The following is a 109,961-nucleotide window of genomic DNA, read 5'->3' on the forward strand; positions in this document are numbered from 1 at the left end:
CAACCCCCGTCGCTACCTGGCCTCGGGGTGCGGTCTTGGTTTACACCCCCCGGGGGGGGCGGGGGGGGGGGGGGGCGGCCGGCCCCGGCCCCGGCGGGGCCGGGCCCTCGTGTCAGTGGGGTCGTACCGCGTGGGTCGTACCCGGTGGGCCGGGCGGTGCGGGACCCCTCTGTCCCGCACCGCCCGTTTCTCCCTCGGCGATGGTCTGGGGCCGGGGCGCCGGGGGCGCCTGTCGGCCGGTCAGCTCACGTGCGCGGTGGCCGGTCGGGCCGGCTCGGCCGCGGCGCGTGGGCCGCTCGCCACGGGGGTTGGATCAGACGCGCTGCCACAGCGCCGGAGCGCTCACCGGGTCCCAGCCGGGCTGGGCCTGGTGCGGCTGGAGGCAGCGGTAGGTGGAGCCGTTGTAGGTGACCTGGTCACCGGCGTTGTAGGTGGTGCCGGCCGCCCAGGTACCCTCGCCCGGGCCCGGGCCGGGGCCACCGCCGTCGTCGGTCTTCAGGGTCAGCCCGTAGCCCTGGATCAGCGGGTTGATGGGCTGGTGGAAGGTGGTGCCACCGGTGCGGCAGTCGCCGGAGCCACCGGAGGTGACGCCCTGCGCCTGGCTGCCGGAGATGTAGGAGCCGCCGGAGTCACCGGGCTCGGCGCAGACCGTCGTCTCGGTCACGCCGCTGATCGTGCCCTCGGGGTAGGTGACGCTGGTGTTGTGCCGGGTGATGGTGCCGCAGTGCCAACCGGTGGTGGAACCGGAACGGCAGATCGAGGCGCCGACGGCCGACTGGGTCGAGCCCGCGACCTTGACGTTCTGGCCCTGGCCCGCCACGTACGGCGTGGCCTTCCAGTTGCTGTTGGCCGCCACCCAGGCCGTGTCCCGGCCGGGGAAGGTGGACGCCTGGAAGGAGCCCTGGCTGACCTGGTTGAAGCCGCTGGTGGTGGTGCCGGCGCGACCACAGTGACCCGCGGTCGCGAAGCCCTCCGTGGTGCCACGGGTGACCGCGAAGCCCACCGAGCAGCGACCGCCGCTGCCCATGTAGTACGCGTCGCCGCCCCGGATGTCGTACAGCGGGCGCGGGCTCTCGGCGATGGACGCGACGCGCACCAGGCCGCGGTCCACACCACTGGCGGAGATCAGCTTGTTCGCGGCGGCCGGCTTGACCGCGTGCACGACGACGGCGTTGGTCCGCACGTCCACCGACCAGTACGGGGCGTCCACCGAGCTGTTCTTGACCGCGGCACGGTCAAGCTTGGCCTTGGCGGCGTCCAGCTCGGCGAGCGTGTGCGAGACCAGGCGGGCCTTGGCGCCCTTGGCGGTGATGTCGGCCAGTTCCGCGCGGTCGGTGGTGGCGACGGTCAGCGTGCCGGACTCGGCGCCGCTGACCCAGGCGCCGGCGAAGTCGCCGCCCAGGGACTGCTGGAGGCGACCGGCCAGCGCGCCGGCGTCGGCCTCGTTGGCCAGCCGCTCCTTGGCCTGCGCCGGGCTGCTCAGGCCCAGGTCGCGCTGCATGGCAGCGAGGACGGCGGGCGAGGTGTCGGCGACGCGCAGGGTCTCCGCCGCCGTCGGGGCGGGCGCGGAGTCGGCCGACCGGGCGGACGCGGTGCCAGGCAGCAGGCTGAGGGCGAGGGCGCCGACCGCCGCTGCCGCGGCACACGCGATGGAGGCGTGTCTGTGGGGCATGGGGTGTCTCCTCGGTTTCGGTGGGGGTTGGCGAAACCGTAGGTGGCGCGTTCTGCCCCGCAGAAGATTCCAGATTTCCCCCTGCATCGCGGTATGGACCTGTGGCGGTACGGAGATCGTCGCAGGCCACGACGGATCACCCGGACGCCGGGGGTGACCGCTCTCGCCCCCACTCCCGTCCCGCCGCGCCATGCCGCCCCACCGGCCCGTCATGCCAGCGACCTGTCGCCGGGCAGGGACCCGGCGGGCTCCACGTCCGACGCCGGACCCCACAGGCTGGCCCCGCGCGTGGCGAGCCAGGCGGCGTAACTCTCGCTGCGCGCGGCGGCCTCGGTGTGGGCCGTGTGCGCGTGCGCCACCACTTCGGAGGCCACGCCGACCCCCGGGCCATAGGGGTCCCAGCCAATCAGGTGGCGCCACATCAGCGGCGTACCGGCCAGGGGGCGGGTCACCATCCCGGGCGGGGTGGGCAGGGTGGCGCGGCACAGCCCGACGGCGCGGCCGACCTGGGCGAGGTAGACGCACGAGGCGATGTCCGTCTCATACAGGGGCCCGGGGCGAAAGCCCGCGCGGGCGCACGCGGCGGTGAAGCACTCGCCGAAACAGCCGTCGCCGGGCACCACGGCCCACGCCTCCTCGGCGAGTTCGGCCAGGTCCACCTCGGGGCGGGCCGCTAACGGGTGGTGGTCGCTGAGCATGACGAAGATCGGATCGACCGCGAACTGTCGCCAGACCAGCCGGTCCGGCTCGGGCGGGGTGCTCTCGCCGCAGGTACCGATGAGGGCGAAGTTCAGGCGCCCGTCGGCGACCGAGGCCGCGATCTCCCGGTCCGACCAGGCGATACGCGTGGTCACCTGTACCCCCGGGTGGGCGTCGGCCAGCCGGTCCACGACGGCGCCCAGCAGCGGGCCGTGGGTGCCGCCGAGCCGGAAGTCGGGCGCCCGCTCGCCGTCCTGGGTCAGGCGCACGGCCTCGCGCTGGAGCTGGCCGACGGCGGGCAGCAGGATGCGGGCACGGTCCAGGACGAAGTCGCCCAGCGCGGTGGTCCGCACCCCGTACCGACCCCGCTCGAACAGCCGCCCGCCCAGGGCGCTCTCGATCCGTTTCAACTGCGCGCTCAGCGCGGGTTGGGCGAGCCCGAGCGTGGCGGCCGCCCGGGTGAGGCTGCCCGCTTCGGCTATCGTCCGGATCGCCCTCAGATGCCGCATCTCCAGGTCCATGGTGCGAGCTTGACCCCGTGGTACGCCCGGGACAATACCCAGGTCCAGACCAGTACGGCCGAACGCGTGGCCCGCCCGGGGCCTACCCGCAGCCCGCCCGGGGCCATGGTCGACGCCGGCCAGCGCCGACGGGCGAGGTGAAGCCGTCGGGCGAGGTGGGGCCCTGGGCGAGGCGTATTCCCCGGGTGGCCCGCAGGCGTCGGGGGCGCCGTCGAGAGCTGGGGAGCGCCCGCCGGGGCGGGCCCCGGGTGAGCGGCTGGTGGAAGTGGTGGGTGTCGGCGAGTCCGGGGGTGACCGGGCGGCCCGTGCCGTCCACGCGGCGGGCGACGTCCGACAGGTCGGCGGGGCGGGCCCCGCGCCCACCGCCGCGACGCGGTCGCCGGCGGCGACCACGTGGCCCGACGCGTACGCGGGGTCCCGGGCGTCCACGGTCGCGACGGCTCAGTTCCCGCTCACGCTGCGGGCCGGGCCGCCCGCCGGGCCCGCCACGAACCGTGGGTCGCGGGCACGGGCGGCCGGACCTGGTGGGGGTGGTGACGCTGTCGTGGGGGGCTCTCCGTGTCGTCGGGACGGAGCGAGCGGTACGGGCCGACACCGCCGGGGCGGGGGGCGAGGTGCCCGACGCCCGGGAGGGCAGGTGCCGGGGAGCGGCCACGGGGGCGAGGAGTCGGGGTGGTGGGGCGACGGTGCGCATCACCCCTGTCGCTCCCCCGCGCCTACCGGAGCTCGGTGTTGAGGTATGTCGCCGGTCAGGGGTGGGTGAGGTCCGGCGGGATCGACTGGGTGGCCCCCTCGCGCAGCACGGTCGCCTCGATCAGGCCGTACGGGCGGTCGGTGGCGTGGTAGACGGCGCCGTCCGGGCCGGCGTTGGTGAGGCCGAACGGTTCGAGGTCCACCAGGAAGTGGTGCTTGTTGGGCAGCGAGAGGCGGATCTCGTCCACCTCGGGTCCGCTGTCGATCACCCGGGATCCCATGTGGTAGAGGGTCTGTTGCAGGGAGAGGCTGTAGGTCTCGGCGAACGCCTGGAGCAGGTGCGTACGGGCCCCCGCGTAGGCGTGCTCCCACCGTGGCATCCGGTCCACGTCGCGGTGCCAGGCGTAGCGCCACAGCGCGTGGACGTCGGTGGCCAGGATGCGGTCGTACGTCTCGCGCAGGGTCGTGTACCGGTCCCTGACGTAGCCCCGGAACTCGGAGTTGGTGGAGTTGAGGACGGTGAGGCCGGCGAGCCCGGAGATCATCTCCCAGTTCTGGCCGTCGTAGCTGACCTGCGCGGTGCGCACCTCCTGCCCCGAGCGGACGAAGGAGTGCCTGACCTGGTCGCCGCCGACGAAGCGGGTGCCGCGCTCGGAAGTCTCGATGCGCTCCCAGGCGTACTCCTCGATCCGGACGCGCGCCGAGGTGATCGCCCGTTGGTTGGTGACGAAGTGGCGGGCGAGGTGGATGCCGAACTGCTCGGGGGAGGTGATGCCGTGTTCCCTGGCGAAGGCGAACACGGTGTTCTTGACGGTGTCGGTGGGCAGCACGTTGGCGTTGTCGCCCGACAGGTGGGCCTCCGTCAGGTCGCCCCGCAGGGCGACCGAGACGCTCAGGTCCCTGATGTGGTGGGTGGCGCCCTCCCGGGTGATCCTCACGACCCGGCTCTCGGCCTTGCCGTACTGGTTCTGGCCCAGGACCGCGGCCCCGGGGCGGCCGGGGGCGGTGCGGCGGTGCGCGGGTGAGGCGGACACGGCGGTCAGCTCCCTCGGTACACGGAGTAGCCGAACGGGTTGAGCAGCAGGGGTACGTGGTAGTGCTCGCCGGGCACGACGGCGAAGGCGACGGCCACCTCCGGGAAGAACGCCCCGCCGGTGGCGGGAGTCGCGGCCAGGTGGGGCCCCACGTCGAAGCGCAGCCGGGCCTGCGCGGTGCCCACGGGCAGCGCCGGCAGGCCCGTACAGCGGCCGTCGGCGTCCGTGAGCGCCCTGGCGTGCGCGGTCCAGGCCGCGTCGGGTGAGGATCGGGTGGACAGTTCGACGCCGACCGAGGTGGCCGGTCGGCCGAGGCTGGTGTCCAGGACGTGGGTGGTGACCGATGTGTCGGCAGGCCGTGCCGGGTGGCGTTCGCCCATGCGCTGACTCCTCGTTCCCGTGGGGGCCCGGCCCCGCTCGCACGACGCGGCGGGCCCGGCGGCGCGCCCCGTGGTGGTGGCGGCCGGGTCGGCCAGCAGGGGGCCGGCCGTACGCGGTTGATCTTGCCCGGATCGGCGCGGCCGGGGGCGCGCTCCCGGCGCGGCGTGTTGCCGATCCGCTCCCGGATGGCCGTCAGGAGCTGACCGGCCGGCGCCCGGGGGGCCGTACGCGGCGGGGGGGGCGCGCGTGCCGCGTCGGGTCCGGCGGTCGGCGAGCCGTCGGCGGGTGGCCGGGGCGCGCGTGGGTCGTGGGAGCGCGGCCGGCGCGGGGGGCGTGCGCGCGCACGGTCGCATGGTGCTCGCGGGCAGCCAGGACCCACACCACCCGCCGTCAACAGTATGTTGAAAGTCCCGCTGACGCCCTCTCACCAAGCGTGCCGCCGACCCGGGTTCGGACCGGCGGCCAGGACCTGCGGGCGAGCGGGGCACTACCCGCCGGCCCGGTTGGCGTTCTCCCTGTTCAGGTAGTTGTAGACGGTGAAGCGGCTGACGCCGAGCGCGGTGGCGACCGTCTCCACGCCATGGCGTACGGAGAAGGCGCCGCGCGCCTCCAGGGCGCGCACCACCGACTGTTTGGTCTTGCGGTCCAGGTCCGCGAGCGGCATGCCGTGCCGCCGCTCCAGGTCGGCCAGGATGTGGTCGAGCGAGTCGGACAGGTGGGGCAGCCGCACCGCGAGCACCTCCCGCCCCTCCCAGGAGAGCACGACGTCGTCGCCGTGGGCCCGTTCGGGCGGCATCATCTCGCCACCCATCGCGTCGATGAGCGGCTTGACCGCCGCGACGAACGGGTGGTCCCCGACCTCGGTCACGCCTCCCCCTCCCCCACCACGTCGGCCCGCACCGACACCCGGGTCGCGCCGGCCTTGAGGGACCCGCGCACCAGCGTGTCCACGGTCGCCAGGACGGCCTCGGGCCGCCCCTCGACGGTGTCGCCGAACGGGCCGACGTCAACCCTGCCCCGATCGGCCTCCCGTACGACCTCCTGGGCCACCAGCGCGTGCGCGGGCCGCTGGTCCAGGTCGAAGGGCTCGGTGGTGAATTCAACCCTGAGTCTCACCCGGCCCAACCTACTGCGCGGCGCCACCACCCGACGCCGCGCGCCCACCGGCGGTGGCTCAACTCCTACCGGCGGAAGCGTCCGTTCGCCCCCGGGGCCCGGGCGCCGGGCCGTCGGCCGCGCGGGCGATCGCGGCCGAAACCCGCTCGCCGTCTCCCCAACACCCCCCGCATCGTGGACGATAGGACCGTACCTATCCCCCCGTTCCACCCGTCCTGCTGGAGCCGACGATGGCCAAGAGCGTGCCGGTGCGGTGCCCGGCGTGCAGCCGTGAGCACTCGTTCACGCCGCCCACCTTTCCCTGCGCATGCGGTGCGCCGCTGACCGTGCCGATCCTGGCCGGCCCGGTGGCCCGACTGCGCCACCGCACCTGGGAGGACTCCTGGGTCGCCGTGCGCTGCCACTCCTGCGGGCGCAGAGACCACTGGCCACAGCCCGAACTGGGCTGCCCGTGCGGCACCGTCGTCCAGCTTCCGGTGGCCGAGGCGCCGGAGGAGAGCGGCAGCCGCCTCGCGCCCACCGGTGGCGCCGGCGCCTCGGGAGCCGCCGTCGCCCACCCCGCGCCCAGCTCGGCCGTGCTGCGCCCGGCCTTCCAGCCGGTGACCATCCGTACCGGCCGCGACGTGGTGACGGCCGCCGCGCAGTATTTGAAGTGGCTCGGCTTCACCAGCCTGCGCCGGGTGGAGGACCGCGCCCCCTCCGGGGTCGACCTGCGCGGCCCGGGCCTGGTCGCCCAGGTCGACCCCACGACCCGACCCACCGGGGTGCGGGACGTGGAGTGCCTGTGGCTGCACGGCCTGAGCGAGGCCGCCGTCAGTGTCTTCTTCTCGCTGGCGGGATACGCGCGCATCGCGCGAACCCGCGCCGACGAGCTCTATCTGCCGCTGTTCGTCATGGACCTCACCGGCACTCCGCAGCCGGTCAACGACCCGGCCGACGACCTGATCCGGATGGGCCCGCCGGAGGTGTGATCCACCGCGCCGCCGACGCGCTCAACCACCCTGACGTCGCAGGGTGTTGACGGTCTCCGTACGCAGGTCCGCCTTGCGCACCTTGCCACTGGCCGTGAGCGGGAAGGCGTCGACGACCCGTACCAGGCGCGGGGTCTTGTACCGCGCGAGGCGGCCGTCGCAGTACGCGGCGACCTCGGCCACGGTCAGTTCCGTGGCGCCCGGCGCCAGGATGACGCAGGCGGCGATCTCCTCGCCGTACTTCTCGTCCGGCACGCCCACCACCTGCACGTCGGCGACCTTGGGATGCGTGTGCAGGAACTCCTCGATCTCGCGGGGGTACACGTTCTCCCCACCCCGGATGATCATGTCCTTGATCCGGCCCACGATCCGCACGTACCCGTCCTCGCGCATCACCGCCAGGTCCCCGGTGTGCATCCAGCGCGCCGCGTCGATCGCCTCCGCCGTGCGCTCGGGATCCGCCCAGTAGCCGAGCATCACCGAGTAGCCGCGTACGCACAGCTCGCCGCGCTCGCCCCGGGGCACGGTCAGCCCGGTGCCGGGATCGACGACCTTCAGCTCCAGGTGCGGATGCGCGACGCCGACGGTGCGCGTGCGACGCTCCAGCAGCGACCGCGCGTCCTCGCCCGGCTCGGGCAGCGGGGTCTGGGTGGCGATCGGCGAGGTTTCGGTCATCCCGTAGGCGACGCTGATCTCGGACAGGTGCATCTCGCCGATGACCCGCCGCACCACCTCGGCCGGGCAGGGCGAGCCGCCCACGATGCCGGTGCGTAGCGTCGACAGGTCGTAGCGGGCGAAGTCGGGGTGGTGGAGCTCGGCGATGAACATCGTCGGCACCCCGTACAGCGCGGTGCACCGCTCCCGTTCGACGGCGCGCAGCGTGGCGGCCGGGTCGAAGGACGGGGCGGGGAGGACGACGCAGGCACCGTGGCTGACGGCGGCCAGCACGCCGACGACCATGCCGAAGGTGTGGTAGAGCGGCACCGGCAGGCAGACGCGGTCGCGCTCGGTGTAGCGCAGCGACGCGGCGGTGACGCGGGCGTTGTTGAGGATGCTGTGGTGGGAGAGGGTCGCGCCCTTGGGGCGACCGGTGGTGCCCGAGGTGTACTGGATGTTGATCGGGTCGTCGCAGCTCAACGCGGCTTCCCGGGCGGCCAGTTCGTCCGCCGCGGCGTCGGCCACGCGCGCCGTGCCACCGCCCCCGGCGCCGCCGTCCACACCGCCGTCCGCGTCGGTTCCCCCCGCGCCCGACGGCCGGCCCGCCGCGAGTAACGCCGCCCAGGACGCCCGGCCCAGGTGCACCACCTCGCGCAGCCGGGGGCACTGGGCCCGCGCCGCGCGCACCACGGCCTCCCGGTCGGCGCCCCGGTGCTCGCCCGTGGCGGCGACCAGCACGCTCGTGCCCGACTGCCGCAACGCGTACGCCAACTCCTCGCTGCCGTAAGCCGGGTTGAGGCTGACCAGGATGGCCCCCACGCGGGCGGCGGCGAGCTGGACCAGCACCCACTCGGCGCCGCTCGGCGCCCAGATGCCGACCCGCTCGCCCGCCGCCACGCCGTACGCGAGCAGCCCCCGCGCCACCTCGGCCACCGACCGGTCCAGTGCGGCATAGCTCCAGCGGCGGTCGGTCGCCACGTCCACCAGCGCCTCGCTCGCGCCGTGTCGCGCGACCGTGGCGGCCAGCGCGGCACCGATGGTCTGTCCGGTCAGCGCCAGCGCGCCGCCGGTGCCGCTCGCGTACGAGAGGGTCATGACCGGCGGGCCCCCTCGGCGACCGAGCGGCGCGGGGCGGGCGCGGCGGGTTCGGCGGGTGGGGCCGGGGGCCGCTCGGGGGTCAGCGAGCGGGCGACCTCGTCGCGCAGTTCCATCTTGCGGACCTTGCCGCTGACGGTCATCGGGAAGGCGTCGACCACCCGCAGGTAGCGGGGCACCTTGTAGTGCGCGAGGCGGCCCCGGCAGAAGCGGGCCAACTCGTCGCGGGTGAGCGGGTTGGCCGGGTCGCGCAGGATGACGCAGGCGGCGATCTCCTCGCCGTACTTCTCGTCCGGCACGCCCACCACCTGCACGTCGGCGATCTTCGGGTGCGAGTAGAGGAACTCCTCGATCTCGCGGGGGTACACGTTCTCCCCGCCCCGGATGATCATGTCCTTGATCCGGCCCACGATCTGGACGTACCCGTCCTCGCGCATCACCGCCAGGTCCCCGGTGTGCATCCAGCGCGCCGCGTCGATCGCCTCGGCGGTGCGCTCGGGCTGGTCCCAGTAGCCGAGCATCACCGAGTAGCCACGGGTGCACAGTTCACCGGCCTCGCCCCGGGGCACGGTCACCCCGGTGGCCGGGTCGATGATCTTGACCTCGATGTGCGGCATCACCCGGCCCACGGTCGCGGTGCGCCGCTCTAGGTCGTCCTCGACGCGGGTCTGCGTGGACACCGGGGACGTCTCGGTCATGCCGTACGCGATGGCGACCTCGTCCATGTGCATCTCGGCGACCACCCGGCGCATCACCTCCACCGGGCACGGCGAGCCGGCCATGATGCCGGTACGCAGCGAGGACAGGTCGTAGGTGGCGAAGTCGGGCAGGTTGAGCTCGGCGATGAACATCGTCGGCACCCCGTACAGCGAGGTGCACCGCTCCCGTTCGACCGCGTGCAGGGTGGCCACCGCGTCGAAGGTGGGCGCCGGGATGACCACACAGGCACCGTGGCTGGTGGCCGCGAGATTACCCATGACCATGCCGAAGGTGTGGTAGTAGGGCACCGGCACGCACACCCGGTCCGCCTCGGTGTAGCGGATCAGGTCGCCCACGAAGAAGCCGTTGTTGAGGATGTTGTGGTGCGAGAGGGTGGCGCCCTTGGGGAAGCCCGTGGTGCCCGAGGTGTACTGGATGTTGATGGGGTCGTCGCAGCTCAGCTTGGCCTGTCGCGCGGCGAGCCGCTCGACCGGGACCCCGGTCCCGGCTCGTACCAGGCCGTCCCAGGTCGAATCACCGATGTAGACCACGTCGCGCAGCGCCTTGCAGTCGGCGCGCACCTGCTCGACCATGCGCCGGTAGTCGCTGCTCTTGTGCTCGGTGGAGGCGATCAGGACCTGGATGCCGGCCTGGTCCAGGACGTAGCGCAGCTCGTGCACGCGGTAGGCCGGGTTGATGTTGACCATGATCGCGCCGATCCTGGCCGTCGCGTACTGCGTCAGCACCCACTCCGGGCAGTTGATCGCCCAGATGCCGACCCGGTCGCCCTTGCCGACGCCCTTGGCGAGCAGGCCGAGCGCGACCTCGTCCACCGCCCGCCCGAGCTCGGTGTACGTCCAACGCCGCCCGCTGGCCATGTCCACCAGCGCCTCGCGGTCGCCGAAGCGGGCGATGGTGGCGTCCAGGTTGGCGCCGATGGTCTCGCCGATCAGCGGCGTCTCGGCGGGGCCGCTGGCGTAGGAGAGCTCGGGCGGCGACTGGCCCGACTCCACGCGGCCCGGTGTCGGGCTCTGGCCGGCGGCGGGCGCGGGGCGCCCCGCGCCCGACCGGGCGGTGGCCCCCTTGGTCGCGGGCGCGGGCGCACTGTTGGCGGGGCTGGCGGGATCGGTGCTCCGACGGGTCCTGGCGGGGCCGGTCATGAGGACTCCTCACGGTATTCGGCGGCGCCGCCCCCCTGGGCGGTGCGCTCGCGCAGCTCGATGCGGCGGATCTTGCCGGAAACGGTCTTGGGCAGGTCGGCGAACTCGATGCGGCGGACCCGCTTGTAGGGCGCGAGCACCGCGCGCGAGTGCGCGAACAGGGCCTTGGCGGTGTCGGGCCCGGGCTCCCAGCCCTCGGCCAGCACCACGTACGCCTTGGGCACGGCCAGCCGGACCGGGTCCGGCGCGGGCACCACGGCCGCCTCGGCGACCGCCTCGTGTTCGAGCAGCGCGCTCTCCAGCTCGAACGGCGAGATCTTGTAGTCGGACGCCTTGAACACGTCGTCGGCCCGACCCACGTAGGTGATGTAGCCGTCCGCGTCGCGCGCGCCGATGTCACCGGTGCGGTAGTAGCCGCCGGCCATGGCCTCGGCGGTGCGCTCCGGGTCGCCGGCGTACCCGGTCATCAGCCCCACCGGGTGGGCGGACAGGTCGAGACTGATCTCGCCCTCGTCGGCCGGGGCGCCGGTGACCGGGTCGAGCAGGGCCACGGCGAAGCCGGGCGTGGGCCGGCCCATGGAACCGGTCTTGAGGGGCTGACCGGGCGTGTTGGCGACCTGCACGGCCGTCTCGGTCTGCCCGAATCCGTCCCGGATGGTCACCCCCCAGTCCCGCCGCACCTGCTCGATGACCTCGGGGTTCAGCGGCTCGCCCGCCGCCACGGCCTCGCGCGGAGCGGAGCGCAGGGCGCCCAGGTCGGCCTGGATGAGCATGCGCCACACGGTGGGCGGGGCACAGAAGGTGGTGACGCCGCAGCGGTCCATCTCGGCCATCAGCCGGCCCGCGTCGAAGCGGGTGTAGTTGAAGACGAAGACGGTCGCCTCGGCGTTCCACGGGGCGAAGAGGTTGGACCACGCGTGCTTGGCCCAGCCCGGCGAGGAGATGTTCAGGTGGACGTCGCCCGGCCGCAGACCGATCCAGTACATGGTGGCCAGGTGGCCGACGGGATACGAGATGTGCGTGTGCTCGACGAGCTTGGGCTTGGCCGTGGTGCCGGAGGTGAAGTACAGCATCAGGGAGTCGCTGGAGCGGGTCGGCCCGTCCGGGGTGAAGTCGGTCGGGGCCTCGTGGGTGTCCGCGTAGTCGAGCCACCCCGGCGCCTCGCCCGTGGCGCCCACCACGATCCGCGTGTAGTCGCCGGGCACGTCGGCGAACTTGCCGGCGTCCAGCGCGCGGGCGATGACGTGCCGGGCCCCGCCCCGCTCGATCCGGTCGGCGAGGTCGGCCGGGCCCAGCAGCGGCGTGGCGGGAATGACCACGGCGCGCAGCTTCATGGCGGCCAGCGCCGTCTCCCACAGCTCGGCCTGGTTCCCGAGCATCACCACCACGCGGTCGCCGGCCCGCACGCCCTGCGCCCGCAGCCAGTTGGCCACCTGGTCGGAGCGGGTGCGCAGCTCGGCGAAGGAGAGCCGGACCTGCGTGCCGTCCTCCTCGACGATGTGCAGGGCCGTGCGGTCCACCCGCTCGGCCAGCGGGTCGAACCAGTCCAGCGCCCAGTTGAAGGTGTCAGGACGCGGCCACTGGAACCCGGCGTAGGCAGCCGCGTAGTCCTCCCGGTGGTGGAGCAGGAAGTCCCGCGCCGCTCGGAACTCTTCGGTCGGACTGATTGCCGCCACATGTCCTCCTCATTGCCAAAGCGCTCGCTAGCATCGTGCGACGAGTGATCTGAGTCTCACTACCCCCGGACGGGGGTGACGGTATTGAGGGGGAGGTGTCGGTGGTGGATGCATACGGCGCCGTGGACATGCGGTCCGCGCTCGGGCGGATGCGACGGGGTGGCGGGCTGCCGGTCGCGTTCGGCGGACTGTTCGAGGGGACCCGCCAGTTCCGCATCGCCGAGCTGGCGGGCACGGCGACCCCGGTGCTGCTCGGCCTCACCATCACGACCGGCAACGGGTTGGGAGGCAAGGCCATGGCCCTGTCCCGCCCCGTGTACGTATCGGACTACCCCGCCTCGCGCGTCATCAGCCACGAGTACGACGCGGCGGTCGCCGAGGAGGGGCTGCGCTGCGTGCTCGCGGTGCCCGTGGTGGTGCGACGCCGGGTGCGGGGGGTGCTGTACGGGGCGCTGCGACAGCCGATGGCCCTGGGAGACCGGCCCATGTCGGTGGCGGTCGAGGCGGCCCGCGAACTGGAACAGGCACTGGCCGTACGGGACGCGGCGCAGGACGAGGCCCAGCGGGTGCTGTCCGCCCTGCGCCGCCCGCAGGAGGCCGACCCGGCGGCGTGGGAGGAGGTCCGGGCGGCCCACGGGGAGTTGCGGGCACTGGCCCAGCGCGTGCACGACCCCGCACTCCGCCGCGACCTGCTCACCGTGCTCGGCCGGCTGGCCAGCGCCCCACCCGGCGCCGCCCCACCGCCCACCGGCCCGCCCGCCCCGCTCCCGGTCGCCCTGTCCCCGCGCGAGGTGGACGTACTGGCGTGCGTGGCCTCGGGCGCCACCAACTCCACGGCCGCCGACCGGCTCGGGCTCCGCCCCGAGACGGTCAAGAGCTACCTGCGCTCGTCCATGCGCAAGCTGGGTGCCCACACCCGCCTCCAGGCGGTCGTCTCCGCCCGCCGCGCGGGTCTCCTGCCCTGACCCCTGGCCCGGCCGTGGCCTGCGGGGCGCGGCGCGGCCCTGGGGTGAGGCAGGGCGGGGGGCGTGGTCCTGGCGTGCGGTGAAGCGGGGCGGGGGCATGGGCGAAGTGGCGGGGGGCCGTGGGCCGGTGAGGGGAGCTGCCGTGGGACACGTACGCGCGGAGGCCTGCGGGCACGCGGTGCCGGCACCGGCACCGGCACCGAGCGAAGGTCCGACGCGGCGCGCCTCACCCTCCCGGCGCCCCGCCCAGCCGCAAGGGAGGGGCCGCGCTCCGACGGCGGGGGCGTAGGGAAGCACACCGGCGCGCGCGGTCCCGCTCGGAGCGCCGGTGCGGAGCGCCCGCACGGGGCGCCTTCGCTCACACGCTCCACCAGCCCGTACGCTCCGCCGGCCTGCCCACGAGGGCGTCGCGCGGAGAGCTTCTCCTGGGCGGCGAGGTGCACCGCGCGACCCACGCCCCGCGCGAGGTGCCGGGCGCACCGCCGGTCGGGGCCCCTCGGGCGCGGCGCTGAACCCGGGGCCCGGCGCCCACGACGAACGACACGACACGCTGGTGAGGGCCGTCGCCAACGGAACGCGCTCGGACGGCTGACCGCGGCGCGGCCCGTGATCACCTCCCCACGGCGCGGCAGCGGCGCACGTCGGCCGGGACCGGACGGGCCCGCCCGCTCCCGTATGGGGGTGTATATCCTGTTCGACGGTTCCGTCATGTGTGCGAGGAGGAGGTGAGGGCCGCCGTGAGTGGTGAACCCCCCAGTCGTACGCCGCGCGGCGCCGCCGCCCGCCGCCCTCGGTCCCGAACGTGACCTCGGGCCGGGCCCCGGGCGGTGCTCGCGCGTGCGCCCCGAGTCCCCCGAGCCCGCGACCGTAAGGACCGACCATGGCCGAGCGCCGTCACCGTACGCCCCTGACCGGACGAAACGCCCGCCGCGCCGCACACGGCGACACCCCGCGAACCGCCACGCCCGCCGATGGAGCCGAGCCGCCGGCCCCGGGGCGCCGCCACTCCTGGCTGCGCCCGACCGCCCGCCCGGCGACCGCCGCGCCCGGGGCCCAGGACCCGGCGGAGGCCGTGCCGGAGGACGCCGCGCCCGTCGAAACCCACAGCCTCATCGACGCCGCCCTCTACCGCGACGGCCTGCGCGTCGGCTCGCCCGACAGCCTCGCCGACACCTTCCGCGAGCTACGCGAAGCGCGGGACGGCATGGCGTGGATCGGCCTCTGCCGGCCGAGCGAGGCCGAACTGGTCTCCCTGGCCGCCGAGTTCGACCTGCACAAGCTGGCGATCGAGGACGCCCTGGAGGCCCACCAGCGCCCCAAGCTGGAGCGGTACGGCGAGACCCTGTTCGTCGTCCTGCGCGCGGCCCGCTACCTGGACGCCCCGGAGGAGGTCGAGTTCGGCGAGCTGCACCTGTTCGTCGGCCCGGACTTCGTCATCACCGTCCGCCACGGCGCCGCCCCCGACCTGTCCGCCGTCCGTACCCGGATGGAGTCCACCCCGGAACTGCTGGCCCTGGGCCCCGAGGCCGTCCTGTACGCGATCCTGGACGCCGTGGTCGACGGCTACGCCCCGGTCGTGGAGGGCGTACAGATCGACCTGGACGAGATCGAGACCGAGGTCTTCCGTGGCGACCCCGAGGTCTCCCGCCGCATCTACGAACTCTCCCGCGAGATGGTGGAGTTCCAGCGCGCCGCCAGCCCCCTGGTCGGCATGCTCCAGGCCCTGATGGCCGGCTTCGACAAGTACCGCACGGACGAGGAACTCCAGCGCTACCTGCGCGACGTCGCCGACCACGTCACCCACACCAGCGAGCGCGTGGACGGCTTCCGCTCCGCCCTCACCGACATCCTGGCCGTCAACGCCACCCTCGTCACCCAACAACAGAACGCCGAGATGCGCGCGCTGGCCGAAGCCGGCTTCGAACAGAACGAGGAGATCAAGAAGATCTCCTCGTGGGCGGCGATCCTGTTCGCCCCCACCCTCGTCGGCACGATCTACGGCATGAACTTCGACGAGATGCCGGAACTCCACTGGGGGCTCGGCTACCCGTTCGCCATCGTGCTGATGGCCGTGGTCTGCGTCAGCCTGTACTTCATCTTCAAACGGCGCGACTGGCTGTAGCGGGGAGTCGCGACACGTGACCGTTTTCGCCAACGCGAAGGACTCGGAGAGCTCTGCCGAACCCCTGGGGAGAATCTGGGGAGAATGAGCGGCGCTGGAGAGCGGGACGCCGTCCGCATCCCTGCCATTCCGCGAGCCGCGGCCAGCTTCCACCCGGCCGCTGCGACGGCCCGGCGGCGGTCGCACCGTCAGGCGACGCACACGTTCAGGCTGACGACCGGGGTCCAGTCGGCGGTCGCGTCCTGGTAGGGCGCGCGAGGGGTGGTGTACGGGCTGCCGGTGGTGTTCATCCGTACCCGGGTCCTGGAGCCGGTCAGGTTGTTGTACCACCAGCCGCTGCCGTTCCAGTTCGACGGCAACGGCGTGAAACCACACTCCCAGGCCAGTCCGTGTCCGGCCTGATCGCTGTACCCGCAGAACTGACCGCGAGGGCAGGACGGGGCTAACTCTTCCGGCGAGTCCACATCCAGCAGCAGGGTCACCCCGTTGCCGAGCGCGACGTGTGTCACTTCGTTGGCGGCCCCGGAGGGACGCTCGGCCGCCGAGGCCATCACGGTGGACGACAGCACCAGAGCGGCCACCGTGCCCGTAGTGGCGAGAAGTGTCCGTAACGTACGCATATCCACGGCTCCCTGGTGAGGAAGAAACCGCGCACCGGCAAGCCTGTCCGGACTCCTGCGGTTCGGCAGCGCGGCAAGGCCGCCTCAGCCTCCGCCTGCGGATCCCGGACAACAAGCCGCCTTATCGGACAGCGCGCGGTGCCGCGCGCCCGGTGAACGCCACCCCGGTCACCGTCCCCTCCCAGGTACCCGGCGAGGACGGGGCGGGCCCGTCCACGTTCGGCGAGAAGCTGCGGCCCAAGCTCTCCGGGTGGGCCCAGAAGGTCATCTACGACCGGCGTCGTTGGCGCTTGGCGATGGCCAACCCCACGGGGAGACACGGTGGGGTCCTCGCCGCCGCCATGACCTTCGAACACAACGAGGAGAAGATCACCTTCGGCCATCCCCTCGACTCCCTGGGCCGCACCCCGGCCCAGCCACGCGCCGGGTGAGCGGGCGGCTTCGCCAGCGTGGGCCCACAGCGGGGGCGCCCCAGCACGTCGCTCAGTCGCCGTCAGGTGCGTGTGTGGGTGCCGACCTCGTCGGTGAGCTTGTGGCGGATCTCAGGCGCCGGCGGGGCCGGCCATAGGCACAGGAGGTGCTGTTCCGGTACCGGGTCTCCCTCCTCGGCCCACACATCCCCTCTCTGCGCCGCGGCGTCACGGCCACGCGCATGCACGCGTGCCCGCCACCAGAGGGACTGGTGGTCGGCCGGCAGGGGCAGTTCCTCGACGGAGTCGGCGGTGACGTCGCCGAGGCTGAGCTCCCCGTCGGGTACGTGCAGGCTGACCTCGACGATCTCGTCCCAGCCTGCTCCTCGTAGCGGGGGTTCCTCGCGTGCGATGTGGATGGTGAGGTCCACGTTGCCCCAGGATGTGCCGGTCATGACGCTGGCGTAGGTGCTGGCATCGTTGAGCGCGACCAGTCCGTTACCGCTGGTGAGCATTTCCTCCGTCAGTTCAAGAGGCTCGGAGTCCGGTGTGAACAGCACGTACTGGGAGTGCGAGACGCTGACTCGCAGGTCCCTCTGGTCGGACATCGGTCTCCCTACAAAGATGTGGCGCCGCGGCCCCCGCCCCGTGTGGAGCGGAGACCGCGGCGCGGTGGAAGTGGTGTTCAGATCAAACGGAGACCCAGAAGGCGTCGCGCTCCAGCACGCGCTGCTTGAGGTTGAAAGAGGTCAGCATGCCGCCCTGCTGCCGCTGCTCGCCCGCGGGCACCGCTGCGATCCCGCGGCTCGCCTTCGGGAGCTTGGTGCCGCCCTCATGAGAGCGAGCGAACGGGTACTCGTCGGACTGCTTGCCCTTGCCCGGCTTCATCTTGCCGCACACCGCGCGCCGGTTGGCCTCCGCCTTCTTCTTGTCGGTCAGCCGGTGCAGCGGGCGCCCCGCCCCGTACCGCCCGTAGTGCCCTCCCCTGCCCCGTACGGCTCGATGCGTACCGTACGGAACGGCCGTGCTGACGGTCGGCAACGCCAGCCCGGAAACCGCTCTCGAGGAGCCGGCGGCGGCACCAGCTCCTGCTCGACGCCGACGGCACCGAGCCGATGGGATTCAGTCGCAGGCCTGTTGCGTAGCGGAAACCGGTGCCATGTCGCCACCAGCGGTGATCCGCGTTTCCGAGGTCGCCGCTCGGGCTCGCCCAGGTCGTCCGGGCGTTGGCCGTGCCGTCCTTTTCGGCCTTCCCACGGGAGGGCCGACGCCTGTCCGCGCCGGGGAGAGCTGAGCAATGCGCATACCGGCGACCGGGACGGCTGGCGGCGTCGCCCCCGACGGCGGCGGCTAGGTCTTTCGCATTCCGTCTCGACTCTGCATGCCGCCCATGAGGCTGAACGACTGACGGTAAATCACCAGCTCCTACGCCCGCAGGGCCCTCTTCCGCTGCGAGCGCGAGGGCTGTTGTGCTGGCGAAGGGGCTGGCTTTGGGCGATACCCGGCAGATCCAGGCGGCCGTTCTGGCGCATCCCGAGTCCGATGATCCGGTGCTCCGCCCCACGGACGCCGATGAGCTCGATGAGTTCCGCGCGGAGTACTGTGGGATGTCGTTTTGGTGCGGAGTTCCGCTGGGCGGCTGCGGCGGGCGGCTTCTGACCAGGCGAAGCAATGTCCGCGTCAGCCATTTCGCTCACTTCCCCGACCCCGACGGGCTGCTGCCCGGGTGCGGTCGCCGTTTCCGAGGCGTCGCGAGCGCGGACCACCTGTACGTGCGAGCGGCCACCCAGGCGTGGCTGCGCGGTCAGGGCCACACGCCGCACTACCGCTACGTCGACCACGACAAGACGCCGCTCGGGTCCCTGGTGAAGATCGAAGTGGGCGGGCGCACACTGCTCGTGCCCATGGACCGCGCCATGCCCCCGGACGGGGACGCCGAGGAGGCCGGCGACATCATCCTGGGCCCGGCGTTCCCATCGACCGCCACACCCTGGCGCGTCGGGGCTACGTCAACCGTGTTCGGTTCGTCAGCGAGGGCGACAGGCGGGTCATGATGCTCGGCACGAGCTCCCGCACGTGGGCACCGACTGGGACTTCGGTCTGACGGACTGCACCGTGGATAAGCACGGACGGCTCAGCACCCCCGTCGTCACCCGAGACAGGGCCGCGCGACGACCGCACGGGTTCGCGCGGCACCAGGGCGCTGGGCGCGATCACGGGCACGCCCCGGTCGGCCAGCCACCGCGTGACCTCCAGCTCGTCCCGCTGGCGGCGCCCGAGGGCGGCCAGATCGTCCGGGCGGGGCAGGACGGTGGGAATCCGGGCCACGACCGGCGCGGGCGCCAGGTGGACGACGACGGAGAAGACGTCGTGGAGCACCGTGGGCTCGGTGACGGTCAGGCCGAGTTCACGCCCGGCCGCGACGGCCGCCCCCGTGGCGGCGGCGGTGCGGTCGGCGCGCTGACGGGGGGGGCAGGCAGGTGGTCATGACTCCCTTGTCCTGGTGGAGGGGTGGTGACCCGGTGGTTCAGGGGTGTGGGCCGAGGCCGGGGCGGGGTCAGCACCGGCGGCCGGCGCGCAGCTCCAGGCGCTCGGCCGCGAAGCGCGCGCGGAAGTCGCGATCGTGCGAGACCGCCACCACCGCCCCGGGGTACGCGGCGAGCGCGGCCTGAAGGTCCTCGACCAGGTCGAGTGCGATGTGGTTGGTCGGCTCGTCGAGTACGAGGAGGTCCGCGGGCCGGGTCACCAGGGTCGCGATCCGCAGTCGCCGCCGCTGACCCACGGACAGTGCGGCGACCGGGACGCGCAGGTCCTGCTCCCGGAACAGGCCCAGGGACAGAAGCTGTTCGGCGTACTCCTCCGGCGGTCCGGGCCGTCCGGCGGCGAAGGCGGCCAGCAGCGGCAACCGCGTGGCACGGGCGGGCAGTTCCTGGGCGAGGTAGCCGATCCGGGCGGGGCGGCGCACCGTGCCCGCGTCCGGCTCCAGGTCGCCCGCCAGGACGCGCAACAGCGTCGTCTTGCCCGCGCCGTTCTCCCCCGTGACCAGCAGGCGCTGTCCGGACTCGATCGTGAGGAGCCCGTCCAGTCGCAGCCGCTCCCCCACCCGTACGTCGTCGAGTTCGGCCAGGGTGCCCTCCGTCGGGCCGCCGCCCGCCGACGGCAGCGCGGTGGTGAAGCGCAGCGGTACCGGCGGCTGTGTCACCGGGTGGCGCCGCAGCCAGTCCAGCCGCTCGCGCGCCGAGCGCACCTGTCCGCCGAGCTTGGCGGCGCTGGAGCGGCGGTGCTTGCCGAAGCCCTGCTTCGGGTCGCGGCCGGTGGTGGCCAGCCTCCGGCCCGCGGCCTCCAGCAGTTCCTCCGTACGGGCCACCTCCTCGACCCAGTCCGCGTACCGCTGCTCCGCCCCGCGCCGGGCGGCGGCCCGCGCGGCGCGGTAGCCGGCCCAGCCGTCGCCGTACCGGCGCACGGTGCGCTCGTCCCGGTCGACCTCGAGGATCGTGGTGGCGACGCGCTCCAGGAAGCCACGGTCGTGGGTGACCGCGACGACGGTGCCCCGGTGCGCGCGCAGGTGTCCGTCCAGCCAGCGCACGGCCGTCGCGTCGAGGTGGTTGGTCGGTTCGTCCAACAGCAGCAGCTCGGGGGCGGCGGCCAGGACGCAGGCGAGCGCGAGACGCGCCCGCTCGCCGCCGGACAGTGAGCCGAGCGGGCGCTCGCGGGTGATCCGGCCCAACCCGAGTCCGTGCAGGGCGGCGTCCACGCGGGCGTCCGCCGCGTATCCACCGCGCTCCTCGTACGCGATCAACAGCGCGCCGTACGCGCAGAGTTCCTCGCCCGACGCGTCGGCGAGGGACTCCTCTGCCGCGCGGAGCCTTCGCTCCATGTCGCGCAGTTCGCTCAGCGCGAGGTCGACGGCGTCCCGCACGGTGCGGTCCGCGTCGAGGTCGAGGGTCTGGGCGAGGTGGCCGGTCCCGCCGGGAAAGCGGACGGTGACCTCGCCGGTGTCCGGCGTCTCGGCCGCGGCGAGCAGCCGCAGCACGGTGGACTTGCCGGAACCGTTCTCGCCGATGACGGCGACCTTCTCACCCGGCCGGACGGTGAAGGAGACCTGGTCGAGAACGGTCCGGGTGCCGTACGACTTGGTGACGGACCTGACGGACAGCTGCGCCACGGCAGAGGCGGTGGGCAGGGAGACAGGGGCGCGCTCGCGCATAGGACTTTCCCTGGGCATACGAAGGGTCTACGGGCAGCAGAAACGGCGACAGGGGCCGTGCCCGGACTCAGACGAAGAAAAGGAAAGCCATGGCCTCACCATAACCAGAGGTCGCCGCGCGCCTCAATCCACTTCGCGCCGCGAGACGCGCGTCCCACGCCCCCGCCATGCCGCCACCCCGCTGGCCAGCGGGGTGTGGTGGGGCTTTCGGTGGGGGCGGGCGTGTTCCGGGGGGCTCAGGTTCGGGGTGGGGCGGTGGGGGGAGGGGTGGTGCCCCAGTCGAGGCGGAGGACGGCCACGTCGTCGGAGTGGCGGCCGGCGTTCAGGTCGTGGGTCTGCTTGATGAGGAGGTCGACGTGGACGGCGGGGGGCGCGGGGGGCAGGTTCTCGATGAGGGCCAGCAGTCCTTCGACGCCGAGGCGCTCGCGGCCCGGACCGTTGTGGCCTTCGGTGAGGCCGTCGGTGTACAGGGTGAGGGCGCCGGCGGGCGGGAGGGGGACGGTCGTGGCGGGCCAGCCGTCGAGTTCGGGGACGATGCCCAGGGCGACGCCGTGTGCGGCGGCCAGTTCCCAGGTTCCCTCGGCCGTGGCCAGCAGGGGTTGGTGGTGGCCGGCGAGGTGGAGGGTGGCGGTGGCCGCCCGCTGGTCCAGGGTGAGCAGGGTGCACGTGGCGAACAGGTGGTGACTGCCGCGTTCGGCGATCAGGATGCGCTGCATGAGGCGCAACAGGTCGTCACCCCGGTGGCCGCCCAGCACCAGGGAGCGCCAGGCGATGCGCAGGCACACCCCGAGCGCGGCGGCGTCGGGGCCGTGCCCGCTCACGTCGCCGACGACCGCGTGCAGCAGGCCGTCGTCCCCCTCCACCACGTCGAGGAAGTCGCCGCCCAGCAGGGTCATCTCGGCGCCGGGCAGGTAGCGCGAGGTGACGTGGACCGTGGAGGTGCCCAGCAGCGGCTGGGGCAGCAGACCGCGTTCCAGGCGGGCGTTCTCCTCCGCCCGCAGCCGCGCCGCCTGCGCCTCGGCGCTCGCGCGTTCGGTCTGGCTCCGGTAGACGGCGTACCGCACCGTCCGGTGCAGCAGGTCCGCCTCGACCTTGCCCTTGACGAGGTAGTCCTGAGCGCCGGCGGCCATGGCCTCGGTGCCCGCCTGGGCCTCGGACAGCCCGGTCAGGACGATGACGGCGGTGTGCGGGGCCAGGGCGCGTATCGCGGTGACCGCGTCGGTGCCCGAGGCGTCGGGCAGGTGCAGGTCGAGGAGGATGCAGTCGATCCGGCTGTCGGCCAGTTCGGTGCGGGCCGCGGCCAGCGTGGTCCGTGTGGTCAGCTCGAACCTCAGCCCCGTGTCGGCGAGGAGTTCCTCCACCAGCAGGGCGTCGCCTTCGTCGTCCTCGATCAGCAGGACGCGGTAGAGCGGCTGGTCGGCGGGCGTCCCGTGGACGGCGGTCACCGTCGTGGTCATCGTGTGCGCTCCTCGTCGGAGCGGAGGGTGTCCGTGGTGAGCGGCGCGTCGGCGGCCGGCGGCGGCTCGGGGGCCAGGGTGAAGGTGATCCGCGCGCCGTCGTCGTACGCGGGGTCCACGGCGATGGTGCCACCGTGGAACTCGACGATCTTCTTGCACATGGCGAGGCCGATGCCGCTTCCCGAGTAGGCGTCCTTGGTGTGCAACCGCTGGAAGATCACGAAGACCTTCTCGGCGTACTCGGGCTCGATGCCGATGCCGTTGTCGCTGACGGTGAACCGCCACAGTCCGTCTTCCCGCTCCGCGGTGACGTGGACGCGCGACGCCTGGCCGGGGCGGCGGAACTTGACGGCGTTGCCGATCAGGTTCTGCCAGAGCATGCCCATCTGGGTGGGGTCGGCGACCAGGGTGGGCAACGGCTCGTGGGTGATGGTGGCTTCGGCTTCCTCGATGCCGACACTCAGCGTCGACAGGGTGCGCTCCAGCACCTGTTCCAGGTCGACGCCCTGGTGGGTGTTGTGCAGCCGCCCGACCCGGGAGAAGTCGAGCAGGTCGTTGATGAGGACCTGCATGCGGTTGGCCCCGTCGACCGCGAAGTCGATGTACTGGTCGGCCCGGGAGTCGAGTTGCCCCCCGTAGCGCCGCTGGAGGAGCTGGGTGAAGCTGGAGACCTTGCGCAGCGGTTCCTGGAGGTCGTGGGAGGCCACGTACGCGAACTGCTCCAGTTCGGCGTTGGAGCGCTGGAGGTCCGCGGCCTGGGTGTCCAGGCGTGCGCGCGCCTCCTCGCTGAAGGCCAGCTCCCGCACCAGCCGCTGCCGCATGGAGTCGATCTCCGCGCTGAGACGTCGCAGGTCGGCGGGGCCGGAGGGGTCGATGGGGTGGTCGAAGTCGCCGCCGGCGACCGTACGGGCGTCCGCGCCGAGGCGGTCCAGCGGCCTGGTGATGCCGCGCCGCAGCCCCTCGAAGACGAGGACGGCGAGGGTGAGAATAACCACGCCGATCGCACCGAAGATCCAGTTCCGGACGGCCATCGTGGTCATCAGGTCGTCCCTGGCCTGGGCCTGGTCCGCGCGCAGCCGCCGCTGCTGCTCGCCCAGCGCGGCACGGACCTCGTCGAAGGTGGCCTTGCCGGCAGCCGACCGCTCGGCCGCCAGCCTCGGGGCCGCGCTCGGCGGCGCGTCGGCGACCGGCCGGGCGAACTGCTCCTGCCAGCGGGTCACGGCGTCCCGCACGGTGTCCAGGCCGGCCAGTCCGTCGGGATCGTCCGCCAGGAGCCGCGCCAGCCGGTCCAGGCCCGTCCGCTGGTCGGCGAGGCCCTGCCGGTAGGGCGCGGTGAACTCCGGCGAGCCGGTGATCCCGTAGCCACGGACTCCGGTCTCCTGGTTGAGCACGGCCGACTCCAGGCGGATCGCGGTGGTCAGCGCGGGCGAGCGGACGTCCACGAGGTCCTCGCTGATGGTCGCCGTCCGCGTCAGGACCCACGCGCCCGTCACGCCGAGCACCGCCAGGACGGCCAGGGAGGCGGACACCCCCACGCGAAGCCACCGGCGGGTCGTCCACGTGGACAGCCCGCGTGGGCGCGGCGGTCTCTCCTCGCCGGTCATCTCGTGCGCTCCTCGTCTCGCTGGTCAGCCGCCCCGTGTGTCGGTGAGTGCGGCCAGCACACTGTAGGGGGCGACAACCGTTGTTGTCGCGGGCCTCCTCGGGGGCCTAGGGTGCCAGGCATGCCAGGCAAGAACTTCGACCTGCGGACCTCTTCGCACGAGACAGCCGCCATCGCGGACACGGCGGTGGACGACCTTGCACGGTGCCTGACCCAGCGGCTACTGGAGAGATCCTCGCCACGCTGGACGTCAGGCGGGCTACCGGAGGCCCTGGCCCTGCTCCACGTCCTCGACCACCTCCAGCAGGCGACCGAACGGCTCCAGCGCGAGGCGGCCACGGCCGCGGCCCGCGCCGGAGCCGGCTACCCGCAGCTCGGCTCCGCCTGCGGGATGACCCGCCAAGGCGCTCGGCGCCGCTGGCCGGGTCTTTTCCACCACTCAGACGAGAAACCCACGGAGCACCCGATGATGGCCACCCCCGCCCGTCCCCTCGATGTCCTGCTCGTCGAGGACGACGTCGCCGACGCCATGCTCATCGAGGAGGCTCTCTCCGGGCGCGGAGCCCGCAACCTGGTGCGGGTCACCGACGGGGTCGCCGCGCTGGAGCACCTGCGTGCCCCGGACACCGCGCGGCCCGACCTGATCGTCCTCGACCTGAACATGCCCCGGATGAACGGTCGGGAGCTGTTGCGCATCCTCAAGTCCGACGAGGACCTGCAGACCATCCCCGTGGTGGTGCTCACCACCTCCACCGCCCCGGACGACGTGACCAGCGCGTACAGCAGCCACGCCAACGCCTATGTGACCAAGCCCGTCAACCTTGAGGAGTTCGAGCGGGCCGTCCAGAGCATCGACGCCTTCTACCTGGACACCGCCGCCCGTCCCCGGCCCTGACCGGCGGGGTGCGGGCCCGTTCGCGGGGCCCGCACCGTCGCGGTGCGCCTCACCGGGTGGCGGTGCGCCTCACCGGGTGGTGGTGTGGGTCACGCGCAGCGGCCCGTGGGGCGGGTGCGCGTGACGATGCCGCTGATACCCGTCGTCGCGTCCTGCCAGACGACCTGGCTGCCGGTCAGGGCCACGGCGGGGGCCTGTTCGCCCCGGTTGCAGGAGACCCGGCCCCGGTAGGTCCTCGGGTCGTCGGGGGCGCCGGCGGCGGCGAACTGGTGGAGCTTGGGGACGGTGTCGTTGCGGATCTCGGCGTCGGGGACGTAGCTGCCCACCGTCACGCTGTCCGCGGAGACGGTCAGGGCGTAGGCGTTCAGGGCGTGGGGCCCGGTCTGTGGGCTGAGGTCGACGATGTCGGAGCCGTCGAGCCGGGCGCGGCGCAGGGCTGTCGCGCCGGTGAGCCGGTCGTCGTCCAGGAGCCAGAAGACGTGGGTGCCGTTGATGTCGGTGGGGCCCAGGCGGGTGCCGGGCGCGGCGCGTTGGATGATCGTGTCCTCGCCGGTGGCGACGTCGCGCAGGTGGGTGGTCCACTCGTACTCGGCGGCGCGTACCCGTCGCTTGTCCTGGTAGGCGATCTTTCCGTGGCTCAGCGACGGGGTGTACGCCTGGTGGGAGGTGCCGCCGCCGACGGTCACCTTGGCCAGCGGGTCGCGCAGGCTCAGATAGGCCACTCCCTGGCGTCCGCCGTGGTTGGAGTAGCCGAAGGTGACGGTGTCGCCGTCGACGTCCATGGCCGAGCTCGCGCCCCGGCCGCGCCACAGCTTCTTCACCGGTCCGCCGGCGATCGGCCTGGCCAGCACCTCGGCGCCGCCGCCGGTGCCGTACGCCTGCCAGACCACGGTGGTGCCGTCGGTGACCGGGTTGACGTGGTAGCGGCCGTCGTTGGGGCTCAGTGGCTTCGGTGACCCCGTGCCGTCGCCGCGCCCGGCCCAGACCGAGTAGGGCTCCGAGCCGTCCTCGTTGGACCTGGACGCCACCCACCAGCCGCCGCCCCCGCCCAGGTTCGTGTCGTAGGTGTTGACGCGGTCCAGGAGGACGTCGGAGTCGATGCCCAGGGCCGACTCCCAGCCGGGGACGATGCCGTGGGCGGTGAAGGCCCGCTGGAGCGCCCGCTGGTCGGCGGCCGGGACGCCCAGGTCCACGGCCGCGGCCAGGATCGCGGTCCGGCCCTCGGTGAAGCCGTCCAGCGGTGTCAGGTACTGGGTCAGCGCCCGGTAGACGATCCGGTCGGTGAGGGCGGCGCCGAGTTCCTCGCGGACGTCCCACAGGGCGCCGCCGAAGATGGTCGAGTTCAGGTGGACGCCGCCGTTGTCGGTGCCGAAGCCGACGCCGAGGTAGGAGCCGGTCGTGGTGCGCCCGTCGTTGAGGTCGCGCAGGGCGCACTCGCGTGGCCCCTTGGTCCGGCACAGCCGCTCGCCCAGCAGGCCCGAGTCGGGGTCCGAGACCGGGATGTCGTACGCGTCGGCCTCGACGGCGTTGCCGAAGTAGTCGGCGATCGCCTCGTTCAGGGCCCCGGACTGGCCGGCGTAGACGAGGTTGGCGGTGTGCTGGATCACGCCGTGCGTCATCTCGTGGCCGACGACGTCCAGAGCGGCGGACAGCGGCCGGAACTCCTGGTCACCGATGCCGTACACCATCTTGTCGCCGTCCCAGAAGGCGTTGACGTAGCCGCCGCTGTAGTCGGCGACACCCACCAGGGAGTCGATGGTCATGCCGTGGCCGTCGAGGCTGTTCCGGCCGTGCTTGTCGTGGAAGTAGTCGTAGACCCTGGCGGCGGCCCAGTGCGCGTCCACGGCGCCCGCGTTGGTGGCCTCGAAGGGGAAGGCCGGGGTCGGCGCGCCGTAGACGGCCAGCTCCGGGGGCCACTGGCCGGACACCTCGGTGGGGGTCTTGCCGCGCGCGTCCCAGGTGGCCAGGGAGCCGTAGTTCTCGGGGATGCGGGTGCGGTCGCGCAGCGCGTACACCTCGCGGTAGGCCTCGTACTCCACTTCCAGCGCGACGCCCTGCCCGTCCAGCTTGACGCCGAAGCCGCGTTCGGTGGCGCGGGCGCGTCGGGGCGCGGGCTGGGGCGCCGGCCGGCCGGTGGCGCGGGGCGCGTCGAACGTCCTGATACCGCTGTACTGGAGGACGGGGTAGCCGGCTCGCGCGTCGACGTAGACCTCGCGCAGGACCGGCCCGCCGTTCGCCGGGTCGGTGCCGCGCACGGTGACCTGCCGGGTCAGGACGCCCGCGCCGTTGGGCAGGACGACCAGGCCGCGCACGGTGCCGGTCAGCGGGGGCGGGTCGGCCTCGTCGGCCACGGGTGCGCGGCTGGCGAAGCGCCGCTCGGCCAGGTCGGCGGCGACGGCGTCCACCGCACGCTCGACGGCGAGTTCCTCGCTGACCTGGGGCGTGGTGTCGGCGCGCACCTCGGTGAAGTACCGGCCCGAGGTGCCGGTGACGACGCGCTCGCCGGCGCGCTGGGCCATGCGGACGAGGTACTGCCCGCCCAGCACGGGGACGCCCCGGTGGCGCTGCTGGAACCGGACGACCTCCTGGTCGCCCGTCGTGCTGGTGTCCAGTGGCACCAGGTCGCGGCGCGGGTGGGCGATGCGGTACCGGTCGCGTGCGCCGTCCAGGTGGGCGCGGGCCGCCTCGGCTGGAGTGGAGGCGGCCGGGGCCGCCTCCCGGATGCCCCGCACCAGGGCCGGGGTGCGGGTGTGCTGGCCGGCGACCACCTCGGCCGGCGGTGGCGGGGCCGGCGCCGCCACGGCGCTGGCGGGCAGCGCGGGGACGACGAGCGCGGCGACGCTCAGCAGCGCCGCCGCACCCGGTATCCCGCCCGCTCGCGCCCGGCGACCAGCACGGCGGCCGACGGATCTGCGGTCGCTGCCTCTTCTCGGGTGACGCGCGGTCATACGACTCCCTCCCTCGCGCCGACGGCCGAACGCCACCGGCAAGGGGCCATCGAAGCGGCGGCGGGCCGCGCCAGCAATGACGCGGGCGCCGACACGGACGACATCCGGCCGGCCGGCCAACGGCCCCGCGCTGAGCGCGAGTTCGTGACGCCGAGGTCCGGGGCGAAGGCGCCTGGGCGCAGGGCGCGCGGGTGGTTCGCGCGGTGCGGGCCGGCATCCTGGGCGGTCGCGTGGACGCCTACCGCGCGGTCCCGGCCGCGCCCGAGGGAGCACTCCCGTGGTCCGTCGGCCGGGACCGGGTGGGCCCGCCGGCCGCCTCGCCCGGCCCCCGGCGGGCGGCCGGCGCGGCCGGCTCGTGGGCCAGCTCCTCGGCTGGTCGGGGCGCCCGGCGTCGGCGGAGGTGGCGGGCTCCCTCGACGACGCCGCTGAGCGCGCACGCGAGTCCCAGGCCGACCCCGAGCGCCGTCAGGGCGCTGTCCCGGAACAGGGCGCCGCCGACGTACCCGATCAGCACCGTGTACGCGCTCCAGCACGTCGCGGCGAGACCGGTGAACAGGGCGTACCGGCGCGGCGGGTAGCCGACCACGCCGGCCGACAGGGTCACCAGGTAGCGGCCGACGGGGACGAAGCGGGACGCCATCAGGGTGTAGCCGCCCCGCGAGGCCAGCTCCCGGGCGATCCAGTCGTGCGTCCGGCGGCGTCTGGTCCCGGCGGCGAGGCGGGCGCGCAGCCGGTCGGCGGTCAGCCGGCCGAGCGCGTACGGGATCAGGTCGCCCAGGAACGCGCCGAGCGCGGTGGCCGCGACGCACGGGAGGAACGCGGTGTCGCCGGCCGCCGCGGAGACGCCCGCGGCGATGACCACCGGTTCGCTCGGCACCAGCGGCAGGAAGGAGTCGAGCAGCGAGACGACGACGAGCACCAGATACAACCACGGCGAGGTGGCCAGCGACGCGGCCAGCTCCATCCAGTCGATCACCGCGGGTCCTCCGGGTGGCGCGCGGGGGCCGGTGACGGCCGCGACTCCCCGGCCGGGCCCCGGTCTGCGGCGCCGGCCCCGGCCGGAGGACGCCCAGCTTGGGCCTGCCCGGGCGGGGTGCGCTCGCGCGCGGCGCGGGCTCCGGCCATCGCCGGGGCCCCGTCGGCGGAGTAGCACAGGTCGAGGTTGGCCGCGGAGCGCTCGGCACGCGGCGTGGCGCGGCGGACCAGGCCCGCCTCGTACGCGGCGAGCGCGTCCGCGTCGCGGGGCCCGTGGGCGGCGACGGTCAGGGCGAGTTCGACGGCGTCCTCCAGCGCCCCGTTGGCTCCCTCGCCGGCGAACGGCGACATGAGGTGCGCCGCGTCGCCGAGCAGTGTGACGCCGGGCACCGGGGCCCAGCTCAGCCCGACCGGGAGCGTCAGCAGGGGGCGGGGCAGGAAGACGTCGTCTCCGTGGCGGAGGAGGTCGGTCAGCTCCGGCGCCCAGTCCGTGAAGCGCCCCAGCAGCAGGCGGCGTATCCGGTCGGGCCGCGCTGTGCGGATGCCCGAGCGGTCGAGCCAGTCCTCGGGGACGCGGAGGCCGACGTAGACACGGAGCGAGCCGTCACCGTTGCGCTGGGCCATCAGGGACTTGCCGTCCTGGAAGGCGAACAGGCTGCCGGGGCCGACCAGTTGGGACAGCGCGGGTCGCCGACGGTCGACGTCGGCCACGCGGGTCTCCACGAAGGTGACGCCGGTGTAGCGGGGCGTGGCGGGGCTGACCAGCGGGCGGACCCTGGACCAGGCGCCGTCGGCCCCCACCAGCAGGTCGCAGGTGCGGACAGCGCCGTTGTCGAAGTGCAGCCGGTGTCGGCCGTCGCCCAGCGGGACGGCGCGGTCCAGGCCGTGCCCCCAGTGGACGGTCCCCGGCGTCAGCGAGTCCAGCAACAGGTCACGCAGGTCGCTCCGGTCGATCTCGGGCTCCGCCGCGTCGGCCGTGGCCCGGGTCTCGTGCCGGTGGACGGTGCCCGCCTTGTCGACCAGCCGGGTGTCCTGGCCCTCGGGCCGGGCGGCGGCCTGGTACCGCGCGCTCAGGCCGGCCTCGCGCAGGGCGCGTTGGCCCGAGTCGACGTGGAGGTCCAGACTGCCGCCCTGGGGGCGGGCGTCGCGGAAGGCGTCGCGCTCGTAGACGGTGGCGACCACGCCCCGGGTCTGGAGCACGCGGGCCAGGGCGAGCCCACCGGGCCCACCCCCGATGACGGCGATACGCGGGGCGGCCCGCACCGCACGGGACAACGACATGACGGGTTCCTCTTCTCTTCCTCGGGTGAGGACGGCTCGGGTAGCTCTCGCATGGGTGGTGATCGCATGGGTGGCTGACGCACGGGTGGCTGACGCACGGGTGGTGGTCGCTGGGTGGCTGACGCACGGGGGGTGTCGCCTGGGTGGTGGTCGTCGGCGCGCGGGGCGGTGGCCGCCTGTTTCGGGCGCGGCTGTGTCGGGCGTGGGCGTGGGGTGGGTGGTCGCTGGCGCGGGTGCCGCCGGGTCGGGCGCGCCCGTGGTGGTCGTTCGCGTCGCGAACGCTCGCGCCGTGACGGCCTCCGCCTGCCGCCGCCTGGCCCCGGCGTGGCCGAGCCCGCACGGGGGGCATGGCACACGCGGCTGGCACACGCGGCGCACGTGGGGAGCGGGCCCGGGGAGACCGGGGGGCGGTGCGTGTACGGGGGCGGCGTATCGCGTACGAGAGGGTGGGGCGTGGCGTCGTGAGGGCTGGGCACGTGGGGGCCGGCCCGGCGCGGGCGGAGGTGGCGCGGTGGGGCCGGCCCGCCCGGCGGTCACGGGATGCGGGGCGGCGGGGCTCGCGGTGGGTGGGGGCGGGGTGCCCGGGGTGGGGCGCGGTCGGATGGGGTGGGGGCTGGGCGGGTCAGTGAGGGGCGGGGAGGGCGGCGACCATGGCCGGGAGGAGTGCGGGCGTGGTGGCCAGGAAGTCGTCGCTGGCCAGCGACCAGGGGCGGCCCCGGGTGTCGGTGACCGTGCCGCCGGCCTCCGCGACCAGCAGCGCGCCCGCCAGCAGGCCCGAACGCACGTCGCTGTACTGCCAGAACGCGTCCGTGCGGCCGGCCGCGACGTGGATCAGCTGGAGCGTGGCGGGCACCGAGACCCGGGCCACCAGCGCGTGCCGCAGCAGGGCGGCGTAGGAGGCGCCGATCCGGTCCAGGGTCTCCTGGTCCTCGCCCGGCATGGCCTGGCCGGTGCCCACGTAGGCGCCGTCCAGTCGGGTCTTGGCCGAGACGCGCAGGCGCGCCCCGTTGAGGTGGGCGCCGCCGCCGCGTACGGCCGTGTACGTGTCGGCGGTCAGCGGCTGGTACACCGCCGCCACCACGGGCCGGTCGTCGCGCACCAGCGTGGCGGTCACGGCCCAGTCCGTCAGGCCGTGGACGTGGTTGATGTTGCCCTCGACCGCGTCGGTGACCCACCACTCGCCGGCGGGCAGGGGCCCGCGCTCCAACTCGTCCTCGACCCACCCCGCCTGGGGCCGCGCGGCGCACAGCGCCTGGCGCAGGAACCGCAGGGACGCCGCGTCGTTGCGGTGCAGCGCGGCGATCACCTCCGGCAGCCCGGCGGGCCGGGCGTGCGGGGTGAAACGGGCGCTGACCTCGGCGCCCGCGGCGCGCACCGCCGCGACCACTTCGGTCAACAGCGCGGAATCCGTGGGCAGTTGGTCGGTACCGTCGTCACGGGCCGGGGCCGGTTGGCCGCTCGGGGACAGGGTCATGGTCGCCTCGATTCTCGTCGTACGCCCGGTGCCGGCGGGCCACTTCGTCGGCGCTCACCACGCTAGAAAGACGCTGGATTGACGTCAAATGCAAGTTCGTGACGCCTAGGATGACTGTCATGCAACTGGATTTGAATCTGCTGACCGCCCTGGACGCGCTCCTGGAGGAGGGCAGCGTGACCGGGGCCGCCGATCGACTCCAGCTCACCGCGCCGGCGGTGAGCCGTGCGCTGGGGCGCCTCCGTCGTGTGACGGGTGATCAGATTCTGGTGAGGACCGGCCGCACGATGACGCTCACCCCCCGGGCCCTGGCGATGCGCGCGGAGGTCCATCGGCTCGTCCAGCAGGCGCACGCGGTCCTCGCGCCCGATCCGGAGCTGGAACTGGGCACGCTGGAGCGGACGTTCACCCTGCAGGCGCACGACGCGATCACGCACGTCATCGGGCCGGGTCTGCTCGCCGCGGTCCGGGAACAGGCACCCGGTGTGCGTCTGCGCGTCCTGGCCGAGGCGCCGACGGACACCAGCGAGTTGCGACACGGGCAGGTGGACCTGGCGATCAGCGCGGCCCGGCCGAACCCACCGGACGTGCGTCACGAACGCGCGACCCAGGACCGGCTGGTCGTCGCCGTCGGGCCGCGCTCGCGGGTGGGCGCGACGCTCACTCTCGACCAGTACGTCGCGGCCGACCACGTCACCGTCTCCCGCCGGGGCCGGCTGCGCGACCCCGTGGACGACCTGTTGGCGGCGCGGGGCCTGACGCGTCGGGTCGTCGCGGCCGTCCCCACCAGCACCGCCGCGCTGCGCATCGCCCAGCACGGGGACGTCCTGGTCGCGGTGCCCGCGCACATCGCCAGCCCGCTGGCCGACGGCCTCGGGCTGCGCCTGCTCCCGCTGCCCTTCGACACGGAACCGGTTCCGGTGTACGTCGCCTGGCACCAGCGCTACGACGACGACCGCGCCCACGCGTGGCTGCGCGGCCTGGTGCGGGCGGCGCTGCGGGAGGCGACGGGTTCCGACGGCCCCCCGGCGACCGGCCCCGAGTAGCCCCGGCTGGCGCCTGTTCGCGTTCGTGTCGGCGCGTTCGGCGAGGGACGGTAGATGGCAGGAAGGGGTTTCCGCGCCGTGCGGGAGCGCGGCGCCCCCGTGTCTGCGCCCGCCGGGCGCGTACACGACGGTTCTTCCTGGTCACCGGCGTGATCGAGGCGACCGCTACCGCGGCGCGCGAGCCTTGTCGGCCTGCGGGCCTGGCTCCGACGGCCGCCGCGCGCCCGTCCGTGGGGGCCGGGAAGGGCCGGCCGGGCGGGAGTTCGCGGCCGGCCTTCGGCGGGTCACCCGCGTGCGGCCGTGGCGTCCTTGTCTCGCCCCACCCGATGCAGCAGCATGCTCGGATGCGCGCTTCCCTCAACATCCCGAACTTCGGAGACTTCGCCGACGTCCGCACGGTGGCCCGGGTCGCCGGGGCGGCGGAGGAGGCCGGCTGGGACGGCCTGTTCGTCTGGGATCACGTGGTGCACGAGAAGGCCCGGCGCCGCGCCTTCGCCGACCCCTGGATGCTGCTGACCGCCGCCGCGCTGGCCACCTCGCGGATCAGGCTGGGCACCATGGTCACCCCGGTGGCCCGCCGTCGCCCGCAACAACTGGCCCGTCAGGTGGCCACCCTGGACGTGCTCAGCGGCGGCCGGGTGACCCTGGGCGTGGGCCTGGGCGGGCCGATCGAGGACGAGTACGGCAGCTTCGGCGAACCCACCGACCCCCGGGTGCTGGCCGAACGCCTGGACGAGGGTCTGGAGCTGGTGGCCCGCTACTGGTCGGGCGAGGAGGTCACCCACCACGGCCGGCACTTCACCGCCGAGGAGGTGGCCCTGCTGCCCGCGCCGGTGCAGCGGCCCCGGGTGCCGGTCTGGGTGGCCGGCTACTGGCCACGCCGCGCGCCGATGCGCCGGGCCGCCCGCTGGGACGGGGCCGTGCCGCTGTTCGCCTCGGCCGACCACGGGCGGGCCCCGGCCGTCGAGGAGGTCCGCGACCTGGTCGCGTACGTGAGCGCGGAGCGCGGCGAGCGCCGGGCGGAGCCCTTCGAGTTCGTCGTGGGCGGCATCAGCCCGGGCGATCCGGCGCGCGCCCGCGACGTGCTCGCCCCGCTGCGGGACGCGGGCGCCACCTGGTGGGACGAGCGGCACCTGATCGACGGCGAGGTGGACCGGGTCGCCCCGGTGATGCGCCGTATCGAGCAGGGCCCGCCACGGCTCTAGCCCCCGACCCACCCCGCTCCCTCGTCCGACGCGCGGGCCGGCCGGCGCCCGGCGGACGTTTCACCGCAGGCCGACCGCCGTTCACACGCCGCTGGTGAGATGCCTGGCGCGTGACGCGCCCGCGTCACCTCGGTCCTGGGAGGCGCGGATGAACCTGCTGGTCAATGGCGATGCGGAGGCGGGGCCCGGCGGCACCGCCGAACCGGTGACGACGGTGAGCGGCTGGCGGATCACCCAGGGGGCGCCGGCCCTGGTCGGCTACGCCGTCGGCGGCGGCTACCCCACGCCCGCCGACCCCGGCCCGGCCGCGCGCGGCAGCCGGTTCTTCTCGGGCGGCGACTCGCCCCGTACGGCGCTGACCCAGGACGTGCGGCTGCCCGCCACGGGGCGCACCGGGCGGCGCGCGGTGGACCGGGGCGCCGTGCGCTTCTCCGTCACCGCCTGGCTCGGCGGCTACGCCACCCAGGAGGACGGGGCGCGCCTGTCCGTCGAGTTCCGCGACACCCACGGCACGCCGCTGGCCCTGGCCGTGCTCGGCCCCGTGTCGGCCGCCGAACGCGGTGGCCGTACGGGCCTGGTGGAGCGCGCGAGCACCGGCACCGTGCCGCCCGGCGCGCGCACCGCCCGCGCCCTGCTGGTCTTCACCCGCGCCGGCGGCGGCACCTCCAACGACGGTTACGCCGACGCCCTGTCCCTGACCCTCACCCACCGCCACGGAGGCCGGGCGTGAACCTCAACCGCCGTGACCTGCTCAAGGCGGCGGCCGCCGCCGGTGCCCTCAACGTGGTCTGGCCGCTGAGCGCGGGCCTGTCCCCCGCGCAGGCCCGCGAGGCCGCCGAGGCGCTGGGCGCCGACTACGACCCGGCCCCCTTCACCCTCGGCGTCGCCTCCGGCGACCCGATGCCCGACAGCGTCGTGCTGTGGACCCGGCTGGCGCCCGAGCCGCTGGCCGCCGAACAGAGACTGCCCGAGATCGTCGAGGTCGAGTGGGTGGTGGCCACCGACGCCCGACTGCGCCGGGTGGTGGCGCGCGGTTCGGTCGCCGCGTCGGCCACCCTGGCCCACAGCGTGCACGTGCCCGTGCGCGGCCTGCGCCCCGGGCGGCACTACTGGTACGGCTTCCGCGCGCTGGGCCGGCGCAGCCGGGTGGGCCGCACCAGGACCGCGCCGGTCGGCCGCGTCTCCTCGGTACGCTTCGCCGCCGCCAACTGCCAGGCGTTCCACGACGGGTTCTACGCCGCCCACCGGGCCATCGCCCGGGAGAACGTCGACTTCGTCATGCACCTGGGTGACTACATCTACGAACACGGCCCGGTCGGCGGCGACCACGTGCGCGACCACAACGCGCCCGAGGTCCTGACCCTGGCCGACTACCGGGTGCGGCACGCGCTCTACAAGGGCGACGCGTCGCTGCGCGCGGCGCACGCCGCCCACCCGTGGTTCCTGACCTGGGACGACCACGAGGTGGCCAACGACTACAGCGGTACCGGGGGCGGGGCGCCGTTCATGGCGCGGCGGGCCGCCGCGTACCAGGCGTGGTATGAGCACATGCCGCACCGCGACGCGGGAGGCTCGGCGCTGCCCGATCCGGAGATCCACCGGGTGCGGCGCTGGGGCGACCTCCTGGAGCTGACCATCCTGGACCTGCGCTCCTACCGCTCCGCGCAGAACCTGACGGACGGCACGATCCTGGGCGAGGCGCAGAAGCGGTGGCTCACGCGCGGCGTGGACCGGGCGGGCGAGGGCTGGCACTGCTGGGCCAACTCGATCATGCTCAGCCAGCTCCGTGGCCGGCCCGGCGGCGGGTACATGTTCACCGACCAGTGGGACGGCTTCCTCGCCGAGCGCCAGGAGGTGCTGACCCACGTCCAGCGGTCGGGCCTGGAGGACCTGGTGGTGATCACCGGCGACTGGCACTCGGCGTTCGTGGACGACGTACGACCCGACTACGACGACCCGTCCTCGCCCGTCATCGGCACCGAGTTCACGGCGCACTCGATCACCTCCGGCGCCTACAGCGCGGACTGGAACAAGGCCAACGGACCGCTCATGGGCGCCGCCAACCCGCACCTCCAGTACTTCGAGGGCAACCGCTACGGCTACGACGTGTACGAGGTCACGCCCGAGCGGTGGAGCACCCACATGCGCGTCATCGGCGACCGCCGCGACCCGGCGTCCCCGGTATCCACGCTCACCACCTTCCACGTGGACCGGGGCAGGGCGGGCGCGTACGAGGACCGGCGTACCCAGGGCTCGCCGGCGCAGTACCGGCGCGCCACCGGCCGCTGACGAGCGGGCACCACGCGGGGCGGGTCGTGGCGCCGCCCGTCGCGCGCCGCGTGGTGCCGCCGCGCACGAGGGCGGGTACCCGGGGACTCAGCCCGCGAGGCCGGGCCATCCGCCGGGGGGTGGCGGGTCGTGGTGGATGGGGGTGTGGGCGCCAGTCAGCGGGGTGCCGGTGCCGCCCCGGCGGTGGGCCACGATCTCGGCCGCGATGGACAGCGCCGTCTCCTCGGGCGTGCGGGCGCCGAGGTCGAGCCCGATGGGCGAGCGCAGGCGGGCCAGCTCACGCTCGGTCAGGCCCGCCTCGCGAAGCCGGCGCAGACGGTCCAGGTGGGTACGGCGCGAGCCCATGGCCCCGACGTAGCCGACCGGCAGCCGCAACGCCCGCTCCAGCAGCGGCACGTCGAACTTGGCGTCGTGCGTGAGCACGCACAGCACGGTGCGGCCGTCGAGGCCGCCGCCCGCGCCGCCGGCCACGGTCTCCTCCGCCGGGCCGGGCGCGCCCCGGGCGACCTGCTCGTCCAGGTAGTGGTGCGGCCAGCGGGCCACCACCTCGTCGGCCTGCGGGAAGCGGCGGGCGGTGGCGAAGACGGGGCGGGCGTCGCAGACGCTGACGTGGTAGCCGAGCAGTTTGCCGACCCGGACCAGGGCGCTGGCGAAGTCCACGGCACCGAAGATGATCATGCGGGGGGCCGGGACACTGGACTCGACCAGTACGGTGACGGGTTCGCCGCAGCGGGCGCCGGCCGCGCCGATGGTGTGGGTGGCGGTGCGCCCCGCGTCGAGGAGGGCGACGGCCTCGGCCACGGCGGTGCGGTCGAGGGCGGGGTGGCCGCCGAGCGAGCCGGTGTACCCGCCGTCGGGGCGCGCCAGCAGGGCGCGGCCGATCAGCGCGGGCGGGCCCGCGACGACCCGCACCAGCGCCGCCGCCCGGCCCCGTGCCGCCGCACTCAGGGCCGCCGCCAGCGTCGCGGACGTCGGGTCGGCCGCGCGTTCGCCCCGCCCTGCGGGGGCGGGGTCCTTTGGGGCACCCGGCACCGCGCGGGCGGCGGGTGGCTGCCCGGCGGCGGCCGGCGGCGCCGAGTCAAGAGCGCCGGCCCGGACCGGGGTGACCAGGACGTCGATGGCGCCGCCGCAGCTCAGGCCCACCGCGAACGCGTCCTGCTCGCTGTAGCCGAAGCGCTCGACGGCGCCGCGCCCGCTGTCCAGGGCCCGCTGGCACAACTCGTACACCGCGCCCTCCACGCAGCCGCCGGAGACCGAGCCGATCGCCTCGCCGTCGGCGGCCACGGCCAGCGCGGCCCCCGGCTCGCGGGGCGCGCTGCCGCTCACGGACACCACCGTGGCCACGGCGAAGTCCCGCCCCCGCGCGTACCAGCGGGCGAGTTCGTCGGCGATGTCCAGCATGGGCTGTCCTCCTCGGCGTGACGTACGGGCCCGGTGTGACGTACGGGCTCGGCGCGCGGCTGGGCGGCACCGGGCCGGTCCGCGACGGGGCGGGGGACGCGGCGGACCCCGCCGGGGTGGCCGGGGGCCGCGGGCGGGGCGGGATGCGCGCCACCGGCCCGTGCGGTGTCGCGGCACCCCACGGGGTCGGGTACCCGTACGCGCCCGGGGCTCGCGCGCCCACTCGGGGCCGCCCCGTGGGGGCCGCGCCCCGCGCGCCGTCGGGGCGCCCCGTGGGTTCGGGTCGCGTGTCCTCGGGGCGCCTCCCGGGTCGGGCCAGTTCGCGTACCGGACGTGAACAGCCGCCTGCATGTGGACCTGTCCATCCAGGCTACGGTCCCCCCGGCCCGCGGACTCCGCACGACGAGGAAGCCGCGACCCCGGCGTGACCACCGGCTCCGGGCCGCCCTACCCGGTGAGGGGTTCCGCTCCGAGGCGAGTCGCGGTCCTGGTGTGGCGGGTCCGGGCGAGAGCGTCGTCCAGGGCCAGGCGTGAAGGAGTGTCCGGCTGGGACTGGCGGAAGAAGCCGCCGCCGGGGTGGCGGTGCGGGTCAGGTGTCGGTGAGGTGTTCCGGGCGGATCGGGACCCGGCGCAGGGGGCGGCCGGTGGCCGCGCGGACGGCCGCGACGACGGCCGGCGTGGCCGAGAGGGTGGACGCCTCGCCGACGCCGCGCAGCCCGTACGGGGCGTTCGGGTCGGCCAGTTCGAGCAGGTCGACGGGGAGGCTCGGGGTGTCGGCGAGGGTGGGGATCAGGTAGTCGGTGAAGGACGGGTTGCGCACCTTCCCGTTCGCGACCAGGACCTCCTCCATCACCGCGAGCCCGAGTCCCTGCACGGTGCCGCCGTGGATCTGGCCGGTGACCGACAGCGGGTTCAGCGCCTTGCCGACATCCTGTGCGCAGGCCAGCTCCACGACCTTGACCAGGCCGAGTTCGGTGTCCACCTCGACCACGGCGCGGTGGGCGGCGAACGCGTACTGCACGTGCCCGAAGCCCTGGCCGGTGTGCGGGTCCAGCCGCTGGGTCGGGCGGTGTCGCCACCGCCGCTCCACGTCGATGACCTCGTCCCCGACGACGTCCGCCAGGTCGGCCAGCACCTCACCGTCGGCGGTGACGACCTCGCCGTCCACCAGCAGCGGCTCGCCCGAGGCCCAGCCCGGGTGCCGGTCGGCGAACCGGGCCCGCCCCAGCTCCAGCACCCGTTGCCGCACGGCCTGGCAGGCGTGCCGGACAGCGCCGCCGGTGACGTAGGTCTGCCGGGAGGCGGAGGTGGAGCCGGCGGAGCCGACGCGGGTGTCGGCGGGGTGGATGGTCACCTGGGCCACGCCCAGTTCGGTACGGGCGATCTGCGCGTGCACCGTGACGCCGCCCTGCCCGACCTCGGCCATCGCGGTGTGGACTGCCGCGACCGGCCGACCGGCCACCACCTGGAGCCGCACCCGGGCGGTGGAGTAGTCGTCGAAGCCCTCGGAGAAGCCGACGTTCTTGATGCCGACGGCGTAGCCGACACCGCGTACCACCCCCTCGCCGTGCGTGGAGTTGGCCGGCCCGCCCGGCAGCGCCCGTACGTCGAGCGCCGCGCCCTCCTCGTCGCCGGCGACCCACGGTCGCTCGGGCGGCATCGGCCGCTCCCGCACCCGGCGCAGCAGTTCGGCCACCGGCGCCGGGGAGTCCACCACCTGGCCGGTGGGCAGCGCGGTGCCCTGGGCCATGGCGTTGCGGCGGCGCAACTCCACCGGGTGCAGGCCGAGTGCGGCGGCCAGGCGGTCCATCTGGGTCTCGTAGGCGAAGCACGCCTGGACCGCGCCGAAGCCGCGCATCGCGCCGCAGGGCGGGTTGTTCGTGTAGAGCGCGAGCGCCTCGATCTCGACGTTGTCGATGGCGTACGGGCCCGCGCCGAGCGAGGCCGCGTTGCCGACGACAGAGGGAGAGGCCGACATGTAGGCCCCGCCGTCCAGGACGATGCGGCAGGTCAGGTACTGGATCGTGCCGTCGCGGGTGGCCCCGTGCTCGTACCGCAGACGGGCCGGGTGGCGGTGCACGTGGCCGAAGAAGGACTCGAACCGGCTGTAGACGATCTTGACGGGTCTGCCGGTACGCAGCGCCAGCAGGCAGGCGTGGGCCTGCGTCGACAGGTCCTCACGCCCACCGAAGGCGCCGCCGACACCGGAGAGCGTCATCCGCACCCGGTCCTCGGGCAGGCCCAGGACGGGCGCGAGTTGTCGCAGGTCGGAGTGGAGCCACTGGGTGGCCAGGTACAGGTCCACACCACCGTCGTCGGCGGGCACGGCCAGGCCCGACTCGGGGCCCAGGAACGCCTGGTCCTGCATGCCGATCTCGTAGTCGCCGCTGACCACCACGTCCGCGCGGGCCCGCGCGGCGGCCACGTCGCCCCGGGTGATCGGCTGTCGGCGGACGATGTTGGGGTGCGGGACGTGCGCCGCGTGCCGGTCGGCGCGCCCCGGGTGCAGCACCGGCGCGTCCGGGGCCAGCGCGCCGGCCTCGTCGGTGACCGGGGTCAGCTCCCGGTAGTCGACCGCGATCCGGGCGGCGGCCCGGCGCGCGGTCTCCGGGTGGTCGGCGGCGACCAGGGCCACCGGCTCGCCGTGGAAGCGCACCACGTCCCGGGCCAGTACCGGCTGGTCGGCGTACTCCAGGCCGTAGTGGGTGGCGGCGGGCAGGTCCGCGTGGGTGAGGACGGCGTGGACGCCGGGCACGCCCAGGGCCCGGCTCACGTCGACGGAGCGGATCTCGGCGTACGCGTACGGGCTGCGCAGCGTGTGGCCCCACAGCATGTCCTCGTGCCACAGGTCGGAGGCGTACGCGAAGTCGCCGGTGACCTTGAGCGTGCCGTCCGGGCGCGGCGTGGACTCGCCGACGGCGCCGCTGGTGTGGCTGGCCTGGGTCAGGCTGGCCGGAACGCGGGTGACGGCCATGGTCAGGCTCCTTCGCTCGCGCGGGCGGCGGCCAGCCGCACGGCGTCCAGGATCGACGCGTAGCCGGTGCAGCGGCACAGGTTGCCGGCCAGCGCCTCGCGGATGTCCGCGTCGGACGGCTGGCTCGTGCGTTCCAGCAGCTCGTCGGCCGCGACCAGCAGGCCCGGGGTGCAAAAGCCGCACTGCACGGCCCCGGCGTCCAGGAACGCCCGCTGGACGGGGGCGAGCTCGCCGCTGACGGGATCGGCCGGGCGGGCCCGCCAGCGGCGGGCCTCGGCGAGGTCGGTGCCGGGGGGTGGGGCGGGCGGGGCCGGAGAGGCGGTGGCCGGGGCGGGCCCGTCCGGGGCGGGCGGGGCCGGGGGCTCGGGGGCGGCGGGCTCTCGGGCGGTGGTCGCCGCGCGGCGCGCGGCGTGGGCGGCCAGGCCCTCCACGGTGAGCACCTCGCGCCCGTGCGCCTGCCCCGCGGCCACCAGGCAGGCGCAGACCGGGACGCCGTCCAGGCGCACCGTGCACGAGCCGCACTCGCCCTGCTCGCAGGCGCTCTTGGAGCCGGGCAGGCCGAGCCGCTCGCGCAGCACGTACAGCAGGCTCTCGCCCTCCCACACGTCGTCCGCCGTCTGCGGGCGCCCGTTGACGACCATCCTCACACGCATCGCGACCCTCCCTCGTCGGCGCTCCGGGCGGTGGCCCGGTAGCTCTCCCAGGCCCAGCCGAGGGTGCGCCGGGCCAGCACCGCCACGGCGTGCCGGCGGTAGGCGGCGCTGCCGCGTACGTCGTCGATCGGGGAGCACGCGCCGGCGGCCAGCGCGGCGAACTCACGGGCGACCTCCGCCGGGAGCGGCTCGGCGCTGGCCCACAGGTCGGCCTCGCGCAGGGCGGTGGTCAGGAACTCCTCGGCCGCCCGCGCGCGCACCGGCGTCGGCGCGGCCGAGCCGACGCCGGTACCGACGCGGCGCGCGGCCGGGTGCAGGGCGAGCCCGACGGCGCAGACCGCGATGACCATCGCGTTGCGGGTGCCGACCTTGGCGAACTGCTGCGGGCCGCTGGCCCGGGCGATCCGTACCGCCCTGATCAGCTCGTCCGGCGCCAGCGCGGTGCGCTTGACGCCGGTGAAGAAGGCGTCGACGGGGATCAGCCGGGTGCCCCGTACCGACTGCGCCTCGACCTCGGCGCCGGCGGCCAGCAGAACGGGGTGGCAGTCGCCGGCCGGAGACGCCGCGCCGAGGTTTCCGCCCACGCTGCCCCGGTTGCGGATCTGCGGGGAGCCGACGGTGCGGGCGGCGAGCGCCAGGCCGGGCAGTTCGTCCCGCAGGTGCGTCATGATCCGCGCGTACGGGACGGCCGCTCCCAGCCGGACCCGCTCCGCGTCCACCTCCCAGGTGTACAGGTCGGCGACGCGGGTGAGATCCAGGAGGTGGGCGGGACGGCGCTGGTCGAAGTTGATCTCGACCATGACGTCCGTACCACCCGCGATGGGCACCGCCAGGGGGTGCTCCGCCTTCGCGGCGAGCGCCTCCTCCCAGCTGGTGGGGCGCAGGAAGTCCATGGGTGAGCCCTTCTCGGATAGCGGGGCGGTGGGCGGACCCGCGCGGAGACCGTCGGGCGGGGGGCCGTGTCCCGTGCGCGCGGCCGGACCTCAGGAGACCGAGACGCGACACGCCCGGTGCGGGCACCGAACACCTGAAGCGGTTCGCTGGCCAGCGACCCTGTCTTGTAGATTCGAACGAACGACGTGGAGTGCGTGCCCCGGCGTCCACTCCACGTGACCCGCGCCACGAGTACCCCGTACGGGCCGGCCGGCACGGCCGCGCCCCGCGACGGGCCCTCGCGTGCGCCGTGCCCCTGTCCCGGGGCGGCCCCGCCCCCGCCCCCGGGCGCCCCGACCGGGCCCGGCCCCCGCCCGGACCGCCCCACCCAAGAGATCGGCTGAGAGACGATGCGGCTGCGCGCACTGCTGGAAACCGACGCCCTCGGGCTGCGCCTGCTCAGCGGCGAGGAGGAGCTGGAGCGCACCGTGCGCGGCGTGATGACCACCGACCTGCGCGACCCCAGCCGCTACCTCTCGGGCGGCGAACTGGTCCTCACCGGCCTCGCCTGGCACCGCGAGCCGGCCGACTCGGAGCGCTTCGTGCGCATCCTGACGGCCGCCGGGGTGGCCGGGCTCGCGGCCGGCGAGGCCGAGCTCGGCTCCGTACCCGAGGATCTCGTGATCGCGTGCGCCCGCCACCGCCTGCCGCTGTTCTCCGTCGTCGAGGACGTCTCGTTCGCCTCGATCACCGAACACGTGGTGCGCCAGGTCTCCGGCGAACGGGCCGGGGACCTGGCCGCCGTCGTGGACCGGCACCGCAGGCTGATGACCGCCGGCCCGGCGGGGGGCGGCCCCGAGGTGGTGCTCGACCTGCTGGGCAGCGATCTGGACCTGCGCGCCTGGGTGCTGTCCGCGGCGGGCCGCCAGATCGCCGGTTCGGCCCTGGCCGGCCAGGGCCCCGCGCTGCCCGCCGCGCTGCGGGCCCAGCTCGCGGGCGAACACCTGGCGGCCGTGCGCGCCGGGCGCCGCCCCCCGTACCGGCTCGCCACCGGCGCGGGCACCTACGCGACCCTCCCCGTACGCGGCGCGGGGCGCGGGCCGGCGCGTGAGCCGTACGAGGCGCGCGAGACGGTGCTCTCGGAGTGGCTGCTGGTGCTGGAGGCCGACGCCGGTGACTGGCCCGCGGAGCGGCTCGACCTGCTCCAGGGCGTCACCCAGTTGATCGCCGTCGAACGCGACCGCCGCGACGCCGCCCGCACCGTGCGCCGCCGCCTGGCCCAGGAGGTGCTGGAACTGGTCCAGGCCGGTGCCCCGCCGGCCGAGATCGCCGCCCGGCTACGGGTCGCCGCCCCCGTACTCCTGCCGGGCCTGGGCACCGCGCCGCACTGGCAGGTGGTGGTGGCCCGGGTCGAGTGGGCCGGCACGGAGGTGGCCGGCGGGCCGGTGGCCCAGGCGGTGCTGGAGGAGATCCTGGTGGACCCGGCGGCGCCCGGGCCCGAGCTGTCGGACCGGATCGCCGTCGCCCACACCGGCGACGAGGCACTCGCCCTGGTGCCCCTGCCCTCGCTGGCCGGGGGCGAGGGCGCCGAGCCGCCGGGCGTACGGGCCGACGCGCTGCTCGCGGCGGTCCGCGAACCCCTCGCGCGCGGCCTGGCCGACGACGGCCGGCTCACCATCGGGGTCAGCGCCGCCGTCCTGTCGGCCGAGGGGCTGCGCGGCGCGGTCGAGGAGGCTCGGCACGCGCGCCGGGTGGCCGCCGCCCGCCCGGGCAGCGTCTGCGCGGCCGGACACCAGGAGCTGGCCTCCCACGTGCTGCTGCTCCCGTTCGTGCCCGACGACGTACGGCGCGCGTTCACCGCCCGCCTGCTCGACCCGCTCCGCGAGTACGACCGCCGCCACCGCGCCGAGCTCGTCCCCACCCTGGAAGCGTTCCTGGCCGCCGACGGCTCCTGGACCCGCTGCGCCTCCCGCCTCCACCTCCACGTCAACACGTTGCGCTACCGCGTGGGCCGCATCGAACAACTCACCGGCCGCGACCTGTCCCGCCTGGAGGACAAGCTGGACTTCTTCCTGGCCTTCCGCCTGGGCTGACCGCGGGCCCACGGGCCCGCTGGGCGCGGGGCCCGCCGGGTCACACCCGCACCGGGCCGGCCCCTCGCACGGGAGCGCCCCGCACGGGGCGGGGGCGCCCGCTCCGTCGGGCGAGCACGGGCCCGTACACGGGAGGTGGTGTCAGCCCCGGCGCCGGCGGGACGAGCACGGGCCCGCACGCGGGAGGCGGCGACACCCTTCGCACCGGCGGGGCCCACGCGGGCCGAGACGCCGAGAGGGGCGACGCCCGCCCCATCGGAGGCCGCCACGGACGTCCGTGCCCGGGCCGCGCGCGTCGAGGGGTGAGCCGGGCCGTACGACCCGCCCCGCCTGGGCCTCGCCCCCACCCGGCGCGGCCGGCGGCTCGTCACCCGACCGGCGTACCCCGCACGGCCGGGACCCGCACCGGCCCGGGGTGTGGCCCACCCGGCGCGGCCCGGGCCGGGTCACCGGCCCCCGGCTCGGCCGGCCCGCCCCGTCTCCCCACCCGGCGGCGCCGGGCCCCGTCCGCTCGGGTGGGAGGCGACCCAGGGTGGGTGCGGGTCGGGACGGGCCCCGCGTCGGGTGCGGGTCAGCGGGTGAGGAGGAGCGCGTCGCCTACCGCCCGCTCGCCCGTGGCGTCCGACGGCATGGTGATGAGCTTGCCGTTGACCGCCATGCCGGAGGAGCCGCCGCCGTCCAGGTTCATCGCCTGCCGGGCGCCGAGGGAGCGCATGAACTCGGCCAGCTCGTTCAGGCCGAGGCCGTCGCTGTAGCCGGGCTGGCGGCCCGCCGTGGTCACCATGATCAGGCGGCCACGGGCGTCCACGCCGACCGCCGTGCGCGGGTTGCGCTTGAGGCCCCAGGTGTACGCGAACGAGGGCTCGCCCGCACGGTCGATACCGTCCGCCGCGTAGTCGACGGCCACCCTGCCGTCCCGCACCAGGCGCGGCCCACCGCTGACGATGTCGTCACGCGAGCCCAGGCGCACCTGTCGGCCGCGCTCGTCGAGGATCTTCTCCTCCACGCTCAGCCGCCGCCCGACCGTCGCGTGCGCGCGCAGCCACGCCTCGCCCTCGCCGATGCCGGCCAGCACGCTGCCGCCGGTGGGCACCTCGCCACCGCGCGGGCGCAGTTCCACGACCCGGCCGGAGCGGTCGATGACGGCTTCCACGCCCTCGCCCGCCGGGGTCGCCGTGCCGAGCTTGTCGGTAAAGCGCACGATCTCGTCCGGGTCGGTGCACGTCACGTCGTGCAGGGGCCGCTCCGTGGGAAGGTCGCCACCGGTGCCGCCGCAGTTGCGGATCTTGCCCGGGACGCGGTTGACGCCGTCGACGACCGCGCTCTCACCGCCCGCGTGGACCCGCAGTCGGGTGCTCAGGTGGCGGAACTCGGGGCGCAGTCCGTCGCCCCGCAGCACCATCGCCACCCGGCCGTTCGTGGCCGCGCTCTGCAACTGGCCCTCGTACGCGGCGATGCCCGCCGCCGCGCCCGGCACCCCGTCCCGGCTCTCCATGACGAAGAACCCGGCGTTGACCGCGAGCAGCGCGCGGGCGTCGGCCGCCATGTCGCTGACGTTCTCGCGCCCGGCCACGTGGGTGCCGTAACTGCCGCTGAGCTCGCCGCCGAACCGGGCCGGGTCGATGACGGCGACCTTCACCCGTGCCAGGCCGGTGCCCGGGGCGCCGTCGCCGCCGGTCCACTCGCTGACCGCGTCGAAGCCCGCGGCGGCCAGCGTCTTGCGCTGCGCGTCGGCCTGGTTCTGCCCGCCGAAGACGCCCACCCGGGTCCGTACGCCGAGCGGGCCCGAGCGGTCGGCGCCACGCGGCCACGCCACCTGCTCGGCGCGCGGCGCGAAGCCGGCCGCGCGAAGCCGCTCGGCGAGCGCGTCGGCCGCCGCCCGTGGCAGCAGGTGCGCGCCGCCCTCGCCGCGTACGGTGACCGACCAGTGGTCGGCGCCCGGCCGGCCGGAGATGACGCCCTGGTAGAGGTCGACGCCGGGGGCCAGTCGGTCCCGGTCCCAGCCGGCCACCGGCCGGGGCACGCCGCCCCCGGGCCCGTGGGCGGTCTGGGTGGCGGGGGCCTGGGAGGTGGCCCGGTGGGAGGCGGCGGCCCCCTCGGCGGTGGCGCCGGGCACCACGAGTGCCGCGACGAGCACCGCCGCCAGCGCGGCGGGCCGCGGCGATCGGGAACGGCTGGACACCTTGAACACGTCGAACTCCTCCGTCACGTACCGCCGCTCCGCCCGCTCGAAGGCGGCCGGCCGACCCGGGCCGAACCGGCCTGATGTCACGCACTGTCAGCAGTGCTCAGCGGCGCTGTCCTGGCGAGCCGCGCCCGCGGCCCAGCCGGCACCCTCGCAGCGCACCGGGACGCACGGGGGTCACGGTGACGACGAGGAGGTGAACAAGCGGCACGGCGCGCCACCTCCACCCACGCCACGACCCGCGCCCACCAGCGCCGAGGCCGGCCACGGGGCCACCTCTGGCGCCGAGGACGACCCGCCGGGCACCGGCGTCGGTGGCCGCGCCCGCGCCGGACCGCGCGGGCGGGGCGACGGCGGTGAGGCCGCCTCGGACTCCCGCCGAAGCGGACATCCGGCGACCACGGTGCGTGTGCGCCGCGATGCGTGGCCGCCCGCCGCCCGCACCACCTACCCGGTCTCCCAGCGCGCCTGCGCCGGGGCGAGGATGACCACGTCGTCGGCGACATCGGCCGGCTCCCCGACCCGGCGCAGCGGGATATCCCCGGTGGCCTGGGCGACCAGCGCGTCCGACACCCAGCCCCTGCGCACGGGGCCCGGCGCGACGGCGTCCACGCGTACGCCGTGTGGCCCCAGTTCGACGGCCCTGGCGCGGGTGACCGCCTCCGGCGCCGCTGGCCAGGTGCCGTACGCCGCCGGGCCGGGAGAGGCGCGCGCCGCGTCCGTGCTGGGGCGGACGACGGCGGCGCCCGCCCCGTCGCGACCGTCCGCCTCGGCCCGCGCCCGGTGCCGCCGGGCCAACGCGCCGGTCAGCGGCACCGGTGCGCGGAGGTGGGTCGCGGAGGTGCGGTACGGAGCGGGTGGTCGAGGGGGTGGGTCTGGTCCCGACTCTCGCGGGGCGCGGGGTCGTCGACGAGCACCGGCACCGACCCCAGCCGGACCCCAGTCGGGCCTCGACCGCGTCGGGGAGCTCGGTCACGGCGCCGGGTCCCGGCAGGCCCCGGCCGTACGTCATGGCGTCGGGCGCGCCCGGGCCCAGGAGTTCGCCCCGCGTCCGCTCGGCCGCCTCGGCGGTGCCGATCTGGTGATGAGGCGTGACGCCCTCGGGAAGCGGCCCGTCGCCGGCGCGGTAGCGCACCGCGACCAGGGCACCCCGCGCGGCGAACGCCGCGGCCACGGCGGCGCCGGTGCCCCGGCGGACGCCGGTGACGAATACGGTCCCGCCGGCCAACCCGGTGGCGATCACCCGGGCGGCGTGCCACGGGCGCGCCGCGCCCGGCCCCCTCCGAACGCGGCGTTCGCACGGCCGGCCATTATCACCGCGCGTCTGCCTTTACCTGGCCAGCGGAGGTCCAAGATTGTGAATTGATTCACACCTACCTCTTGGCCGGGCCCTGTTCTCCGTGTTGAGATGCGCGCACGACTTCCGGCTCGATGGCGCGCTTGGGGAGGGCAATGTGGCGGACACCGCCATGTCACGTTCTGGATCGTCGGATTCCGAAGTAGGGCCAGGGAGCGGGCTACCCGCCGGACTCCTGGACGACCCGTTGCACACGGCGGTGTGGCGGCTGCGTTCGCGCGCCTGCTGGCACGACGCCGCGGAGCTGCTGAGCCCGCACGCCACGACCGACCCGGCCGCGGCCCGACTGCGCAGCTCCGTACTGACCGAACAGTGCATGTTCACCGCGGGCAGTTGGGAGGCGGCCGAGGACGCGTTGCGCGCGGCGGAGGCCATCGCCCACACCGACGACGAGCGCGGGGCCGCGGCGTGCGAGCGCGGCCACCTGGCGTACGCGGCCACGCTCTTCGGCAACCGCGACCGGGCGGACGAGGCGCGCGCGGCGCTCGGTCGGGCGGCGGCGCTCCTGGGCCCCGACTCGCGGTCCCGGCCGCTGCTCGACTTCCGGCGCGGCCTGCTCGCGCAGCACCTGTCGAAGAACGCGTCCAGCGCCCAGGCCGCCTTCCAGCGCGCCCACGCCGCGGCCCTGTCGCAGGGCGACACGCTGCTGTCCTCGTTCACCTGGCGGCACCTGGCCGCGATGGCCGAGGAGCGGGGCGAGCGAGCCGAGGCCCGCCACGGATTCGCCGAATCGCTGCGGCTACGCGAGGAGTTGGGCTACCTGATCGGCATCGCCCCGGCCCTGGTCGCGCTGGCCAGTGTCGAGTCCGAGCCGGAGGCGGCCCGGTTACGCGCGGAGGCGGGCCGCCTGGTACGGCTGCTCGGCGGCGTGCCCGCCTGGCTGGCGCGCCGGCTGCGGGCGATGGAAGCCGCCCCCGAGGACAGCGCGGCGGCCGACTGACCCCGCCCCGCCGAGCCATCCGGCCCCCTGGCGGCCACCCGGGGACGCCGGATCCGGCGAGCATCGGGCCCCGGCGGACCGGCGGCACTCAGGGCGCCGGCCGACCGGGGGTACCGGACACCACGCGACGGCCACCCAGGGGCGCGACGGCCGGTCACGGCCCCCTGTTCGCCGCCCCCGGATACGTGGTCACCCCCAGCGCAGGAGGCCGAGCGGGCCGGGCCAGGCCGGGCCGGGGGCGCCCGCCACACCGGTCGGTGGCCGCCGCCGCGTCCGCGCCGCCGCGAGCACCGCGTACGCCGTCCGCCTGTCGGGCGTTCGCCGTCCGCCCGTCACGCGCCCGCGCGCGGGCGGGGCGGAGCGGACCGGAGTGCTGCCGGGGTGCCAGCGGCGGGGGCGCCGCTGGCCCGGCCGGGGCGTACAGCCGGGGGGCGAGACGGTCACCCCGCGCGGGCGTGGGACGAGGCCGCGCGCGAACGCGCGTCTCACGCGAAGTGCGCGCGGACCACCGACTCCGCCGTCGCCGCGTCACCCGAGGCGAGCGCGCTGAGCAGCGCGGCGTGCTCGGCGGCGTCGGCGACCAGGTCCCGCTGACCGTGGTCGGCCGTGGGCGACCACTGGGAGCGTCGGTGCAACTCCTCGGCCACCACGACGAGTTGACTGTTGCCACTCAAACCGAGCACCGCTCCGTGGAAGGCCCGGTCCGCGTCCGCGTAGCCGGCCACGTCACCGTTGGCCGCGGCCAACGTCGCGCTGTCGGCGAGCGGGCGCAGCGCCGCCCAGTGCCGGGCCGGCACCGTACGCGTCAGTCGCAGTATCGCCGGCACCTCCAGCAGAGCCCGCACCTCGGCGAGTTCGGCGGCATCGCGCGCGGAGGGCTGGGCGATCCGAAAGCCCCGGTTGGGCACCACGTGCACGGCACCCTCGCTGGCCAGTCGCTGCATGGCCTCACGCACCGGGGTCGCCGAGACGCCGAACCGCTCGGCGAGCGAGGGCGCGGAGTAGAGCCGACCGGGCGTCAGCTCCCCCGCGAGCAGCGCGGTCCGCAGCGCGTCCAGCACCTGGTCACGCACCGAGAACCGGCGGAGCACGCCCGGCGGCACCGGCCCGGCGCGCCCTTCGGGCCGCTCGCTCGCCTCCGTCCGCGCGGCGCGCTGCTGCACTCGGGCCCCCTGCCGCGTAGCTGTCCGCCTTGGCCCGGAGTTTCCAGGCTTCATGCACCATAGGCGGATAGCGCGACAATTCCCACACCGCCCGATTCGCGTAAGGCAAGCCTTACCTGACGCGGTCCGCGACGCGACGACCCACGCGCGACCGCACCCCTCCCCCGCGCCCCCGACCCCGGGCGCCGCGCGCCGCGTACGACCGGCCACCGCCCGACCCGTGCCATCGGTCACCGACCGGGGGCGCCGCGCGCCGGGACCCGACCCGCGATCGACGATCACCCCACCCCACGCCGCGCCCCGGGGAGAGCCGCGCGCGACGGAGACCCGCGCGACCTGCCCGCGCACCACCTGCCGCGAGGCGTGCCCGCCACCCGCCGACCCGCTGATCGCCAAAGGCCACGCGCCGCACGAACCCGGCACCCGCCACCCCACCCGAGGCCCTCTCCGAGGCCCCCTCCGGCTCCCGCGCACGGGACTGACACCCCGTCGGCCTGACGTGCCGTTAAGATCACCGCGTACGTTGACGTCGACGACTCATCGGACCACCTGCCCACATCGTGGGCGTCGGGGTCCCGACGCGCCCTCTCCGGTCGGCGCGCGCCCCTGGGTACGCCCACACTCCGGGCCGTCCGAGATTCGTCGCCGCTCGACGTGCCGCAACTGGTCAATCACACCAAACACTTGCGGTAGATTCACCCCATCGGGTTTCGCGACTCGAACGCGACGCGGCGTCATCGTGCCCGCGTTCGGCCCGCATCGCGCCTGTCCGGATACCTCGGATCTCCGTTGGCGTCCTCTTGCCCGGAAACGCCCTAGGACAAGGTCCGGTTCCGTCAAGATGACCCGCGATAGGTCGCACTGCGGCTTAAACGTCACGGAAGCGAGGCAAGGGGCACCGGATGAAAATGACCGATATATCGCTTGATTGGGCGCTTCCGGTCGCCGTAGCCGTCGTCGGGGTCGCGGTAGCGGTGATGTTGCGGACGCGTGGCCAGAAGGCCGCCGGCAAGGACGCGGCGGGCGTGGACTCCTGGGAGCGCAGCGAGGAGCGCCGGCGACGCAAGGAAGCCATCTACGGCAGCGCCTCGTATCTGCTGCTGTTCTGCTGTGCGGCCGTCGCCGCGGCGCTCTCCTTCCACGGTCTGGTGGGCTTCGGCCGGCAGAACCTGAACCTGGATGGCGGCTGGGAGTACCTGGTGCCGTTCGGGCTCGACGGCGCGGCCATGTTCTGCTCGGTGCTGGCGGTGCGCGAGGCGAGCCACGGTGACGCCGCGCTCGGTTCGCGCCTGCTGGTGTGGACGTTCGCCGGGGCCGCGGCCTGGTTCAACTGGGTGCACGCGCCGCGGGGCATGGGGCACGCCGGCGCGCCGCACTTCTTCGCGGGCATGTCGCTCTCGGCGGCCGTCCTCTTCGACCGCGCGCTGAAGCAGACCCGTCGGGCCGCCCTGCGCGAGCAGGGTCTGGTGCCGCGCCCGCTGCCGCAGATCCGGATCGTGCGCTGGCTGCGGGCTCCCCGGGAGACGTTCGCCGCCTGGTCGCTCATGCTGCTGGAGGGCGTCCGCACGCTGGACGAGGCCGTGGAGGAGGTCCGCGAAGACCGGCGGCAGAAGGACCAGGAGCGCCAGCGCCGGCGCGACCAGGACAAGCTGGACCGGGCTCGCATCCGCGCCTACAACCGTCAGCACCGGATGTGGGGTCGGCGCGGTGGGCGTCAGGTGGACGCCGGGGGCGGGCTGCCGGCACCGGCCGGGCAGTTGAGTTCGGAGAGTGCCATACCCGAGGCGGCCGGGCACGAGAGGCCCGGAAGCCTCCCCGTGCTCTCCCGTCCGGCGCTCCAGCCGGTCACCACCGAGAAGGAGGGTAGCGCGGCGGCCTCTGGCCGCCCGCGTACCGTTGACCTGACCGCCGAGGACGACACGCTCACCATCCCGCGCCTCGACTCCCTGGAGGAGAAGCTCGCGGAGATCGAGCGTCAGTTCGGCTGAGTCAGGACACGCCGCACACACGTGGCCCGTACGGGATCTCCCGTACGGGCCACGTCGCGTACGGGACCGGGGCGGCGCCGGCCATCCCCGCCCCGGGGGCAGCCGGGGCCTGGTGCGGACCGCCGCTCGGGCAGGGGGTCGCGCCACCCCGTGCACCGCGCCCGACCTCGTCGGACCTACGCTGGCGGCGCCCGCTTCCCGGAGGGTCAGTCAGGGGCGTGCGCCGCGAGTTCGAACCAGACGACCTTGCCCACGGCGTGCTCGCGCACGCCCCACGTGTCGGCCATCGCCTCCACGAGCAGCAGCCCGCGCCCCGAGGTGCCCGCGTGCGGTGCCTCCCGGCGTGGTCGGGGCAGCCGGTCGGCGAAGTCCCGGACCTCGACCCGCAGCCGGTCGCCGACCTGGCCGTGCGCGCCGCGCGGCAGCCGGACCCGAACGACGGCGCCGCTGTCGGTGTGCACCAGGGCGTTGGTGGTCAGTTCGCTGGTCAACAGCTCCGCGACATGGGCCTGGTCCGGGCTGCCGCCCCACTGTCGCAACAGTTCGCGCAGCGCCCGGCGGACGTCGGAGACCCCCGTGAGCTCGGCTCGGCGCAACTGCCGCGTCATCTGTGGTTCGGTGTCCTCGGGCCCCGCCCCGCCGGCGTCGTACGCCGCGACCCTTCCCTGTGCTCCGGCGATCCCTCCGGCCTCCCCCACGACGTTCCTGGTCTGCCTCGTGCTCCATGCGGCCTCCCCCGACGCGTCCCGTCCGAGGGTCGCCGTGTCGGCTTCCCACCGGAGGTCCGTATCGCTTGACCGCGCAGGCTGACGCTTCATGCCTCCCCGCCCCGAACCTTGCCTGTCGTTCCCCGTCCGTCCGACGAACCGTGTGATTCGAACGCGCGCTCTCACCATGCATGCCCACTCGACCGACCCACATTCCCCGCCACGGCTCAAGGGCGGGGCAGGTTGCGCAGGTTCGAGCGGGCCATCTGCACCATCTTGCCCACGCCACCATCCAGAACGATCTTGCTCGCGGAGAGCGCGAAGCCCGTCACCATCTCCGCCCGGATCTTGGGCGGGATCGACAACGCGTGCGGGTCGGTCACGACGTCCACCAGAGCCGGGCCCCGGTGCGCGAAGGCGTCCCGCAGCGCGCCGCGAAGCTGTTTGGGCTTCTCCACGCGTACCCCGTAGGCGCCGGCCGCGCGGGCGATTTCGGCGAAGTCCGGGTTGTGGTTGCTCGTGCCATATGCCGGCAGGCCCGCGACCAGCATCTCCAGCTCGACCATGCCGAGCGAGGAGTTGTTGAAGAGGACGACCTTCACCGGGAGGTCGTACTGCACCAGGGTGAGGAAGTCGCCCATCAGCATGGAGAACCCGCCGTCGCCCGACATCGAGACGACCTGCCGCTTCCGGTCCAGGAACTGCGCGCCGACCGCCTGCGGCAGGGCGTTGGCCATCGAGCCGTGCGTAAAGGAACCGATCACCCGGCGGCGGCCGTTGGGCGTCAGGTACCGGGCCGCCCAGACGTTGCACATTCCGGTGTCCACCGTGAAGACCGCATCGTCACTGGCCTCCTCGTCCAGCACGGAGGCGACGTACTCCGGATGGATGGGTACGTGCTTGTCCACGCGGCGGGTGTACGCCTTGACGACCCCTTCCAGCGCGTCCGCGTGTTTACGCAGCATCCGGTCGAGGAACTTGCGGTTCGTCCTGGCCCGCACCCGGGGCGTCAGACAGCGCAGCGTCTCGCGTACGTCGCCCCAGACCGCCAGTTCCAGCGTGGAGCGCCGTCCCAGGTGCTCGGGCCGCACGTCGACCTGCACGATCTTCACGTCGTCCGGCAGGAAGGCGTTGTACGGGAAGTCGGTGCCCAGCAGGATCAGCAGATCGCACTCGTGGGTGGCCTCGTACGCCGCCCCGTAGCCGAGCAGGCCGCTCATGCCGACGTCGTAGGGATTCTCGTACTGGATCCACTCCTTGCCGCGCAGCGCGTGGCCCACCGGGGCCTTGACCCGGTCCGCGAACGCCATCACCTCCTCGTGCGCGCCGGCCGTTCCGCTGCCGCAGAACAGCGTCACCCGCTTCGCGTCGTCCACGAGCCGGGCCAGCGCGTCGATCTCGGCGTCGCCGGGGCGTACGGAGGGGCGCGAGGTGACCAGCGCGTGCTGGACCGCCCGCTCGGGGGCCTGCTCGGCGGCCACGTCGCCGGGCAGCGAGACCACGCTGACCCCACCCCGGCCGATGGCGTGCTGGACGGCGGTCTGGAGCACCCGGGGCATCTGCCGGGAGTTGGAGATCAGCTCGCTGTAGTGGCTGCACTCGCGGAAGAGCTGGTCGGGGTGGGTCTCCTGGAAGTAGCCGGTGCCGATCTCGCTGCTGGGGATCTGCGCGGCCAGCGCGAGCACCGGGGCCATGGAGCGGTGCGCGTCGTACAGGCCGTTGATCAGGTGGACGTTGCCGGGCCCACAGGAGCCGGCGCAGGCCGCGAGGGTGCCGGTGAGCTGGGCCTCGGCGCCGGCGGCGAACGCGGCGGTCTCCTCGTGCCGCACCTGCACCCAGTCGATTCCCGACGTGCGACGAATCGCGTCGATGACCGGGTTGAGACTGTCACCCACCACCCCGTACAGCCGCCGCACCCCGGCCCGTACCAGGATGTCCACGAACTGCTCCGCCACGGTCTGCTTCGCCATCGCGCGCTCGCCCCTTCCGCTGGGTCTCGCAGGTTCCGGGCGCCGGAGAACGGGCGCCCGTGGTCCGGGCCGGGTGCCCCGGTTGTTCCCATCAACCCACGAACAGCGCGGTTACGCCTCCCAGACGACCACCGCCGTACGGTCATCCGCGTACCCCTTGACCCGCAGCCGTACGTCGGCCAGGAACGCCGCGAGCCCCGGCGGCTCCGCGTGCGACCACCGCTGGCGCAGCGCGTCGGCGAACGCCGGCACCGTGGCGAACGGCTCCGCGAGACCCGGGCCGCACAGCAGCAGCGCGTCCCCCGGCCGGGCGACGGTGGCCTGGAAGCGGAACGGTTCGACGGGCGCGGCGTCGGCGTCCGCCGCCCCGGCCTCCCACGCGCCGGGAGCGTCGGAGGCGGGTGGGACCGCCGCCGTGTCCCGACCCGGCTCGCGCGGTGGGGGCGGTTCGGCCACGCCGGTCGTGGCCGCCGGGTCCGGCGCGGGCTCGCTGGCGGCCAACCCCGTGGTCAGTCGCGGGTCGACGGGGGGCCGCGCTTCGGCGGGCGGGCCGTCCGCGCGGGCGGGCCGGGGCGGGAGGGTGCCAAGAACGGTGGTGTGGTCCGCGCCGGGGTCCTGGGCGTGGCCGGCCGGCGGCTCCGGCCCGGTGACGGCGGGCTCCAGGTCCTGCCAGGCACCCTCGCGCAGCCGGTGCAGTCCGCCGTCGCCGACGCCGAAGAACACCCGGGTGCGGCAGCCGGGCGCCACCGGCAGCAGCAGGCAGCGCAGCGACGCCGTGTACGCGGCCGGGTCCAGGGCCAGCTCCCCGGCGCGGGCCCGCAGCCGCACGTAGGCCCGGTCGGTGAGACGTTGGAGGCCGGACTTGAGCGCGGCGCGGCGCTCGCTGTGGATGTCGTCCGCGAGTCGGAGGTGGCTTCGCCCGATCGCCGCGCCGATCGAGGCGCACAGCTCGCGGGCCGCCCGGTGCGCCAGCGGCGCGGCACGCGCCCCGCTGGCGACGGCCACCAGGAGCAGCGCGTCGTCACCGCTGCCGAAGCGCGCGGTCAGCAGTGCGTCGCGGCGAGGCTCGCCCCGGTACCTCGCCGAGTCCCCGCGCGAGGAGGCGGCACGCAGCGTCAGCGAGCCGTAGCTGGCGCCGTCCAGGGTGGTGTCGGGCACCAGGTCGTCCAGGTCCGCCGCGTCGGCCGGCGGGAGCGCGGTCGGCTCGGCCGCGTACGTGGGCGGGCGGGTCCCGATGAACTCCCCCTCGCGACGCGGCTGGCCGGGCTGGACGGGTCGCGCCTCCCCCCGGTCGGCGGGCCGTGCCGGGGCCCCGGCCCCGAGGCCGGGTGGTGCGGCGCCGAGGTCGCGCGCGGGGGCGACGGGGCCGGACGGTTGCGGGACGGTCGGCGTCGGGCCGACGTCGGGGCTGGTCCAGGAGTCGGCGGGGCGGGGAGCTGTGGCCGGTACGTCGCGGCTCGGGCCACCCGGGGCACTGGCGGTGGCGCCGAGATCGGGGCCGCCCCCGGCGTTGGTGCTGGTGCTGGCGTCGGCGGCGTGGCTGGTGGGGGCGCGGTGGGTGTGTCGGGTGCCGGGGCGGTGGGTGTGGGCGGTGGTGCGGTGGGGGGCGGTGTGTGGGTGGGGGGCGTCGTGGCGGGGGGTGTGGGTGGTGCCCGGAGGCGCGGGGCGGTTGACGCCGCTCAGGGCGTTGGGCGGCGTCGTCGGGCTGGGCATCGCGAACCCGGCGGGCGTCCCGAAGCCGGGGAGGCCGGGGGCCCCGCCCTCGGTGCCCGGTGGCGGCGGAGCCTCCCACGGCGCGCGAGCGACCGGCCGCGCGGGGCCGGGGCCGGCGGGCGGACCCGCCGTCGGCTCCGTCCGGTGCCCCGTGGCCGGGCTCGGACCGCCCCCGAACGACAGGTCCCAGGGCCAGCCGACCACCGGGGCGACCGTCTGCGGCCCCCCACGTGGCCGGCCCGACGCCCCACCCCCGGGCCCGACCGGGCCCGCCCCGCTCGCGGGTACGCCGTCCGTCGGGGTGGGGGTGCTCGCGGGGGTGGGGGTGCTCGCCGGGGAGGCGGTGTTCGCCGGGGAGGCGGCGGCCGCGGGGCTCCCGAGGGGCGTCGGGCCCGGGGTCACGGGCGGAGCCGCGCTCGGGCTCGGCCCGCCCGCGTGGCCGGGCCTTCGGGGGAGGTCGCGGGCTGCCCCCGGGGCGGGTTCGTGAGGCGGGCCCGGGGCGTCGGCTTCGGCCACGCCGTGGGTGGAGTCCCGGGCCGAAGGTGGAGCGGGGTCCTGGGGCGGTGCCTGGGGCGAGGCATCTGGGTCGGCGGGACCCGCCGGGGCCGAGGGGCGCGCGAGGTCCCGAGGCGGGGCCTGGGACGAATCCTGGGGTGAGGCGTCCGGGTCGCTGGGGCCCGCCGGGGCGGATGGACGTGGGGGCGAGGGTGAGGCGGGGTCCGGGGCAGGGCCCCGCGCGGCGTCCCGAGGCGGGTCCTGAGGCGAGGCGTCCGAGTCGCGGGGGCCCGGCGGGGCCGAGGGGTGCGGCGGGGTGGCGTCCGGGCTGATGGCCTCACGGCCGGACGTGTCGGGGACGGGGTCGGCGAGGGCGGCCGAGTCGAGGGCGAACGCGGCGGGCTCGTTCGGCGTCAGCTCGTAGCCCAACGGCTCTCCCACGCTCAGGCGACCCGACTCGCCCTGGTCCGTGCCCGGTTGACCTGCCGCCTCCGGCGTGCTCGTACCGGCCCCGGCGGCGGACGGTTCGCCGGCGGTCGGGGACGCCGTGGCCGATCCCCCGGCGCCCGACTCGTCGCGGCCGGGCTCGTCCGTGGAGGCGGTGCCGCGCGTGGGAGAGGTGGGCGGTTGCGTCTCGGCTGGCTCCACGTCGCCTGCGCGGGCGTCGCTCCGGTGCGGCGGCGACGCTTCCGTCGCGAACTGCCCCGGCCCTGCCGGTCCCGTTCCGAGCGGTTCGGGCTCGGGTGGGGCGGCGGGCCCAGGCGCGGAGTCGGGCGGGGCGACCGGGCCGGGTGGGACAGGCGGGGCGGGTGCGGCTGGGCGCTCGGGGGTCGGGTCCCACCAGGCCAGCAGCTGCGCCGTGGCGGGCTGCTCCCACCAGGGCAGCTCCTCCGTCGCTGGAGCCGCCGTCGGACCCGCCTCCCGCGCCGGGGTGCCCTGGGGCGAGGCGGCGTCCTCCCGTGACGGCGCGGCCTCCGGTGTCGGGGCACTCTCCCGTGACGGCGCGGCCTCCGGTGTCGGGGCACTCTCCCGTGACGCGGGCGGGGCCGGTCGCTGGGGCGGTCGCGGCGGGCCCGGTCGTGCCGGTGCCGGCTCCGGTGCTGGTGCGGTCGTCGGCTCCGGCGGCTGTGGCGCGGTCCGCGAGGCGGGGAGCGTCGGCCGGTCGGCGGATCGTGGCGCGGCGAGGGCGTCGGAGGCGTACGGCCGGCCCGACGACGCGGGCGGCTCGGACGCGGCGGACGACGCAGCGGGCGGAGCAGACGGCGCGGAAGGTGCGGGCGAGACGGACGGCGCGGGCGGCGTCGATGGCTCGGGGGGCGCGACGGACGCGGGAGTCACGGGGGGTGCGGCCGGCCGGGAAGGTGTGGTCGTGGGGGGAGCGGCCGGGGGCGCGGGTGGGGCGGCGGGGGCCTTGGGGCGCGGCGTGGGCGGTGGTTCGGGCGGGGTCGCGGGGGGACGGGCGTCGACCGGCGCGGGACCGCCCGGCAGCGCGCCGAGCGTCTGGGTCGCCGAGTCGAACCGGTCGTCCAGTGAGTCCGGCCCGACGGCGGGGCCGGTGTCGTCCAGGTCCGCCTCGTACAACTCCCGCCACCAGTCGTCCTCGTGGCCGTGACGGTGTTCCCCCTGCTGGCTCATGGCCCATATTCTCCACCGCACACGACGCGCGCGGACCGGAAGCCAGGAACGTCCCCCGGCCCCGACCACGGTGCTCCGCCCCGGCCAGCGCGCCCCCGGTCCCCGCCGATCGACTGGTCAGGAACGCGCCGGCCAGTGCGAGGATGGGACCGCGGGGCGGGTTCACGCCGCGGCGTATTCCCGTCGCCACCAGTCGTTGACCCCGCGTCGTCCACCGGCTTTCGCTAACCGAACTTTCTGGGAGGGCGCGGCATGCTGAGTGCACTGGGGCTCGACGAGGTGCAGGAGTCGGCGTACCGGATCCTGGTGGGGTTCGGTGCCACCGAGGTCTCCGAACTCGCGCTCCAACTGGCCCGTTCGGAAGAGGACGTCGAGCGGGCGTTACGCCGCCTGGAGCGGCAGGGGCTCACGGCGCGCTCCTCCGGGCGCGCCGGGCGGTGGGTCGCCGTGCCGCCCAGCGCGGCGCTGGGCACGCTGCTCAGCCGGCGGCGCCACGAGTTGGAACGGGCGGAGCGGGCCGTCGCGGCCCTGGCCGACGCGTACCGCGACGAGTCGCCCCGCCCGCCGGCGCGGGACGTGGTGGAGGTCGCCTGCGGCACCGCCGCCATCGGCCACCGTTGGCTCCAACTGGTCGCGACGGCGTCCGACGAGGTGTGCGCGCTGGTTCCCGCGGCGGAACGCGTGCCGAGCGGGCTGCCGTGCCGGCCGGAGATACGCCACCGCGTCGTGGTGGAGCGGGCCCTGCTGACCCGGCCCACGACACTCGGCGCGCTCTCGACGACCCTGGGGCGCGACTACGAGGCCAAGATCCGGGTGGTGGACCGGCTACCGACGACGCTGCTGGTCGTGGACGGGCATCTCGCGCTGACCGCGCTGCACCGCCCGTGCTGCGACGCGCGGGCCGCCTGGCCCGGCCTCCCGCGCGACGCGTACGCCGCCTCGTACGACGGCGAGCGCGACGACGGCATGGGAGGCGACGGCCCGTGCGACCACGGCGCGCGGGGGCACGGCCCCGGCGGTCCGGCCGTGCGCGGTTACGGCACGGCCGGTCAGGGCGCGGCGGTGTACGGCACGAACGGCCATGCCGCGAGCGCGCCGCCCGCGCCGGGGCTTCGGGGGCGACGCCCCGACACGGCCCGGCAGCCGGCGGCCGAACGTGAGGCGCTGGTCGTTCACCCCAGCGGGCTGCTCGCCGCGCTCCGCGCGCTCTTCGAGGGCGTGTGGCGGGAGGCGACACCGCTGCGGCCCGACGCGGCCGGCATGTCAGCCCGACCGGTGGCCCCGGCGCCCGTGGCGCCCGACGGGCCGGACGCGACGGATCTGGAGATCCTGGCCCTGTTGCTGGCCGGGCTGACCGACGCGAGCGTCGCCAAACAACTCGACCTCGGGCTGCGTACCGTGCAGCGCCGCGTGAAGGGGCTGATGGAGCGGGCCGGCGTGACCACCAGGCTGCAACTCGGCTGGCACGCGCGCGAGCGGCACTGGATCTCCCTGCCCGCCGGCGCCGCCCCGCGCGCCGCCGCGCCCCACGCCACGGCCCCGACCCGGCCGGCCGTGCCGACCGCCACCCCGCCCCGCCCGCCGGCTCCCCGGACGCCGCTGCCCGCGCCGTACGGGGCCACCCACGCACCGACGGGCTGGCCGGTTTAGAGCGGCCACGGTGCGGGCGGCCCCCTCCGGCGGGCGGTAGCGCGGTGCGCGAGGGCCCACGGTGGGTGGGCGGCGTCCGACGCGCGGTCCGCCGGCCGCTCCGGCAACCTGGGGAGATGGGTGCTGGGCAACTCGTCCTCGCCGGCCTGGTGCTGCTGTTCGGGCTGGTGGGCGTCGTGCTGCCGGGGGTGCCGGGGCCGTTGCTCGTCTGGGCGGGGGTGCTGTGGTGGTCGATGGCCGAGAAGACCACGGCGGCCTGGGCCCTGCTGGCCGGGGCGACGGGCCTGCTGCTGCTCAACCAGGTGCTGAGGTGGCTGCTGCCCGCCCGCGGCATGCCCGGCTCGGGCGTCACCCGGCGCACGCTCCTGCTCGCCGCGTGCACCGCCGCGGTCGGCTTCGTCGCCCTGCCCGTCATCGGCGCCCTACCGGGCTTCGTCATCGGACTCTACGCCGCCGAGCGCGTACGCCTCGGCGCCCACGGCCCCGCCCTGGTCTCCACCCGCGACGCCCTACGCGCCATCGGCTACGCCGTCCTCGTCGAGCTGACCCTCTGCCTGCTGATCACCAGCGCCTGGCTGGCCACGGTGATCCTCACCTGACACCGCGCGGACGGGTCGGCGGCTTCGGGCCGTGAAGGTGGTGGCGGGCGCGGGGGGCTGGCCGTGGCGGCTCCGCCCACCTGGCAGCGACTCCGACGAGCGGACCGCCCGGACCCCGGCGCCACAAGCGCCTTTCAGCGCCCGGGCGCGAGCAGTTCCGCCGTGACCCTGTATCCGTGAGGGGTCTCGTGAAACACAAGGCGTTCGGCGAGGGAGGCAACCAGGGAAAGACCCCGCCCATTCTCGGCCTGGTCATCTGACACCCTCTGCCTAGGAATGCCGGCCTTGACGCCCTCGTCCGTAACCGAGACAAGGACAGCCTGGCCCGACATCCCCAGCGCCACGCGCATCCTATCGAAGCCTGGCACGCCGGCGTTGTGCTCGACCGCGTTCGTAGCGAGCTCATTCACCACGACAGGAACCCAATACGCTATCTCAGCGGGTTACGGAAAGGGCGAATTCTGCAAGTTATGCCCAGCCCACTTGCGCGCCTTACCGAGCGTCCGAGGAAGGCGCCAGAATTCAGCGTACGAAATCCGGCCCGCAGACAAACCGAGAGAGGGCTCAATACGACCCCGCCCACCTTGGGAGATTCCGAAACCTCGCACTCCCAGCTCATTCCACATCGAAACCACGCGCCCCACCCCGCGCGCCGGAATCTCCGGATACCGGCGAGGGGCTCGGAGTCCCGCGACGGGATCAGGGACGCGCTCCGCGAACCGGGGCCCGGCGAACCCACCCCGGGCGGCCGGTCACCCGCCGTGGGGGGTGCCGGCCCGGACGTCCCGCACCATGGTGTCGGACGCTCCGCTACGCCCGACCCTGGTGAAGCCGAGGGAGGCGTAGAGACGCACGGCGGGGTTGCCGTCCTCGACGCTCAGGCTGATGCGGGTGACCTCGGGCCGCCTCAGCGTCGCCGCCCTGATCAGGGCCACCATGAGCGCCCGACCGTGGCCACGGCCCCGGTGTCCGGGCAGCACGCCGAGAGTCAGTTCGGGGACGTCCGGCGCGACGAAGCCGTACCCGGGCTCGTCCTCGGGCAGCGACCGCGCCCAGGTCGCGCCGACCGGTTCACCGGCGTCGGTCTCCGCGACGACCCCGAAATCGCCCGCGCGGGGCCAGCCGACGAGGTAGCGGCTGGCGTGCGGGGCGGCGGCGAGTTCTTCGAGAGTGAACCGCCGCTCGCCGTCCCAGTTGTACGCCTCCAACAGGACGCGCCACAGGAAGTCGGTGTCGTGGGCGGTGGCGGGGCGAACAGGCATGGATCGCTTTCAGGTCGGGAGTGGTACGCGTCGGTCCACGAGGAGCCGCGCCAGCGGACGGGCCGTGAGATCCGCCGCTCGGGCCACTCGGGCGAGCCGCCGGACGGGCCCCGGCGCGGCCCCGCCAGACGGACACGGCGACGTCGTCTTGGTCGAGGAACGGTGGACAGTACCGGACTACTCAGCGCTGAACAACTCCATAAGGTTTCAGCGGAGTTGATGCGTGGTCACCCGCACTCCGGCCACGAGAGGCCGGTCGGGAATCGCCCGCCCGAGAGCGTGGCGGACTCCGGCAGGGCGTCGCCCGCCGCACACCTCCCCGCGCGGGCTGGGCACCGGCTGGAACCCACGCGAGTACCGCCCTTCCGCCCGCACCCACCTCGGCGGGCCGGGCGCCTCCCCACCACGGCCGTTGGCGGTCCCGGCACCGGAGAGCCAGGGGCCGGGGAACGTCCACCGCGAACCGTTCTCCACCCCCGCCCCCGGAACCTGGCGGCCCGCTCGCACCCGACCACGCGCATCCGCGGCCTTCGACAGGCCCGGGTGACGTGCCGGCGGGCACGGGCCACGGCGGAGTCGACCATGCCGCCCCACCCCTCGCCGCTCCCGGCCTCAGCCCGCGCCACCGAAGCGGCGAGGAACCGCCCCGGGTCATCGGCCCCCGGTTCGGCCGGCGGTCAAGGCACCCACCGCGATCCGGGGTTGGCCTCACGGCGTGCTGCTCACGTGTTCCGGTACGCCTCCAGCAGCCGCAACCAGACCTCGCTGATGGTGGGGTAGGCGGGGACCGCGTGCCAGAGGCGGTCCAGAGGGATCTCGCCCACGACGGCCAGGGTCGCGGAGTGGAGGAGCTCGCCCACGGCGGGGCCCGCGAAGGTGGCTCCGATGAGGTGGTCGCGGTCCAGGTCCACCACGACGCGGGCGCGTCCCCGGTAGCCGTCCACGTAGAGGCTGGCCCCGGCCACCTGGCCCAGGTCCTGGTCGATGACCCGCACGCGGCGGCCCGCGCGTTCCGCCTCGGCCGCGGTCAGGCCGACCGCGGCCAGTTCGGGGTCGGCGAAGACCACCTGGGGTGCGCCGGCGCGGTCGGCGGTGGCCACGTGCGCGCCCCACGGGTCGGTCTCCAGAAGCGGCACCCCCTGCGCTCGGGCGGCGATGACGGCTCCCGCGATGCGCGCCTGGTACTTGCCCTGGTGGGTCAGCAGCGCGCGGTGGTTGCTGTCGCCCGCCGCGTACAGCCAGCCGCCCGGCACGTCCCGCACCTGACACGTGTCGTCCACGTCGAGCCACGCGCCGGGGGTCAGGCCGACGCTCTCCAGGCCGATGTCGTCGGTGCGCGGCGCCCGCCCGGTGGCGAACAGCACCTCGTCCGCCTTGACGGTGCCGTCCCCGGTCGCCCCGTCACCGGAGAGGGTGAGGGTCACGGGTCCGGACGGGTCGGGGCGGCGTACGCCCGTCACCGACGTGCCGGTGCGCAGGTCGACGCCGGCCTCGGCGAGGGCGGCGGCCACCAGCTCGCCGGCGAACGGCTCCATACGGGGTAGCAGGCCATCGCCGCGCACCAGCAGGGTGACCTCGGCGCCCAGCGCTTGCCAGGCGGTGGCCATCTCGACGGCGACGACGCCACCGCCGACCACCGCGAGCCGCCCCGGAACGCTGGCGGCGCTGGTGGCCTCACGGCTGGTCCACGGCCGCGCGTCGGCGAGCCCCGGCAGGTCGGGCAGGGCGGCGCGGCTACCGGTACACACCGCGACGGCGTGCCGCGCGGTGAGCGTCCGCCGCTGACCGTCCGGCGCCGTGACCGTGACGCGCCGGGGCCCGTCCAGACGCCCGTGCCCGCGCACCAGGTCGATGCCCACCGAGTCCAACCACTGGGCCTGGCCGTCGTCCTTCCAGTGCGCGGCGAACGCGTCGCGGTGGGCGAGCACGGCGGGCGCGTCGAGCGGCCCGGCGGCGGCCTGGCGCAGCCCCGGCGTACGGCGCGCGTCGGCCTGCGCGAGCACCGGGCGCAGTAGCGCCTTGCTCGGCATGCAGGCCCAGTACGAGCACTCCCCGCCGACGAGTTCGCTCTCCACGACAACGGCGGACAGGCCCGCCGCGTGCGCCCGGTCGGCCAGGTTCTCGCCCACCGGGCCCGCGCCCAGGACGATCACGTCGTACACATCCATGGCGGCGTCCATCGCAACCCGCTCTCTCTTGACGACTGGGCCCCGGGGGCCTTCGGCAACGACTCGGCTACGGCTTCGCCGCCGGCCCGGCGTCGCCCTCGACGGCACCACCCTGACACCGCCCCCGACCCGACTCGCTCTGACCCGACTCGTCCCGCTGGCGGCGACCGCGCGGGCCGCGTCCTCCGCAAGGCTCCATCCTTACCCCGCGCCCCGCCCCGAGCCACCCGGACGCGGGGAACGGGCACCAGGTCACCACGACGGTGCCCGATCACCACACGAGCCCCGCCGTCACGCAAGCCCCGCCGATAGGTGGCACGGTCCTCCATATAGGCCCGACCGATACGGAGGCTCGGCTGAAACATAGGTCCAGCCGATGTGTAGGCCCAGGTGACATGGAGGTCCGGTTGATATGTAGGCCCGGCTGATACCCAGGCTCGCCCGGTACGTAAGCCCAGCCGATGTTCTGGCCCGGCCGACATAGAGGACCGGGCTGATACCCAGCCCAGGCGATACATAGGCTCAGCCGAAACGTAGGACGGGCCTACGTATCGCCCGGCCGGCAAGCAGGCCCGACCGACATAGAGGACCGACTGATACCTGGCCCGGGCGATACATAGGCTCAGCCGAAACGTAGGACCGACCGATATATACGCCCGGCCGACACGCGGGCGCGGGCCAGGCCGACGCCAGCCCCCTCCCCCGCCCCGTGTGCCCCACCGCTACCGAACCCCGCTCTCACGGCGGCCCGTCGCCGCGCGAGGCCGGGCGGGCCGGCCCGCCGCCGGGCCCGAGGGGCGTGCGGGCCCGGCAGCGGGCGCGGTCGGCTCGCGGGTCACGCGCCCCGTGGGCCCCGCTTGCGTTCCATCATGTGCCGGCCCAGGGCCTGCCGCTGCTTGAAGTCGCGGCGCATCTCGGCCCGCAGGCGGGCGTCGGTGCGGGCGGCGATGCGCTCGTTCTCGCGGAGCAGCTTGCGGTAGCTCTCCAGCCGGCGTGGGGCGAGTGTGCCGTCCTCGACGGCGGCCAGGACCGCGCAGTGCGGCTCGGCCTGGTGGGCGCAGTCGTGGAACCTGCAGTCGGCGGCCAACGCCTCGATCTCGGCGAACACGCGGGCCACGCCGCCCTCCGCGTCCCACAGTCCGACACCCCGCAGCCCCGGGGTGTCGATGAGCACCCCGCCCCAGGGCAGGGCGAGCAGGTTGCGGGTGGTGGTGGTGTGCCGGCCCTTGCCGTCCATGTCCCGGGTGGCCCGCACCTCCTGGGCCTCCTCGCCGACGAGCGCGTTGGCGAGAGTGGACTTGCCCGCCCCGGACTGGCCGAGCAGCACGGCCGTGCCGCCCGCGAGCGAGGCGGCCAAGATGTCCACGCCCTCGCCGGTGGTCGCGCTGACCGCGAGGACCTGCACGCCGGGCGCGCTGGCCTCGGTGTCGGCGATCAGGTGGCCGAGCGTGGCCGCGTCGTCCACCAGGTCCGCCTTGGTGAGGACGACCAGCGGCGTGGCGCCGCTCTCCCAGGCCAGGGCCAGGAAGCGTTCCACCCGGCCGAGGTCGAGTTCGACCGCGAGCGAGACGGCGATCAGGGCGTGATCGACGTTGGCGGCGAGGATCTGCCCCTCGGAGCGCTGCGAGGAGGTGGAGCGTATGAAGGCGGTACGGCGCGGCAGCAGCGTGCGGACGTAGCGCGGGTCGCCGCCTTCAGGGTCGAGTGCGACCCAGTCACCCGTGCACACGACCCGCATCGGGTCGTGCGGGGTGACGTATTCGGTGTCCGCGCGGACCACGCCATACGGGGTGACGCTGTCGCACTGACCGCGATCGACCCGCACCACGCGACCGGGCACCAGCCCGCGCGCGGCGTACGGGGCGAACTCGGCCTCCCAGTCGGCGTCCCAGCCGTACGGAGCCAGCTGGTGCGCGGGAGAGGCGGAGGAGAAATCGAGCGGGGAGGAAGAAGAGGAAGACACAGGGTGACCCTTCGCGAGGGGCCCCGGCCGTGCGCGGCGACCGCGCGACGAGGAGAGAGGTTCAGCCGGGGACCACGGAGGTGGACTTGATGAGCTCACGGATGCGGGCAACGCCCGGCGCGACGACAGCCATCGGTCGACACCTCCTCACCACACGGGTCACTCACGGCCTGACCTCGGCGGCGACGTGCCACCGAGGGGAACAGCGAGCACTCTAACCCCGGCCCGCACGGCCAGCCACCGTTTTTCCGCGCACCCGTTCGGGGCCTCTGGGCGCGGCGCGCACCGGGCGCGCCGGTCGGGCCGGGTCCGCGTGCGGTCGCGGCACCGTGCGACGGGGGCGGGAGCACGCGGCGTACGGGCTCAGGGCCGGCCAGGGAGGGTGACCGAGCCGGCGAGCCGGGCGGACGGGCGCCCGACAGCCGACGCCACGAGCGGCCCGTGACCGCACCCGCGCCCCGCCGTCGCCACCCCCGGACAGCCGCCGGACAGCCGCCGGCCGGCACCCGGCCGGCACCGTTCGCCCTGGTACGCCCCTGGCCCGACCGGCCTCGTTCGCCCCTGGCCGGCCCGCGACGGGCTTGTTGTCCCGGTGCCCGGCCGCCCCGTCACGCCGTGCGTCGCCTCGCCCGGTTCCGCCGTATCAGCGAATTGCGAAACTTCGCAATTCGTTAGAGGGTTGCTGGCGGTGTGCGGCGCGCCCGTCACCGCCACCGTGCGCGGTGGCAGGCCGGGCGGGGCGCGCGTCGGGCCCGCCGGGGGTCGTCGAGAGTCGAGGGCGAGGGGTCGTGTCGGTTCCGCTGTACCAGGCCAAGGCCGAGTTCTTTCGCATGTCGGGTCGTCCCGTGCGGATACGGGAGCTGGTGCGGGACGAGCCGCTGCCGGTGCGCGCGTCGCTGACGGCGATCGAGGGAGGACCGTCCACGCTCTCGCGGCAGCTCGCGGTGTCGCCCCGCGCGCCAATCGGCACCTCCCGGCACGACGGTTGCACAGGGGCGTACGCGCTGGCCGGCGGCGACGGCACTGACCTGACGCGGGCCGCCCGGCGCGTCCCGTCCGAGCCGCTGGCCGGGCGTGACGAGCCGCTGGCCGAGTCGCGGGAGGCCGGGTCCACGAAGGCCACGGCCCGGTGAGCGGCTACGGTCCGGTGGGCGGGCACGGCTCGACGAGCCGGCACGGCGCTGGCCGGTGGGCCCGTACGCGACGGGCGGTGGCCGGTTCACGGCGCGTGGTGCGGCCATGATCGGACTGGCCGGGCTGACGCAGCTCGCCGCCCTGCCCTACCAGCACCTGCTGACGCTGCCCACGCTGCCGCCCGCCGTGCGCCTGGCCCGGGAGACGGCCGAACTGGCCCTGGCCGAGTGGGGCATCAGCTCCCTCACCCGCCACCCGGTCACCGATCCGGCGCTGCTGATCCTCAGCGAGCTGGTGACCAACAGCGTGCGGCACGCCGCCGCCCGCTCCCCGCAGGTGACGATCATGTACGCGGCGAGCCGGGACACCTTCGCCTTCGGCGTACACGACCGCCACCCTTACCAACCGCCGCTGTACGGCGCGATGACCGGCGGCGGCAGTGGGTTGGCCACCGTCGTTCACCTCACGCTCGAACTGGCGGGCACCGCCGGGGTGCACCGGGACGCCGACGGCGGCGGCAAGAGCATCTGGGTCACCCTGCCTCTGTGACCGGCGACGCCCGGGGCCGGCCCCGCCCGGACGGCACGGCCCCGTGGGCGCGCGCCCGGAGTCGGCGCGCCGTGCCCCCGGGTCGATGCGACCGACGCGCGCGGGTGAGGATGGCGGCATGCTGAGGGATTCTGGGTGGACGCGACGCGTGGGGCGCTCGCGGTCACGGTGCGCGTGGCCGGCTGACCGTGGACGGAACAGGAGGCCGGTGCGATGAGTGCGCCTCTCTACCAACTGAAGGCCGAGTTCTTCAAGACGCTCGGGCATCCGGTACGCATCCGGGTGCTGGAACTGCTGAGCGAGCGTGAGCACGCGGTCGCCGAACTGCTGCCCGAGGTGGGCGTCGAGCCCGCGCACCTGTCCCAGCAACTGGCCGTACTGCGGCGCGCGAACCTGGTCGTACCGCGCAGGGAGGGCTCGACCGTGTACTACTCGCTGACCAGCCCCCGCGTCGTCGAGCTGCTGGCGACAGCCCGCGCGATCCTCACCGGCGTGCTGGCCAACCAGGCCGAACTGCTCGCCGACCTGCGGGCCGCGTCGGAGGCGACCGAACCGCCCCGGTAGGGCGGCGGGACCCTCGCGGACGCGAGGGAGGGGAGCCTCTCGCATGCGTGGCGGGAGCGAGGTCCTCTCGCTTTCGCGTGGGGCGCGGGGCCTGGTGGACGCGAGAGAGGGTGGCCGGTCTCGTCGGGGACATCGCGGGGATGGCCGACGGCGGGCCGTCGCGGGGGTGGCCCGCTCGCGCGTCGCAAGGGGCGCCGGCGGCGCGCCAGGGGGCGCCCGTCCGCCGGTACCGACGAGGGGGCGCGGCGGGCGGGCGCCTGTCGGCGGGGTGGCCGCCGCTACTTGTCGGCGTGCTGCCCCAGGTAGAACAGCAGCCAGATGAAGCCGGCGAACAGGTGCGTACCGAACACGTAGAACCCGACGCGCAGCGCGACCCCGCGCTCCAGCCAGGACTCCTTGTCCGCCGTCGCGTCCCGGTCGCTGGTGGGCCCGCCCTTCGCGGGGCCCGAGCGCTCTCCTGCTTCGCCGCTCACGGACGGGCCTCCTGCTTCGGACGTCTGGGTACGCGACGCACGGGGTGGCGTCGCGGAGGGGGGCCACGGGCGGCCCCAGCGCCGGCGCCGGTCGCGGCGGCGCGCGCTGTGCGCAACCCCCGGATTCTAGGCCACGCCCCCGGGGCCCGACCGGCGCCGACCAGACGCCCCCACCCGACCGCCGGCCCCGGCTCCCGACCGCCGGCGCCCCCGACCCGGGCCCGGCCCGAGCTCACGGGCCGACAGAGCACCCGGGACGGGGGCCCCTCGCGGGACGACAGGGCACCCCGACCCGACACGGCGCGCGGCCCGCGAGGGCCCCGCACACCCACGGGTGCGCACGCGCGGGGGCACCCACGAGCCGGCGAGGCCCCAGCACAGCAGGGCTTACGAGCCGACGGGGCCCGCACACCAGCCGGTCTCACGAGCGGGCGAGGCCCACCCACCGGCCGGGCCCACAGCCCCCACACCGGCAGAGCTCACGAGCGGCCGGGCTCGCACACCGGCGAGGCTCACGGGCCGGCGCGGTGTCGGCCGCGCAGCGAACCCGTCGGTCGCTGCCGGTCGTCCGGGGAGCCGTGCGGCGCGGACGCCGACGACCCCGTCGACTCGGGCGGCTCGGACGCCGACGAGCCCGCCCCCGACCCGGTGGACCAGGGCGGGGCAGGGGGGAAGGGGCCCGGGGGGTAGGTGGGGCGCGGCGGGTAGCGCACCTCGGGCGCGGCGGCGCCCGCCGGCTCGGGCCCGCCAGGCGCGGCCCCCGCCGAGCCCCGGGCCCCTGTCGTCTCCCCTCGCGCGGGCTCGGGCGCCCGCTGGCGCCCCGCGTCGCGCGCGTGGGCGCGCTCCCGTTCGCGGCGCGCGTGCAGCCGCGACCTGACGTCCTCCGGTGGCAGGAACTGGGCCCAGCGCTCGGGGAACTCCGAGGGCGGCTCGGCCTCCGCCCCCTCGTCGTCGTCCGCCACGGCCGCCGCCTCGGCGAACGCGCGGGCCGCCGCCCGGCGCCGCTCGCGTTCGCGTTCCTCGCGGGCCGCCGCCGTGGCCACCGAGGGCCAGACCCGGTCCAGGGAGGCGTTGACCGCGGCGCCGACCAGCACCGCGAACGCGGACACCCCGATCCACAGCAGCACCGCCACCGGCGCCGCCAGGGAGCCGTAGATGGTGGGTCCCTCCACCGTCTGCGTCAGGTAGATGCGCAACAGGAAACTGCCCAGCACCCACATGGTCAGCGCGATCAGCGCGCCCGGGATGTCCTCCCGCCAGGGCGAGCGCACCGGCACCGAGACGTGGTAGAGGGTGGTGAGGAAGGCGACGGAGAGCAGGATCACCACGGGCCAGTACAGGATGCGCACGGTGTCCGCGCTGCGCGGGAAGATCTGCACCACCGCGTCGGGCCCCACCACCATCAGCGGCAGCGCGACCGCCCCCACCAGCAGGGCGACCAGGTAGAGCAGGAAGGCCAGCAGTCGGGTCTTGACGATGCCGCGATGGCCTTCGAGCCCGTACATGATGGTGATGGTGTCGACGAAGACGTTCACCGCGCGCGAGCCCGACCACAGGGCGATGGCGAAGCCGAGCGAGATGACGTCGGGTCTGCCGCCCTCGATGACGTCGTCCAGCAGCGGCTGCGCGATGTCATTGACGCCCTTGTCGGAGAGGACCGTGCCCGAGGCGTCGAGGATGTTGTCGCGGATGGTGGCGACGGTCTCGGTGTTGGTCCAGGCGTCGAGGTAGCCGAGCAGCCCGATCAGGCCCAGCAGCAGCGGCGGCAGCGACAGCAGCGTGAAGAACGCCGCCTCGGCGGCCAGTCCGGTGACCCGGTACTCCATACAGGAGTTGACGGTGTCCTTGAGCAGCAGCCACACCATCCTGCGCTTGGAGACATGCTGCGACAGGGCCCGTGCCCTGTGCAGCCGGCCGGTGGGCCGACTGGGGGATTCGTTCGCTGGCTGCACGTCTTCACCGTATCTGTCCTTGTCACCCCTTCCCGCCGGGTGACCTGGGCCGATCGTCGAGGTGGCCGGACCGCGTGGTTGGCTGGCGCCATGACCACCACCGTGACCACCTGGTACCTGGAGCAGACCGACCCCCACGACCTGCGACCGGCACGCCCGCCGGCCCCGGGGTCCGGGGTGGACGTGGTGCGCGCGAGCGTCCCCAGCCCCGAGTTCAGCCGTTTCCTGTACGCCTCCGTCGGCGGGGACATCGCCTGGACGGACCGGCTGGGCTGGACGTACGACCAGTGGAGCGCGGCCGTGGACCGGCCGGGCGCGGAGACCTGGGTGGCGTACGAGCACGGCACGCCGGCCGGCTACGTCGAACTGGCCGGAGCGGCGGACGGCGCGGTGGAGATCGTCTACTTCGGCCTGCTGCCGGCCTTCCGGGGGCGTGGCATCGGCGGCCATCTGCTCTCGTTCGGTGTCCGGCGGGCCTGGGACCTGAGCCAGCGGTGGCCGGATCTCAACGCCACGAAGCGGGTATGGCTGCACACCTGCTCCAAGGACGGCGAGCACGCGCTCGGCAACTACCAAAGGCGGGGGTTCGTGGTCTACCGGACGACCACCGACGAGGAGCCCGAGCCGGTGAACCCGGGCCCCTGGCCCGGCGCGCACAAGGCCCCTACCAGCGCGTAAGGCAGTGTGGCGGGGTCGCTTCGTAACCCGGGTTCACCCGTGTGAGCGACCCCCTACGATCTCACGAAACGAGACCACGTCGACCACATAGTGGACAATGCTGGACGCTCACAAGACGCCCATGCCAGGCTTCCGTCATGTCCAGAGCTGGAATCGCCTTGGTGAGTCGACGACACGTCGACCTCGGACGCATGTCCAGCGCCATCTGTTCGGCGGGCTGACAGCACAGCACCACCGCTTTTTCGCCGTCCTCACCGCCGCGGACGCGCGCTCCTCGTTGATCTCACGACACCCCGCCCGGGTCCGCAGCGGGCCGCCCACGCGCACTCGCGCGCAGGTCGAACGGGGTGCGCCGGTCCAGCCCGCCAGGTCGCCGCCCTCCCTCGCGCGACCGAGAGTTCAGCGCACTCCGCCTTTGCCGGGTGGCCCACACCCGTATCTCGCCACGCCGTCATCCGTCACGCCCCCGCTCGCCGCACGCCGTCCCGCACGAGCCTTAAGTCGCCCCGAAGGACACACCGCCATGGCCGCCAGTTCGGAACGTCCCCAGCCTCCGGCCCAGGGCGCCCCCGCCGCCGCGCCCCGCCGTAAGGCAGGCCGCCACCGTGGCGAGGGCCAGTGGGCCATGGGCCACTTCACCCCGCTCAACGGCAACGAGCAGGTCAAGAAGGACGACAACGGTCTCAATGTGCGGACACGCATTGAGACGATCTACTCCCAGACCGGCTTCGACACCATCGACCCCGCCGATCTGCGCGGCCGGATGCGCTGGTGGGGGCTCTACACCCAGCGCAAGCCCGGCATCGACGGCGGCAAGACGGCCGTCCTGGAGCCGGAGGAGCTGGACGACAGCTACTTCATGATGCGGGTGCGCATCGACGGTGGCCGACTGACCACCGAACAGCTGCGGGTCATCGGCGAGATATCGCAGGAGTTCGCGCGCGGCACCGCCGACATCACCGACCGGCAGAACATCCAGTTCCACTGGATCCGGATCGAGGACGTCCCCGAGATCTGGCGCCGCCTGGAAGCCGTGGGCCTGTCCTCCACCGAGGCGTGCGGCGACACCCCGCGCACCATCCTCGGCTCCCCCGTCGCGGGCATCGCCGAGGACGAGATCATCGACGGCACCTGGGCCATCGACGAGATCCACCGCCGCTACATCGGCGACCCGGCGTACGCGAACCTGCCGCGCAAGTTCAAGACGGCGGTCTCCGGTTCGCCGCTGCTGGACGTGGTGCACGAGATCAACGACGTCGCCTTCGTCGGCGTACGCCACCCCGAGCACGGGCCCGGCTTCGACGTGTGGGTGGGCGGCGGTCTGTCCACCAACCCCAAGCTCGGGGTGCGGCTGGGCGCGTGGGTCTCGCTGGAGGAGGTGCCGGACGTCTTCGGCGGCGTCATCTCCATCTTCCGCGACTACGGCTACCGCCGGCTGCGCAACCGCGCGCGGATGAAGTACCTGCTGGCGGACTGGGGCGCGGAGAAGTTCCGTCAGGTCCTCCAGGACGAGTACCTCAAGCGCGAGCTCACCGACGGCCCCGGACCCGAACAGCCCGTCGAGCGCTGGCGCGACCACGTCGGGGTGCACCGGCAGCGCGACGGCCGCTTCTACGTCGGTTTCGCGCCGCGCGTGGGACGGGTGGACGGCGCGACGCTCACGAAGATCTCCGAACTGGCCCACGCGCACGGCTCCGGCCGGCTGCGGACCACCACCGAACAGAAGATGATCATCCTCGACGTCGCGCAGGACCGGGTGGACTCCCTGGTCGCCGGCCTGGAGGCGCTGGAGCTCCAGGTCAACCCGTCGACGTTCCGGCGCGGCACCATGGCGTGCACCGGCATCGAGTTCTGCAAGCTGGCCATCGTGGAGACCAAGGCCCGGGGCGCCGCGCTCATCGACGAGTTGGAGCGGCGGCTGCCGGACTTCGACGAGCCGCTGACCATCAACATCAACGGCTGCCCCAACGCCTGCGCCCGCATCCAGGTCGCCGACATCGGGCTCAAGGGCCAGTTGGTGACCGACGGCGAGGGCAACCAGGTCGAGGGCTACCAGGTACACCTGGGCGGCGCGCTCGGCCTGGAGGCCGGGTTCGGACGCAAGGTGCGCGGACTCAAGGTCACCTCGGCCGAACTCCCCGACTACGTCGAGCGGTTGCTCACCCGATTCCAGGCTCAGCGCGCCGAGGGAGAGCGCTTCGCCCAGTGGGTCGGCCGCGCGGCCGAAGGGGATCTGTCGTGAGCGAGCGGGCCGCGCCATTCTACTGTCCGTACTGCGGCGAGGAGGACCTCAGCCCGTCCGGCCAGGACCGTGGCGGCTGGGAATGTGCATCCTGCAACCGTGCGTTCCGACTGTCGTTCCTTGGACTGCTGACGGCCGGTCTGCGACGGGAGCCCGACGAGACCGGCGAGAGGGGGGTCATCCGTGACGACGACTGAGCACCGCACGGCCAGCGCACTACGGGAGCTGGCCGAGGAGGCGGGCCGCGCGTTGGAGGACGCGCCGGCCCTGGAGATCCTGCGCTGGGGCGCCGAGACCTTCGGGTCGCGCTTCTGCGTCACCTCCTCCATGGAGGACGCCGTCGTCGCCCACCTGGCGGCGCGCGCACGGCCCGGCGTGGACGTGGTCTTCCTGGACACCGGCTACCACTTTCCCGAGACCATCGGTACCCGGGACGCGGTGGAGGCGGTCATGGACGTCAACCTGATCACGCTCACCCCCCGGCGGACGGTCGCCGAGCAGGACGCCGAGCACGGCCCGCGGCTGCACGAGCGCGACCCCGACCTGTGCTGCGCGCTGCGCAAGGTCGCCCCGCTCCAGGAGGGACTGACCGGCTACGACGCGTGGGCCACCGGGCTGCGCCGCGACGAGTCCCCCACCCGGGCGCACACGCCGGTGGTGGGCTGGGACGCGCGGCGCGGCAAGGTCAAGCTGTCGCCGATCGCCCGCTGGACGCAGGAGGACGTGGACGCCTACGTCGCCGAGCACGGCGTGCTCACCAACCCGCTGCTGACCGACGGTTACGCCTCCGTCGGCTGCGCCCCCTGCACCCGCCGGGTGGCGGCCGGCGAGGACGCGCGGGCCGGCCGCTGGGCGGGACGCGGCAAGACCGAGTGCGGGCTGCACGGCTGATGACGGACACACACATACCCCAGGAGCCATCGATGAGCACGGCCACGCCCGGCGAGCGCACCGCGCCCGCCGCCCAGCCGAACGGCGCGACGGTGTGGCTGACCGGACTGCCCAGCGCGGGCAAGACGACGATCGCCTACGCGCTGGCCGAGCGACTGGGCGGCGAGGGGCACCGGGTCGAGGTGCTCGACGGTGACGAGATCCGCGAGTTCCTCTCCGCGGGGCTCGGCTTCACCCGGGCCGACCGGCACACCAACGTCCAGCGCATCGGCTTCGTGGCCGAACTGCTGGCCTCGCACGGCGTCATCGCGCTGGTGCCGGTGATCGCCCCGTACGCCGACAGCCGCGCGGCCGTGCGCGAGCGGCACCAGGCCGCGGGCACGCCGTACGTGGAGGTGCACGTGGCCACCCCCGTCGAGGTCTGCTCCGAGCGGGACGTGAAGGGCCTGTACGCCAAGCAGGCGGCGGGCGAGATCTCCGGGCTGACCGGCGTGGACGACCCGTACGAGGCGCCGAAGGACCCGGACCTGCGGATCGAGACGGACCGCCAGGGCGTGCACGAGTCCGCGGCGGCGCTGCACGCGCTGCTGGCCAGGCGGGGGATGGTGTGAGCGGCGCACGCACGGCGAACGACGCACACTGCGACCAAGAGGAGCCCCCCATGACACCCCCCGCGTCCGTCGGTGCGGACACCGACAACCCGTACGCGCTGGCCCATCTGGACGCCTTGGAGTCCGAGGCGGTGCACATCTTCCGCGAGGTGGCGGGCGAGTTCGAGCGGCCGGTGATCCTCTTCTCCGGCGGCAAGGACTCGATCGTGATGCTGCACCTGGCGCTCAAGGCGTTCACGCCGGCGCCGGTGCCCTTCGCGCTGCTGCACGTGGACACCGGGCACAACTTCCCCGAGGTCCTCGACTACCGGGACCGCGTCGCCACGCGGCACGGGCTGCGCCTGCACGTGGCCTCGGTACAGGAGTTCATCGACGCCGGCCAGCTCCGCGAGCGCCCCGACGGCACGCGCAACCCGCTCCAGACGGTGCCGCTGCTGGACGCCATCGAGCGGAACCGCTTCGACGCGGTCTTCGGCGGCGGCCGACGCGACGAGGAGAAGGCGCGCGCCAAGGAGCGGGTGTTCTCGCTGCGGGACGAGTTCGGCGGCTGGGACCCCCGGCGCCAGCGCCCCGAGTTGTGGCAGCTCTACAACGGGCGGCACTCCCCCGGCGAGCACGTGCGGGTCTTCCCGCTGTCGAACTGGACCGAGCTGGACGTGTGGCAGTACATCGAGCGGGAGAAGATCGAACTCCCGGCGATCTACTACGCGCACGAGCGCGAGGTCTTCTCCCGCTCGGGCATGTGGCTGGCGCCCGGCGAGTGGGGCGGGCCCCGCGAGGGCGAGCGCGTCGAGCGGCGCCTGGTGCGCTACCGCACCGTCGGCGACATGTCCTGCACCGGCGCCGTCGACTCCCAGGCCGCCACCATCTCCCAGGTCATCGAGGAGATCGCGACGTCCAGGCTCACCGAGCGGGGCGCCACGCGAGCGGACGACAAGCTGTCCGAGGCCGCGATGGAAGACCGCAAGCGCGAGGGGTACTTCTAACCATGACGAGCATCATCACCGGCCAGCCCGGGCCGACCGAACGGGCCCCGGCCACCTCGCTGCTGCGCTTCGCGACCGCCGGCAGCGTGGACGACGGCAAGTCGACGCTGGTGGGACGGCTGCTGCACGACTCCAAGTCGGTACTGGCCGACCAGTTGGAGGCCGTCGAGCACGCCTCGCGCCACCGGGGCAAGGAGGGGCCCGACCTGGCCCTGCTGACCGACGGGCTGCGCGCCGAGCGCGAGCAGGGCATCACCATCGACGTGGCCTACCGCTACTTCGCCACGCCCCGGCGCCGGTTCATCCTCGCCGACACCCCCGGGCACGTGCAGTACACCCGCAACATGGTCACCGGCGCCTCGACGGCCGAGCTGGCCGTGGTCCTGGTGGACGCCCGCAACGGCGTGGTCGAGCAGACCCGCCGGCACGCCGCCGTGGCCGCCCTGCTGCGCGTGCCGCACATCGTGCTGGCCGTCAACAAGATGGACCTGGTGGACTACGCGGAGCCGGTGTTCGCCGCCATCGCCGAGGAGTTCACGGCCTACGTCGCCTCGCTCGGCGTGCCCGGCTGGAGCACCGTGAGCACCACCGGCGCCGACGCGTGGTGCACGGCCATCCCGATCTCCGCGCTGGCCGGCGACAACGTGGTGACCCCCTCGGCCAACATGGACTGGTACGGCGGCCCCACGGTGCTCGAACACCTGGAGACGGTGCCGGTGGTGGCCGACCCGGCGCGGGACGTGGCCCGCTTCCCGGTGCAGTACGTCATCCGCCCGCAGTCCGCCGAGCACCCCGACTACCGCGGCTACGCGGGACAGGTCGCCTCCGGTGTCCTGCGCGTGGGCCAGCCCGTGGTGGTGCTGCCCTCGGGCCGCGAGTCCGTCATCGAGGGCATCGACGCGCTGGGTCACCCGGTGGACGCGGCCTGGGCGCCGCAGTCGGTGACGCTGCGCCTGGCCGACGACGTGGACGTCTCGCGGGGCGACCTGATCGCCCCGGCCGCCACCGCGCCCGCCCCCACCCGGGACGTGGCGGCGACCGTGTGCCACGTGGCGGACCGGCCGCTGCGCGTGGGCGACCGCGTCCTGCTCAAGCACACCACCCGCACGGTCAAGGCCCTCGTCAAGGACATCCCCTCGCGGCTGACCCTGGACGACCTCTCCCAGCATCCGGCACCGGGCGAGCTGGTGGCCAACGACATCGGCCGGGTGGTGCTGCGCACGGCGGAGCCGCTGGCGCTGGACGCGTACGCCGCGTCCCGCCGCACCGGCTCCTTCCTTCTGATCGACCCGGCGGACGGCACGACGCTGACCGCGGGCATGGCCGGCCAGGCGTTCGACGCCGCGCCGGCGGACGCTGACACGGCACCAAGCGGCAACCCGGAACGGGGTGTGTGAGATGGCAGGCGAGGCGTTCTCGACGTTCGCCAAGGAGGGCGGTCGCGTGGGCAGCGGCGCACTCGGCAGCGGTCAGGGTGGAGTCGGGCGATGTGCGCGCTGACCGCCCCGACCCCCACCACCCCCCGCACCCCCGGCCGATCGGCCGGGTCGCTCGTGCCCTTCCGTACACCGGAACCACCGCCGGGACCGCCGTGAGGCGCGCCCCGGCTCGCTGAGAGGAACCACCTCTGTGTCTGCCCTTCCCGCGCCCCGCGCCCGTAGAGCTCCCCGCCGCGTCCTGGCCCTCGCCTCCCTCGCTCCCCTGTTGATCGGCGCGCTCGGCGCCTGCGGTTACGGGTCGGACAAGGAGGACGACGGGAAGAAGCCCGCGGCCAAGGCCGAGGGAGCCAAGCTCGACGGCCTGGACTCGGTGCGGATCGGCTACTTCGCCAACGTCACGCACGCCACTCCGCTGGTGGGCATCCAGGAGGGCCTGATACAGAAGGAGTTGGGCGGCACCCAGATCAAGCCGTTCACCTTCAACGCCGGCCCCTCCGAGATCGAGGCGCTCAACGCCGGCTCGATCGACATCGGCTGGATCGGCCCCTCGCCCGCCATCAACGGCTACACCAAGTCCGGCGGCCAGAACCTGCGCATCATCGGCGGCTCCGCCTCCGGCGGCGTCTCGCTCGTCGCCAACCCGGACAAGATCAAGACGCCCGAGGACCTCAAGGGCAAGCGGATCGCCACCCCGCAGAAGGGCAACACGCAGGACGTCGCGCTGCTCAACTACCTGTCCGAGAAGGGCTACGACGTCGACGCCCAGACCGGCAAGGGCGACGTGTCGGTGATCCGACAGGACAACAAGGAGATCCCCACCACCTTCAAGCAGGGTGGGATCGACGGGGCGTGGGTGCCGGAGCCGACCGCCTCCAAGCTGGTGGCCGAGGGCGGCAAGATCATCCTCGATGAGCGCGACCTGTGGAAGGACGGCAAGTTCGTCATCACGAACGTGATCGTCTCGCAGAAGTTCCTCAAGGAGCACCCGAAGGTCGTCGAGGCGGTGCTGCGCGGTGCGGTGCGCACCAACGACTGGATCAAGGCCAACCCGGACGCCGCGAAGAAGCAGGTCAACGCGGCGCTGAAGAACCTGACCGGGAGCCAGTTGGACGACAAGGTCCTGGACCCGGCCTTCAAGAACGTGGACGTCACCAACGACCCGCTGGCCGAGACGCTGCGGGACGAGGCGGAGCACGCCGTGGAGGCGGGGCTGTTGGAGAAGCCCAAGCTCGACGGCATCTACGACCTCACGCTGCTGAACAAGGTGCTCAAGGCCGCGGGGAAGCCCGAAGTCAAGGATGCCGGGCTCGGCGCCAACTAGCACACGCTACGTGCCACCCCCCACGCGCCGCCCCCCACGTCCTGCCCCACCGGCCCCTTTCCCAGGAGGTGACGTCATGACCGCCACGCTCACCCAGCAGCCCGTCACGACGGAACGGACCAGCGGCTACGCCGCGCGCATCGATCACGTCTCCAAGTCCTTCGGCCGCTCCGGCGCCCGACAGCAGGTGCTCGACGACATCACGCTGGACGTCGCGCCGGGCGAGTTCGTCTGCCTGCTCGGCGCCTCCGGCTGCGGCAAGTCCACCCTGCTCAACCTGGTCGCCGGGCTCGACAAGCCGAGCATCGGCGCGATCGAGGTCCCCGACGGCCGGCCGGCCCTGATGTTCCAGGAACACGCCCTGTTCCCGTGGCTGACGGCCGGCAAGAACATCGAGCTCACGCTGCGGCTGCGCGGGGTGGCTCGGGCGCAGCGGCGGCCGGAGGCCGAGCGGCTGCTGGACCTGGTGCGGCTGGGCGGCGCGTACGGCAAGCGGGTGCACGAGCTGTCCGGCGGCATGCGCCAGCGCGTGGCACTGGCCCGGGCGCTGGCCCAGGACAGCAGGCTGCTGCTGATGGACGAGCCGTTCGCGGCGCTGGACGCCATCACCCGCGACGTGCTGCACGAGGAACTCACCCGCATCTGGGCCGAGACCCACGTCTCGGTGCTGTTCGTGACGCACAACGTCGGCGAGGCGGTACGGCTGGCCCAGCGCGTGGTGCTGCTCTCCTCGCGGCCGGGTCGGATCGCCCGCGAGTGGCAGGTGGACATACCCCAGCCGCGGCGTATCGAGGACGCCGCCGTCGCCGACCTGTCCGTCGAGATCACCGAGCAGCTCCGTGGGGAGATCCGCCGCCATGGCCAGCACTGACCACTCCTCCCCCGCCCCCTCCGGGCCCCCGGCCACCACCGACTCCCCGGCGGACGACGGGGCCGCCGCGGGCGTCGCCACCGCCAGGGAACCGGTCGCCAAGGGCTCGGGCTCCGATCAGCTCGCCGGCCTGGAGGCGGGCCTGGACGCGCTGGAGACCCGCGCCAGGACCCGGGTGCCGCTGGCCCGGGTGCTGCTGGACCGGGTGGTGCCGCCCGTCGTCGCCATCGCCCTGGTGCTGACGGCGTGGCAGCTCGCCTACCACTTCGAAGTCAAGCCGCACTACCAGCTGCCCAGCCCGGCCGAGGTGGCGCGGGCCCTCCAGGACAAGTGGCTGGACGGCACGCTGCTCGGCTACGTCTGGGAGAGCGTCTCGCGCGGCGCCCTGGGCTTCGCGGCCTCGCTGGTCATCGGTACGCCGCTGGGGCTGCTGGTGGCGCGGGTGCGGTTCGTGCGCGCGGCCATCGGCCCGATCCTCTCCGGCCTCCAGTCGCTGCCGTCGGTGGCCTGGGTGCCGGCGGCGATCATCTGGTTCGGCCTGACCAACTCCACCATCTACGCGGTGGTGCTGCTCGGGGCGGTGCCCTCGATCGCCAACGGACTGGTGGCCGGGGTCGACCAGATCCCGCCGCTGTACCTGCGCGCGGGCCGCACCATCGGCGCCACCGGGTTCGCCGGCGTACGCCACGTGCTGCTGCCGGCCGCGCTGCCCGGCTACATCGCCGGGCTCAAGCAGGGCTGGGCGTTCTCCTGGCGCTCGCTGATGGCGGCCGAACTGATCGCGACCTCGCCGGAACTGGGCACGGGTCTTGGCCAGTTGCTCGACCAGGCCCGGGTGGACTCGGACATGTCGCTGGTGCTGGCGGCGATCCTGCTCATCCTCATCGTGGGCATCGGCATCGAGTTGCTGATCTTCGCGCCGATCGAGCGACGGGTGCTGCGCAGCCGCGGCCTGCTCGTCAGCAACCGCTAGGGGCACCCGGATGCACGCGACAGCACTGGTGGTCATCGCGCACGGCAGCCGCGACCCGCGACACGCGGCGACCGTCACCAAGCTCACCGCCCGGGTACGGAGGCTGCGGCCCGGGCTGCGGGTGGAGGTCGGCTATCTGGACTTCTGCGCGCCGAGCGTGCCACAGGTGCTGTCGCGGCTGGCGGCCGAGGGCGTACGGGAGGTGGTGGCGGTGCCGCTGCTGCTGACCCGCGCCTTCCACGCCAAGGCCGACCTGCCCGCCGTGCTCGACCGGGCCCGCGCCGCGCTGCCCGCTCTGGCCGTGCGGCAGGCGGCGGTGCTCGGCCCGTCGGCGCTGCTGGGCGCCGCGCTGGAGCGGCGCCTCGCGGAGGCCGGGGTGGCACCCGGCGACCGGGGCACCACCGGGGTCGTCCTGGCCTCGGCGGGCTCCTCAGACCCGGAGGCGATCGCGGTGATCGCAGAAATCGCGCGGGAGTGGCGGCACACCGGTTGGTGCGCCGTGCGACCCGCGTTCGCCTCCGCGGCGGCCCCGCTCACCTCGGTCCCCCGGACCGAGGACGCGGTACGGGCGCTGCGCGCCGACGGCGCCCGACAGGTCGCCGTCGCCCCGTACGTCATCGCGCCCGGACGGCTGCCGGACCGTATCGCCGAGGGCGCCGCGCGGGCCGGCGCCGAGGTGCTGGCCGACGTCCTGGGCCCGGCGCCGGAGGTGGCCGCGCTGCTGGTGCGCCGCTACGAACAGGCGCGGCGGGCACGAGCGGTACGCACGTCCTCGGGCGTACCGCTCAGCGCCTGATCCGCGTCGGTCGGGGCCCGGGCCGGGGAGGGTGACCGGCCGGGACGGGTTCGGGCGCGCGCCGTGCTCTGCTCCACGGCTGGTCGCCCGGCGTGCGGTAGGGGTGCGCGGACAGGGTGGCTGACGCGGGGTCAGCGCGAGGTGCGGCGCAGCGCGTGCCGGACGCCGCCCAGGGCCGCGCCCAGGTGGCGCCGGACGCGGGTGGTGGCCTGGCGGCCGGCCTCGCGGGCCATGAACGCCAGCAGCGGTCCCGCGCTGGCCTTGGTGATCAGCGCGAAACAGTCCGTCGGGCCGATGTGCTCGGCGAAGAACCCGTCGAGTTCGGGGTCGCCGCTGCGCGGTGTCTGTCCGTAGAGCTGGGACATCAGACCGCCCAGGGCCTGTCGGATGACGAGGTGGTCGGCGTCGATGTCCTCGGGGCGGTGTCCGAGCCAGCGCATGGCCGCGACGCCCAGCCCCTGGACGTCCGGCGGCACCGGGCGATCCGGCTGCGGGAAGACGCGGTCGGGTCCGAAGGTCTTGGTGAATCCGGCGTGTATGCCCGGGTTCTGGGTCCGCAGGATCACGTACGTGTGTCCGAACGGGTTGCGTAGCAGGACCTCGGTGATGAGGAACCTCGCCTGGACCCGGGCGGTGAGCTTGGAGCGCCGGTGCGCGGGCAGCAGGCCCGCCGCGTCCAGGTAGACCACGCGCTGGCCGAAGAAGCGCTGGCGCTGGTAGCCGGCCCAGCCGACGACCTCGTCGTCCGGGGCCAGGGTCAGGGTGAAGTTGGAGACCTGGTCGAAGAAGTTCTGTTCCTTGCGCGCCTTCCAGTAGGTGGAGTGGTCGGTCTCGAAGGTGCGGGTGGCCACGTCGGCCACCACGTCGAAGATCCGCTCGCGGCAGTCGTCGGCCAGCTTGGCCGGGGTCGTCCAACTGGCCGAGCGGTAGCCGTTGTGCAGGTTGCGCACCTTGGGCGGCGCCGAGAATCCCCGCAGATCGGCTGCACTCAGTCGTAACGTGCCCACTGTCAGTCGTCCTCGCTTCTCGTGGCGGGTGCCAAGATCACGAGCCAGCTTAAGCACGCTACGTTGCGGTAGGGTAACTCGCCGGCCAACAGAGCTCTGCCCAACTCCCCTCAATAGCCGCAGATGGGCAAGGGTGTGACCGACGCAACGCGCGACGGCGGGGCTCGGAACGCGGGACTCCCGGGAGGCGGGGCGACCCTCCTGGGTGGCGGTACCGCCACCTCGGCGACCCGCTGGACCCGGGGCACGAACGCGGCCGGCCGTCGCGCCCCGTGGGGGTTGGGCGCGACGGCCGGACACGTGGGGGCACGCGGACGACCGGCCCACGCGCCGCTCCCCCGGACGGGCCGTCAGGACGGCCGACCCGAGGAGACTCGAAACTCTCGCCGAACAACGGTGGCCCGCACAACCAAGTTCAGGCGTTGTGACATATCCAACGCCCGCCTTGTCGCTCATACGCTGGGAAACACGCACACGTCGGGCAGGGCCGTTGGCAATAACTGACACTTTTTACCCGCGTGCCCTGCGCGCGCGCCGACGCGAACGTCGACGGGCGAACGTCGACGTGGGGACGTCCGCGCGTGAACGTCTCCACGCGGGCGGGTGCCGACGCGGCGACGGCCGGCGCCGCCGGCCGCCGGGCCCGGGAGTGGGCCGGCGACCGGCGGCGCGGTAGTTCCGTGGCGACGCGCGGCGGGACGCCCGGAGCCTCGCCGGGGCGGCTGACGGCCGGCCCGGTCGGCCACTGGCGCGCGTGGTCGGTCAGTTCGTCAGGAAGGCGCGGACGCGGCGGTTGACCTCGTCCGGGTTCTCGATGAAGGGGAAGTGGCCGACGCCCCGCAGCATCGCGGCGTCCGAGCCGGCGGGCAGCGCGGCGACGATGTCGGCGAGAGTGGCCTCGTCGACGCTGGGGTCCTCGCTGCCGTGCAGGTACAGCGTTGGCTGGGTGGGCAGTTCGGTCAGCAGGTCACCGCCCTCCCACCGGTCGGTGCCGTAGGTGTCCACGGGGAAGTTCTGTCGGTACAGCTCCAGCGCCAACCGCAGCCGCTCCGGCTCCCGTACGGCGTCCTTGCCCGCCTCGATGTCGGGGGTCAGGTCGACGCCGGGCAGCGAGCCACGCCAGTAGTTCCACAGCCAGTCCAGGTAGGCGAAGTCGTGCTGCGGGACGATCTGTTCGGCGACGGCCATCTGGAAGAAGAAGAAATGTCCCAACTTGTGGATCATCGCCGGGTCCAGCGGCTTGAGGAAGCGCATCGGCGGGATCGTGGCCACCACGACCTTCGACCACCGCCGCGGCGCCTGGGCCACGGCGCCCCACGTGGTGTAGGCGCCCCAGTCGCTGCCGAGGATCACCGCGTCGGCGTCGCCGCCCAACGCCTCGTGCAGGCCGTTGGCGTCGGCGACCAGGTCGGCCAGCCGCATGCTGCCGTCCGAGGGGATCTGCGTGGGGGCGAAGCCCCGCATCGACGGTGCCACGGCCCGGTACCCCGCCTCGGCCAGGACCGGTATCAGGTGTCGGTAGACGCTCGGCGTCTCGACCATGCCGTGTAAGAGGAGCGCGAGGGGACCCTCACCCTCCTCGACGAACGAGAAGTCAATTCCATTGGCGGTAACGCGGTTGTGGCGCACGAAGCCCACCCTTCGCTGAACGGGACTGGAACGAACGTTCCATCCAGACCGTAGCACCGACTGGAGCGAACGTTCCACCGATAAGCTGTTCGGCATGGTCGCGACACTGGGCACCCGGGCACGGATTCTTCTCGTCACCTCGCGGCTGATGCAGCGGCAGGGATACGAGGGGACCGCGATCAAGCAGATCGCCACCGAGGCGCAGGTCGCGCTCAGCTCCGTCTACCACTTCTTCCCGCGCGGCAAGCAGGAGTTGGCCACGGCGGCGGTACGCCACGCCGACGAGCACTTCGCGCTGATGCTGCGGGACGCGTTGGCGACCGAGGACGACCCGGCCGACGCGGTGGTCGCGCTCGCCTGGGTCGTGGCCGAGTACCTGCGCGACTCCGACTGGCAGGAGGGCTGCCCGCTCACGGCCACCGCGCTGGAGACGGTGGGCCGGATTCCGCAGATCCAGGAGGCCGTCGAGGAGGCTTTCGAGCGCTGGCGCACGCTGGTCGCCGACAAGCTGCGCGCGTGCGGCATCGCCGAGCAGGACGCGCGCGACCTCGCCCAGACGGTGATCAACACCCTGGAGGGCGCCGAACTCTCCGCGCAGGTCTCGCGGTCCGCCGAGCCGATGAACGTCGCCGGCCGACACCTGGCACGACTGATCAACACCTACCGCTAGCACGCGGCCCCGACCCGCCCCGAGGCACGCTCCAGCGGGCCGGGGCCGGCGGGCCGCACCCCGGGCCCGCTGGGTGGCTGCCGCCAGCCGCTGCGCGTCGCGCCGCCGGCCCTGGCGGACCCGGCTCGTCCGGCCGCGCACCGTTCCCCCGTCGAAGGGCGGGGATTGTGGCTCCACGCTTCACACGGGCAACCCCCGCATCACGCTCACCATCCTCTCTGGAGCGGAGGTCTCGACGGTCTTGAGGGTCCTCCGGTCGACGACGAGGAGGACCATCGTGATCCGTCTCCCGCGCCTGCTGACCGCCACAGCGGCGGCACTCGCGCTGGCGGCCGGGCTGCCGGAACTGGCGCACGCCGCGCCCAGCCCGGTGCCACAGCAGCAGACCGGCCCGTCCCTACGCGCCGCCGCCCCGGACGCGGCCGGCGCGCCCCTCCCGCCCGGCTGGCGGATCGACCACCAGGGCACCACACGCCACCTGGTGTGGCGATCGCGCGAGCCGCTGCCCATGGGCGACGCCCGCGTCGAGTTCTACGCCGGGCAGCGGCTGCTCGGGCGGCCGGTGGTCGAGCGCGACGGGCGCACGCTGCGCCTCGCGCTCGACGACGCGCGAGGGCCGTCCACGACCGACCTCCAGGTGCGGGCCGGGGGCCGCCGGTTGGACGCGATACCCGGACAGCGCGCCCCGCGCACCGCCCGGCCGCAGACCCCCGCGCCGCTGCCACCGGCCCTGCCGGCCAACCCGGTCGACCCCGGCAAGCCGGGTCCCTACCGCACCACCAGCGGCGAGTACGCCCTGCCCGACGTGCGGCTGCCCGACCTCCCCCAGCCGGTGGAGATGCGGGCCACGGTCGTCGGTCCGACCAACGCGCCCGGACGACGCCCCCTGGCCCTGTTCCTGCACGGCCGCCACTACACCTGCTTCGGCGGCCCGGAGGAGGAGAGCGGCGACTGGCCCTGCGCGGCCGGCAGCAAACCGGTGCCCAGCTACCGCGGTTACCTCCAGGCCCAGAAGCTGCTCGCCTCCCAGGGGTACGTGACGGTCTCCGTCTCCGCCAACGGGATCAACGGCCAGGACTTCGTCGCCGAGGACGGCGGCGCCCAGGCCCGCTCCTCGCTGGTCCGACTGCACCTGGCCCGCTGGGCCGACTGGGCCGGCAGGCCCAAGGGGACACCGGCCGCGGTGCGCGCGGTGGCGCCGGCCGACCTGTCCCGCGTCCTGCTCGTGGGCCACTCCCGGGGCGGCGAGGGCGTGAACCGCGCCGCGATGGACAGCCTGGTCAGGCCGCCGGCCGCGCGGGACGGCTACCGGGGCCCAGTGCGCTGGCGCATCCGGGGCAACGTCCTGATCGGCCCGACCCTCTTCGGGCACAACCCGGTGCCCGACGTTCCCTCGGCGACCCTCCTGCCGGGCTGCGACGGTGACGTCTCCGACCTCCAGGGACAGCTCTACGCCGACGCCACACGCGGCGTCAGCCGGGGTGAGGCCCTGCATAGCGCGCTGTACGTGGTGGGCGCCAACCACAACTTCTTCAACACCGAGTGGACGCCGGGGCAGGCCCAGGCGCCCGCCGAGGACGACTTCTACCAGGACGAGACCCCGGACCGGGTCTGCGCGCCGGGCACCAGGACCCGACTGAGCGCCAGGCAGCAGCAGGCCGCCGGCGCCACCTACATCGCCGGCGCGGCCCGCCTGTTCGTCGCGGGCGACGACCGGGTGCGCCCGCTGTTCGACGGCACCGGTCGCAGCGCTCCCTCGGCCGGCCCCGCGCGGGTCCTCAGCCACGCCCTGGGCGGGCGACGCGCGCCGCTGGTCGTACCGGAGCCCTCGCTGCGCCTCACCGGCGCGCGGCTGTGCGCGCAGGTGACCATGGACGACGCCGCCGCCTGCCTGCCGAGCGGGGGCCCGGGGGCGTCGCCGCACTTCGTGTCCTGGCAGGCGCCCGAGGAGCCGGGCCGGCAGGCCGTCGCGCTGCGCTGGTCCAAGCCCGGCACCCCGGCCCGGATGGCCCTGCCCCGGCCCCGGTCGGTGGCCGGCGCCCAGGCGTTGGCGCTGCGCGTGATCGTGCCGCCGAACAGCACCGGCACCGCGCTGGACGTCACCCTCACCGACGCGGCGGGCCACCGGGCCACGCTGGGCCGGGTGCGGGTGGACGGCCTGCCGGGCACCGAGCGGACCGCCGCCCACTGGGGGCGCGAGGTGCGGGTACCGCTGACGGCCGCCACCCGGGCCGGGCTCGACCTGACGCGGGTGGCGTCGCTGGAGCTGACGCCCCGTAACCGCTCCGGACGGGCCTGGCTCCTCGACGCGTGGGGCTGGCGCCCCGGCACGGCCGCGGTGCGCCCGGCCGACCTGACCCGCGTGGACGTCGGCCTGCTGGAGGTCAAGGAGGGCGACTCGGGGACGCGTACGCACCGGGTGCCCGTCCGGGTCTCGGGCCGCGGCAGCGGGCAGGTCGAACTCTTCGTCGCCGACGGGCACACGGGCGAGGTCACGCACCGCACGGTGACGGTGCGGCCGGGCGGCCCAAGCGTCGATGTCCCGATCGCGGTGACGGGCAACACCCGCTACGGCTACGACGAGCGGCACAGCGTCTACGTCAAGGCGATCCGTGGCACGGTGGTCGGCGCGGACTCCGGCGGACTGCTGGTCCACGACGACGACCCGCTTCCCAAGGTCACGGTGACCCCGATCCGGGACAAGGTCACCGAGGGCGAGGCGCTGAGCTGGCGGGTGACGCTGTCCGAGGTGGCCGACGCGCATGTGCGGTCCGTGTTCTCCCTGCGGCCTCCCACCAGCGGCGCCGAGTTGTCCAGCGTGGACGTCGACCGCACGTGGTTCGAGGAGGTCTTCTACGAGGAGCAGACCCCGGCCCGGCCCCTGTCCCAGGCGTCCGAGCCCCCGGTCATCCCGGCCGTCGTGGAGGCGGGCCAGCGCAGCGTGGTGGTGCGGGTGCCCACCGTGGCGGACGGGATCGCCGAGCCCGAGGAGACGCTGCGGGCCCAGTTCGTCACCTTCGACGACGACGACGGCGAGTACCCGGGGCCGGTGGTCACCGGGACCGTACGGGACGCCTCCTAGCGCCCCGGTCGGGCGCGGGCACCGCGTGACCTCCCGCGCCACCGGGGTCGCCGCGCGCGGTCCGGTCGCCGGGTGAGGGCGTAACGGCCTTACCCCTGAAGGGTGTTGGGCCACGGCCCCGGGAGCGCCGCGCTCCCGGGGCCGTGTCGCGCGCGGGCCACGCCCGGGGGCGAATTCGCTTGCCCGCGCGGGCGACGCCGCCCTACCGTGCCCCGTGTGGATCTCTTCTCGCACACCTGGGCGGCCTTGCGTACGGCGGTCGCCGAACTCGCCGACGAGGACTTCGCTCGCCCCTCGGGCTGCGCCGGCTGGCTCGTCCAAGACCTCGTGTGCCACCTGGTCATCGACGCGCAGGACGTGTTGATCACCCTGGCCACCCCCGCCAGCGCGGAGCCGACCGTCGACGCGGTGACCTACTGGAGCGTGACCGACCAGCCGCCGACCGGCGACGACCCGCTGGACGCGCTGATCGTGCGGCTGGCCGCCGCGTACGAGCAGCCGCACCTGCTCAAGTTCCACCTGGACGACGTCGGCTCGGCCGCCGGGCGCGCCGCCGAACTCGCCGACCCCCAGGCCCGGGTGAGCACCCAGGACATGGTCCTGACCACGCGCGACTTCCGTACGGCGTACGTCCTGGAGTGGACGATGCACCACCTCGACCTGATCGCCCACCTGCCGGACGCGGCGGACCCGCCCGCCGAGGGCCTGGCGCACGCGCGCGCGACGCTGGAGACGATCGCCGGCGCCCCCTTCCCCGCCTCCCTCACCGACAAGGACGCGCTGCTGGTGGGCACCGGTCGCCGCGCGCCGACCGACTCGGAGCGGTCCGCCCTGGGCGGGTTGGCCGCGCGCCTGCCGTTCGTCATCGGCTGACCCGCCCCATCGACTGACCCGCCCCGGCCACGCCCGCCCCCACCCGAGGCTCCGCCAGTCGGAGCGCGACGGTCCGGGGCGGGGCCTGTCGGCTCAGGGCCCCGGGGGCGACGACCGCCGGGGCCGGGCCGTTTCCGGGACCGGCCGAGCTCGCGCCCGCTCCCCTCGTAGCCCCGGGCCGGAAGTCCCGTCGCTCGCTCGGCCGTCGGGAGGTGGCACCCGACGCGGTAGCGCCGGCCGGCGCGAGGGCGACGCCTCTCATCTCCCGGGCCGCGCGCGAGCGCGACAGGCACCCGGCACACCGCCCGGCACCGCGCGGCAGCCCGCCCGCGCCTGTCCCGTCGGGGTCGCGTACACCGGCCTCGCGTGGAAGGCGCCGCCAGCGACGTCGCCGCCGCCGCGCCCCGCCCGCCTCCTCGACCAGCGAGCCGCCGCGCGAGCCAACGACGGTGCGGGCCAGTCGCGTTGGGCGGGCGTGACCACGGTCGGCGCGGGTCCGTGACGAGGATCTCGGGAGTCGGAGGCGGCCGAACGCCCCCACGGCGCGGCGTCGGCTTCGGGGCGGTTCGACAGGACCCGCTCGACGCCCGCGCATCCGCCCGGCCACCACCCGTTGGCGCGTGCGTCCCCGCGTCGGTCCGCCCCGCGCGTCCACGCCCCCGCCTCGCGCGCCCCCGCGCGCGAGCGCCCGCCCCGGGCACGTCGGTTCACGCGCGGGGCTCGCCCCGACCGTGGCGCGGGGCCGGCGGCGCGAGGTCGCTGAGGCGCAGGATCGGTTCGAGCAGACCCGGGAAGCGGTCGCCCAGCGCGTCGGCGCGGGGCCTGATGCGCCGGTGGCGGCCGTCGACGGTCATGCTGACCAGCCCGGCCTCGCGCAGGATGCGGTAGTGGTTCGAGAGGGTCGACGGCGGCACGTCCAGCCCGTCGGCGAGGGCGGCGCAGGTCGACTCGTGGGTGACCCAGGCGCGGCGTACCAACTCCAGGCGCACCGGGTCGCCGAGTGCGTGCAGGACTCCCGCGAGTGTCAGTGACTCGCGCGCTGGCTCGGGTAGCGGTCGCATGCCCCGACCCTACCCCACTATTCGACAGTTCGGGATTCTCGAACTATGGTGCGCGGGACATTCGCGTCGAGACAGGGGACGGCGTTGACCACACACCAGACCACCACCCACACCGGCCCGCCCACGGGCGCGGCCGAGGGCCCGAACCGGGCGGCACTGCTCGCGGTGACCTGCCTGGGCCAGTTCATGGTGCTGCTCGACAGCACGATCGTCGGCGCGGCACTGCCCGACATGCGACAGCGGCTGGACGCCGGGCTGAGCGACCTCCAGTGGATCGTCGACGCCTACGTGCTGCTGGTCGCCATGCTGCTGTTGGTCGGCGGCGTCTTCGCCGACCGCTTCGGCCGCAAACGACTGTTCCTGACCGGCGTCGTGGTGTTCACCCTCGCGTCGGTGCTGTGCGCGATCGCGCCCACGACCGGTTGGCTGATCGCCGGACGGGTCGTCCAGGGCGTCGGGGCCGCCGCGCTGAGCCCCGCCTCGATGGCCCTGCTCGCCAACGCCTACCCCGAACCACGGGAGCGGGTCCGGGCGATCGGGCTGTGGGCCGGCCTCAGCGGCATCGGCCTGGCGGCCGGCCCGCTGGCCGGCGGCGTACTGGCGGACGCCTTCGGCTGGCCCGCCATCTTCCTCGTCAACGTGCCCGTCGGCGCGCTCCTGTCGCTGGTCGGGGCGCGCGTCCTGGGTGAGTCCCGCAACCCGGACGCGCCGGCCATCGACGTCCCGGGAACGGTGCTGTCCGTCCTGGGTGTGGGCACGCTGGCCTACGGGCTGATCGAGGGCGGCTCCCGGGGCTGGGCCTCGGCGCCGATCCTGGGCAGCTTCGTGGCGGCGGCGGTCTTCCTCGCCGCCTTCGTCCACGTCGAGGCCCGCACCCCGACACCGCTGCTGCCGCTACGGCTGTTCCGGCAGCGGCTGTTCGCGGTGTCGAACGCCGCGATGGTCGTGGTGGGCTTCGCCCTCATGGGCTCGGCGTTCTTCTTCTCCCAGTTCTTCGTCTCCGTCCAGGGCAGTTCGGTGCTCCGCGCCGGCCTCCAGACCCTGCCCGCCACCCTGGCCATGGTGGTCGTCAGCCCGTTCGCGGGCCGGCTCGCCGCCCGGTACGGCTTCCGGGGCGTGGTCACCACCGGCCTGGCACTGGCCGGGCTGGGCCTGCTGACGCTCGCCACCGTCCACGCGCGGACCCCGTACGCGAACGTGTGGTGGCGGCTGGCCGTCGTCGGCGTCGGGTTCGCCCTGACCATGTCCCCGCTGACCGGCGCCGCCATCCAGGCGGTCAGCCCCCGGGAGGGCGGCCTGGCCTCCGGGATCAGCGGCGCCACCCGGCAGATCGGCGCGGTGCTCGGCGTGGCCGTGCTCGGGGCCGTCGTGCGCACCCGACAGTCCGCCGGCGCGTCCTTCGAGGCCGGTCTGAACAGCGCCTTCGCCGTGGCCGGCGCCGTCACGCTGGCCGGCGCGGCCCTGACCGGCCGGTGGCTGACCGGGCCCCGGCCCAGTTCCCCACCGCCCGGGCCCACGGAGGGCGCCGCGCCCACCGACCCGGGCGGGCGGGCCGCCGATCCGGGCGGGCGGGCCGCCGATCCGGCCCACGCCGCCACCCGGACCGCGCGACCCGAGAGGTAGGAGGCCCCGCGCGGCGGGCAGGGGCGCACGCTCGGGCCGTGGCGGAGCGAGCCTCCCGCCCGCGTACGCCGCGTCCGCTCCCGCCGCGCGCGGGTCAGCCGCACGGGTCAGCCGCGTCGGGCGGCGGGCTGCGGCAGGGCGGCCTCGATCAGGTCGGCGGCCTGTCGGGTGCCGCCCTCGGCGGCGGTGCGCTCCCGCATCCGGGCCACCGCCACCGCGACGTCGGGGTCGGCCACCAGGTCCAGCAGTGCCGCGCGCAGCGTGTCGCCGGTGGCCTCCTCCAACGGGACGTGCCGGGCCACGCCGAGCTCCACGAGCCGGGCCGCGTTGCCGAACTGGTCGGTGGCCAGCGGCACCGCCACCATCGGTACGCCGCTGGCCAACCCCTCCTGGCTGCCGCCCGCCCCGGCGTGGGTGACGAAGGCGTCGGCCTGGCGCAGGATGGACAGTTGCGGCACCCACGAGTGGACCTCGACGTTGCCCGGGATCGGCCCGAGTTCGGCGACGTCCACGAACGTGCCGATCTGGAGCACCACGTACCAGCCGGGCAGGTCGCCGAAGGCCGCCAGGCACTCCCGGTAGAAGTCGGGGTACTTCGTCCACGCGGAGCCCAGCGAGACGAGCAGCACCCTGGTGTCGGGGTCCAGGTGCGCGGGGCGCCGCCACTCCCCCTGGTCGGTGCGGTCGCCCTGACAGGCGCCGACGAAGGTGAAGACGGAGGTGTCGACCAGGTCGTGGTGCGGCTGGAGGGCGCTGGGGATGAGCACGAGGGCGCGCTCGGGCATGCCGACCAGGCGGGCGGGGTCGGTGTGGGTCATGTCGTGCGCGGTGAGCCAGTCCTGGAAGCGGTCGTAGTAGGCGGCGCCGCGCGGGGTGCGCCTCATCTCCTCGAAGCCCCGGCCCAGTTCGGACTCCTCGAAGCCGTCCCAGGCCACCAGGTTGGGCGTGAGCTGGATGGCCGGCACCCCCCAGCGGTGGGCCAGCAGCGGCGCCGGGTAGGCGGTGATGTCGTGCAGGACCAGGTCCGGTTCGTCACCGGCGTACGCGTCGGCGAGCTGGGGCAGCACCCGCGTGGCGTCGGCCAGGAAGATCTCCAGGTAGTCGACGAGTTCGCTGCCCCACGCCTCCGGCTCGTCCTCGGTCGGCAGCGTGGAGGTGTAGATCACGGGCTCCGCGCCGGTCGCGGCGACCTTCTCCGCGAACGAGGCGGGTATCGCGTAGGTGACCCGGTGGCCCCGGGCGACCAGCTCGCGGATCACCTCAAGGCTCGGGTTGACGTGCCCGTGGGCCGCGATGCTGAACATGGCGATATGGGCGCGCTCGGATGTCGTCATGATCGCGACCATACGCGAGACGATACGTCTCGTGCAACATCATGGGGCCGTGCGCGGACGACAGGACCCCAGGGGGCGCGGCGCCGCGCGGCGGGCCGGCCGGTTCAGCGTTGGTAGCGGGCCAGGACGAGATTGCCGTCGGAGACCAGGCGTTCGCGGAGTTCCCGATCGCCGATCGCCCCGCTGTAGTACTCCTGGAAGGCGGGCGTGGCGACCTTGTCCTTCCACTCCGGATAGCCGCGTACGGACTGGGCGGGGGCCGGGCGCAGGCTGGTGGCCAGCGCGCTGCCGGTCGCCCAGCCGTGCCGGGTGGTCCGCAGCGCCGGGTCGGCCAGGGCGGTGGTGCCGGTGGGCAGCAGCCAGTCCCCCAGCGCCAGGCGCACCATGGCCGGTGGGCGCAGCAGGAAGTCGACGAACGCCATCGCCCGCGCCTTGTGTCGGCAGTCCGCCGCGATCGACAGCGTCTGCGGGCTGACGCCCTGCCGTCGGTCGCCCCCGGGGCCTGCCGGCGCGGGCAGCGCCACCCAGTCGAAGTCCCGGGGCGCCTGCTGGACGATCTGCTGGCGGTAGGAGAAACCGAGGGGCACCATCGCGTACCGCCCGTCGAAGAACCCCGGCAGCGCGTCGGCGCCGCTCATGCCCAACGTGGTGCGCGAGGCGGACTCCGCGCGGACGACCTGGTCGCGGATGGCGCGCGGGACGTGGTGGTCGCGGGCGGTGTAGCGGATGGTGACCCGGCCGTCCGCGCCCCGGTGGAAGAGGCGCCCGCCGGTGGACAGCGCGAGGTTCAGGGTCGCGGAGACCGGCTCCTTCAGCGGCCAGGCCACGCCGTGCGTCCCGCCCCGGGTCAACCGCCGCGCGACCGTGCCGAACTCCTCCCACGACCAGGGCCGGCGCGCCGTGGGCAGGCGCACGCCGGCGGCGGCCAGCAGGCGCCGGTTGGCCATGATCATGCGGGGTTCCTGGAGGAAGGGCACCCCGTACACCCGCCCGTCGAACGTCGTGGTGCGCCAACTGTGCGACGGGATCTCGCGCCGCAGCCGGTCCGGGAGCAGGCCGCCCAGGTCGGCGAGGTAGCCGCCGTAGGCGAAGTCCGCGAGGTCGTCGGAGGCGTCGTGGATGACGTCCGGCGCCTCGCCGCCCTCGAAGGAGGTGAGCAGCTGGTCGTGCACGCTGGCCCAGCTGCCCTGGACATAGGTCACCCGGGCCCGCGGGTTGGCCCGGTTCCACTGCGCCACCAGCTCCTTGTTGGCCCGCACCGACTCCCGCTGCCAGGCCAGCGAGAGGAAGCGCAGCCCGCCGGGGCGAGCGCCCGCGCAGCCGGGCGCCAGCGCGCCGGCGCCGGCCGCTCCGGCCGCGGCCAGCAGGCGGCGCCGGGGCAGTGGCGTGGCGGGCCGGGGGCCGGGGGGCGTCACTTCACCGCCCCGGTCAGCAGCCCGCCGGTGATGCGGCGCTGGATGAGCGCGAAGAGCACCAGCGAGGGCGCGGTCGCCAGCAGCGCGGCGGCGGCCAGCGGGCCCAGGTCGGCGACGCCCTCGGCGCCGATGAAGTGGGTGAGGACGACCGGCATGGTCTGTTTCTGGGGGGACTTGAGCAGGACGAGCGCGAAGAAGAACTCGTTCCAGGCGGTGATGAACGTGAACAGGGCGGTGGCCGCGATGCCCGGCGCGAGCAGCGGGGCCGTCACCGAGACCAGGGTGCGCAGCCGGCCCGCGCCGTCCACGGCCGCCGCCTCCTCCACCTCGCGCGGCACCGCCCGTACGTACCCGGCCAGCATCCACAGCGCGAACGGCAGCGACCACACGACGTAGACCAGGATCAGGCCGGCGGGCTCGTCGATCAGCCGCGCCTCCTTGAGGACCAGGAACAGCGGGATGATCACCAACACGAAGGGGAACGCCTGGCTGACCACCACCCAGCCGGTGGCCGCGCGGGTCAGCGCGGAGCGGTGCCGGGCCATCACATAGGCCATGGGGGTGGCGACCAGCACCGAGATCGCGGCGGCGCAGCCGGCGGTGAGCAGGCTGTTGGCCGCGGCGCGCGGCAGCGGCTGCTCGTCGAACGCCTGCCGGAAGTTGTCCAGCGTGGGCCGCTCGGGCAGCCACGTCGGGTGCGCCGTGGCGAGTTCGACCGGCGGTTTGAACGCGGTGGAGAGCAGCCACAGCAGCGGGAAGGCCAGGAAGACCAGATAGCCCAGGAGCGCCAAGTACTGGCCGGCGCGCGCGGCCCGACGTCGCCGGCGCCGGGGCCCGGCGGCGCGCCAGGCGGCGGGCCCGGCGCGGGGCGGGTCGGGGCGCGCGCCGCGCCGCGCCGTGGGCTTCGCTCCCCGGCCGGCCACGGGCCGATCCGGGTGAGGCTCGGGCGGGGTCACTGGTCGTCCCCTCTCAGTCGGGCGACGAGATGGACGGCGAGCAGCACGGAGACGGCCGCGACCAGGACACAGCCCATCGCCGCCGCGTACCCGAACTGGCCGTAGCGGAACGCCTCCTCGTACGCGAAGAGCATCGGCAGCCGGGTGCGACCGCCGGGCCCGCCGCTGGTGAGCACGTACACCAGGGCGAAGGCGTTGAGGTTCCAGATGAAGTTGAGCGCGCTGACGGCCAGGGCGATCGGTCGGATGGCGGGCCAGGTGACGGCGCGGAAACGGCGCCAGGCGCCGGCGCCGTCCACGGCCGCCGCCTCCCGCAGTTCGCGTGGCACGTTCTGCAACCCGGCCAGCAGGGCGACCGTGGTCTGTGGCAGGCCGGCCCAGACGCCCACCACGATCACCGCCGGCAGCGCGCTGGACAGGCCCGCGAGCCAGTGGGAGCCCTCCCCCAGGCGCAGGTCGCGCAGCGTCTCGTTGAGGATGCCGGCGTCGGGGTGGTAGACGAGCCGCCACATGATGCCGACGACGACCTCCGGCATCGCCCACGGCACGATCGCCAGCGTCCGCGCCAGCCAGCGCATCCGCAGGTCCTGACTGAGCAGCAGCGCGAGCCCGAGCCCCAGCAGGAACTGCGGCACCGTGACTCCCACCGCCCACACCAGGCCGATCCGGAAGGACTCCCAGAAGAGGCTGTCGTGACGGAGGTCGCGGAAGTTGAGCAGGCCGATCCACCGGGTGGGCTCGGTGCGACCCGACTGGGCGTCGGTGAACGCCAGGCCGATCCCGTACAGCAGCGGGCCCACGCTCAACAGCAGGATCGGGACGAGTGCGGGCAGCACGAGGAACCAGGGGCCGAGCCCGGCCCGTCGCTCGCCCGGGCCCCGGCCGCCCCGCCCCCGGGCGCGGCGTGGGGCTCCGCCGGCGCGCGGCGCCCGGGGGCGGTCCGGGTCGTCGGCCGGCCGTGCCACCTCGGTCGTCGGTCTCACGGCAAGCGGCTCCTTCACGACGCGGGCGCGGGAGCGGTGGCCCGGACGCGGTCCCCTGGGCGCGCCCCGGCCATGGCTGGGGTAGAGCAGCCGCGCCGGGGCGGGCGGGCCCGCCACCGGTCACGGTCGGCGGGTGCCCGTCGGCAGGCCCACGTCATCGTGCTGACGGCGCGTATCACAGTCAAGCGGTACGCGCGCCCGGTCGTGTCGAGCACGGTGCGAGACTTGCCGGCGACGGCCCCGGGTGGCGGGCCGACCGAGACGAACGGCGCCGGTCGCGGCGTGGGGAGTACGAGATGAGCCAGGCGTTCACCGAGGAGCGGGCCCGACGCGTGCTGGCGGAGGCGGGGTTCGCGCCGGCCGACGCCGAACTGCTCGCGCTGGGCGAGAACGCGGTGTTCGCGCTGGGCCCCACCGTGGTCAAGGTGGGGCGCGAGCGCGGGCTGTGGGAGCGGGCCGACCGCGAGCCACGGGTGGCGACCTGGCTCGCGGAACACGGTGTTCCCGCCGTGCGCCCGGCCGAGCCGACGGCCCGCCTGGTCGACGGACACCCGGTCACCGTCTGGCACCGGCTGCCCCCGGCCGTCCGCCCGGCCACCCCGGCCGACCTGGCCGGTCTGCTGCGCCGGGTGCACGCCCTGCCCCCGCCGCCCTTCGCGCTGCCGCGCCGCGAGCTGCTGGACGGCGTCGAGCGCTGGCTGCGGCTGGCCGGGGACGCGATCGCGCCGGCCGACGCGGCGTATCTACGCGCCCGTCGGGACGACTTCGCGCCGGCCGCCGCCGCGCTGCGGCCCGAGCTGCCGCCGGGCCCGCTGCACGGCGACGCGCTGCCGCGCAACGTGCACGTCAGCGCGGCGGGCCCGGCCCTGGTGGACCTGGAGACCTTCGCCAGCGACCTGCGCGAACACGATCTGGTGGTGATGGCCCTGGCCCGCGACCGGTACGGGCTGGGCGAGGCGGCCTACGCGGAGTTCGTCTCGGCCTACGGCTGGGACGTGCGCGACTGGGAGGGCTGCGCGGTGTTGCGCGGGGCCCGGGAGACGGCGAGCTGCGCGTGGGTGGCCCAGCACGCGCCGGGCGATCCGGCCGCCCGCGCCGAGTTCGCACGCCGCGTGGCGTCCCTGCGCGCGGGGGACACCGGTGTCCGCTGGTCGGCGCTGTAGCCCCACGCCCCGCCCGTGGGCCTCGCCCCCCGCTCGCGGCCCGGCGTGGGGCGGGTCCGAGGTCGGGTGAGCGCGGCGGCGCGGGGGCCCGGGCCGGGTGCGGTGTGTCCGGAGCGCCCGACCGGTGGCCGTGGCCCGACCGGCGTCCGCCGCCCGGCGGTGGTTCCCGGCCGGCCCGCGCCGGTCAGCCCGCTACCGCCTGGGCCCCGCGCACTGGCCAGGTGCCGTCCACGACCGCGTCCCGGGTGCCCTTGCGACGCAGCCACGCCTGGAAGTCGGCCGCCCGCTCCGCGTACCACCCGACCTGCTTGTGGTGCAGCTCCCACAGGTCGAGCCCGGCCACCTCGGTGTGCCGCTCGGCGACCGCGCGGGCCACCAGCGCGGCGGCCAGCGCGTCCGAACGGGCCTCGTGCGCCTGGTCGAGCACGACGCCGTAGTGCCCGCAGACCGCCTCCAGCGTGCGCTTGCCCTTGCGGTAGCGGTCGACGGAACGGTCGATCGTGTACGGGTCGATGACGGGCCCGACGGCGGCCCCGCCCAGCCGCTCGTCCAACGAGGGCAGTTCGTACCGCCGCAACTCGGCCGCCAGCATGCTGAGATCGAACGCCGCGTTGTACGCGACGACCGGGGTGCCCTCCCGCCAGTACGCCACCAGCACGTCCGCTATCTCGGCCACCACCTCGCGGGCGGGCCGCCCCTCGGACCTCGCGCGGGCGTTGGTGATGCCGTGCACGGCGACCGCGTCCTGCGGTATCACGACGCCCGGGTCGGCCAGCCACTGCCGCCCACCCACCGCCTGCCCGCCCCGGACCTCGACGACCGCGGCCGTCACGATCCGCGCCTCGTGCGGGTCGGTGCCCGTCGTCTCCAGGTCGAAGCCGATCAGCAACTCCCGGTGCCAACCCATGGTGGCCCTCCTTCGTGGTGCGTCCCCCTGGTGTTCCTCACCCTCCCACGCGGCACTGACAACCCGTCCGGCGTTCGACGTAGCCGGTCCCCCCGAAAGCCGTGGACACCCACGGGCCGGCGCGCGTCGACAGCGGACCGGGAGGGGAGCCGGCGGGGGCGCGGGGGCTAGGCCAGCAGGTCGTCCCGCATGCCGTCCACCCGGGCCGCGAAGCCGTCCAGGTCGAGGGAGTGCGGGTCCTTGCCGGCGGCGGCGCGGGTGTTCTCCACCACGGCCACCAGCGTCCTCGTGTCGGCCCAGGCGCACATCGGCAGGACCAGCCGCTGGGAGCCCTGGCGCTTGACGACGACCTCACAGGTCAGGGTCGTGTCCGAGCCGGGCGGGGTGATGTCGCGGCGCTCGACGACCACCTCGGCGTTGTCGTTGCTCTCCAGCCCCTGGAAAAAGCTGTTCTTGGCGTACTCGGGGCTGCCGAAGGTCCCGCTGAGCCCGGTGACCACCAGCTCCGCGTCGCGCGGCGCGGTGAGGTAGCGCCCGGTCGTGGGCTTGACGCCGCGCGCGTTGCGGCCGTCGTCCGGCACCTGCGCGTCGGTCGCGTCGCTGAGGTCCTTCTCCAGCGTGTACCTGCCGTTCTCCAACGTCCGGGGCAGGACCACCGTGTGCCGCGAGGCCGCTTCGTCGGGGCGGGCCGAGGGGGTTGGCGTGGTCCGGTCGGGGCCCGGCCGCCGGTCGGCGTCGGCGCTGGCGTCGGCGCCCGCCCCGGGCGCGCCACTGGCCTGGGACTCGTCGCGCTTGCCGCCGTCGTCGCCCCCGCTGACCGCGAGGACCACGCCGCCGACGACCAGCGCGGCGGCCAGCACCGCCCCCACCACGACGGCCACGGTCCGCCCCGCGCCACCGCGCGGCGGCCCGCCGCCCGGCCCGGGCGCGCCGCCGTAGGGCGCGCCGTACCCGGGCGGCTGGCCGCCGTACCCGGGCTGACCGTGGGGAGGCGGCTGGCCGTACGCGGGTCGCTGGCCCTGTTCGCCGTAGGGCGCCGCCTGCTGGGGGTAGCCGTACGGCACCGGCCCGGGGTGCCCGCCGGTCCCCGGCTGGCCGGGCGGCCAGGAGCCGTCCGGGTGTCCGGGCCCAGGCTGCTGCGGGGGCGTACTCACGTCGCTGTTCTCTCTCCCAGTTGACCGGTTCGCGCAGCGTACCGCGCGGCACCGGGCCCGGCGGCGGACGCTCGGCCCGCCCCGTCGACGGTGGCCCCGGGTGGCGGTGGGGCGCCGGCCACCGGGCCGGGCGGCGGTCTCAGGAGACGGAGCGGGAGTCCGCCCAGGTGCCCTCGAACTCCTCGCGGTAGACCTCGAAGAGGCTGTTGTCGTCCCCCGCGTCGACCCCGCCCGCGCGCACCACCTCGCGGTCCCGGCCACCGGCGCGCAGCACCAGGACCGGGGCCTCCATGCCACGGGCCCGGCGCAGGTACGACTGGACGACGCCGACCCCGTCGGACGAGTCGCCGTTGATGAGGTAGGCGGTCACGCGCGGGGTCTCGTCGAAGACGTGGATCTCGAACGCGCCGGGGTCTCGCAGCCGGGCCCGCACCCGGCGCATGTGCAGGATGTTCATCTCCACCGAGCGGCTGAGCTCGCCCTTCTTCATGCCGAGCTCGCGCTCGCGACGCCGGACCGCGCTGCTGGCCGGGTTGAGGAAGAGCAGGCGTATGCGGCAGCCGGTCTCCGCGAGCCGCACCAGCCGGCGCCCCGAGTAGTTCTGCACGAGCAGGTTGAGGCCTATGCCCAGGGCGTCGAGCCGACGGGCGCGGCCGAACAGGTCCTCGGCGGGCAGCTGGCGCTGGAGGCGCACCCGGTCGGAGTGGACGCTGACCACGTCCGCGTACCGGTCACCCACCAGGTCCTCGACCGCGTCGATGGGCAGCCGGTCGGTCGCGGGCCCGCCGGTGCCGCCGCCGAGGATGTCCAGCAGCCGGGCCGAGGCGCGTTCGGCCTGGTCCAGCACGTTCTGGGACAGGGCGCGGTTGCGCGAGACGACGTTGCGGGTGACCTCCAGCTCGTCGAGCGCGAGCTCCAGTTCACGCCGGTCGTCCAGGTAGGGCACGAAGCACGGCCAGTGCTGCACCAGGAGTTCGCGCAGCTGCGGCAGCGTCAGGAAGCTGACCACATTGTCGTCGGCCGGGTCGAGGAGGTAGCCCTTGCGACGGCTGACCTCGCGTACGGCCACCGCGCGCTGCACCCACTCCTGACCGGCCGGGCCGGCGGCGGCCACCACCCAGTCGTCGCCGTGCACCGGCTCGTAGATCGGCTGGAGCACCGAGGCGACCACCGCGCGCAGTCGCTGCTCGACCAGGTTGAGCCAGATGTAGGCGCGTCCGGCCCGTCGCGCGCGTGTGTGCACCTCGGCCCACGCGTCGGTGCCCCAGTCCAGTTCCGCTCCGATCTCCACCGGCCTGACCAGGGAGACCGCGCCGGGAGGTGCGTCGGTGGCGCCGCCCCCCGGGGTGCTCTCCTCCCCAGATGGCAGCTCCAGCCCGCCCGAGCTCACCTGTGCACCGCCTTCCGCCCCCGTCCAACGATCAAGGCAGACTACTGCGATGCGGGGAGCCGGTGCAGCCTGGGCAGGTCAGCTGTGCGTCAACGCGCCGCCCCCGGCCGCGCGTTGCGCTCGGCCCGCTCCGGCGGAGTGAGGCGATTCATAGTCATACGTCGCGTCGGGCCGCCGGAACACGCCGGCGGCCTCGGCGCCGCCACCGGGCACGCGCCAGGGCACCGGGCCCGGCGGTGGCGCGGAACGCATGTGCGTGCGCGGCGGGGCCGCGCCCACCGCCTCTCGGGCGGCCGACTGCACTAGGGTGCGCATATCTCCGCACAGCACCCATATCGCCCCGTACAGATACGTGCCGCGTGTGCGCCGGTCCGTCGCGCGGGCGGGCCCGGACGCGGTACCGCCCACGCGGGCGGCGCCGGCCCGGCCCGGAAGTGGAAGAGTCGATTCATGCAGGTCTGGCCAGGACGGCCGTACCCCCTCGGGGCCACCTACGACGGCGCCGGCACCAACTTCGCGGTGTTCTCCGAGGTCGCCCACCGGATCGAGCTGTGCCTGCTGCACGAGGACGGCTCGTGGAGCACCGTCGAACTCCGCGAGAGCGACGCCTTCGTACGGCACGCCTACCTGCCGGGCGTGATGCCCGGTCAGCGGTACGGCTTCCGCGTCCACGGGCCGTACGCCCCCGAGTGGGGACACCGCTGCAACCCCGCCAAACTCCTGCTCGACCCGTACGCCAAGGCGGTCAGCGGACGGATCGACTGGGGCCCGGCCGTCTACGGCTACGACGTCGACCGGCCGGAGCGGCGTGGCGACCTCGACTCGGCCGGGCACACCATGTCCTCGGTGGTGGTCAACCCGTACTTCGACTGGGGAGACGACCGGCCGCCGCGCACCGACTACCACCGCACCGTCCTGTACGAGGCGCACGTCAGGGGCCTGACGATGCGCCACCCGGGGTTGCCCGACGAGCTGCGCGGGACCTACGCCGCCCTCGCCCACCCGGCCGTCATCGCGCACCTGAGCGAACTCGGCGTGACCACTCTGGAACTGATGCCGGTGCACCAGTTCGTCCAGGACCACCGGCTCGTCCGGGAGGGACTGACCAACTACTGGGGCTACAACACGATCGGGTTCTTCGCCCCGCACAACGCGTACGCCTCCTGGGGCGACCGGGGCCAGCAGGTCCTGGAGTTCAAGTCGGCGGTGCGGGCGCTGCACCAGGCGGGCATCGAGGTCATCCTGGACGTGGTCTACAACCACACGGCCGAGGGTGACCACCTGGGGCCGACGCTCTCCTTCCGTGGCCTGGACAACGCCTCGTACTACCGGCTCGGCGCGGACGCGCGCACCTACACGGACACCACCGGCACCGGCAACTCGCTGCTGATGCGCCACCCGCACGTGCTCCAGCTCGTCATGGACTCGCTGCGGTACTGGGTCAGCGAGATGCGCGTGGACGGGTTCCGCTTCGACCTGGCGGCGACGCTGGCCCGCCAGTTCCACGAGGTGGACCGGCTCTCCTCGTTCTTCGACCTGGTGCAGCAGGACCCGGTGGTCAGTCGGGTCAAGCTGATCGCCGAGCCCTGGGACGTGGGCGAGGGCGGCTACCAGGTGGGCAACTTCCCGCCGCTGTGGACCGAGTGGAACGGCAAGTACCGGGACACGGTGCGCGACCTGTGGCGGGGCCGGCCGCGCACGCTGGCCGAGTTCGGCTCGCGCCTGACCGGCTCCTCCGACCTCTACCAGGGCGACGGCCGCCGCCCGCTGGCCTCCGTCAACTTCGTCACCTGCCACGACGGGTTCACCCTGCGCGACCTGGTCTCCTACGACCACAAGCACAACGAGGCCAACAACGAGGACAACCGGGACGGCGAGAACGACAACCGGTCCTGGAACTGCGGTGTCGAGGGCGAGAGCGCGGACCCGGCGATCCGGGAGCTGCGCGCCCGGCAGATGCGCAACCTGATCGCCACGCTGCTGCTCTCGCAGGGCGTGCCGATGCTCAGCCACGGCGACGAGTTCGCCCGCACCCAGCGCGGCAACAACAACGCCTACTGCCAGGACAACGAGCTCACCTGGGTGCGCTGGCCAAGGCCGGAGGAGCCCGCGGACCGGGAGGCCCTGCGCATGCGCGACTTCACCCGCGCGCTGGTGTGGCTGCGCCGCGACCACCCGGTCTTCCGACGGCGCCGCTTCCTGCGCGGCCGGCCGGTACCGGGCTCCCGTGACGCGCTGTCGGACATCGCCTGGTTCACCGCCGAGGGCGAGCCGATGCGCCAACGCGACTGGCAGGCCGCGCACGCCTGCTCGCTGACGGTCTTCCTCAACGGCGACGCGATCTCCGAGCCGGGCCCGCGCGGGGAGCGGGTGCGCGACGACTCGTTCCTGCTGCTGTTCAACGCGGACAGCACGCCGCTGACCTTCACCGTGCCGGCGCGCCACGGGCCCAGCTGGCGGGTGGTGGTGGACACCGCCCGCCCGGACGGCGTCCCCCCGGGCGACGGCCCCACCGTCTTCGCGGGCGAGCGGCTCACCCTGGTCGACCGCAGCCTGCTGGTCCTCCAGCGCCCCTCGTGAGCGGCGCGGATCAGGCGGCGGGCGGCAGTGGGGCCGGGGCGACGGGCGACGGGTCGGCCGGGGGCGGCTCGACCGAGGGCGGGTCGGCCGGGGACAGCGTCCGGCGTAGCTCGGCGACGAACGCCCGGCCCGCGCCCGCCAGCTCGGCCCGGGAGAAGACGACCAGTTCGCGGCGGATCGGCGGATCGACGCGTACCCCCACGCACCCCCGGATGCCGTCGACGACGTGCGCCGGGGCGGCCACCACGCCCGCGCCCGAGCGGGCCATGCGCACCGCCGTGGACGTGTGCTCGGTGTAGACGGCGTCGCGGGGCGTGAAGCCCGCCCGCTCGCAGATCACGTCCATCGCCGGGCGGCCGGCGACCAGCGGCTCCAGGGCGCAGCGCACCCATGTGCGGTCCGCCAGCTCGACCAGCCGCACGGACCCGCGCTGGGCCAGCGGGTCGTCGACGGGAAGGGCGATGACGATCTCCTCGGCGCCCACCGGCTCCACCGGGCCCTGCCAGCGGGTGGGCCGGTGTCCGACGGCCAGGTCGGCCACGCCCCGGTCCATGTGGTCGGCCAGCTCGTCGGCCGACGCGTACTCGTGGAGCGTCAGGCGCATCCCGGGGTGCGCGCGCTGCCAGCGGGTGAACGTCCGGGGCAGGACGCCCATGGCGACCCCGTGCGCGCTGGCGATGTGCAGTTCACCCCCGGTGGCCCCGGCCACGGCCCGCGCCGCGCGGCGGGCCTGGTCCGCGCTGCGCACCGCCAGCTCCGCGTGCGGCAGGAACGCCCGGCCCATCGGGGTCAGGCTCACCCCGCGCGACAGGCGCTCCAGCAGGGGGCCGCCCACCTCCCGTTCCAGAGCCTTGATCTGGTGGGAGAGCGCCGACTGGGTGACGTTCAGGGTCTCGGCGGCACGCGTGAACGAGCCCTCCTCCACCACCGCCACCAGGTACTCCATCTGTCGCAGACTCACCCGCTGCCCCCGTCCTTCCCGCTCCTCGCCCTTCGGACGGCGGTCCCGTCCGCCCCACCGCCTCCCGCGCATCTGGGCGCCACGGCGCGCGGGCCCGCCCCGCGCCGTGGCGTGCGCCACACCCGTCGTGGGTGACGGCCCCGGCCCGCGCGAAGAGCGCAGGTGACGGCGGCTCATGCACGGGTTTCATCGGTCCCATCAAAACATTGCCTTGGACCGACCGGCCGACCCGGACGGAGTCTTGGGCCATGTCGGATCGAGAACGTGAGACGGGCGTCGCGGACGTCATCGTCATCGGCGGCGGCACCGGTGGGTACAGCACCGCGCTGCGCGCCGCCGCGCTGGGCCTGGACGTGGTGCTGGCCGAGCGCGACCTGGTCGGCGGGACCTGCCTGCACCGGGGCTGCGTGCCCAGCAAGGCGATGCTGCACGCCGCCGAGTTGGTGGACGGCGTGAGCGAGGCGCGCGAGCGGTGGGGCGTCAACGCCCGGGTGGAGAGCGTGGACTGGGCCGCGCTGACGGCCACCCGCGACGACATCGTGGCGCGCAACCACCGTGGCGTCGAGGGCCACCTTGAGCGCGCGGGGGTGCGCGTACTGCGCGGCACGGCCACCCTGACCGGGCCCCGCGCGGTGCGCGTGGAGTCGCACGGCCCGTGGCGGGCGCGGCGCGGCATCGTGCTGGCGACCGGTTCCAGGCCGCGCCGGCTGCCGGGCCTGGAGCCGGACGGGCGGCGGGTGGTGACCAGCGACGACGCGCTGTTCGCGCCGGGGCTGCCCGGCTCCGTGCTGGTCATCGGCGGCGGCGCGATCGGCGTGGAGTACGCCTCGCTGCACCGCTCCATGGGCGCCGAGGTGACCCTGGTGGAGAGCGCGGACCACCTGCTGCCGCTGGAGGACGCGGACGTGGGCCGGCACCTCACCCGTGGCCTGAAGAAGCGGGGTGTCGCGGTGTGGACCGGCGCCCGGTGCGAGTCGGCGCGGCCCCACGCCCAGGGGGTGCGGGTCACGGTCGGCGCCGCGCGCGGCGCGGCGCGCCACCTGGACGTGGAACGGGTGCTGGTGGCCGTGGGGCGGGAGCCGGTGACCGAGGGGCTCGGGCTCGCGGCGGCCGGCCTGGCGGTCGACGCGCGGGGACACGTGGCGCCGGCCGACTGGACGCGGCTGGAGACGGCCGTCCCGGGCGTGCACGTGGTCGGCGACCTGCTGCCGCCGCCGTCACCGGGGCTCGCGCACGCCTCGTTCGCCGAGGGGTTGTTGGTGGCCGAGACGCTGGCCGGCCACGCGCCGCGCCCCATCGACTACGCGGCCGTCCCGCGCGTGACGTACTCCTCCCCGCAGACCGCCTCCGTCGGGCTCACCGAGCGGGACGCGCGGGAGCGCGGCCACCAGGTGGTCACCAACACGCTGCCGCTGACCGCCACGGCCAAGGGGATGGTGCACGGGCAGGGCGGCCTGGTGAAGATCGTCGCCGAGCGCGGGCCGGAACCGACCGCCGGCCCCCGCCCCACCGGCGACGGCCAGCACCCCGGGAACGGGGCCGCCGGGGTCGGGACGGTGCTCGGGGTGCACCTGGTCGGGCCGCACGTCTCGGAAATGATCGCCGAAGGCCAACTCATCGTCGGCTGGGAGGCCGACCCGTTCGACGTGGCACAGCACATCCACCCGCACCCGACGCTCTCCGAGGCCGTGGGCGAGGCGTTCCTCACCCTGGCAGGCCGGGGTCTGCACCAGCACTGACCGCGCCGCCCCCGGCTCCGGCGGCGGGCGGCGCCCCGGCACCGGCCACGGAGTCGGGGCGCGCGCTGGTCCGGGCCGGGGTGCGGGAGCTGACCTCGGGGAACAGGTCGCCGGCGCACAGCGCGCCGAAGCCCAGGAGGCCCACCACGCCGCTGGCGTACAGCTCGTACCCGTCCAGGAACGGCAGGTGGTCCAGCAGGGCCCACTTGGCGAACCAGTCGGTGAAGTGGTGGACGACACTGGACGCGGCGATCGCCAACAGCCCCAGGCCCAACAGCTCAAGCAGTTTCCTCATGCCCCCGACGCTAGGCGGGCGCCGCCGGCCCACCCGTCGGCCGAAGGTCTACGGGCCGCCGACTTTGGTAGCCGGCGCGACGCCGGGCGGACCGCCCGGACGCGGCCGTCGCTACATTCACCAGCATGAACGGCACGGACACGCCCTCGCCCGTCGTGGTGGACGGCACGACACTGGCCCCCGAAGCGCGCCCCGCGCGACGGCGTAGCGCACGCGACTGGGCGGTGGACATCAGCGCCTGCGTACTGGCCGCGCTGTTCTCCTTCATGACCGCGGAAACGGTGGTCGAGGACCCGGACATCCCCGAACTGGTGATCTTCGTCGATCTGCTCCTCGGGGTGCTGGGATGCCTGGGCCTGTGGCTGCGGCGCCGCTGGCCGACGCACCTGGCGGTGGCCCTGATGCTGGTGTCCCCGGTCTCGCACTTCGTGGTCGGGCCCAGCCTGGTGGCGGTGTTCTCCGTCGCGGTCTACCGCCCGCTGCGCCCCGTCGCGGCCGTCGCCGCGCTCGGCCTCGCGGACTGCCTGCTGGGCGGCCTGGTGCACACCGATCCCGATCTGGGGTACGTGGGCTCGGTGCTGACCGGCGCCGTCCTGTACAGCACGGCGTTGGGCTGGGGCATGTTCGTACGCTCCCGACGCCAGCTCGTGCTCTCGCTCCAGGAGCGGGCGCACCGGGCGGAGACGGAGGCGGCGCTGCGCGCCGAGCGCGCCCAGCGGCTCACCCGGGAACGCATCGCGCGCGAGATGCACGACGTGCTCGCGCACCGGCTGTCGCTGCTCAGCGTGCACGCGGGCGCGCTGGAGTACCGGCCCGACGCGCCCTCCCAGGACGTGGCGCAGGCCGCCGGCGTCATCCGGGCCAGCGCCCACCAGGCGTTGGAGGACCTGCGCGAGGTGATCGGCGTACTGCGCGCGCCCATCGGCCAGCCCGCGCCCGACCAGCCGGCGCCCGCCACGGCGGAGCCACCGGCCGTGGCACGGCCCGCCACCACCGCACCCGCCACGACCGAGCGGCCCGCCACGACCGAGCCGCCGGCCAGCGCCGTGCCGAGTCGGCCGCAGCCGACGCTGGCCGACCTGCCCCGCCTGGTCGAGGAGTCGCGGCAGGCGGCCATGCGCGTGGCCCTGCACGACGAGCGGGACGAGAGCGGCCAGGTGCCGGCGGCGACGGGGCGCACGGCGTACCGCGTCGTGCAGGAGGGGCTGACCAACGCCCGCAAGCACGCGCCGGGCGCCGCGGTGAGCGTGCGGGTGTCCGGCGCGCCCGCGCACGGCCTGACCGTCGAGGTCCGGGACCGGCCCCGGGAGCGCGGCGCCGGCCAGCGGGGGGCGGCCTCGATCCCCGGCTCCGGCCAGGGGCTGGTCGGCCTGACCGAGCGCGCCTCGCTGGCCGGTGGCCGCCTGGAGAGCGGGGTCGCCGAAGACGGCGGCTTCCTGCTGCGGGCCTGGCTACCGTGGCCCTCATGAACGATTCGGATCACCAGCGCGTACGCGTCCTGCTCGTCGACGACGACCCGCTGGTACGGGCCGGGCTGCGGCTGATGTTGGGCGGCTCGGCGGAGATGGAGATCGTCGGCGAGGCCGCGGACGGCACCGAGGTCGGCCCGCTGGTGGAGCGGCACGCCCCGGACGTGGTGCTGATGGACATCCGCATGCCCACCCTGGACGGGCTCGCGGCGACCGAGGAGTTGCGGCGCGGGCCTAGGCCGCCTGAGGTCATCGTGCTGACGACGTTCAACGCCGACGAGCACGTGTTGCGCGCGCTGCGGGCCGGGGCCGCCGGGTTCCTCCTCAAGGACACGCCCCCGGCCGAGATCGTGGCCGCCGTGCGTCGGGTGGCCGCCGGCGATCCGGTGCTCTCCCCCGCCGTCACCCAGCAGCTCATCCAGCACGTCGCCGGGACGGGCCAGGACCTGCGCCGGACCCGGGCGCGCGGGCGCCTTGGCCGGCTCAACGACCGGGAGCGCGAGGTGGCACTGGCCGTGGGCGAGGGCAAGTCGAACGCGGAGATCAGCGGCACGCTGTACCTGAGCGTCGCCACGGTCAAGACCCACGTCTCCCGCATCCTGACCAAGCTCGACCTCAACAACCGGGTGCAGATCGCGCTGTTGACCCACGACGCCGGCCTGCTGGACGACCTGGACGGCTCCAGCGCCTGAGCCCCCGCCCCGCGACCCCGACCGGCGGGGGCACGCGCCACCACACCCCGTGTCACCTCGTGACGTTCCACGACCCCGGTGGCAGCCCCCGCCTTCGCCTTCACCTTCGCCTTCGCACAAAGGTGTGGACACCCCGCGCTTCGTCGGCCTAGAGTGCGGGCACGCCCTTGATCACGGAAGGAGGCCCGAGCCATGTACGTCACACCGTTCACGCGCTCCCGCCCCGTCCGCAGGGCTGTCTCCGTCTGACACCGTCCGACCGGGAGCGCACCGTTTCCTGGAAGGACCCCCTGTGACCGATCTGGTCATCCGTCAGCTCACCGAGAGCGACGCCCACCTCTTTCACACCCTGCCCGACTCCGGGCTCGTCGGACACGCCGCGTTCGAGCGGCGGTACGCCACCGTCGCCGAGGGTGGCGAGTACCGGCCCGACTGGACCTGGGTCGCCCTGCGCGAGGACACCGTGGTGGCCCGCGCCGCCTGGTGGGCCGGCCCCGACGACGCCCAGCCGATCGCGCTGGACTGGTTCGACTTCACCGACCGCGACGCCGCCGTCGCCCTGCTGCGCACGGCGCCGTTCCGCTCCGACTACGTCCTGCTGCTGCCGCCCGACTGGCAGCGCGACCCGGCGGTGCGGGAGGCGGCGCAGGCCCGTATCGACGCCGCGACCGACGCCGGCATGGACCGTCTCGTCGACCGCTACCGCTACACGTGGACACCCGAGTGCGGGGTGCCCGCGCAACCGGGGCGACTGACGTTCCGGCCCGAGCCCGACGACGCGGAGATCCTCGCCGTACTCCGTCGCATCCAGCACGGCACGTTGGACGCGCACGCCCGGCGCGTCATCGCCGCCGAGGGACACGAGGCCGCCGCCCAGGAGGAGCTCGACTTCTTCCGCTGGTGCCCCTCGCCCCGCGAGTGGTGGCGTACGGCGTGGACCGCCGAGGGCGAACTGGTGGGCCTGCACGTGCCGGCGCGCAACCAGACCTCGCCGGTCGTCGGGTTCATCGGCGTCGTGCCCGAACAGCGCGGCCACGGCTACGCGTACGACCTGCTCGCCGACTGCACCCGGCTGCTCGCGGACGAGGGCGTGGCGCAGATCATCGGCGAGACGGACCACGGCAACCGGCCGATGGCCGCGAACTTCGCCAAGGCCGGCCACCCGATCACCCAGGAGCGCTGCTACTTCCAGTGGCCGGGCACCCGGGAGTGAGTCACGGCTGACGCCCGGCGCCACGGGCGTCAGCCGCGCCGGTCCGCCCCCGCGCCCGACGGGTGTGGGGGCGGACCCGGCGGGGCTCAGTCCTCGACGGGCGTCAGCCGCAGCGAGAGGGAGTTGATGCAGTACCGCTGGTCGGTCGGGGTCGCGTACCCCTCGCCCTCGAAGACGTGCCCGAGGTGGGAGCCGCAGCGGGCGCAGCGCACCTCGGTGCGCACCATCCCGTGCGAGCGGTCCTCGATCAGCTCGACCGCGGTGGAGTCCTTGGGGTCGAAGAAGCTCGGCCACCCGCAGTGGCTCTCGAACTTCTCCGTGGACCGGAACAACTCCGCCGCGCAGGCACGACAGGAGTAGACCCCGGCGGTCTCGGTATCGGTGTACTCGCCGCGAAAGGCGGGCTCGGTGCCGGACCGCCGGAGCACCTGGTACTCCGCGGGCGACAGCTCAGCGCGCCACTGCTCGTCGGACTTCTCGACCTCGTACGCCATCTCGCGCCTTTCGGGGATGCGTCTTACGCGTCGCCGCCGGGCCGCGACCCCCGGGGGGGGGGGGGCGGCCCGCGGGGAGCCGTGCCGGTGGGGCACGCTACGCGGGGCGACGGGGGTGCAGGGGGCCGCGC

Annotated in this window: 88 protein-coding genes and 1 pseudogene; 41 read left to right on the forward strand and 48 right to left on the reverse strand. The window is 74.7% G+C overall.

Annotated features, from left to right (window positions below):
• Positions 1-313: 313 nt before the first annotated feature.
• The 6 genes from ACFVFR_RS16905 to ACFVFR_RS16930 all read right to left on the reverse strand — a co-directional run bounded on the left by ACFVFR_RS16905 (position 314) and on the right by ACFVFR_RS16930 (position 6,116).
• Positions 314-1,672 (reverse strand): carbohydrate-binding protein, encoded by a 1,359-nt coding sequence (locus tag ACFVFR_RS16905; RefSeq protein ID WP_383702179.1) that lies wholly within the window; start codon positions 1,670-1,672, stop codon positions 314-316.
• Positions 1,673-1,881: 209 nt separating this feature from the next.
• A complete protein-coding gene (locus ACFVFR_RS16910; protein ID WP_383702181.1) occupies positions 1,882-2,892 on the reverse strand; it encodes a LysR family transcriptional regulator in 1,011 nt (336 codons plus the stop codon).
• A gap of 749 nt (positions 2,893-3,641) precedes the next feature.
• Positions 3,642-4,619 carry a factor-independent urate hydroxylase gene (gene pucL / locus ACFVFR_RS16915; RefSeq protein WP_383702183.1) on the reverse strand — a complete coding sequence of 326 codons (978 nt, stop codon included), beginning with the start codon at positions 4,617-4,619 and terminating at the stop codon, positions 3,642-3,644.
• Positions 4,620-4,624: 5 nt separating this feature from the next.
• The gene (uraH, locus tag ACFVFR_RS16920; RefSeq protein ID WP_383702184.1) at positions 4,625-4,999 is read right to left on the reverse strand and encodes a hydroxyisourate hydrolase; all 375 of its coding nucleotides are present in this window, start codon (positions 4,997-4,999) and stop codon (positions 4,625-4,627) included.
• 488 nt (positions 5,000-5,487) lie between these two features.
• Positions 5,488-5,868, reverse strand: a complete 381-nt coding sequence (locus tag ACFVFR_RS16925; RefSeq protein ID WP_383702185.1) for a helix-turn-helix domain-containing protein — start codon at positions 5,866-5,868, stop codon at positions 5,488-5,490.
• Positions 5,865-6,116 carry a hypothetical protein gene (locus tag ACFVFR_RS16930; protein WP_383702186.1) on the reverse strand — a complete coding sequence of 84 codons (252 nt, stop codon included), beginning with the start codon at positions 6,114-6,116 and terminating at the stop codon, positions 5,865-5,867. The genes ACFVFR_RS16925 and ACFVFR_RS16930 overlap by 4 nt, the downstream gene beginning before the upstream one ends.
• A gap of 230 nt (positions 6,117-6,346) precedes the next feature.
• Here ACFVFR_RS16930 and ACFVFR_RS16935 point away from each other — a divergent pair, with 230 nt between their 5' ends.
• Positions 6,347-7,087 (forward strand): hypothetical protein, encoded by a 741-nt coding sequence (locus ACFVFR_RS16935; RefSeq protein ID WP_383702187.1) that lies wholly within the window; start codon positions 6,347-6,349, stop codon positions 7,085-7,087.
• A 21-nt stretch (positions 7,088-7,108) separates the two neighbouring features.
• Here the strand turns inward: ACFVFR_RS16935 and ACFVFR_RS16940 are convergent, their stop codons facing one another.
• Genes ACFVFR_RS16940 through ACFVFR_RS16950 form a run of 3 tightly spaced genes read right to left on the reverse strand, consistent with a single transcriptional unit; the run spans position 7,109 to position 12,365 of the window.
• Positions 7,109-8,839, reverse strand: coding sequence for an AMP-binding protein (locus tag ACFVFR_RS16940; protein WP_383702189.1), 1,731 nt, complete (start codon positions 8,837-8,839; stop codon positions 7,109-7,111).
• Entirely contained in the window at positions 8,836-10,698 is a 1,863-nt protein-coding gene (locus ACFVFR_RS16945; RefSeq protein ID WP_383702191.1) for an AMP-binding protein, read from the reverse strand. Before ACFVFR_RS16945 ends, ACFVFR_RS16940 begins: the two co-directional genes overlap by 4 nt.
• Entirely contained in the window at positions 10,695-12,365 is a 1,671-nt protein-coding gene (locus ACFVFR_RS16950) for an AMP-binding protein (RefSeq protein ID WP_383702402.1), read from the reverse strand. The genes ACFVFR_RS16945 and ACFVFR_RS16950 overlap by 4 nt, the downstream gene beginning before the upstream one ends.
• Positions 12,366-12,502: 137 nt before the next feature.
• Between ACFVFR_RS16950 and ACFVFR_RS16955 the strand changes: the two genes are divergently transcribed.
• Both ACFVFR_RS16955 and ACFVFR_RS16960 read left to right on the forward strand, forming a co-directional pair.
• Complete coding sequence (locus ACFVFR_RS16955; RefSeq protein WP_383702404.1) at positions 12,503-13,339, forward strand: response regulator transcription factor; 837 nt, start codon at positions 12,503-12,505, stop codon at positions 13,337-13,339.
• 880 nt (positions 13,340-14,219) lie between these two features.
• Positions 14,220-15,461: a magnesium and cobalt transport protein CorA gene (locus tag ACFVFR_RS16960; RefSeq protein ID WP_383702193.1), complete on the forward strand. Its 1,242-nt coding sequence runs from the start codon at positions 14,220-14,222 to the stop codon at positions 15,459-15,461.
• A 188-nt stretch (positions 15,462-15,649) separates the two neighbouring features.
• Here the strand turns inward: ACFVFR_RS16960 and ACFVFR_RS16965 are convergent, their stop codons facing one another.
• Positions 15,650-16,081, reverse strand: a complete 432-nt coding sequence (locus ACFVFR_RS16965) for a hypothetical protein (protein ID WP_383702195.1) — start codon at positions 16,079-16,081, stop codon at positions 15,650-15,652.
• A gap of 152 nt (positions 16,082-16,233) precedes the next feature.
• Here ACFVFR_RS16965 and ACFVFR_RS16970 point away from each other — a divergent pair, with 152 nt between their 5' ends.
• The gene (locus ACFVFR_RS16970; protein WP_383702197.1) at positions 16,234-16,512 is read left to right on the forward strand and encodes a hypothetical protein; all 279 of its coding nucleotides are present in this window, start codon (positions 16,234-16,236) and stop codon (positions 16,510-16,512) included.
• 62 nt (positions 16,513-16,574) lie between these two features.
• On the opposite strand, the gene ACFVFR_RS16975 is transcribed toward ACFVFR_RS16970, so the two are convergent.
• Together ACFVFR_RS16975 and ACFVFR_RS16980 are read right to left on the reverse strand one after the other, a co-directional pair.
• Positions 16,575-17,099 (reverse strand): hypothetical protein, encoded by a 525-nt coding sequence (locus ACFVFR_RS16975; RefSeq protein ID WP_383702199.1) that lies wholly within the window; start codon positions 17,097-17,099, stop codon positions 16,575-16,577.
• Positions 17,100-17,181: 82 nt separating this feature from the next.
• The gene (locus ACFVFR_RS16980; RefSeq protein ID WP_383702201.1) at positions 17,182-17,532 is read right to left on the reverse strand and encodes a NucA/NucB deoxyribonuclease domain-containing protein; all 351 of its coding nucleotides are present in this window, start codon (positions 17,530-17,532) and stop codon (positions 17,182-17,184) included.
• 428 nt (positions 17,533-17,960) lie between these two features.
• Between ACFVFR_RS16980 and ACFVFR_RS16985 the strand changes: the two genes are divergently transcribed.
• Positions 17,961-18,545, forward strand: coding sequence for a hypothetical protein (locus tag ACFVFR_RS16985; protein ID WP_383702203.1), 585 nt, complete (start codon positions 17,961-17,963; stop codon positions 18,543-18,545).
• A 22-nt stretch (positions 18,546-18,567) separates the two neighbouring features.
• Entirely contained in the window at positions 18,568-18,981 is a 414-nt protein-coding gene (locus ACFVFR_RS16990; RefSeq protein ID WP_383702205.1) for a hypothetical protein, read from the forward strand.
• Between the two features lie 67 nt (positions 18,982-19,048).
• Here ACFVFR_RS16990 and abc-f read toward each other — a convergent pair whose 3' ends face one another.
• The 3 genes from abc-f to ACFVFR_RS17005 all read right to left on the reverse strand — a co-directional run bounded on the left by abc-f (position 19,049) and on the right by ACFVFR_RS17005 (position 23,759).
• Positions 19,049-20,698, reverse strand: coding sequence for a ribosomal protection-like ABC-F family protein (gene abc-f / locus ACFVFR_RS16995; protein ID WP_383702207.1), 1,650 nt, complete (start codon positions 20,696-20,698; stop codon positions 19,049-19,051).
• A gap of 236 nt (positions 20,699-20,934) precedes the next feature.
• Positions 20,935-22,155, reverse strand: a complete 1,221-nt coding sequence (locus ACFVFR_RS17000; protein WP_383702209.1) for a PP2C family protein-serine/threonine phosphatase — start codon at positions 22,153-22,155, stop codon at positions 20,935-20,937.
• Positions 22,152-23,759, reverse strand: coding sequence for a CHASE3 domain-containing protein (locus ACFVFR_RS17005; RefSeq protein WP_383702211.1), 1,608 nt, complete (start codon positions 23,757-23,759; stop codon positions 22,152-22,154). The genes ACFVFR_RS17000 and ACFVFR_RS17005 overlap by 4 nt, the downstream gene beginning before the upstream one ends.
• 120 nt (positions 23,760-23,879) lie before the next feature.
• Between ACFVFR_RS17005 and ACFVFR_RS17010 the strand changes: the two genes are divergently transcribed.
• Positions 23,880-24,653, forward strand: coding sequence for a response regulator (locus ACFVFR_RS17010; protein WP_383702213.1), 774 nt, complete (start codon positions 23,880-23,882; stop codon positions 24,651-24,653).
• A gap of 89 nt (positions 24,654-24,742) precedes the next feature.
• Here the strand turns inward: ACFVFR_RS17010 and ACFVFR_RS17015 are convergent, their stop codons facing one another.
• The 4 genes from ACFVFR_RS17015 to ACFVFR_RS17030 all read right to left on the reverse strand — a co-directional run bounded on the left by ACFVFR_RS17015 (position 24,743) and on the right by ACFVFR_RS17030 (position 31,331).
• On the reverse strand, positions 24,743-27,601 hold the full coding sequence (locus ACFVFR_RS17015; protein WP_383702215.1) for a M4 family metallopeptidase: 2,859 nt from the start codon (positions 27,599-27,601) through the stop codon (positions 24,743-24,745).
• Between the two features lie 238 nt (positions 27,602-27,839).
• On the reverse strand, positions 27,840-28,577 hold the full coding sequence (locus tag ACFVFR_RS17020) for a DedA family protein (RefSeq protein WP_383702217.1): 738 nt from the start codon (positions 28,575-28,577) through the stop codon (positions 27,840-27,842).
• Complete coding sequence (locus ACFVFR_RS17025) at positions 28,574-29,857, reverse strand: FAD-dependent oxidoreductase (RefSeq protein ID WP_383702219.1); 1,284 nt, start codon at positions 29,855-29,857, stop codon at positions 28,574-28,576. Before ACFVFR_RS17025 ends, ACFVFR_RS17020 begins: the two co-directional genes overlap by 4 nt.
• Positions 29,858-30,479: 622 nt before the next feature.
• A complete protein-coding gene (locus ACFVFR_RS17030) occupies positions 30,480-31,331 on the reverse strand; it encodes an inositol monophosphatase family protein (protein ID WP_383702221.1) in 852 nt (283 codons plus the stop codon).
• Positions 31,332-31,450: 119 nt separating this feature from the next.
• On the opposite strand from ACFVFR_RS17030, the gene ACFVFR_RS17035 reads away from it, so the two are divergent.
• From ACFVFR_RS17035 to ACFVFR_RS17050, 4 genes are all read left to right on the forward strand, one after another.
• Positions 31,451-32,377, forward strand: coding sequence for a LysR family transcriptional regulator (locus ACFVFR_RS17035; protein WP_383702223.1), 927 nt, complete (start codon positions 31,451-31,453; stop codon positions 32,375-32,377).
• A 344-nt stretch (positions 32,378-32,721) separates the two neighbouring features.
• A complete protein-coding gene (locus ACFVFR_RS17040) occupies positions 32,722-33,582 on the forward strand; it encodes an LLM class flavin-dependent oxidoreductase (RefSeq protein ID WP_383702225.1) in 861 nt (286 codons plus the stop codon).
• A gap of 148 nt (positions 33,583-33,730) precedes the next feature.
• The gene (locus ACFVFR_RS17045) at positions 33,731-34,312 is read left to right on the forward strand and encodes a phosphoesterase (RefSeq protein ID WP_383702227.1); all 582 of its coding nucleotides are present in this window, start codon (positions 33,731-33,733) and stop codon (positions 34,310-34,312) included.
• On the forward strand, positions 34,309-35,871 hold the full coding sequence (locus ACFVFR_RS17050; RefSeq protein ID WP_383702229.1) for an alkaline phosphatase D family protein: 1,563 nt from the start codon (positions 34,309-34,311) through the stop codon (positions 35,869-35,871). The genes ACFVFR_RS17045 and ACFVFR_RS17050 overlap by 4 nt, the downstream gene beginning before the upstream one ends.
• An 87-nt stretch (positions 35,872-35,958) precedes the next feature.
• Here the strand turns inward: ACFVFR_RS17050 and ACFVFR_RS17055 are convergent, their stop codons facing one another.
• The 4 genes from ACFVFR_RS17055 to ACFVFR_RS17070 all read right to left on the reverse strand — a co-directional run bounded on the left by ACFVFR_RS17055 (position 35,959) and on the right by ACFVFR_RS17070 (position 41,792).
• On the reverse strand, positions 35,959-37,272 hold the full coding sequence (locus tag ACFVFR_RS17055; protein ID WP_383702231.1) for an XdhC family protein: 1,314 nt from the start codon (positions 37,270-37,272) through the stop codon (positions 35,959-35,961).
• 589 nt (positions 37,273-37,861) lie between these two features.
• Positions 37,862-40,246: a xanthine dehydrogenase subunit D gene (gene pucD, locus ACFVFR_RS17060; protein ID WP_383702233.1), complete on the reverse strand. Its 2,385-nt coding sequence runs from the start codon at positions 40,244-40,246 to the stop codon at positions 37,862-37,864.
• A gap of 2 nt (positions 40,247-40,248) precedes the next feature.
• A complete protein-coding gene (locus ACFVFR_RS17065) occupies positions 40,249-40,899 on the reverse strand; it encodes a (2Fe-2S)-binding protein (protein ID WP_383702235.1) in 651 nt (216 codons plus the stop codon).
• Positions 40,890-41,792 carry an FAD binding domain-containing protein gene (locus ACFVFR_RS17070; RefSeq protein WP_383702237.1) on the reverse strand — a complete coding sequence of 301 codons (903 nt, stop codon included), beginning with the start codon at positions 41,790-41,792 and terminating at the stop codon, positions 40,890-40,892. The genes ACFVFR_RS17065 and ACFVFR_RS17070 overlap by 10 nt, the downstream gene beginning before the upstream one ends.
• A gap of 390 nt (positions 41,793-42,182) precedes the next feature.
• On the opposite strand from ACFVFR_RS17070, the gene ACFVFR_RS17075 reads away from it, so the two are divergent.
• Positions 42,183-43,865, forward strand: coding sequence for a PucR family transcriptional regulator (locus ACFVFR_RS17075; RefSeq protein ID WP_383702239.1), 1,683 nt, complete (start codon positions 42,183-42,185; stop codon positions 43,863-43,865).
• A 571-nt stretch (positions 43,866-44,436) separates the two neighbouring features.
• Here ACFVFR_RS17075 and ACFVFR_RS17080 read toward each other — a convergent pair.
• Entirely contained in the window at positions 44,437-46,074 is a 1,638-nt protein-coding gene (locus ACFVFR_RS17080) for a phosphodiester glycosidase family protein (RefSeq protein WP_383702241.1), read from the reverse strand.
• A gap of 423 nt (positions 46,075-46,497) precedes the next feature.
• A complete protein-coding gene (locus ACFVFR_RS17085; protein WP_383702243.1) occupies positions 46,498-46,866 on the reverse strand; it encodes an SDR family oxidoreductase in 369 nt (122 codons plus the stop codon).
• Positions 46,867-47,519: 653 nt separating this feature from the next.
• On the opposite strand from ACFVFR_RS17085, the gene ACFVFR_RS17090 reads away from it, so the two are divergent.
• Positions 47,520-48,347 (forward strand): hypothetical protein, encoded by an 828-nt coding sequence (locus ACFVFR_RS17090; protein WP_383702245.1) that lies wholly within the window; start codon positions 47,520-47,522, stop codon positions 48,345-48,347.
• A 485-nt stretch (positions 48,348-48,832) separates the two neighbouring features.
• Here ACFVFR_RS17090 and ACFVFR_RS17095 read toward each other — a convergent pair whose 3' ends face one another.
• A complete protein-coding gene (locus ACFVFR_RS17095; protein WP_383702247.1) occupies positions 48,833-49,510 on the reverse strand; it encodes a GntR family transcriptional regulator in 678 nt (225 codons plus the stop codon).
• Between the two features lie 902 nt (positions 49,511-50,412).
• On the opposite strand from ACFVFR_RS17095, the gene ACFVFR_RS17100 reads away from it, so the two are divergent.
• Positions 50,413-51,498, forward strand: a complete 1,086-nt coding sequence (locus ACFVFR_RS17100) for a DUF2637 domain-containing protein (protein ID WP_383702248.1) — start codon at positions 50,413-50,415, stop codon at positions 51,496-51,498.
• A gap of 206 nt (positions 51,499-51,704) precedes the next feature.
• Here the strand turns inward: ACFVFR_RS17100 and ACFVFR_RS17105 are convergent, their stop codons facing one another.
• The 3 genes from ACFVFR_RS17105 to ACFVFR_RS17115 all read right to left on the reverse strand — a co-directional run bounded on the left by ACFVFR_RS17105 (position 51,705) and on the right by ACFVFR_RS17115 (position 55,888).
• Positions 51,705-52,106 (reverse strand): ATP-binding protein, encoded by a 402-nt coding sequence (locus ACFVFR_RS17105; protein ID WP_383702406.1) that lies wholly within the window; start codon positions 52,104-52,106, stop codon positions 51,705-51,707.
• A gap of 326 nt (positions 52,107-52,432) precedes the next feature.
• Positions 52,433-54,175, reverse strand: coding sequence for a pyruvate dehydrogenase (locus ACFVFR_RS17110; RefSeq protein ID WP_383702250.1), 1,743 nt, complete (start codon positions 54,173-54,175; stop codon positions 52,433-52,435).
• A 111-nt stretch (positions 54,176-54,286) separates the two neighbouring features.
• Positions 54,287-55,888 carry a protein phosphatase 2C domain-containing protein gene (locus ACFVFR_RS17115; RefSeq protein WP_383702252.1) on the reverse strand — a complete coding sequence of 534 codons (1,602 nt, stop codon included), beginning with the start codon at positions 55,886-55,888 and terminating at the stop codon, positions 54,287-54,289.
• Positions 55,889-58,270: 2,382 nt separating this feature from the next.
• On the opposite strand from ACFVFR_RS17115, the gene ACFVFR_RS17120 reads away from it, so the two are divergent.
• On the forward strand, positions 58,271-59,668 hold the full coding sequence (locus ACFVFR_RS17120; protein WP_383702254.1) for a helix-turn-helix domain-containing protein: 1,398 nt from the start codon (positions 58,271-58,273) through the stop codon (positions 59,666-59,668).
• 116 nt (positions 59,669-59,784) lie between these two features.
• Positions 59,785-60,267 carry a DUF456 domain-containing protein gene (locus tag ACFVFR_RS17125; RefSeq protein WP_383702256.1) on the forward strand — a complete coding sequence of 161 codons (483 nt, stop codon included), beginning with the start codon at positions 59,785-59,787 and terminating at the stop codon, positions 60,265-60,267.
• A 134-nt stretch (positions 60,268-60,401) separates the two neighbouring features.
• Here the strand turns inward: ACFVFR_RS17125 and ACFVFR_RS17130 are convergent, their stop codons facing one another.
• The 4 genes from ACFVFR_RS17130 to rsgA all read right to left on the reverse strand — a co-directional run bounded on the left by ACFVFR_RS17130 (position 60,402) and on the right by rsgA (position 65,660).
• On the reverse strand, positions 60,402-60,701 hold the full coding sequence (locus ACFVFR_RS17130) for an ATP-binding protein (protein WP_383702408.1): 300 nt from the start codon (positions 60,699-60,701) through the stop codon (positions 60,402-60,404).
• A gap of 318 nt (positions 60,702-61,019) precedes the next feature.
• A complete protein-coding gene (locus tag ACFVFR_RS17135) occupies positions 61,020-61,529 on the reverse strand; it encodes a GNAT family N-acetyltransferase (protein ID WP_383702258.1) in 510 nt (169 codons plus the stop codon).
• Positions 61,530-62,251: 722 nt separating this feature from the next.
• Positions 62,252-63,697, reverse strand: coding sequence for a dihydrolipoyl dehydrogenase family protein (locus tag ACFVFR_RS17140; protein ID WP_383702260.1), 1,446 nt, complete (start codon positions 63,695-63,697; stop codon positions 62,252-62,254).
• Between the two features lie 835 nt (positions 63,698-64,532).
• A complete protein-coding gene (gene rsgA / locus ACFVFR_RS17145; protein ID WP_383702262.1) occupies positions 64,533-65,660 on the reverse strand; it encodes a ribosome small subunit-dependent GTPase A in 1,128 nt (375 codons plus the stop codon).
• 788 nt (positions 65,661-66,448) lie between these two features.
• Here rsgA and ACFVFR_RS17150 point away from each other — a divergent pair.
• From ACFVFR_RS17150 to ACFVFR_RS17160, 3 genes are all read left to right on the forward strand, one after another.
• Entirely contained in the window at positions 66,449-66,793 is a 345-nt protein-coding gene (locus tag ACFVFR_RS17150; RefSeq protein ID WP_383702264.1) for a transcriptional regulator, read from the forward strand.
• A 106-nt stretch (positions 66,794-66,899) separates the two neighbouring features.
• Positions 66,900-67,343 (forward strand): ATP-binding protein, encoded by a 444-nt coding sequence (locus tag ACFVFR_RS17155; protein ID WP_383702266.1) that lies wholly within the window; start codon positions 66,900-66,902, stop codon positions 67,341-67,343.
• 213 nt (positions 67,344-67,556) lie between these two features.
• A complete protein-coding gene (locus tag ACFVFR_RS17160) occupies positions 67,557-67,907 on the forward strand; it encodes an ArsR/SmtB family transcription factor (protein WP_383702268.1) in 351 nt (116 codons plus the stop codon).
• 278 nt (positions 67,908-68,185) lie between these two features.
• Here ACFVFR_RS17160 and ACFVFR_RS17165 read toward each other — a convergent pair whose 3' ends face one another.
• The gene (locus ACFVFR_RS17165) at positions 68,186-68,380 is read right to left on the reverse strand and encodes a DUF6126 family protein (protein WP_383702270.1); all 195 of its coding nucleotides are present in this window, start codon (positions 68,378-68,380) and stop codon (positions 68,186-68,188) included.
• A 512-nt stretch (positions 68,381-68,892) separates the two neighbouring features.
• Positions 68,893-70,332 (reverse strand): YihY/virulence factor BrkB family protein, encoded by a 1,440-nt coding sequence (locus ACFVFR_RS17170; RefSeq protein WP_383702272.1) that lies wholly within the window; start codon positions 70,330-70,332, stop codon positions 68,893-68,895.
• A 90-nt stretch (positions 70,333-70,422) separates the two neighbouring features.
• Here ACFVFR_RS17170 and ACFVFR_RS17175 point away from each other — a divergent pair, with 90 nt between their 5' ends.
• From ACFVFR_RS17175 to ACFVFR_RS17230, 12 genes are all read left to right on the forward strand, one after another.
• Positions 70,423-71,010, forward strand: coding sequence for a GNAT family N-acetyltransferase (locus ACFVFR_RS17175; RefSeq protein WP_383702274.1), 588 nt, complete (start codon positions 70,423-70,425; stop codon positions 71,008-71,010).
• Between the two features lie 137 nt (positions 71,011-71,147).
• Positions 71,148-71,231, forward strand: a complete 84-nt coding sequence (locus tag ACFVFR_RS17180) for a putative leader peptide (RefSeq protein ID WP_359331488.1) — start codon at positions 71,148-71,150, stop codon at positions 71,229-71,231.
• 302 nt (positions 71,232-71,533) lie between these two features.
• Complete coding sequence (locus ACFVFR_RS17185) at positions 71,534-73,252, forward strand: nitrite/sulfite reductase (RefSeq protein ID WP_383702276.1); 1,719 nt, start codon at positions 71,534-71,536, stop codon at positions 73,250-73,252.
• Complete coding sequence (locus ACFVFR_RS17190) at positions 73,249-73,449, forward strand: hypothetical protein (protein WP_383702278.1); 201 nt, start codon at positions 73,249-73,251, stop codon at positions 73,447-73,449. Before ACFVFR_RS17185 ends, ACFVFR_RS17190 begins: the two co-directional genes overlap by 4 nt.
• On the forward strand, positions 73,436-74,143 hold the full coding sequence (locus tag ACFVFR_RS17195; RefSeq protein WP_383702280.1) for a phosphoadenylyl-sulfate reductase: 708 nt from the start codon (positions 73,436-73,438) through the stop codon (positions 74,141-74,143). Before ACFVFR_RS17190 ends, ACFVFR_RS17195 begins: the two co-directional genes overlap by 14 nt.
• 32 nt (positions 74,144-74,175) lie before the next feature.
• Positions 74,176-74,754, forward strand: coding sequence for an adenylyl-sulfate kinase (gene cysC / locus ACFVFR_RS17200; RefSeq protein ID WP_383702282.1), 579 nt, complete (start codon positions 74,176-74,178; stop codon positions 74,752-74,754).
• Between the two features lie 50 nt (positions 74,755-74,804).
• Positions 74,805-75,740, forward strand: coding sequence for a sulfate adenylyltransferase subunit CysD (cysD, locus tag ACFVFR_RS17205; protein ID WP_383702284.1), 936 nt, complete (start codon positions 74,805-74,807; stop codon positions 75,738-75,740).
• 2 nt (positions 75,741-75,742) lie between these two features.
• Positions 75,743-77,137 (forward strand): sulfate adenylyltransferase subunit 1, encoded by a 1,395-nt coding sequence (locus ACFVFR_RS17210; protein ID WP_383702286.1) that lies wholly within the window; start codon positions 75,743-75,745, stop codon positions 77,135-77,137.
• A 232-nt stretch (positions 77,138-77,369) separates the two neighbouring features.
• On the forward strand, positions 77,370-78,500 hold the full coding sequence (locus ACFVFR_RS17215) for an aliphatic sulfonate ABC transporter substrate-binding protein (RefSeq protein WP_383702288.1): 1,131 nt from the start codon (positions 77,370-77,372) through the stop codon (positions 78,498-78,500).
• Positions 78,501-78,576: 76 nt separating this feature from the next.
• Entirely contained in the window at positions 78,577-79,371 is a 795-nt protein-coding gene (locus ACFVFR_RS17220) for an ABC transporter ATP-binding protein (protein WP_383702290.1), read from the forward strand.
• Positions 79,358-80,344, forward strand: coding sequence for an ABC transporter permease (locus ACFVFR_RS17225; RefSeq protein ID WP_383702292.1), 987 nt, complete (start codon positions 79,358-79,360; stop codon positions 80,342-80,344). The genes ACFVFR_RS17220 and ACFVFR_RS17225 overlap by 14 nt, the downstream gene beginning before the upstream one ends.
• A 10-nt stretch (positions 80,345-80,354) precedes the next feature.
• Positions 80,355-81,140 (forward strand): sirohydrochlorin chelatase, encoded by a 786-nt coding sequence (locus ACFVFR_RS17230; RefSeq protein WP_383702294.1) that lies wholly within the window; start codon positions 80,355-80,357, stop codon positions 81,138-81,140.
• A gap of 131 nt (positions 81,141-81,271) precedes the next feature.
• Here the strand turns inward: ACFVFR_RS17230 and ACFVFR_RS17235 are convergent, their stop codons facing one another.
• Together ACFVFR_RS17235 and ACFVFR_RS17240 are read right to left on the reverse strand one after the other, a co-directional pair.
• On the reverse strand, positions 81,272-82,147 hold the full coding sequence (locus ACFVFR_RS17235) for a hypothetical protein (protein WP_383702296.1): 876 nt from the start codon (positions 82,145-82,147) through the stop codon (positions 81,272-81,274).
• Positions 82,148-82,909: 762 nt separating this feature from the next.
• Positions 82,910-83,776 carry an alpha/beta fold hydrolase gene (locus tag ACFVFR_RS17240; RefSeq protein ID WP_383702299.1) on the reverse strand — a complete coding sequence of 289 codons (867 nt, stop codon included), beginning with the start codon at positions 83,774-83,776 and terminating at the stop codon, positions 82,910-82,912.
• A 94-nt stretch (positions 83,777-83,870) separates the two neighbouring features.
• Between ACFVFR_RS17240 and ACFVFR_RS17245 the strand changes: the two genes are divergently transcribed.
• The 3 genes from ACFVFR_RS17245 to ACFVFR_RS17255 all read left to right on the forward strand — a co-directional run bounded on the left by ACFVFR_RS17245 (position 83,871) and on the right by ACFVFR_RS17255 (position 88,401).
• Positions 83,871-84,446: a TetR/AcrR family transcriptional regulator gene (locus tag ACFVFR_RS17245; protein WP_383702302.1), complete on the forward strand. Its 576-nt coding sequence runs from the start codon at positions 83,871-83,873 to the stop codon at positions 84,444-84,446.
• Between the two features lie 277 nt (positions 84,447-84,723).
• Positions 84,724-87,528, forward strand: a complete 2,805-nt coding sequence (locus tag ACFVFR_RS17250) for a hypothetical protein (RefSeq protein WP_383702304.1) — start codon at positions 84,724-84,726, stop codon at positions 87,526-87,528.
• A 216-nt stretch (positions 87,529-87,744) separates the two neighbouring features.
• A complete protein-coding gene (locus tag ACFVFR_RS17255; RefSeq protein WP_383702306.1) occupies positions 87,745-88,401 on the forward strand; it encodes a maleylpyruvate isomerase N-terminal domain-containing protein in 657 nt (218 codons plus the stop codon).
• Between the two features lie 707 nt (positions 88,402-89,108).
• Here the strand turns inward: ACFVFR_RS17255 and ACFVFR_RS17260 are convergent.
• A complete protein-coding gene (locus ACFVFR_RS17260) occupies positions 89,109-89,462 on the reverse strand; it encodes an ArsR/SmtB family transcription factor (protein WP_383702308.1) in 354 nt (117 codons plus the stop codon).
• A 186-nt stretch (positions 89,463-89,648) separates the two neighbouring features.
• Between ACFVFR_RS17260 and ACFVFR_RS17265 the strand changes: the two genes are divergently transcribed.
• Entirely contained in the window at positions 89,649-91,085 is a 1,437-nt protein-coding gene (locus ACFVFR_RS17265; RefSeq protein WP_383702410.1) for an MFS transporter, read from the forward strand.
• Positions 91,086-91,192: 107 nt separating this feature from the next.
• On the opposite strand, the pseudogene ACFVFR_RS17270 reads toward ACFVFR_RS17265, so the two are convergent.
• The 4 genes and pseudogenes from ACFVFR_RS17270 to ACFVFR_RS17285 all read right to left on the reverse strand — a co-directional run bounded on the left by ACFVFR_RS17270 (position 91,193) and on the right by ACFVFR_RS17285 (position 95,773).
• Positions 91,193-92,462, reverse strand: a pseudogene (locus ACFVFR_RS17270) (macrolide family glycosyltransferase).
• A 61-nt stretch (positions 92,463-92,523) separates the two neighbouring features.
• The gene (locus tag ACFVFR_RS17275; protein ID WP_383702310.1) at positions 92,524-93,834 is read right to left on the reverse strand and encodes an ABC transporter substrate-binding protein; all 1,311 of its coding nucleotides are present in this window, start codon (positions 93,832-93,834) and stop codon (positions 92,524-92,526) included.
• Positions 93,831-94,625, reverse strand: coding sequence for a carbohydrate ABC transporter permease (locus tag ACFVFR_RS17280; RefSeq protein ID WP_383702412.1), 795 nt, complete (start codon positions 94,623-94,625; stop codon positions 93,831-93,833). Before ACFVFR_RS17280 ends, ACFVFR_RS17275 begins: the two co-directional genes overlap by 4 nt.
• A 161-nt stretch (positions 94,626-94,786) precedes the next feature.
• Positions 94,787-95,773 (reverse strand): carbohydrate ABC transporter permease, encoded by a 987-nt coding sequence (locus tag ACFVFR_RS17285; RefSeq protein ID WP_383702312.1) that lies wholly within the window; start codon positions 95,771-95,773, stop codon positions 94,787-94,789.
• A 296-nt stretch (positions 95,774-96,069) separates the two neighbouring features.
• On the opposite strand from ACFVFR_RS17285, the gene ACFVFR_RS17290 reads away from it, so the two are divergent.
• Positions 96,070-96,936 (forward strand): phosphotransferase enzyme family protein, encoded by an 867-nt coding sequence (locus tag ACFVFR_RS17290; protein ID WP_383702314.1) that lies wholly within the window; start codon positions 96,070-96,072, stop codon positions 96,934-96,936.
• A 184-nt stretch (positions 96,937-97,120) separates the two neighbouring features.
• On the opposite strand, the gene ACFVFR_RS17295 is transcribed toward ACFVFR_RS17290, so the two are convergent.
• The 3 genes from ACFVFR_RS17295 to ACFVFR_RS17305 all read right to left on the reverse strand — a co-directional run bounded on the left by ACFVFR_RS17295 (position 97,121) and on the right by ACFVFR_RS17305 (position 100,387).
• The gene (locus ACFVFR_RS17295) at positions 97,121-97,843 is read right to left on the reverse strand and encodes a 3'-5' exonuclease (RefSeq protein ID WP_383702316.1); all 723 of its coding nucleotides are present in this window, start codon (positions 97,841-97,843) and stop codon (positions 97,121-97,123) included.
• 167 nt (positions 97,844-98,010) lie between these two features.
• Entirely contained in the window at positions 98,011-98,997 is a 987-nt protein-coding gene (locus ACFVFR_RS17300; protein ID WP_383702318.1) for a hypothetical protein, read from the reverse strand.
• Between the two features lie 139 nt (positions 98,998-99,136).
• The gene (locus tag ACFVFR_RS17305) at positions 99,137-100,387 is read right to left on the reverse strand and encodes an SAV2148 family HEPN domain-containing protein (protein WP_383702320.1); all 1,251 of its coding nucleotides are present in this window, start codon (positions 100,385-100,387) and stop codon (positions 99,137-99,139) included.
• A 450-nt stretch (positions 100,388-100,837) separates the two neighbouring features.
• Between ACFVFR_RS17305 and glgX the strand changes: the two genes are divergently transcribed.
• Positions 100,838-102,967, forward strand: coding sequence for a glycogen debranching protein GlgX (gene glgX, locus ACFVFR_RS17310; RefSeq protein WP_383702322.1), 2,130 nt, complete (start codon positions 100,838-100,840; stop codon positions 102,965-102,967).
• Between the two features lie 10 nt (positions 102,968-102,977).
• Here glgX and ACFVFR_RS17315 read toward each other — a convergent pair whose 3' ends face one another.
• Positions 102,978-103,928: a LysR family transcriptional regulator gene (locus tag ACFVFR_RS17315; protein ID WP_383702324.1), complete on the reverse strand. Its 951-nt coding sequence runs from the start codon at positions 103,926-103,928 to the stop codon at positions 102,978-102,980.
• Between the two features lie 248 nt (positions 103,929-104,176).
• Here ACFVFR_RS17315 and ACFVFR_RS17320 point away from each other — a divergent pair, with 248 nt between their 5' ends.
• Positions 104,177-105,667, forward strand: coding sequence for an FAD-dependent oxidoreductase (locus tag ACFVFR_RS17320; protein ID WP_383702326.1), 1,491 nt, complete (start codon positions 104,177-104,179; stop codon positions 105,665-105,667).
• Here ACFVFR_RS17320 and ACFVFR_RS17325 read toward each other — a convergent pair.
• The gene (locus tag ACFVFR_RS17325) at positions 105,633-105,962 is read right to left on the reverse strand and encodes a hypothetical protein (RefSeq protein ID WP_383702328.1); all 330 of its coding nucleotides are present in this window, start codon (positions 105,960-105,962) and stop codon (positions 105,633-105,635) included. The genes ACFVFR_RS17320 and ACFVFR_RS17325 overlap by 35 nt on opposite strands.
• A 125-nt stretch (positions 105,963-106,087) precedes the next feature.
• On the opposite strand from ACFVFR_RS17325, the gene ACFVFR_RS17330 reads away from it, so the two are divergent.
• The 3 genes from ACFVFR_RS17330 (at position 106,088) to ACFVFR_RS17340 (ending at position 109,336) form a co-directional block, all read left to right on the forward strand.
• Positions 106,088-107,431, forward strand: coding sequence for a sensor histidine kinase (locus tag ACFVFR_RS17330; protein WP_383702331.1), 1,344 nt, complete (start codon positions 106,088-106,090; stop codon positions 107,429-107,431).
• The gene (locus ACFVFR_RS17335; protein WP_383702333.1) at positions 107,428-108,123 is read left to right on the forward strand and encodes a response regulator; all 696 of its coding nucleotides are present in this window, start codon (positions 107,428-107,430) and stop codon (positions 108,121-108,123) included. Before ACFVFR_RS17330 ends, ACFVFR_RS17335 begins: the two co-directional genes overlap by 4 nt.
• Positions 108,124-108,415: 292 nt before the next feature.
• A complete protein-coding gene (locus ACFVFR_RS17340) occupies positions 108,416-109,336 on the forward strand; it encodes a GNAT family N-acetyltransferase (RefSeq protein ID WP_383702335.1) in 921 nt (306 codons plus the stop codon).
• Positions 109,337-109,422: 86 nt separating this feature from the next.
• Here the strand turns inward: ACFVFR_RS17340 and msrB are convergent, their stop codons facing one another.
• A complete protein-coding gene (gene msrB, locus ACFVFR_RS17345) occupies positions 109,423-109,830 on the reverse strand; it encodes a peptide-methionine (R)-S-oxide reductase MsrB (RefSeq protein ID WP_383702337.1) in 408 nt (135 codons plus the stop codon).
• Positions 109,831-109,961 lie beyond the last annotated feature (131 nt).

It is taken from the genome of Streptomyces sp. NPDC057702 (assembly GCF_042799315.1).
Classification (GTDB): Bacteria; Actinomycetota; Actinomycetes; order Streptomycetales; family Streptomycetaceae; genus Streptomyces.

What these genes read in the sequence shown, in the direction of transcription:
- ACFVFR_RS16905 (WP_383702179.1), bottom strand. Translation starts at nt 1,672, where the DNA reads ATGCCCCACAGACACGCCTCCATCGCGTGTGCCGCGGCAGCGGCGGTC.
- ACFVFR_RS16910 (WP_383702181.1), bottom strand. Translation starts at nt 2,892, where the DNA reads ATGGACCTGGAGATGCGGCATCTGAGGGCGATCCGGACGATAGCCGAA.
- uraH (WP_383702184.1), bottom strand. Translation starts at nt 4,999, where the DNA reads ATGGGCGAACGCCACCCGGCACGGCCTGCCGACACATCGGTCACCACC.
- ACFVFR_RS16935 (WP_383702187.1), top strand. Translation starts at nt 6,347, where the DNA reads ATGGCCAAGAGCGTGCCGGTGCGGTGCCCGGCGTGCAGCCGTGAGCAC.
- ACFVFR_RS16940 (WP_383702189.1), bottom strand. Translation starts at nt 8,839, where the DNA reads ATGACCCTCTCGTACGCGAGCGGCACCGGCGGCGCGCTGGCGCTGACC.
- ACFVFR_RS16945 (WP_383702191.1), bottom strand. Translation starts at nt 10,698, where the DNA reads ATGACCGGCCCCGCCAGGACCCGTCGGAGCACCGATCCCGCCAGCCCC.
- ACFVFR_RS16955 (WP_383702404.1), top strand. Translation starts at nt 12,503, where the DNA reads ATGCGGTCCGCGCTCGGGCGGATGCGACGGGGTGGCGGGCTGCCGGTC.
- ACFVFR_RS16960 (WP_383702193.1), top strand. Translation starts at nt 14,220, where the DNA reads ATGGCCGAGCGCCGTCACCGTACGCCCCTGACCGGACGAAACGCCCGC.
- ACFVFR_RS16965 (WP_383702195.1), bottom strand. Translation starts at nt 16,081, where the DNA reads ATGCGTACGTTACGGACACTTCTCGCCACTACGGGCACGGTGGCCGCT.
- ACFVFR_RS16975 (WP_383702199.1), bottom strand. Translation starts at nt 17,099, where the DNA reads ATGTCCGACCAGAGGGACCTGCGAGTCAGCGTCTCGCACTCCCAGTAC.
- abc-f (WP_383702207.1), bottom strand. Translation starts at nt 20,698, where the DNA reads ATGCGCGAGCGCGCCCCTGTCTCCCTGCCCACCGCCTCTGCCGTGGCG.
- ACFVFR_RS17000 (WP_383702209.1), bottom strand. Translation starts at nt 22,155, where the DNA reads ATGACCACGACGGTGACCGCCGTCCACGGGACGCCCGCCGACCAGCCG.
- ACFVFR_RS17005 (WP_383702211.1), bottom strand. Translation starts at nt 23,759, where the DNA reads ATGACCGGCGAGGAGAGACCGCCGCGCCCACGCGGGCTGTCCACGTGG.
- ACFVFR_RS17010 (WP_383702213.1), top strand. Translation starts at nt 23,880, where the DNA reads ATGCCAGGCAAGAACTTCGACCTGCGGACCTCTTCGCACGAGACAGCC.
- ACFVFR_RS17015 (WP_383702215.1), bottom strand. Translation starts at nt 27,601, where the DNA reads ATGACCGCGCGTCACCCGAGAAGAGGCAGCGACCGCAGATCCGTCGGC.
- ACFVFR_RS17025 (WP_383702219.1), bottom strand. Translation starts at nt 29,857, where the DNA reads ATGTCGTTGTCCCGTGCGGTGCGGGCCGCCCCGCGTATCGCCGTCATC.
- ACFVFR_RS17030 (WP_383702221.1), bottom strand. Translation starts at nt 31,331, where the DNA reads ATGACCCTGTCCCCGAGCGGCCAACCGGCCCCGGCCCGTGACGACGGT.
- ACFVFR_RS17035 (WP_383702223.1), top strand. Translation starts at nt 31,451, where the DNA reads ATGCAACTGGATTTGAATCTGCTGACCGCCCTGGACGCGCTCCTGGAG.
- ACFVFR_RS17040 (WP_383702225.1), top strand. Translation starts at nt 32,722, where the DNA reads ATGCGCGCTTCCCTCAACATCCCGAACTTCGGAGACTTCGCCGACGTC.
- ACFVFR_RS17045 (WP_383702227.1), top strand. Translation starts at nt 33,731, where the DNA reads ATGAACCTGCTGGTCAATGGCGATGCGGAGGCGGGGCCCGGCGGCACC.
- ACFVFR_RS17055 (WP_383702231.1), bottom strand. Translation starts at nt 37,272, where the DNA reads ATGCTGGACATCGCCGACGAACTCGCCCGCTGGTACGCGCGGGGGCGG.
- pucD (WP_383702233.1), bottom strand. Translation starts at nt 40,246, where the DNA reads ATGGCCGTCACCCGCGTTCCGGCCAGCCTGACCCAGGCCAGCCACACC.
- ACFVFR_RS17065 (WP_383702235.1), bottom strand. Translation starts at nt 40,899, where the DNA reads ATGCGTGTGAGGATGGTCGTCAACGGGCGCCCGCAGACGGCGGACGAC.
- ACFVFR_RS17070 (WP_383702237.1), bottom strand. Translation starts at nt 41,792, where the DNA reads ATGGACTTCCTGCGCCCCACCAGCTGGGAGGAGGCGCTCGCCGCGAAG.
- ACFVFR_RS17075 (WP_383702239.1), top strand. Translation starts at nt 42,183, where the DNA reads ATGCGGCTGCGCGCACTGCTGGAAACCGACGCCCTCGGGCTGCGCCTG.
- ACFVFR_RS17090 (WP_383702245.1), top strand. Translation starts at nt 47,520, where the DNA reads ATGTCACGTTCTGGATCGTCGGATTCCGAAGTAGGGCCAGGGAGCGGG.
- ACFVFR_RS17100 (WP_383702248.1), top strand. Translation starts at nt 50,413, where the DNA reads ATGAAAATGACCGATATATCGCTTGATTGGGCGCTTCCGGTCGCCGTA.
- ACFVFR_RS17105 (WP_383702406.1), bottom strand. Translation starts at nt 52,106, where the DNA reads ATGACGCGGCAGTTGCGCCGAGCCGAGCTCACGGGGGTCTCCGACGTC.
- ACFVFR_RS17110 (WP_383702250.1), bottom strand. Translation starts at nt 54,175, where the DNA reads ATGGCGAAGCAGACCGTGGCGGAGCAGTTCGTGGACATCCTGGTACGG.
- ACFVFR_RS17115 (WP_383702252.1), bottom strand. Translation starts at nt 55,888, where the DNA reads ATGCCCAGCCCGACGACGCCGCCCAACGCCCTGAGCGGCGTCAACCGC.
- ACFVFR_RS17120 (WP_383702254.1), top strand. Translation starts at nt 58,271, where the DNA reads ATGCTGAGTGCACTGGGGCTCGACGAGGTGCAGGAGTCGGCGTACCGG.
- ACFVFR_RS17125 (WP_383702256.1), top strand. Translation starts at nt 59,785, where the DNA reads ATGGGTGCTGGGCAACTCGTCCTCGCCGGCCTGGTGCTGCTGTTCGGG.
- ACFVFR_RS17135 (WP_383702258.1), bottom strand. Translation starts at nt 61,529, where the DNA reads ATGCCTGTTCGCCCCGCCACCGCCCACGACACCGACTTCCTGTGGCGC.
- ACFVFR_RS17140 (WP_383702260.1), bottom strand. Translation starts at nt 63,697, where the DNA reads ATGGATGTGTACGACGTGATCGTCCTGGGCGCGGGCCCGGTGGGCGAG.
- ACFVFR_RS17155 (WP_383702266.1), top strand. Translation starts at nt 66,900, where the DNA reads ATGATCGGACTGGCCGGGCTGACGCAGCTCGCCGCCCTGCCCTACCAG.
- ACFVFR_RS17160 (WP_383702268.1), top strand. Translation starts at nt 67,557, where the DNA reads ATGAGTGCGCCTCTCTACCAACTGAAGGCCGAGTTCTTCAAGACGCTC.
- ACFVFR_RS17175 (WP_383702274.1), top strand. Translation starts at nt 70,423, where the DNA reads ATGACCACCACCGTGACCACCTGGTACCTGGAGCAGACCGACCCCCAC.
- ACFVFR_RS17180 (WP_359331488.1), top strand. Translation starts at nt 71,148, where the DNA reads ATGTCCAGAGCTGGAATCGCCTTGGTGAGTCGACGACACGTCGACCTC.
- ACFVFR_RS17185 (WP_383702276.1), top strand. Translation starts at nt 71,534, where the DNA reads ATGGCCGCCAGTTCGGAACGTCCCCAGCCTCCGGCCCAGGGCGCCCCC.
- cysC (WP_383702282.1), top strand. Translation starts at nt 74,176, where the DNA reads ATGAGCACGGCCACGCCCGGCGAGCGCACCGCGCCCGCCGCCCAGCCG.
- cysD (WP_383702284.1), top strand. Translation starts at nt 74,805, where the DNA reads ATGACACCCCCCGCGTCCGTCGGTGCGGACACCGACAACCCGTACGCG.
- ACFVFR_RS17210 (WP_383702286.1), top strand. Translation starts at nt 75,743, where the DNA reads ATGACGAGCATCATCACCGGCCAGCCCGGGCCGACCGAACGGGCCCCG.
- ACFVFR_RS17220 (WP_383702290.1), top strand. Translation starts at nt 78,577, where the DNA reads ATGACCGCCACGCTCACCCAGCAGCCCGTCACGACGGAACGGACCAGC.
- ACFVFR_RS17225 (WP_383702292.1), top strand. Translation starts at nt 79,358, where the DNA reads ATGGCCAGCACTGACCACTCCTCCCCCGCCCCCTCCGGGCCCCCGGCC.
- ACFVFR_RS17230 (WP_383702294.1), top strand. Translation starts at nt 80,355, where the DNA reads ATGCACGCGACAGCACTGGTGGTCATCGCGCACGGCAGCCGCGACCCG.
- ACFVFR_RS17245 (WP_383702302.1), top strand. Translation starts at nt 83,871, where the DNA reads ATGGTCGCGACACTGGGCACCCGGGCACGGATTCTTCTCGTCACCTCG.
- ACFVFR_RS17260 (WP_383702308.1), bottom strand. Translation starts at nt 89,462, where the DNA reads ATGCGACCGCTACCCGAGCCAGCGCGCGAGTCACTGACACTCGCGGGA.
- ACFVFR_RS17265 (WP_383702410.1), top strand. Translation starts at nt 89,649, where the DNA reads ATGGTGCTGCTCGACAGCACGATCGTCGGCGCGGCACTGCCCGACATG.
- ACFVFR_RS17290 (WP_383702314.1), top strand. Translation starts at nt 96,070, where the DNA reads ATGAGCCAGGCGTTCACCGAGGAGCGGGCCCGACGCGTGCTGGCGGAG.
- ACFVFR_RS17295 (WP_383702316.1), bottom strand. Translation starts at nt 97,843, where the DNA reads ATGGGTTGGCACCGGGAGTTGCTGATCGGCTTCGACCTGGAGACGACG.
- glgX (WP_383702322.1), top strand. Translation starts at nt 100,838, where the DNA reads ATGCAGGTCTGGCCAGGACGGCCGTACCCCCTCGGGGCCACCTACGAC.
- ACFVFR_RS17320 (WP_383702326.1), top strand. Translation starts at nt 104,177, where the DNA reads ATGTCGGATCGAGAACGTGAGACGGGCGTCGCGGACGTCATCGTCATC.
- ACFVFR_RS17325 (WP_383702328.1), bottom strand. Translation starts at nt 105,962, where the DNA reads ATGAGGAAACTGCTTGAGCTGTTGGGCCTGGGGCTGTTGGCGATCGCC.
- ACFVFR_RS17330 (WP_383702331.1), top strand. Translation starts at nt 106,088, where the DNA reads ATGAACGGCACGGACACGCCCTCGCCCGTCGTGGTGGACGGCACGACA.
- ACFVFR_RS17335 (WP_383702333.1), top strand. Translation starts at nt 107,428, where the DNA reads ATGAACGATTCGGATCACCAGCGCGTACGCGTCCTGCTCGTCGACGAC.
- msrB (WP_383702337.1), bottom strand. Translation starts at nt 109,830, where the DNA reads ATGGCGTACGAGGTCGAGAAGTCCGACGAGCAGTGGCGCGCTGAGCTG.